We start from the raw sequence: 113,659 nt of genomic DNA, 5'->3' as shown, positions 1-113,659 counted from the left end.
GTTGGTGCTGATACTGGCCGACGCTACCGAGTGGGCCAGCGCAGAGCAGCGCTTTGAAAAAACCTTCAACGCCAACCCTGCCCCCGCCGTTATCTGCCGCCTCAGCGACTTGCGGTTCATCAAGGTGAACCAGGGCTTTCTGGAAATGACCGGGCATGTGCGGGAAAACGTCATTGGCCGCTCGGTGTATGAAGTGGACGTGCTGGAAAACGCCGAGCGCAAGGAGTTGGCGATCGAGCGCCTGATAGAAGGCGCGACCATCCCGCAGATGCAGGCCGAGCTGCGCTTGCCAGAAGGCGGCACCAAGCTGGTGATCGTGGCAGGGCAGCCGCTGGACATGCACGAAGAGGATTGCATGCTGTTTTCGTTCACCGACCTGGAGCCCCGGCGCAAGGCGGAGAACGCCCTGCGCCAGAGCGAAGAGCGCTTTGCCAAGGCGTTTCGCCTGAGCCCGGTGCCGACCTTGCTGTGCAGCGCCGACAAGCAGCAACTGATCGATGCCAACGAAGCGTTCCTCGACAGCCTGGGCTACACCGCCCAGGAGCTGATCGGGAAAACCGTGGCCGAAATCGACTTCTTTGCCGACTGCGCGGTGGCAGCGCAGGTGTTCGATGCGCTGGAAAAGAGCGGGCGTATCGAGGCGCTGGATGTGAAGCTGCGCAAGAAAGGTGACGACCCGCTCGACTGCATGCTGCAAGCCGACACCGTGAGCCTGCTGGACACCCCGTGCTACCTGCTGGTGCTGATGGACATCACCGAGCGCAAGCGCTCGGAGTTGGAACTGGTCGAGGCGATCGAGACCGTCATGCAGGATGCATCATGGTTCAGCCAGACCTTGATCGAAAAGCTGGCCAATGCCAAACGCATCAACACCGGCCGGTTGCCCGACCCCTCGTTCACCGACCTTACCCGCCGCGAGCGGGATGTACTGGCGCTTATCTGCGAAGGGCTGGCCGACAAGGAGATTGCGGCGCGCCTGAACCTGGCGCTGAACACGGTGCGCAACCACGTGGCAACGGTTTATTCCAAGCTTGATGTGCACAGCCGCAGTGAAGCGATCGTGTGGGCGCGGGAACGGCGTTTGTTCAGCACCTGATGGGTTGATCGCGGCTGGGCTCGGCGCCGCAGCTGCCATAGCCCACCCTTGACAGTATCCCGGTTGACCGCAAATACTCTGGTCAGATTCATATATATGACCAAATAACAAGGTGAATCGTTCCATGACCGCACTCCCCGTTCCGATGCCTTTGCATGCTGGCCAGCCCGCACAATTGTTTGCCCTGCCTGCACCTTCTGTTTGCCGCTGACGCGCCTGCCCAACCGAGACTCCTTGCATGACTCCCTTAGATATTCAGCTGTTGCTGACCGCCTTGGTCAGTGTCCTGGTGCTGGTGGCGCTGATCGTGTCGCGCCTGAAGATGCACCCGCTTCTGGCGTTGCTGGTGGTGTCCATTGGCGTGGGCTTCGCGACCCATATGCAACCCGGCAGTATCGTTTCGCACCTGCTCACCGGTGCCGGCAAGACACTGGGTGCGGTCGGGGTGGTGATTGCCCTTGGCGCCATGCTGGGCAAGATCCTGGCGGATGCTGGCGTTACCGAACAGGTCGCCGATGTCATCCTCAAACGCACGCCCGACCGCCTGATCCCCTGGGCGATGATGCTGGTGGCCTTCGTCATCGGCATCCCGATGTTCTTCGAGGTGGGCCTGGTGATCATGCTGCCGTTGATTTTCAGCGTGGCACGCAAACTGGAGGGCAAGGCGCGCTTCAAGGGCTCTGCCTATGTGTACGTGGGGGTGCCGGTGATTTCCGCCTTGGCGGCCATGCATGGCATGGTCCCTCCGCACCCTGGCCCACTGACCGCCATTGCCGTGCTCAAGACCTCGGTCGGGCCGACCATGCTTTACGGCTTCCTTGCCGCGATCCCAGCCATGATCCTGGGCGGCCCGTTGTACGGCATGTTCATTTCCCGGCGCATGAGCACCCGCCCCGATCAAGCACTGCTGGACCAGTTCACCCTGGCTGAGCAGGCCGACGGCCAACCCCGCCCCGGTGTATTGATCGGCATGCTGGCCGCGCTGCTGCCAGCGATCCTGATGCTGGTGCACGCCGTTGCCGAAATGCTGCTGCCCAAGGGCAATGCGCTGCTGGAATTGGCCAGCTTCCTTGGCAACCCACTGATCGCCATGCTGCTGGGCGTGCTGTTCGCAGGCTTCAGCCTGGTACTGGCGCGCGGTGGCAACGCCGAGCAGTTGCGCGATGCGCTGGGCAAAAGCCTGAAGCCGATTGCCTCGATCATCATGATCATTGCCGGCGGCGGCGCTTTCCAGGAGATGCTGACCAGCGCCAAGGTTGGCGATGCCATCGTGCACCTGACCCAGCAATCGGCTTTCCCGCCGTTGATTCTGGGGTGGCTGATCGCCATGCTGCTGTCGGTGTCTACCGGCTCGGCCACCGTTGGCATCGTCGGCGCTGCCGGCCTGCTGGCCCCCTTGGCAGGTGCTGACCCCAGCCTGAACCTGCCCTTGCTGGCCCTGTCCATCGGCTGCGGTTCACTGTTCTTCAATTACGCCAACCATGCCGGTTTCTGGATGGTGAAAGAGTCGTTTGGCATGACCATGGGGGAAGCGACCAAGACCATCTCGGTGGTGCAGTCGATCGTGGCGGTGGTGGGGTTGGTCGTGGTGTTGGTGCTGAATGCGGCGGTTACGGTGGGCTGAGCCGGATGAGCGGGTGAGCCAGTTTTGCTGGCTCACATGCCGCGGGGTCAGTAGTCGCGCTCCCTCAGCTTTTCTGCCAAGGGCGGGTAGTAGATCTGGCCAATCTCATCCGCAGCCCACCACGCCCAGTGCAACAGGCAGAGCGTAATACCCCCCAGCACCAGATAGCCCTCCCAGCCAATCAGCGCGGTGACCTGATGCATCAAGCCAGGCAACTGGTAATGCGCCCCGACATTGGCGTTGGCAATGGCCATCACCACCAGCCCGAATACCAGTACACCGGCCTGGTAGCGCTGCTGACGCCACACCTCCCGTTGCTGGCTCTTGCTGCGCCAGTAGTTGAACAGGAACTCATTGCCTTCACGAAGGCTGTGCTTTTTCAAGGCGCTGTAGGTCACGTGATTGTGCAGCAGGGAGTAATCGCGCCGGCTCTGTAGCCAGTGCCAAGGGATATAGGAACCAAGCATGGCCGCGACCTGCGCAAGCACTGGAACGCACACCGACACGGCCAGGCAAAACACCACGACACTCACAAAGATCCGCCCGATATTCCCCCAGACCGTAGCCATGTCCCCCGAGAAATCCAGCAGAGTGGTCCCCAGGGCTGTCATGAAAGCCATATCCATGAACAGGCACACGTAGGTGAGTTTCAGGGCCCAACGCACCTCCCAGGCTTTCTCGAATACTGCCCCCGGCAGCCCGGCGATAGGGTTGGTTGTTTTCAGGCTGTCTCTGTTCTGATCCATGCAAAATCCTCGGCAGTTGGCATTGGCCAGTGAATGGTTACTGCAAAGTGCTGGCACCGCGCCTTGCCTGATTACCATGCCCGAGAGCGGCGCAAGCGTTCCACTCAACTTGAGCCATTTGCTATTCCCTTGCGTCGCCACCTCACCCTGCAGGAGCGGGCTTGCGTCGCGATGGGCCGCAAAGCGGCCCCACTGCCAGCCTCGGACGCGCAGTTCATTACCCGCTATGGCGTCAGTCTGGAGCTGTTCGAGCTGGCTTGCACGGGCTGGGCTGTGGCGGTTTAAGGCCTACACCTACCCCGTTGGCGAAAGCCAGATCCCGAAGGCCCACGCGAACATGGGCGATGCCCTCAGCCCTGATCACACGCCGGGTTAGCTGCATACCGCACCCACCCCGCAACCTCCGCGCCACCCCCCACCCGATCCTTGGGATGAACACGCCCTTCACTGACCGCCACCTCTGCAAAATCGAACGGGCTCATCCCGTCGATACACGCAACGTTCACCCCATACTGGTCCGGCGAGGACCGCCGCTGGTGGAAGGTGTAGATGCCGCATTTCGAGCAGAAGTAGTGCTTGGCTTCCCGGGTGTGGAACTGGTAGAGCGTCAGGGCCTCTTCACCTTGGGTGACCGTGATATCGCCCAGATTGACCGACACCGCCACCGCCCCGCGCATCCGGCACAGCGAGCAGTTGCACCTGCGTGCGGTGCGCAGACCATCGGTTAACCGCAGTGAGAAACGCACGGTGCCGCAATGGCACGCTGCTTGGTAGACAGGGCGGTTATAGTTGTTTTCATCCGTCATGGCGTTTCTCCCGTTTGAAAGGCAAACCTGGCGATTCAGGGAACAAGCCAGATGTATTGGAAATACCTAGTCATTGGAGCGTACTACGAATTCCATTTGTCGCCCTGCCTCACCACGCAGGCGGTATGGATCGAAAATCCTGTGGCCGCGACAGCAAGCGCAAAGCAGGTGTTCATGCCTGACTTGACGAGACTCGACGCTGTGGAAACGTCCGGATCGACGATGTGCACGCTACGACTCTCTCTCGCCGGGGCTGCCGAGGTCGTGAAAACGACCACGACGCTCTCCAGCAAGCCATGACTCTGCTAATCGGTCGAGGCGCGCCCGGCTTGCTCCATTACCTTGCCACACTGCTCGCTGGCCAACCGGCTGATGATCCGGATCGCCTGGTGGATGCCGGCCGTATTGCGAAAGCTCAGGCGCGGGTTGTGTTCGCATTCCAGCATTTCGTCGTGCTGGACCAAGGCTTCGCCTAGCAGTTCGAGGGTCCAGGCGTAGCTTTGGAGGGTGGAGAGGCGTTCTTGGTCAGACATGGCGCACCTCTGAACGGGTTGAGACACAGCCGGCATTGCTATCCGCGAGGTCACGCAGAGCAGCAAATGAATGACGGAGGGGAACGGATGCGAGGATCCAGATCAGGCTTGAGATAAACATGCATGAAGCTCCAAGTTTTGATTGGAGCTACCACGATCCTTCCTACGGGATTGGGTGGCAGCTGTGTGCGGGGTAGGAATACCGGGAAACTTGGAAACCCGGCCAGGCCGAAGCCTGCCCGCACACAGCCGCCATGACACAGCACGGCAAGCACAAAAAAGCGCCAGCTGTGGTGCAGCGGCGCCGAGTGCGTACGCCAAGTTTACCAACGGGTTCCTACGCCCGGTCACGGTTTTTTCGTGACCAGGAAATTTAGCCTCACAGCTGTCGACGGTGCAAGATTGATCTTTGTAGGAAAAGTCTACGGGAAATGTCAGAAATTGGTCGAGAAAATTACACAAAAGCCAAGTGAGAAAACTGCGAGATATAAAAAAGCTCTAAATAGCGAAGCTATTATCTAGTAAAAGTTGATTTATAAGCCGCATATCAGGTTTAACAGAATCACCAGGCAATGATTATCTTGAAAATTACACAATTTTAAGTGGAACACCGCGAATCATCGAGGCAAGAGTCCGCATGATATGGGCTCTTCTGCGAGGCACATCGCGAGGGCCAAGTCCTTGAGCTTTGCGGCACCATGTCTGGACCAAACACTAGTTCTATGACCCATTGTCCACCAACGCAAGGGAGCACGATCAAATCAACAGCTCGTAGCTGGAAAGGTGCTTGACGATTTCCGGGAGACGTTGCTTAAGCAGGATATCCAGTAGCTCGCGAGACGTGTACCTAGGATTTTTCAAAGAGGCGCGCTGCTTTTGGACTGCCTCGAGCACGGCTGCTTGATCCAAGTCCCATATGTCAGAAAGAAAGACATCGGGGTGCAAAGCCTCGATCTCAAAGCGCTTTAAGATCTCAGCGGGGAAATCCTTGAGATTGTATGTGACGATGACCGATGCACCGCATTTGATTGCAGCGGCCAAGACATGCCGATCATCTTCGTCAGGAAGGTCAAGCCCTAGCATCAACGGCTCGTAGTCATTCACAAGACAATCAGGTACTGCCCGGTTCATGGCTACAACAGTGCGATCAAGCTGATCTTTAGTCAGGTCAGAACGATTTTTCAGCACATTTCGCGTCCATTCATCATGAATTTGCACGGACCAGCGCGCTCGATAAGCGCCGGTCAAGGCCAGGTGCATCAGCAAATCACGCAGAGGGGCTGGGTACAGCACACAGGCGTCATAGATAACAGTGAACGGTGAATGCCTCATTAATACCCCATATTGAGCACTTGGGCTTGTGCAGCCAGTTCTTCCATGGCGGCTTGGCTCACTCTGTCACGTTCGGCCTTGAACGCCATGACATCGGTGAACTTGATACGACGGTGGCTGCCGGTTTTTGTGTGTGGTATCTGACCCTCGTCCAGTAGCTTGACAAGATGCGGACGCGACACGTTGAGCATGTCGGCGGCTTCTTGAGTAGTCAGTTCTGCGTGAACCGGCACTACTTTCACGGTGTTACCTAGAGCCAGTTCGTTAAGAATGTCCCCGAGCAGTCTAAGAGCGAACGTCGGTAGCTCAACGACTTGGCGTTGCTGGGCTTCATCAATCAGCTCAATACGCTGAATATCCAGTTTCGTCGAAACGAAAGCAGCGATCTGGCGGCTTGATTCAGTAGCCGCGGCGATCGCTTTCTCATCTGGAAGGATGCTTCGAGCGAGATCGGCGGTAGTCATGATGTGTCTCCAAAAGCGACTTGAAATTCCTGGCGTCTCATACGGCAGTTTTAGATCTTATAATCGAAATAAACGAAACGCAACAAACGAAACAAGGCTCGGCGCCGGCTCAAGCATGATCATGAGCTAGTGGCTGGTACCCACAGCTTCCTCAGGCCTGTGGTTCCGCTGAGGGTGAAGGGCCAGAGTGCGACCTGAAGCGGTCCAATCAACGGACAGGGCCGGTCATCAGCGCCCCCACTAGGTCAAGGCAACACTCGATGACCACCGCCGGAAAGAGACGACTGTTGAGCATTGGTGCCGAGATCCCGCGCGCACATGTTCATGCCTTTCTTGATCAGGCTCGACGCTCTGGAAACGTCCGGATCAACAATGTGCACGCTACGGCACTCTCTCGCCGGGGCGCCCGAGGTCGTAAAAACGACCACGACGCCCTCCAGCAAGCCATGACTCTACTAATCGGTCGAGGCGCGCCCGGCTTGCTCCATTACCTTGCCACACTGCTCGCTGGCCAACCGGCTGATGATCCGGATCGCCTGGTGGATGCCGGCCGTATTGCGAAAGCTCAGGCGCGGGTTGTGTTCGCATTCCAGCATTTCGTCGTGCTGGACCAAGGCTTCACCTAGCAGTTCGAGGGTCCAGGCGTAGCTTTGGAGGGTGGAGAGGCGTTCTTGGTCAGACATGGCGCACCCCCTGGTGGAGGAAGGTAAGGCCTGCTGCATTGACAGTGATGTCGCTGAAAGCCTTCGAGAAACGACGGCGGGGAGCGAATGCGGGGATTCTGAATAGACTTGAAGTGTGCATGCATGCTTTCCTTTTCAATTGAAGCACCGCCCTCACCGTCGCCAAACGGTTAGGGTGGCAGCTGTACGCAGGTTGGCGAACCGAGGAAAAGGAACTCGGCAGACCCGAAGGTCTCCCACGCACAGCCGCCATTACACGAAACGGCGGACGCAAAAAAAGCGCCTGCAATCGTGGTTGGGGGCGCCGATGCGCCTTTTCGTTCGGGTCGCCAAACCCGGCCGCGGAATTGGCCGCGACTGGGGGAAGGTAGCGCTGCGGGGGCTTAAAATCAAGGCTGTTTGCTGTGGGAGAAATCGCGGAAATGTGTGGGTAGATAGTCGGTCGAGGGGCGAGGCAGGGTTATGAATGTGGGTTTGATCTATTGCGGGGTATCGCCCTCTAGCCTCAGGCGACGCAGGAACTCAAGCTCGTTTAGCACGTCGACCAGGAGCGAGTCAAAGGATGGGTTCAACAGCTGGAGATCGTGGTGAGAAAATTGAGGCATCTTTGAATTATCTCTAGGAGGCGAATGCTTTATCTCAAATTTTTTTGCTTTTATGCCCGTAAATACTGGGCTAAGGGCATATCAAAGAAAAGCATTATCTCAAATCCTCTGCAAGATTAAGTCAAAACAGGCGGGGTGATAAGTCGATTGGGCGAGGGGCTGGGCGAACAGTACAAGCTAGGAAAGCGGCCTGCGAATTGTCAGACCCAACCTCAGGCAACCGGCACGACGCGTGAGTACATCGCTTGCTAACCGAAACTAGGATGTACTAATGAATGTACATAAATGCCGCAGAATGTGGCGTTTTAACGCCCATCGAGTCACCGCAAAAAAACCGCCTAGGCGGCGGTTTCATTGGGATCCACGTATGATGGTGAACCATCGCGGATTAAAGACTGGTGCGGAGACAGGAATCGAACCTGCGACCTTCGCGTTACGAGTGCGCTGCTCTACCGACTGAGCTACACCGGCGTGTAGCGCAACGTACCACTGCTCGCACCCGTTACGCAAACCCCTGTTTCCACTACTTTATTGCCCTGCCCTCAGGCCCCCTTGCAGCCCTTCGGCGCCAGGTCTTCTTCGATGTCGGTGGTGCACGCCCAGCCCGTTGCCGAACGGGTCAACGTCAGGGCCTTGCCCAGCACGGTGGCCGGTGCGTCCACCAGGGTGCAAACCAGGCTGCCGCTACTATCGGCCGCCTTGCCGTTGGCGGTGATCGCGCAATGCGCCGTTGCCGGCTGGCCGCCCAGTTCGGCTACGTCGGCTACATCCTTGCCGTCGTTCAGGCGCAGGTCCATGGCCGTTTTCAGGGCGCTGATTTCCAGCAAGCCGGCCGCGGCCTTGGAGCGGGCCTGGTGGTTGGTGTACATCGGTAAGGCGATGGTCGCCAGAATGCCGATGATCGCCACAACGATCATCAGTTCGATCAGGGTGATACCGCGTTGCCCTTTCATGAACAGTTTCCTTTTTGATACGCGTACTCGTTAGGGTCAATCTCGCCCCAAGCGACAGCGGCGCAGTAGGCCTGAACAGTCACCTTTTGTCACCCCTGCCTGCTTGGGCTTCATCATCGCTGAACTACTCTAGTGAGCATCATGGACGCGCGCCCTGGCATAGGCGCGGCAAGCTGTTTCCAGGCTTGTCGCACGGGCAATAAAAGGACCTTCGCATGACCACTACCACCCCCCTCTACAGCTGGCACGGCACCGACGCCAATGGCGCGCCGGTCAGTGGCCAAACGCCTGGGCCCAGCCCGGCCCATGTGCGTGCCGGGCTGATTCGCCAAGGCATCAACGTGGCCAGTTTGCGGCCGGCCAGCGGGCTTGGCCTCAAGCTGCCAAAGCGGCGGGAAAAAGCCGACCCGGCGGGTTTCAGCCGGCAGTTGGCGACCTTGCTCAAGGCCGGGGTGCCGCTGTTGCAGGCGTTCGAGGTGATGGGGCGCAGTGGCTGTGGTGCTGCTCTGGCTGCGCTGCTGGTTAGATTGAAACAGGATGTAGCTGCGGGCCTGGGGCTGGCGAATGCGTTGCAACGCCACCCGGGCTGGTTCGATGCGCTGTACTGCAACCTGGTGCGGGTGGGCGAACAGTCGGGCACGCTGGACCGGCAGCTGGAGCAGCTGGCAAGCATGCTGGAACAGCGGCGGGCGCTGCAGAAGAAGGTGCGCAAGGCGATGGTCTACCCGTTGCTGCTGTTACTGACCGGGCTGGGCGTGTCGGCGGTGTTGTTGCTGGAGGTAATACCCAGGTTCGAGGACATGTTCGCGGGCATGGGCGCGCAATTGCCGGCATTTACCCAGTGGGTGATCGACTTGTCCACAGGGTTCGGCCAGTTTGCGCCGATGTTGCTGGCGCTGGGCCTGGTGCTAGGTTTTGCCGGGCGCCAGCTGTGCCGCCGGCATGCGCCTGCGCGGTTGTGGCTCGGGCGCCTGGTGTTGGGCTTGCCGGAATTCGGCACGCTGCTGGGGCAGGCGGCGTTGGCGCGCTTTGCGCGTAGCCTGGCAACCGCTTATGGGGCCGGGGTGCCCCTGCTGGATGCCCTGGGTACGGTGGCGCAGGCAACCGGGGGCCAGTTGCATGAACAGGCGGTGCTGCGCTTGCGCCAGGGTATGGCCAATGGGCAGGGGCTGAACCAGGCGATGGCGGGTGAGCCGCTGTTTCCACCCTTGCTGGTGCAACTGACGGCCATCGGTGAAGCCAGCGGCACGCTGGACACGATGCTGGAAAAAGCCGCCAGCCATTATGAGGAACAGGTCAGCCAGGCGCTGGACCAGTTGACCAGCTTGCTGGAGCCGGCCATCGTGCTGGTCCTGGGCTTGCTGGTGGGTGGCCTGGTAGTGGCGATGTACCTGCCGATCTTCCAGTTGGGTAGCTTGATCTGAACATGACTTTATGGACCTTGCTGGCTGAACAGCCGGCCTACTTCTACACCCTGGCGAGTGTGCTCGGCCTGCTGGTTGGCAGCTTTCTGAATGTGCTGGTGTACCGCCTGCCAATCATGCTGGAGCGCCAATGGCAGCGGGAAGCGCAGCAGGTTCTGGGGCTGCCGACTACGCAGCACCCGCGCTTCGACCTGTGCCTGCCTGCTTCGCGCTGCCCGCAGTGCGGACACCCGATTCGCCCGTGGCAAAATATTCCAGTGCTCAGCTACCTGGCCTTGCGTGGGCGCTGCTCTGCCTGCAAGACCCGCATCAGCCCGCGTTACCCACTGGTGGAAATGGCCAGCGCGCTGCTGTCGCTGCTGGTGGCCTGGCGTTTTGGTGCGTCAGCCGAGGCATTGCTGGCATTGCCGTTGACCTGGTGCCTGCTGGCCCTGAGCCTGATCGATGCTGATCACCAACTGCTGCCGGACGTGCTGGTGCTGCCGATGCTGTGGCTGGGGCTGATCGTCAACGCCTTTGCCGTGTATGTGCCGCTGGGCAGTGCGGTATGGGGGGCGGTGGCGGGTTACCTCAGCCTGTGGTCGGTGTATTGGCTGTTCAAGCTGGTCACCGGCAAGGAAGGCATGGGTTATGGCGACTTCAAGCTGATGGCGCTGATCGGCGCCTGGGGTGGCTGGCAGGTGCTGCCGTTGACGCTGCTGTTGTCGTCGGTGGTCGGGGCGCTGGTTGGCCTGTGCTTGTTGCATTTGCACCGGCACGCACTAGGCGCGGCGATGCCGTTTGGCCCTTATCTGGCCATTGCGGGGTGGATTGCCGTGCTCTGGGGTGATGAAATATACGCCTCTTACCTGCAACTGCTGGGATACTGATGACCACTGCGGCGTTTACCCCTTGGATTCTCGGCCTTACCGGCGGCATTGGCAGCGGCAAAAGCGCCGCCGCCGAGCGCTTCGTCGAGCTTGGCGTGCACTTGGTCGACGCCGACCAGGCTGCGCGCTGGGTGGTCGAGCCTGGCCGCCCGGCCCTGGCCTGCATTGTCGAGCGCTTTGGCGCGGGGGTGCTGCAGGCCGACGGCCAGCTCGACCGTGCCGCGCTGCGCCAGCTGATTTTCGCCGACCCCGCGCAGCGCAAATGGCTGGAGCAACTGCTGCACCCGCTGATCGGGCAAGAGATTTTCAGCTACCTGGCCAAGGCAGAGTCGCCGTATGCGATCTATGTGTCGCCGCTGCTGATCGAGTCGGGGCAGCACCACAAGACCCAGCGCGTGCTGGTGATCGATGCGCCGCAGGCGCTGCAAGTGGCGCGTACCCTGGCCCGGGACAACACCAGTACCGAGCAGGTGCAGGCGATCCTGAAGGCCCAGCTGGCCCGTGAGGAACGCTTGCGCCATGCCGACGATGTGGTGGTCAATGACGGCGACCTCGCCGCGCTGCATGAGCAGGTTGACCGCCTGCACCACTTTTACCTGACTTTGAAAGGAGGCCAGCCATGAGCCAGCCATTGACCGTCGATTGCCCGACCTGTGGCGCACCTGTGGAATGGACCGAGAAAAGCGCGTTCAGGCCGTTCTGCTCGGACCGCTGCAAGCTGATCGACCTGGGTGCCTGGGCAGCGGAGGAACACAAGATTCCTGGGGCGCAGGAGTCCGAGGACGAGCTGTATTCAGGCGACCTGGAGTCGCGGCATTGAACTGACCCACCTGCCGGGCAGGCGGTGATGCACCGGCCTAGCCTGCGGGCTCAATGCTCATCGTCCTTCCACGGCGCCTGCAAGTACCGGGTGCGGTTGAAGGTTTCCAGCCAGTCCGGGCAAAACACCACCAGCGCACTGATCACCATGCCGTTGATGAACGCTTCGGGGAACATCATCAGCCACAGGTAACCGACAAAGTCGCCAAGCCACTCTGGCAGCGCAAAGCGCCCGTCCAGCCACAATAGCCCCAGCGCCACCGGCACGCAGACCAGCACCGTGAGTGCGGCAGGGAAAAACCCTGAGCAGAAGATGTAAACGAACAGGTTCCGCGGTTGTGCCCGCTCCACCACAAGGGCGCACACCTCGGTGATCAGCACCGGCAAACCCACCAGCAACAGACCATTGACCCCCAACGCCGCCAGGTCCTGGCGCCCCAGCACCAGCAGGCCCAGCTGGGCCATGAAACCACCCAGCACGGCCAGTGGCCAGTCCAGCAACAGGGTAACCGCCGTCATGCCGATGAAGTGGTACGCCACGCCGGTATCGAAATCGCGCCTTACCAGCCACAACGCGAACAGGCAGAACACCGTGCCAAACAGCAGGTGCTGGCGGCGCCGGTCGGCAAGCAGTTCCACCCAGCGAACCTGGCTGGCGGCCCAGGCCAGCAGCGGCACGTAGCCCAGCCAGCCAAGGCTTAGGGTGGTGCCAGACAACACCTGTGCGCTGATCACCTGAACAATGCCCCTTGCCAGCCTGTGGATAAGGGCAGTGTACACGCAAACTTCGCGGCCCCTCTGCAGCGGATGGCCTGCGGCCGCATGCGTGCCTCTTGCTGTCATCGATTAACGGCTAAGCTTGTCTGCATGGATGATTCCGACTACCTGCGCCTGCTGACCATTCAGGCCGAACAAGCCAATGCCTTCCTCTCCAACGCCCGCAAGTGGGAGCGGGAGCGGTGGGTGTGTCAGCGCCTGTTGCAGGGGCTGAACATTTCCTACCGCAGCGAAGATTTCACCCCGGCCGGGCAAGAGCCGCCCGACGTGCTGTTCCGCGACGCCGCCTTCGAGGTGTTTTTCGTGCTCGACGAGGGCCGCCGGCTGAATGATGAATGGCGCGAGGAGCTGCAGCGCCGGCGCAGTGCATTTTCCCTGGCGCAACTGGTACGCCGCGAAGCCCGCCCACGACGCATCAGTGCCACCGAACTGCTCGGGCGGCTGGCGCCCACCTTGCGCAAGAAGGCGCGCAACTATCGCGAGCGCGGGCTGGAGCTGAACGAGCTGGACATCATTGCGTTTTCCAGCCTCAAACGCGAGGTGCTGGACCTGAACACCCACTTCCCGCCGCCCACCGAATACCTGCGCCAGGGCTGGCGCTCGCTGTCGCTGGTCGGGCCAACCTTTGCCCGCGTGCTGTTCGCCCACCCCGATGCGCCGGATTTCCTGCGCAGCAACCTAGGGCGCAGCATCGTCTTCGACGTTGGCATCAGTCTTTGATCCAGTGCAGCGAGTGTTTGCGATGGCGTACACTCGGCGCCAGGGATAGAAAGCATTATCATTTGTTTCAAGCGCTTGCACGAACGCTGTAGCGTTTGTGCAGTCTCTTACGTCTACCTGACGAGGCCCTACCATGACCAGCCGCCTGAACCCGGAAGATCAGCGTCGTGTCGATGAGTATCTGCGAGCCCCCCAGCACCAAGTCGAGCGCCGGCCCTTCCGGCCATGGCTGCTCCTTGTGCTGGTGGTGGCCGTGACCATCGGGTTGGGCCTTGTCAGCCGCCTGCTGAGTGGACTGGTGCTATGAGCTGCCTTGCGCTCGCCCTCCCCTCGTGCAGTTTGCGGCCGCCCCCAAAGGGCAAGCATTCCGTAAACCTTATGAGATATCCCCATGACTCATCGCATCGTGATTGTCGGCGGCGGCGCCGGCGGCCTGGAACTGGCGACCCGCCTGGGTAAAACCCTGGGCAAGCGCAAGCAGGCCGACGTCACCCTGGTCGACACCAACCTCACGCATATCTGGAAGCCACTGCTGCACGAAGTGGCCGCCGGCTCGCTGAACTCCTCGGAAGACGAACTGAACTACGTGGCCCAGGCCAAGTGGAACCACTTCAACTTCCAGCTGGGGCGCATGAGCGGCCTGGACCGTGAAGGCAAGCAGATCCAACTGGCCGCCACCCTGGACGAAGAGGGGCGCGAGCTGTTGCCTGCGCGTACCCTGGGCTACGACACCCTGGTCATTGCCGTGGGCTCCAATACCAACGACTTCGGCACCCTGGGCGCGGCGCAGCACTGCCTGTTCCTGGACACCCGCAAGCAAGCCGAGCGCTTCCACCAGCAACTGCTCAACCACTACCTGCGTGCCCACGCCGGCGACGTGGCCAGCGAGAAAATCAGCGTAGCCATTGTGGGTGCAGGCGCCACCGGTGTAGAGCTGGCGGCCGAGCTGCACCACGCGGCCCACGAGCTGGCGGCCTATGGCCTGGACCGCATCCAGCCCAAGGACATGCACATCACCATCATCGAGGCCGGCCCGCGCGTTCTGCCGGCGCTACCCGAGCGCATCAGCGTACCGGTGCACAAGACCCTGGAAAAACTCGGGGTCAAGGTCATGACCAACGCCGCTGTCAGCGAAGTGACCGAGGACGGCCTGAAAACCAAGGACGGCGAGGTGATCCAGGCCAGTTTGAAGGTGTGGGCGGCCGGTATCCGTGCGCCCGGTTTCCTCAAGGACATCGATGGCCTGGAAACCAACCGCATCAACCAGCTGGTGGTACGCCCTACCCTGCAAACCACCCGCGACGACAACATTTTCGCCTTTGGCGACTGTGCGGCGTGCCCGCAGCCAGACAGCGACCGCAATGTACCGCCACGCGCGCAAGCGGCGCACCAGCAGGCGTCGATGCTGGCGCAAAGCCTTAAAGCGCGGCTGGAGAACAAGCCGCTGCCCACTTATGCCTACAAGGACTACGGCTCGCTGGTTTCTCTGTCGCGCTTCTCGGCGGTGGGCAACCTGATGGGTAACCTGATGGGCAGTGTGAAGCTGGAAGGCTGGCTGGCGCGGATGTTCTATGTGTCGCTGTACCGCATGCACCAGATGGCGTTGTACGGGTTCTTCCGTACGGCATTGATGATGTTGGGCAGCAAGATTGGCCGGGGTACCGAGCCGCGGTTGAAGTTGCACTGAAAAAACTTGCAATAGAGGCTGCCTGTACGGGCCTCATCGTCAGCCAGCCTCACAGGGGCTGCAGCAGGCTCAAGGCCTTGGTTTGCCCCTTGTTGGATCAGGTTTACCTGCTCCAACAAGGCAAGGGGCATTTTCCCGAGGCAAAGAAAAAGGGCATCTCGTAGGAGATGCCCTTTTTTACATGGTGGGTCGTGTAGGATTCGAACCTACGACCAATTGGTTAAAAGCCAACTGCTCTACCAACTGAGCTAACGACCCAAAAATGGTCGGGGTGAGGGGATTCGAACTCCTGACATCCTGCTCCCAAAGCAGGCGCGCTACCGGACTGCGCTACACCCCGAGGTCTTTCAAAAAAAAGGGCATCTCTTTGAGATGCCCTTCTTTAAATGGTGGGTCGTGTAGGATTCGAACCTACGACCAATTGGTTAAAAGCCAACTGCTCTACCAACTGAGCTAACGACCCGGAAAATGGTCGGGGTGAGGGGATTCGAACTCCTGACATCCTGCTCCCAAAGCAGGCGCGCTACCGGACTGCGCTACACCCCGAGATGGCTCCGCGACCTGGACTCGAACCAGGGACCCAATGATTAACAGTCATTTGCTCTACCGACTGAGCTATCGCGGAACTGAACTTCGGTACTACTTTCCGATTTGCTACTCCGAAGACTGTGTTCGCTTCGGACTCTTGAGCTTCGCTGCTTTCGCGTTGTAGCTGCTGAGGCCGGCTATTCTACATTCTTCGTTTTGCTTGTCAACCACTTTTTTTCATTCAACTTACTGATTTGTAAGTTGTTTTGCGACCATCGTTACTGCTGATGATTCGCTTAGTGCCTGACAACGCGGCGTATATTAGGGGCACTCGTTTTTTGATGCAAGCAAAAATTTCAAAAATTTCAGCGAGTTATCCAGGCAGGCTGGGAAAGCCCGGATTTGCTGGGGCGGTGCCGGCTTCTTCGCGGGTGAACCCGCTCCTACAGGGTTGTGCGCAGGCTTCAAGGCTGCAGGTAAATGTATGACCCGCTAACAGGCCAGCGCAGGCAGCCAGGCAAAAAAAGCCCCGCAAACGCGGGGCTCATGGTGAAGCAGGTCAGCCAAAGACGATTTCGTCGCCTTCCACCTTGGCAGTGATCGCGGTACCCGGCATGAACTTGCCTGCCAGGATCAATTGCGCCAGCGGGTTTTCGATCCAGCGCTGGATCGCTCGTTTCAGCGGGCGGGCACCGTAGACAGGGTCATAACCCACGGCGATCAGCTTGTCCAACGCTTCCGGGCTCAGGCTCAGCGACAACTCGCGCTCCAGCAGGCGGCTGCGCAGGCGGCCCAGCTGTATCTCGGTAATGCCGGCAATTTGCTCGCGGCCCAGCGGCTCGAATACCACCACTTCGTCGATACGGTTAATGAACTCCGGACGGAAGTGCGCCCCTACTGCATCCATCACTGCCGCACGCTGTGCCTCGCGGTCGCCGACCAGCTCCTGGATCTGTGCCGAGCCCAGGTTGGAGGTCATCACGATCACCGTATTGCGGAAGTCCACGGTGCGCCCGTGGCTGTCGGTCAGGCGGCCGTCTTCCAGCACCTGCAGCAACACGTTGAACACATCCGGGTGAGCCTTCTCCACCTCGTCCAGCAGCACCACCGAGTAGGGCTTGCGCCGTACCGCCTCGGTCAGGTAACCGCCCTCTTCGTACCCTACGTACCCGGGTGGCGCACCAATCAGGCGAGCCACGGAGTGTTTCTCCATGAACTCGGACATGTCGATGCGGACCATGGCCTCTTCGGTGTCAAACAGGAACTCGGCCAGTGCCTTGCACAGCTCGGTCTTGCCCACACCGGTAGGGCCCAGGAACAGGAACGAACCACTTGGCCGGTTGGGGTCGGACAACCCGGCACGTGAGCGGCGCACAGCGTTGGCCACGGCGGTTACCGCTTCGCCCTGCCCGATCACGCGCTGGTGCAGCAACGCTTCCATTTTCAGCAGTTTTTCGCGCTCGCCCTCCAGCATCTTGGATACCGGAATACCGGTCCACTTCGACACCACCTCGGCAATCTCTTCCTCGGTCACCTTGTTGCGCAGCAACTGGTTCTCGGTCTTGCCGTGCTGGTCGACCATCTGCAGGCTGCGCTCCAGGTCCGGGATAACCCCGTACTGCAGCTCGGCCATGCGGCTGAGGTCGCCCTTGCGGCGGGCAGCCTCCAGCTCCTGGCGGGCCTGCTCGATCTTTTGCTGGATCTGCGCCGAGCCCTGTACTTCGGCTTTCTCCGAAGCCCAGATTTCTTCCAGGTCGGAATACTCGCGCTCCAGCCGTTCGATTTCTTCGGTCAGCTTCTCCAGGCGCTTTTTCGCCGCCTCGTCTTCTTCCTTCTTCAGCGCCTGCGATTCCACTTTCAACTGGATCAGGCGGCGATCGAGGCGGTCGAGCACTTCCGGCTTGGAGTCGATCTCCATGCGGATGCGGCTGGCCGCTTCGTCGATCAGGTCAATGGCCTTGTCCGGCAACTGACGGTCGGTGATGTAGCGGTGGCTGAGTTTGGCCGCAGCGATAATGGCACCGTCGGTGATGGCCACCTTGTGGTGCACTTCATAGCGTTCTTTCAGGCCACGCAGGATGGCGATGGTGTCTTCTTCGCTCGGTTCCTCTACCAGCACTTTCTGGAAGCGGCGCTCCAGGGCGGCGTCTTTCTCGATGAACTGGCGGTACTCGTTCAGCGTAGTGGCGCCCACGCAGTGCAGTTCGCCACGGGCCAGGGCCGGCTTGAGCATGTTGCCTGCGTCCATGGCACCCTCGCCCTTGCCGGCGCCAACCATGGTGTGCAGTTCGTCGATGAACAGAATGATCTGGCCTTCCTGCTTGGACAGCTCGTTCAGCAGCCCTTTCAGGCGCTCCTCGAACTCACCGCGGTACTTGGCACCCGCAATCAGCGCGCCCATGTCCAGCGCCAGCAGGCGTTTGCCTTTCAGGCCGTCCGGCACTTCGCCATTGATGATGCGCTGGGCCAGGCCCTCGGCGATGGCGGTCTTGCCCACGCCGGGTTCGCCGATCAGCACCGGGTTATTCTTGGTACGGCGTTGCAGCACTTGGACCGTACGGCGGATTTCGTCGTCACGGCCAATGACCGGGTCCAGCTTGCCTTCTTCGGCACGCTTGGTCAGGTCGACGGTGTACTTGTCCAGCGCCTGGCGCGACTCTTCGGCGTTGGCGTCATTCACCGCCGCGCCACCGCGCAGGTTGTTGATGGCATTTTCCAGGGCCTTTTTGCTGACACCCTGGCTGAGCAGCAACTTGCCCAGCTTGCTGTTCTCATCCATGGCGGCCAGCAGCACCAGCTCGCTGGAAATGAACTGGTCGCCCTTTTGCTGGGCCAGGCGGTCGGCCTGGTTGAGCAGGCGCGCCAAGTCCTGCGACATGTTCACGTCGCCGGTGGGGTTCTGGATTTTCGGCAGCTGGTCGAGTTCTTTCACCAGTGCCTGGCGCAGGCTATTGATATCGAAGCCCACTTGCATCAGCAGTGGCTTGATCGAGCCGCCCTGCTGTTCGAGCAACGCCTGCAACAGGTGCACGGGCTCGATGGCAGGGTGGTCCATGCCTACGGCCAGGGATTGGGCATCGGATATTGCAAGTTGCAGCTTGCTGGTCAAACGGTCTATTCGCATGGTGTACCTTCCTTTAAAGGGCAGGTCGGAGCGATGGACAGCGCCTGTTTATAAAGAAACCTGCCTGAGATGCCTTTATAGATAAGGCTGATTCTGGAAGATTCAAGCGTAGCGGGGTTGACCAGGATCAACAGGTTGGATTAGCGCTTGGGGCAGGCGGTGCACATCAAGGCTAGAGCGGCTGCAACCACACCAGCGAAGCGAAGCGGCCACCCTGCGGCGTACGGCGGTAGGAGAAAAACCGCTCGTCACTGACCGTGCACCAGCCACCGCCATAAACAGCCGATACCCCACGGGCCGCCAGGCGAATGCGCGCCAATTCGTAGATGTCTGCCATCAGCTTACCTGGCCGCCCGCCCTCGACAAAAGCCCGGGCCGCTGCAGGGTGCACGGCAGTAAAGGCATCGCGCACTTCCAGCCCCACTTCGAAGGCCTTGGGCCCGATCGCCGGCCCCAGCCACACCAGCGCCTCCTGGGGCGCCAGCGCCAGGCGGTCGAGGGTGGCTTCCAGCACGCCACCCGCCAGCCCGCGCCAGCCCGCATGCGCCGCCGCCACGCGGGTGCCCGCACGGTCACAGAACAGTACAGGCAGGCAGTCGGCCGTCATCACGGTGCAGGCAATGCCGGGCTGGCTGGTGCAGCTGGCATCGGCCTCGGCTACCACGGCCGGGTTGGCATCCGCCACCTCCAGCCCATGCACCTGCTTGAGCCAGGCTGGCTGGATGGCGAACTGCTCGCGCAGGCGGCGACGGTTTTCGGCAACCGCGGCAGGGTCATCCCCCACATGGTCACCCAGGTTGAACGTGGCGTAGGGCGGCAGGCTCACACCGCCCTGACGGGTGGTGACACAGGCGCGTACCGAGGCCGGGGCCGGCCAGTCGGGAAACAGCAGCGTCTGCGCCAGGTCACTCATCCGATGAAGCTCTCACGGTCCTGGTTGAGCAGCGACAGCAACCAGACGAAGTCGTCAGGCAGTGGCGACTCCCACTTCATGACCTCACCGGTGATCGGGTGGGCCAGGGCAAGGAACCGCGCATGCAGCGCCTGGCGCGGGAAGCTTTTCACTGCCTCGACCATGGTTGGGCTGGCAGCCGGCGGAATGCGGAAGCGGCCACCGTAGGTCTGGTCGCCGACCAACGGAAAGCCGACATGGGCCATGTGCACGCGGATCTGGTGGGTGCGGCCGGTTTCCAGCTTGACCCGTACATGGGTGTGCGAGCGGAAGCGCTTGAGCACCCGGTAGTGGCTGACGGCTGGCTTGCCGCCGTCGGTGACCGCCATGCGCTGGCGCATGCCGCCGTGGCGACCGATCGGGGCGTCGATCTTGCCACCGGCGGTGACCACCCCGATGACGATGCACTCATAAATGCGGCTGACCTTGCGCGCCTGCATCTGCTCGACCAGCTTGGTCTGCGCCTGCAGGGTCTTGGCGACCACCATCAGACCGGTGGTGTCCTTGTCCAGGCGGTGAACGATACCCGCACGCGGTACGTTGACGATGTCTGGCACGTGGTGCAGCAGCGCATTGAGCAGGGTGCCGCTGGCGTGCCCGGCAGCCGGGTGCACGACCAGCCCGGCGGGCTTGTTGATGACCATGATGTGGTCGTCTTCGTAGACGATATCCAGTTCGATATCTTCTGCTACCCACTCACCCTGGGCTTCCTGTTCGGCCTGCAGGGCAAGCTGGGAGCCACCGTGAACGAGGTCGCGAGGGCGCACGACGGCACCATCGACCGTCAGGCGGCCCTCTTTGATCCACGAAGTTAGCCGCGAACGCGAGTACTCGGCGAACAATTGGGCGGCGACCTGGTCGAGGCGTTGGCCGCCCAATTCGGACGGGACCTCTGCGCTAAGTTGAATGATCTCGGACATGCTCGATTCGGCGGGCGCACAGCCTTTGGTTTCGGCTGCGAGCTTGTGGTTAAATACGGCTTCTTTTGTCCCGGGGTTGGCCGGGGCGCTCATCATAACAGGACGGCACCGCCCAAAACAGCGGCCGTCAAAGGGACGCAAGCCGCCATGCAAGTGAAACACCTGCTGCTGATCGCCATCCTTGGGCTCACCGCGGCCTGTTCCTCGAATAAGGAAGTCATCGACGAGAACCTCAGCGAGGCCGAGCTGTACCAGCAGGCCCAGGCTGATCTGGACAACTCCAGCTACACCAGCGCCGTGAACAAGCTCAAGGCCCTGGAGTCGCGCTACCCGTTCGGCCGTTATGCCGACCAGGCGCAGCTCGAGCTGATCTACGCCAACTACAAGAACGCCGAGCCCGAGGCGGCCAAGTCGGCTGCCGAGCGCTTCATTCGCCTGCACCCGCAGCACCCGAACGTGGACTACGCCTACTACCTCAAGGGCCTGACCTCGTTCGACCAGGACCGTGGCCTGCTGGCGCGCTTCCTGCCGCTGGACATGACCAAGCGTGACCCGGGTGCTGCCCGCGACTCGTACAACGAGTTCGCCCAACTGACCAGCCGCTTCCCCAACAGCCGCTACGCGCCCGATGCCAAGCAGCGCATGATCTACCTGCGCAACCTGCTGGCGTCGTACGAAATCCACGTGGCCGACTATTACCTGAGCCGCCAGGCTTACGTAGCTGCCGCCAACCGTGGCCGCTACGTGGTCGAGAACTTCCAGGAAACCCCCTCGGTCGGCGACGGCCTGGCAGTAATGGTCGAGTCGTACCAGAAGATGCACCTGGACGAACTGGCCGCCACCAGCCTGGAAACCCTCAAGCTCAACTACCCAGACCACCCGAGCCTGGTCGATGGCGAGTTCCAGCCCAAGCAGACCGAGTCTGACGGCCGCGGTTGGCTGTCCAAGGCCACCCTGGGCCTGATCGAGACCGACACGCCGCTGCCGCCGGGCGAAACCCGCGCCAACCAGGACGTGGTCAAGCAGTTCCAGGACGCGCGCGACGAGATGCCGCAAGAGCTGCTGCCAAAGGATGAAAACGGCGACCCGATCGTGCCCGAGGGCCCGAAAGAGGCCGAGAAAGACCGGTCTTGGTTCAGCTACATGACCTTTGGTCTGTTCGATTGACCGACCGCGGTAAATGAAAGGGAGGCCTTGGGCTGATACCTGTCAGTTAGGCGTTACTGGGGCTGCTTTGCAGCCCTTCGCGGGCATGCCCGCTCCCACACGTTTGGCGCTGAACTCAAGAGATGCGCGATCCCCTGTGGGAGCGGGCGTGCCCGCGAAGGGTCGCAAAGCGGCCCCAAATGACTTAACTGACTGGCATTAGGCCTTGGGCCTCCCTTTTTTATTGGCTGCATCCTAGACTGACGGCTTCTTCAATCAACAAGCTGGACACCATGGTTCGCCTACTTTTCTGGATCGCCCTGATCGCCGCCGCGTTCTGGCTGTGGCGCAAATTCAAAATCAGCCAGCAGTCGCGCCCCGAAGCCAAGCTCGATGCGCCGCTGAAGATGGTGCGCTGCGCCCGTTGCGGCGTGCACCTGCCCAACGATCGGGCGCTGCGGCAGGGCAATGAGTGGTATTGCAGCCAGGCCCACCTGCAGCAAGGTCCTGGCCGCCAAGGCTAAGCAAAGAGCCCTGTGAGAGCGGGTTTACCCGCACCCACAGGGGCTGCAGTCAATTCACCGCTTCACATATCCCTCCCCGACCCTTTCACACCAAATACGACCCCCTCCCCTCCTCCAGCATTGACCCACCCCGGCAAAACTCGCTAAATCCTATTTATCCGCATAAATATGAAAAATAGCGAAATGCTCAAACCCAAACGCAAGCGCCAAAAGCTGTCGGATGTGATCGTCGAATCGGTCAAGCGCTCGATCGTCACCGAAGCGCTGCACCCCGGCGACCGCCTGCCCACCGAGCGTGAGCTGATGGAACACTTCGAGTGCTCCAAGGGCACTGCCCGCGAGGCACTCAAAGCACTTGAGGTAGAAGGCCTGGTCAGCACCCGCACCGGCCCTGCCGGGGGTGCCTACCTGGCCGAGGTGGGCATCGAGCCCGCCAGCCGAGCGCTGCGCAACTACCTGCACTTTCAGCACCTGGACGGCGAGCAGGTGTACCAGCTGCGCAAAGTCATCGAGGTCGAGTTGGCAGTGTCGGTAATGGGCCAGCTGAGCGAAGCGGACTATGCCGCGCTTGAGGCCAACATCGACTTCTGCAGTGCGCCGGAAGACAGCGAAGAGGGCCAGCGCGAACAGCGCCTGGCAGAGCTGGAGTTCCACACCCTGCTGGCCCACCGCTGCCCCAACCCGTTGCTGCGCTTCATGGCGGTGTTCCTCAACGACCTGCTGCGCGACCTGGTGGTGCTGAAAAAGGCCTACCTGCCCAAGCGCCAGCAGTTCGCCGCAGCCAACATCGACTACCACAAACAACTGCTCAGCGCCCTGCGCGCCAGTGACGAGCCCAGCGTACGCCGGCTGATGCACGAGCACATGTGCGACGCCGAACACCACATGACCGCACTGGAGGGCGAGGTCGCCCGCCACTTCCTGCTGGAGTTCAACCACCACCACTGATCCGCCTGGAAAGAGGCCTGCTCACAGGCCCGGCCGTACCCGCTTTGTCATTGCCACTCCTGCCTAATAACCACAACCAAGGAGTTACTCATGCAAAGACGTACCCTGCTCAAGGCAGGCCTTGCCCTGGGTGCCTTCGGTAGCCTCCCCTTGGGAGCACACCGGGCATTCGCCGATCAACCGTTGACCTTCTATGGGCTCAAGTCCATGTCGGGTGCCTTCGCCAGCTACGGCAAGTACGCCGACATGGGCTCGCGCCTGGCCATCGCCGAATACCCGCAGTTGCTGGGGCGCCCGCTCAAGTACAAAGTCATCGACACCGAAGGCAACGCCGGCAAGGCCGTGCGCAAGGTCCAGGAGGCCATTGGCCAGGATGGCGCCCGTTTCTTCCAGGGCTGCACCTTGTCGTCTTCCGCGCTGGCGGTTTCCAAGGAAATACACAAGGCCGGTGGCGTGTTCATGACCCCGGTGGGCGCCGACGAAATCACCGGCAAGGATTGCAACGCCTCGACCTTCCGCTGGTCGGTGCCGACTTACGGCGCCATCCGCGAAACCCTGGTGCCGATGATTCGCCAACTCCCGCAGGCCAAGCGCTGGTACACCATCACCCCACAATACGTGTTCGGTGACGCGCTGCTGGACAACGCCCGCAAAGTCTTCGCCGAGCAGGGCGTGGAACATATCGGCAACAGCTATCACTCGCTGCAAGAGCAGGAATTCTCGGGTTACCTCACCAATGCCATCGCGGCCAAACCCGACGTGCTGGTGCTGCTCAACTTCGGCAGCCAGGCCTCCAACGCGCTGCGCCAGGCGGTCAACTTCGGCATCAAGGACCGTATGAAAGTGCTGATGGTGTGGTCAGCCGGCCTTGACCAGTTCCAGGAGCTGGGCAGCGACGTGCTCGAAGGCGTGTACCTGGGCGCGCAGTACTGGCACCAGGTGGATACGCCGCTGAACCAGCAACTGGTTGCCGCCACCCGCAAGGCCTACGGCATCAACCCCAACTACCCGCTGGCCGCCGACTATATCGGCACCAAGGTCATGCTCGAAGCCATCGTCAAGGCCGGTAGCCTGGACGGTGCCGCCGTCTCTGCAGCACTGCAGGGCATGCGTTTCCAGGGGCCGACCGGCGACGAGCTGATCCGCCCGGGCGACCACCAGGTGCTCAAGGATTACTACCTGCTGCGCGGCAAGCCCCAAGGGCAGATGCGCGACGAAGACGACTTGGCCGAAGTCATCAGCTCGGGCCGCTCGTTCGTCGAGCCCGACCACACCGGTTGCGCCTTGGCCTGAAGCCGCGGCGTTAGTCACTCACACTCGTACAGGCAGCCGCGCCGCGCGCTGTCGAGGGCACGCTCATGCTCGATTTGTACCTGTTCCAACTGCTCAACGGCCTGGGCCTGGGGATGATCTACTTCCTCATCGCCGTAGGCCTGACGATCATTTTCGGCTTGCTCAATTTCGTCAACTTCGCCCATGGTGCGTTCTTTCTGCTTGGCGCCTACCTGTGCTACACCGCCGTGGCCATCACCGGCAGCTTCTGGCTGGCGCTGCTGATCGCCCCCCTGGTGGTGGCCGCCCTGGCCTGGGCGGTCGAGCGCCTGCTGATCAAACGCATCTATCACCTGCCACACACCTTCCAGATCCTCGTCACCCTTGGCATCGCCCTGATCATCCAGGAAGCCTCGGTGCTGATCTGGGGCCCCGTGGGCAAGAACATCGCCGTGCCGCCCGAGCTGCGCGGGGTGTTGATCCTGGGTGATTTCATCTACCCGTACTACCGCCTGTTCCTGATCGGTTTCGCCGCACTGATCGGCGTTGGCCTGTGGCTGCTGCTGGAGCGCACCCGCTTCGGCGCCCTGGTGCGGGCCGGCAGCGAGAGCACCGAAACCGTGTCGCTGCTGGGTACCAATATCTTCCGCCTGTTCTCCCTGACATTCGCCTTGGGCGTAGGCCTGGCCGGCGTGGCCGGTGTGCTGTTCGCGCCGCTGCGCGGGGCCCAGCCCTTCGTCGGCCCGGAAATCCTCGGCATCGCCTTCGTGGTGGTGGTGATCGGCGGCATGGGCTCTTTTGGCGGTGCGCTGGTCGGCGGCCTGTTGGTGGGTGTGGTGCAAAGCATGATGACCAGCCTGTGGCCACAAGGCGCCAGCCTGATGATCTACGGCGCCATGGCGGCGGTGATCCTGGTGCGTCCGTATGGCCTGTTCGGGAGAGCCTGAGATGAGTGAAAAAAACCCTTTGCCAGTCGCCAAGGGCCGTGCCCCGGCACTGCTGTTGCTGGTGGTCGCCAGCCTGGTGGCGCTGCCGTTGCTGCTGCCATCGGCCACCCTGGCCACTGAAATCCTGATCTTTGCCCTGGCCGCGCTGGCCTGCAACCTGTTGCTGGGCTACACCGGCCTGCTGTCGTTCGGCCAAGGCATCTTTTTTGGTGTGGGCGCCTATGGCGCGGCATTGCTGATGATCCACCTGCAGTGGGGCATGTTCGCCGCGCTGCTTGGCGCCGCTGTATTCGGCGCCTTCCTCGCGCTGCTGGTGGGGGCCCTGGCCATACGCCGCACGGGCATCTACTTCGTCATGCTGACCTTGGCCTTCAGCCAGATGGCCTACTTCCTGGCCTATACCCTCAGTGGCTGGACCGGCGGCGACAACGGCCTGCTCGACGTACCACGGCCGAACATCGAGATCGCCGGCCATGTGCTGGTCGACCTGGCCGACCCGCGGCACTTCTATGTGTTTGTCGCCGTGCTGTTCCTGCTGATCTTTGCCGGCGCCTTGCGGGTCATCCGCTCGCCGTTCGGCAGCACCTTGCTGGCCATCCGCGAGAACGAGACCCGCGCTGCTGCCATCGGCTATGACACCCGCCATTTCAAGATCCTGGTGTTCATGCTGTCGGGCGCCATCACCGGGATTGCCGGGGCGCTGTACGCCATGCTGCTGCATTTTGCGCCGCTGTCGAACATCGACCTGATGATGAGCGAGAACATTCTGATCATGACCATCGTCGGCGGTACCGGCTCGCTGTTCGGCTCGCTGCTGGGGGCCGGTGCCATCGTGCTGTTGGGCGATGTGCTGTCCGAACTGTGGCCACGCTGGCTGATGCTGCTGGGGGTGATCCTGATCCTGGTCGTGGTGTTCATGCGCGGTGGGCTGTGGGGCGGCCTTACCGAACTGGCCAAGCGCCTGCTGGCTAGCCGTGCCCCCCATGACAAACCCCAGGCCAAGACCAAGGAGACCTTGTGATGAGCGACTACCTCCTGCAAACCTGCCAGCTGGAGCTGGCATACGGGCCGTTCAAGGCGGTCGCGGGCGTGGACCTCAACGTGCGCGCCGGCACCATTCACACCGTTATCGGGCCCAACGGCGCCGGCAAGACCAGCCTGTTCCACTGCCTGACCGGTGAGCGCCAGGCCACCGCGGGCAAGATCCTGTTCAACGGCCAGGACATCATCCGCAAGCCGTCCCACGGCCGTGTAGCACTGGGCATGGCGCGTTCGTTTCAGCTCACCAGCCTGTTCCAGAACCTGTCGGTACGCGAGAACCTGCGCCTGGCGGCCCAGGGCCGCGATGGCCTGGGCGCGCTGAACTTCTGGCGTAGCGTCGAGCACAAGCGCAGCCACTGGGACACCGCCGACCAGGTACTGGAGCGCCTGCAGCTGACTGGCCGCGCCAACACCCTCGCGGGCGAGCTTTCGCACGGCCAGCAGCGGGTGCTGGAAGTGGGCATGTCCATCTGCGCCAAGCCTACCCTGCTGATGCTCGACGAACCCACTTCGGGCATGGGCATTGATGACATCCCGGTCATGACCGACCTGATCAGCGACCTGGGCCGTGACCATACCGTGCTGTTGATCGAGCACAACATGAGCATCGTCATGTCGATCAGCCAGCGCATCACGGTAATGAGCCACGGCCAGATCCTGGTCGAGGGTACCCCTGAACAGGTGCGCAACGACGAGCGCGTGCGCACTGCCTACCTTGGTGAGGCCGCCTGATGCTCAACGTCGATTCGATCCATTCCTACTACGACAAGAGCCATGTGCTCGAAGGCGTCTCGCTCAAGGTCGAGGCAGGCGAACTGGTCACACTGCTTGGGCGCAACGGTGCCGGCAAGACCACCACCTTGCGCAGCATTCTTGGCATCGTTCGCCCTCGACAGGGGCAGATCAGCTTCAACGGCCAACAGTTGGTCGGCCGCGAAATCTTCGACATTGCCCGGCTGGGCATTGCCCTGGTGCCAGAGCACCGCGGCATTTTCCGCCAGCTCAGTGTCGAGGAGAACCTGAAGATCGCCGTGCGCAAGACCAGCCGCTGGCAGCTGGAGGACGTGTACAGCATGTTTCCGCGGCTGAAGGAGCGGCGCCGTAACGGTGGCTTCGCGTTGTCCGGTGGCGAGCAGCAGATGCTGGCCATCGCCCGCGCCCTGCTCAACGGGCCCAAGCTGCTGATCCTTGATGAACCGACTGAAGGTCTGGCGCCGGTGATTGTCGACGAGCTGGTGAAGATTCTACGGCGCATCAAGGACGAAGGGCTGTCGATCCTGCTGGTGGAGCAGAACCTGATGGTCTGCGATGCCCTTGCAGATCGCCACTACGTGCTGGAGCAGGGTCGGGTTGCCTACCAGGGCAGTGCGGCGCAGTTCCGTGAGGACCCGAGTATCAAGAACCGTTATCTGGCCCTGAGTGCCTGATTCATACCTGCTTTTCTGTACCGGCCTCTTCTGAGGACTACGCAGGACCTGTGGGAGCGGGCAAGCCCGCGAAGAGGCCGGTACCAGCAACCCGATACTTTCAGGAGAGATGAACCATGAACACCCGCATCGATCCCCCGCAGCACCTGCTTGCCCAGGGCCCACTGGTCAGCCGCGAACGCCTCTGGCAATCGCTGATGGACCTGGCCCAACTCGGCGCCACCGCCAAGGGCGGTGTGTGCCGCCTGGCCCTGACCGACCTTGACCGCCAGGCCCGCGACCTGTTCGTACGCTGGTGCGAAGAAGCCGGCTGCACCGTCAGCGTCGACGCCATCGGCAACATCTTTGCCCGCCGCCCCGGTCGCAACCCGGCCCTGCCGCCGGTCATGACTGGCAGCCACATCGACACCCAGCCCACCGGTGGCAAGTTCGATGGCTGCTACGGGGTCATGGCCGGCCTCGAAGTCATGCGCACCCTCAACGACTTGAAGCTGACCACCGAAGCCCCACTGGAAGTGGTGGTGTGGACCAATGAAGAAGGCTCGCGCTTTCCACCGTGCATGATGGGTTCTGGGGTATTCGCCGGTAAGTTCGACCTGCAGCAGACCCTGGACAAGGTCGATGACCAGGGCCTGTCGGTGGGGGCCGAGCTGCAGCGCATCGGCTATGCCGGCCCGCGCGTACCTACCGGGCATGCCGTGGGTGCCTACTTCGAAGCGCATATCGAGCAAGGCCCGATACTGGAAGACCAGCGCACGACCATCGGCGTGGTCCAGGGCTGCCTGGGGCAGAAATGGTTCGACCTGGTGCTGACCGGTGTAGAAGCACATGCAGGCCCTACCCCCATGCACTTGCGCAAGGATGCGCTGGTCGGTGCCGCCGAGGTCGTGGCTGCGGTCAACCGTGTTGCCCACGCCCACCAGCCGCATGCCTGCGGCACGGTAGGCTGCCTGACCCTGCACCCGGGCTCGCGCAACGTCATCCCCGGCCAAGTGCACATGACCATCGACCTGCGCCACCTCGACCCTGGGCACCTCGCTGCCATGGTCAGTGAAGTGCGCACGGCCATCGAAACCAGCGCAACGGCACACGGCCTTGCCTGGCAGCTCACCCCGACGGCCGACTTCCCGCCGTTGTACTTCGCCGAGCAGTGCGTGGATGCCGTGCGCCAAGGGGCGCATGCGCTGGGCCTGAGCCACATGCATATTGTCAGTGGTGCCGGCCACGATGCGATTTTCCTCGCCGAGCTGGGCCCCGCCGGGATGATATTCGTACCGTGCGAAGGCGGCATCAGCCACAACGAAATCGAAAATGCCGCGCCGCAGGACCTGGCCGATGGTTGCGACGTGTTGTTGCGCGCCATGTTCCAGGCCGCCAACCCAGGAGCCTGCTGAAATGCCTCAGAAAACCGCGATTGGCGAGTTCACCGCTGCCGAACTGCTCGAACTGTACCAGCGCCGCCAGTTGTCGCCTGTGGAGGTGGTCGACGATGTGCTGGCGCGCATTGACCAGCACAACCCGGCGGTCAACGCCTATTGCCACGTCGACGGCGAAGGCGCCCGCGCCGCTGCCCGGGCCAGCGAACAGCGCTGGCAACGGGGCGAGCCTTGTGGCCGGCTCGATGGCCTACCCGCCTCGATCAAGGACCTGACCCTGACCCGTGGCATGCCTACCCGCAAAGGGTCGCGCACCACGTCTGCGGCCGGGCCATGGGAGGTCGATGCCCCGTTCAGCGCCTTCATGCGTGAGGCCGGTGCAGTCCTGGTGGGCAAGACCACTACCCCCGAGTTCGGCTGGAAGGGCGTAACCGACAACCCGCTGTACGGCATCACCCGTAACCCCTGGAACACACGGCTGACTGCCGGTGGCTCGTCGGGTGGTGCCGCCGCCGCTGCCGCATTGAACCTGGGCGTACTGCACCAGGGCAGCGATGCCGGGGGCTCTATCCGCATACCCTGCGCCTTTACCGGCACCTTCGGCATCAAGCCAACGTTTGGCTATGTGCCGCAATGGCCGGCCAGTGCCATGACCGTACTGTCGCACCTGGGGCCGATGACGCGCACGGTGGACGACGCGGTGCTGATGCTCGACTGTGTCGCCCGCCCCGATCCACGTGACGGGCTGGCCGGTGCGCCACGACAGGCTCCGTGGCTGGGCCAGCAGCAAGACCTGAATGGTCTGCGCATCGCCTACAGTGCCAATTTTGGTTACGTGCAGGTTGACCCGCAGATCGAGGCGCTGGTTGCGCAAGCGGTACAGCGCCTGGCCCGGCTGGGTGCGCAGGTCGAAGAAGTGGACCCCGGCTTCAGCGACCCGCTGGAAACGTTCAATACCCTGTGGTTTGCAGGTGCAGCGCGGCTGGCCAGTGCGTTGAGCGATGAGCAGCGAGCGCTGCTTGACCCTGGGCTGCGCTGGATTGCCGAACAGGGGGCTCGCATCAGCCTGAGCGAATACACCCAAGCGCTGGAGGCACGGGCGGAGTTGATTGCGAAGATGAATGCCTTCCACCAGCGCTATGACGTGCTGGTTTCGCCGATGCTGCCGCTGGTGGCGTTCGAGGCCGGGCACAACGTGCCGCCTGGGTCGGGGATGGCGCAATGGATGGAATGGACGCCGTTCAGCTACCCCTTCAACCTGACCCAACAACCCGCAGCATCGGTGCCTTGCGGGTTCACCCGCGAAGGCTTGCCGGTGGGGCTTCAGGTCGTGGCCGGGCGCTTTGCCGATGATCAGGTGCTGCGGGTGTGCAAGGTGTATGAGCAGCATTACCCAAGCCGGCATCTACAGGCGCCGATTACAGGCTGATATCGCTACTGGCCTCCCCTGCCTCATCGCAGGCAAGCCAGCTCCCACAGGTACCTCGCAGGCATTGAGTCTTGCGCAATACCTGTACTGCTCTTGAGCCTTGTGCAATACCTGTACTGCCCTTGAGCCTTGTGTAATACCTGTACTGCCCTTGAGCCTTGTGTAATACCTGTACTGCCCTTGAGCCTTGTGCAATACCTGTGGGAGCTGGCTTGCCTGCGATAGGGCCGCACAGCGGCCCCGGCATTCTCAGCCCAAACGCCCCGCTGGGGCATAGGGCGCCGGGTCGATGATCGGTTCGGCACCGGTCAGCAAATCGGTGAACAGCTGGCACGAAGCCGGCGCCAGCACCAACCCGTTCCGGTAGTGCCCGCAGTTCAGCCACAACCCCGCATGCCCCGGCACCGGCCCGATATACGGAATGCCCTCAGGCGACCCCGGCCGCAGCCCGGCCCAGTGCGCCACCACGGTGGCCCCTTCCAGCTCAGGCAACAACTCCACCGCCGAAGCCTTCAGGCTCTGCAGCGCATCCCCGGTCGGGGTCTTGTCATACCCGGCATGCTCAAGCGTACTGCCCACCAGAATGTGCCCATCACGCCGCGGGATCGCATAGCGCCCCTTGGCCAGCACCATGCTCGGCAGGAAGTCTTCGGCACATTTGAACAGAATCATCTGGCCCTTCACCGGTTCCACCGGCAGCGCCAGGCCAAGCGTACGCAACAGGTCGCCACTCCAGGCGCCAGCACTGAGCACCACCTCATCCGCCGCCAGCACACCGTCGGCCGTATGCACCCCGGTCACACGCCCGCCTTGCTGGACGAAACCGGTGATCTGGCAGTGCTCGCGCAAAGTCACGTTCGGCATTGCCAGCAACGCCGCCTTCAGCGATTTCACCAGGCGCGGGTTGCGCACATTGGCCACGCCCGCCATGTAGACGGCGCGCTTGAAACCCGGGCCCAGTACTGGCACCGCGTCATAGGCTGCCGAGATATCCACCGCACGCAACGGCCGTTGTTCGCGCTCGGCCCAGGCCAGCGCTTGAGCTTCGTCATCCAGGTCCAGCCAGTACAGGCCAGTGGTGTGCACTTCGGGGTCGACACCGGTGCTGGCGAACAAGCGTTCGCCCAACTGTGGATAAAAGTCCTGTGACCAGTGCGCCAGGGCGGTCACTGCCGGGCTGTAGCGCCACGGGTACAGCGGCGAAACGATGCCGCCACCGGCCCACGATGACTCACGGCCGACCTCGCCCTGATCGCACACCACCACATGGCCGACCTTGGCCGCCAGGTTGAACGCCGTCAACAGGCCGATCACCCCGCCGCCAACCACCACTACTTGCTTGCTCATCTGTCGATCCAACACCTGAAGTAAAACCGCGATGCGCCGGGCACCATTCAACCTTCAGCTCCCCCAGCAGTGCGTGCTGTGCCCAACGGCACCCGGGTTGCGCTGCACCCCTGCCTGGTCCAGCTGGAAGTCGCCACAGCCATCCTGCGCCATCAGCCCATGCGGCAAGCGCCGCGCGCGCAGCGTGAAGGTGTCGCTGTCGCGTTGCGCCTGCAGGCTGTAATGGCGGGTGCCGCCGGGCAGCGCCGGGTCGCCCTCGGCGTATTGGCCGGTGCGTACGCGGTGGCGCTCCAGGCGCAGGGCGGCATCGTGCAGCAGGCCAACCACTTCGCTGCGCGCGGCTCGCCGAAGCTGGTCGCTGTAACTGGGGTAGGCAATGGCTGCCAGAATGCCGGTCACGGCCAGGACAATCAACAACTCCATCAGGCTCAAACCTTGCTGCATGTCAGTCTCCTCTCAGTCTCTGTCGCCAGGTGATGCGCTGGAATGTGCCGTCGGCTGCGGCGTAGACCGCCTCCAGTACATGCCTGGATTGGCTTCGCTTGCTGACGGCAGTAATGCGCAACAGGGTGACCGCCTGCCCTTCGGGCACGTGGGCAGCGCGCTGACTGATGCCCAGGTTTTGTAGCTGGAAATAGCCGGTCGGAGTGGCTTGCCACTGGCCAGCCAGGTCGTGTGGCTGTGGTGGCGGCAGGCAGGCATTGCACGAGGGCGGCGGCGGGCCCTGTTCCAGCTTGCGCACCCCGGCCTGCAAGGCGGCCTCGGCCTCTTCCAGTGCGTGCAGGCCATCGCTCAGGTAACCATTCATACGCGTTTCGACCAGCGCGTCGCGCAGCGCCGATGCGGCCAGCAGACCGAGCAGCAGGCTCAGGACCAAGGCCAACAGCAGCACCACACCCCGCTGGCGGCTCATGAAGCCGGTACCGGGTTGCGCAATGCCACGCTCAACGCGTGGTGCTGCTCAAGTTGCAGCGTGGGCTCATACAAGGTCAGCTGAATATCCACCCGCTCACCGGCAACCTGCACGATGCGCAGCTCCCGCACATGCTCGACCAGCGGCTGAGTGTTGCCCCGGCGCTTGAAATACAGCCTGCCGCCGCTGTGCGCATAATGGTGATGGCTGATGGGCACCGCCATCTGTGTGGCGCTAGCCTGTGCCCGGCGGCTCAGCACCTTGACCTCGTCGATACAGTTGGTCAGCAAGGTCCAATCCGGGTCGCCGGTATGCCCCGGCAACTCGGCGACCATCAGGCTCAAGCTGGACGGCCCCAGCTCCATTGGCCGGGCGAAGCCAGGCGGCACAGCCTGGGCCGGAAAGTCGCCAGGTTTCAGGCGCAAACAGCCAAACATGCCCGCCATGCGAATATCCTGGGCCATGCGCAGCAGCGCCTGGCGCGCCTCCCCTTGCATGCGCAGCGCGGCGCCTTGCAGCCGCCAGGCTTGGTGCACGGAGGCGAACAGCTGGCTGGCCGCCACCAGCACCATCAACCCGATGGTCAGCGCCAGCAGCAACTCAAGCAAACCAGCACCCGTTTGCCGGCGCCTCATCGCCGTGCCCTTTCAAGCTCACTGTGTGCCGCCATTGCCGCCTGCCCATCGCGGCGCGCACTGTCTGTGGCTTGCAAGGCCTGCAGTTGCAGCCCCGCAGCGGCGAACATGCCCACGGCCACGACCACCACCGCCAACAACACCTCCAGCAGCGTCATGCCCTTTTGCCATGCGTGCATCCCTGCACCTCCTGCGATTTTTCCCGCTATAGCCTTCAACTTGAGCGACTGGACCTCCTGCCCAGCCACCGAGAAGCTATTAGCGAAGCACTTCCTGGGAGCAATGCACGGTGAAGCAACGTGGGGTAACACTGATACAGATGTTGTCGGCCTTGGCTGTGGCGACGTTGCTGACGCAGATCGGCCTACCGGCCTACGCCAGGATGAGCGATGACCTGCAGCGGGCGGCGGTGGCGCGCGACTTGGCCCAGGCACTGCGTAGCGCCCGTAGCCACGCGCTGTTGCAGGGGCAACCGGTGCTAGTGCAGGCGCTGGATGGCAATTGGGGAAATGGTTGGCGTGTAGCCCTGGAGCACAACCGGCAGGTACTGCGTGAGCAGCGCCTGGCCAGGCCGCTGGTAATCGTCGGCAACAGCGACGAACAGTTCAAGTTCAGTGCCCTGGGTGTGCCAATGAAGCTGGGCAACGGCTGGTTCGCCATCACCCTGGAGGTGTGCGAGCGCTCGGCGGCCAGCAGCCGCCACCAAGTGGTGATGGCCTCTTCAGGGAGGGTCAACTTGCTGGCTGAGCACCGCGACAATCAGCGCTGCCCCGGCTAACGCGCTTATCGAGCAGCCTTGCGTCGCGCAAGGCCGCTCGTGCACCTAAGCCCTGGCCGGTCAGATCAGCGAGCGAACCCGCAGCTCTTTGGGCATCGAGAACGTGATGTTCTCTTCCCGCCCATCCAGCTCTTCAGCGCCGGTAGCACCCCAGGCCTTGAGCTGTTCGATCACACCACGCACCAGCACTTCCGGGGCCGACGCACCGGCGGTGATGCCGATACGCGCAGCCTGGTCGAACCAGCCGCGTTGCAGGTCCTCGGCGCCATCGATCAGGTAGGCCGGGGTGCCCATGCGCTCGGCCAGCTCGCGCAGCCGGTTGGAGTTGGAGCTGTTCGGGCTGCCAACCACCAGCACTACGTCACTTTCATCGGCCAGTTGCTTGACGGCGTCCTGGCGGTTTTGCGTGGCGTAGCAAATGTCGTCCTTGCGCGGGCCACCAATGTTCGGGAAGCGCGCACGCAGGGCGTCGATCACACGGCTGGTGTCATCCATCGACAGGGTGGTCTGGGTGACGAAAGCCAGGTGGTCCGGGTCGCGCACCTGCAGCTTGGCCACGTCTTCCTCGTCTTCGACAAGGTAGATGGCGCCACCGTTGCTGGGGTCGTACTGGCCCATGGTGCCTTCGACTTCCGGGTGCCCTTCGTGGCCGATGAGAATGCACTCACGGCCATCGCGGCTGTACTTGGCGACTTCGATATGCACCTTGGTCACCAGTGGGCAAGTGGCATCGAACACTTTCAGGCCACGGCCAGCAGCTTCCTGGCGCACGGCCTGGGAAACACCGTGGGCACTGAAGATGACGATGACATCATCCGGCACCTGGTCCAGCTCTTCGACGAAGACGGCGCCACGGTTGCGCAGGTCTTCGACGACGAACTTGTTGTGCACCACTTCATGGCGCACGTAGATCGGCGGGCCGAAGACTTCCAGCGCGCGGTTGACGATCTCGATCGCCCGGTCGACCCCCGCGCAGAAGCCGCGAGGGTTGGCGAGTTTGATTTGCATGCTCGGCTCCAGGCTTACAGGGCCTTCACCTCGAGGATCTCTACCTCGAAGGTCAGGGTCTTGCCAGCCAGTGGGTGATTGAAGTCGATGGTCACCTGGTTGTCGTCGAACGCTTTGACCACACCTGGCAGTTCGGCGTTGGCGGCGTCGTTGAAGATGATCAACAGCCCATCGGACAGCTCCATGCCTTCAAAGTTGGACCGCGGCATGATTTGCACGTTTTGCGGGTTGGGCTGGCCGAAGGCATTTTCTGGTGCAACCTGCAGCGTACGCTTGTCACCGGCCTTGAAGCCGAACAGGGCGTTCTCGAAGCCCGGCAACAGGTTGCCATCGCCGACCTTGAAGGTTGCCGGGGCCTTGTCGAACGTGCTGTCTACGGTGTCGCCGTTTTCCAGGTGCAGCGCGAAGTGCAGGGTGACTTCGGTGTTCTGGCCGATACGGGTGTCAGTCATGGACCGGATCCTCGGACTTCTTGCTCTTGAACATATCCAGCGCCAGCATTATCGCACCAACGGTGATGGCGCTGTCGGCCACGTTGAAGGCCGGGAAGTAGTGGCGGTTCTGCCAGTGCACCAGAATGAAGTCGACCACATGGCCCAGTACGATGCGATCGTACAGGTTGCCGATCGCCCCACCGAGCACCAGCGCCAGCGCCACGGCCAGCCAGGTTTCATTACGCCCCAGGCGCTTGAGCCACACCACCAACACTGCGCTGACCACCACGGCGATCAGGGCGAACAACCAGCGCTGCCAGCCGGCGCCGTCGGCCAGGAAGCTGAACGCGGCGCCGGTGTTGTAGGCCAGGGTCCAGCTGAAGTAGTCAGGTATGACGACGATCTGCTGGTACATGGTCAGGGCGTTGTTGAAATACAGCTTGGTGGCCTGGTCGATGACCAGGACCAGCAAGCTCAGCCACAGCCATGCGAGGCGCCCGAAGCGGCCCGCTGCAGGGTTAGGCATAGTGGCGCACCTCACCCGAGCCGGTCAGGTTGTCGACGCAACGGCTGCAGATTTCCGGGTGCTCCGGGTGGCTGCCAACGTCGGCACGGAAGTGCCAGCAACGGCCGCACTTGGCGTGGCCGGACTTGACCACCTGCAGTTTCAGGCCCTCGACTTCGGTGCCAACCGCTTCGGCAGGCGCCTGGGCAAATGGCACCACGCTGGCAGCGGAGGTGATCAGCACAAAGCGCAGCTCGTCGCCCAGCTTACCCAGGTCGGCGCTCAGGGCCTCATCGGCGTACAGGGTCACTTCAGCCTGCAGGTTGCCGCCGATGACTTTGGCGGTACGCTGGTTTTCCAGCTCCTTGTTGACCGAGGCCTTCACAGCCATGACGCGGTCCCAGTAGCCACGGTCCAGCTCGGTGCCTTCCGGCAGCTCGCTCAGGCCCTGGTACCAGCCATTGAGCATGACCGACTCGTTGCGCTCGCCCGGCAGGTACTGCCAGATTTCGTCGGCGGTGAACGCCAGGATCGGTGCAATCCAGCGCACCAGCGCTTCGCTGATGTGATACAGCGCAGTCTGGCAGGAACGGCGGGCGACACTGTTGGCGCCGGTGGTGTACTGGCGGTCCTTGATGATGTCGAGGTAGAAGCCGCCCAGCTCCTGCACGCAGAAGTTGTGCACCTTGGAGTACACGTTCCAGAAACGGTACTCGCTGTAGTGCTCTTCGAGTTCGCGTTGCAGCAACAAGGTGCGGTCCACGGCCCAGCGGTCCAGCGCCAGCATGTCTTGCGGGGCCAGCAGGTCGCGGGCCGGGTCGAAACCGGACAGGTTCGAGAGCAGGAAGCGTGCGGTATTGCGGATACGCCGGTAGGCGTCGGCGCTGCGCTGCAGGATCTGCTCGGAAACGGCCATTTCACCGGAATAGTCGGTAGCCGAAACCCACAGGCGCAGGATGTCGGCGCCCAAGGTGTTGTTGACTTTCTCCGGCTCGATGGTGTTGCCCAGCGACTTGGACATCTTGCGGCCGTTTTCGTCCACGGTGAAGCCGTGGGTCAGCAGCTCGCGGTACGGCGCATGGTTGTCGATGGCGCAACCGGTCAGCAAGGACGAGTGGAACCAGCCGCGGTGCTGGTCGGAGCCTTCCAGGTACAGGTCGGCGCGCGGGCCGGTGGCGTGGCCGATGTTGTGGGAGCCACGCAGCACGTGCCAGTGGGTGGTGCCCGAATCGAACCACACGTCGAGGGTGTCGGCGATCTTGTCGTACTGCTCGGCTTCAGCGCCCAGCAGTTCGGCAGCGTCCAGCTTGAACCAGGCTTCGATGCCCTGCTGCTCGACGCGCTTGGCCACTTCTTCCATCAGTTCGACGGTGCGCGGGTGCAGCTCGCCGGTCTGCTTGTGCAGGAAGAACGGAATCGGTACGCCCCAGTTGCGCTGACGCGAAATGCACCAGTCTGGGCGGTTGGCGATCATCGCGTGCAGGCGTGCCTGGCCCCAGGCCGGAACGAACTTGGTTTGCTCGATGGCTTTCAGCGCACGCTCACGCAGCGGCTCGCCGGTAGTCGGCTGCTGGTCCATACCCACGAACCACTGCGCGGTAGCGCGGTAGATCAGTGGGGTTTTATGGCGCCAGCAGTGCATATAGCTGTGGCTGATGGTTTCGGTGTGCATCAGCGCACCGACTTCACCGAGTTTCTCGACGATGGCCGGGTTGGCCTTCCAGATGAACTGGCCGCCGAACAATGGCAGCGACTCGACATACACACCGTTGCTCTGCACCGGGGTAAGGATGTCATCGTTGACCATGCCGTAACGCTTGCAGGTGACGAAGTCGTCTTCACCGTAGGCTGGCGCGGAGTGCACCACCCCGGTACCGGCGCCCAGCTCGACGTAGTCTGCCAGGTACACCGGCGACAGGCGGTCGTAGAGCGGGTGACGGAAGTTGACCAGCTCCAGCGCCGCGCCTTGGGCGGTAGCGATGACCGAGCCTTCCAGGTTGTAACGCTTGAGGCACGACTCGACCAGTTCTTCAGCCAGCACCAGCAGGCGCTCACCGGTGTCGACCAGGGCGTAGGTGAACTCGGGATGGATGTTCAACGCCTGGTTGGCTGGAATGGTCCACGGGGTGGTAGTCCAGATCACGATGGCGGCAGGCTTGGCCAGCGACGCCAGGCCGAAGGCGGCAGCCAGCTTGGCTTCGTCGGCAACCGGGAAGGCCACGTCGATGGTCTGCGATTTTTTATCGGCGTACTCGACTTCCGCCTCAGCCAGCGCCGAACCGCAGTCGAAGCACCAGTTCACCGGTTTCAGGCCCTTGAACACGAAACCTTGCTTGACCATTTCGGCCAGGGCACGGATTTCACCCGCCTCGTTGGCGAAGTTCATGGTCTTGTACGGGTTGTCCCAGTCACCCAGCACGCCCAGGCGAATGAACTCGGTCTTCTGCCCTTCGATCTGCTCCGCAGCATACTCGCGGCACAGCTCGCGGGTGCGGTCGGCCGACAGGTGCTTGCCGTGGGTAACCTCGACCTTGTGCTCGATCGGCAGGCCATGGCAGTCCCAACCCGGCACGTACGGCGCGTCGAAACCGGCCAGGGTCTTGGAACGGACGATCATGTCCTTGAGAATTTTGTTCAGCGCATGACCGATGTGAATCTTGCCGTTGGCATAGGGCGGGCCGTCGTGCAGGACGAACTTTGGACGATCCTTGCCAATTTCGCGCAGCTTCTGGTACAGGCCAATGCTGTCCCAGCGCTGCAGGATCTGCGGTTCGCGCTGAGGCAGGCCGGCCTTCATGGGGAAGGCGGTGTCCGGAAGGTTAAGCGTGGCTTTGTAGTCGGTCATTTCAGGCTCTTCGTTAGCGGTTGAGCGTGCCAATGTGCACGTGCGGCGGCGATATCCGCATCGATCGCCGACTTCAGCGCCTCCAGGGAGGCGAATCGCTGCTCTTCACGCAGCTTGTGGTGGAACTCCACCGTAAGGCGCCGGCCGTAAAGGTCGCCGGCATAGTCCAGCAGATGAATTTCCAGGTGCGGGCGCCCATCACCGGCAACGGTGGGGCGCACGCCAATGTTGCCGACACCCGGCCAGGCCTTGCCGTCGATTTCGATGCTGGCCAGGTAGACCCCGGACAGCGGTACGCGGCGGCGCTTGAGCTGGATGTTGGCAGTGGGCGTGCCAAGCTGGCGAGCCAGCTTCTGGCCGTGCAACACACGGCCGGTAATGCGGTATGGGCGGCCCAGCAGGTGCTCGGCCAGCTCGAAGTTGCCGTCGGCCAAGGCCTGGCGCACTTCGGTGCTGCTGACCCGCAGGCCGTCCTGAATCACGGTGTTGGCAGCTTCGACGGTAAAGCCATATTGCTTGCCGGCCTCGACCAGGAAGGCGAAGTCGCCGGCGCGGTCGCAGCCAAAGCGGAAGTCGTCGCCCACTTCGAGGTGACGCACGCCCAGGCCATCGACCAGGATGGTCTTGACGAACGCATCGGCGCCGAGCTTGCTCAAGCGCTGGTTGAAGGCCAGGCACAGCACCCGGTCGATGCCTTCGGCGGCCAGCAGCTCGAGCTTGTCGCGCAGGCGGGCCAGGCGCGCAGGTGCGGTATCGGGCGCGAAATACTCGCGCGGTTGTGGTTCAAAGACCACCACGCAGGTCGGCAGGCCCAAGGCCTGACCGCGCTCGCGCAGGCGCGCCAGGATTGCCTGGTGGCCACGGTGAACCCCGTCGAAGTTGCCAATGGTGGCGACACAGCCCCGGTGCTCGGGGCGCAGGTTGTGAAGACCTCGAACCAGCTGCATAACGCGCTTCTTGCTCATAAAGTGGCCGATTATAACCACACCCGGGCGCCGGTGACAGGCAGCAGCGCCCAGGGGCGGCGTGGAATGCGAAAAACCGACGCCTGACCTGCAGGTAGCCCTAGTGCAAGGCCTTGCGAGCGAAATGCCGGGGGCGGAAACCGCACAGGAACAAACAGCCGAAATAGGTCACGACCCCCGCCACGATCAGCACGCCGAGGCGCATGAAGCGCTCCAGCATGATGCCCTGCTCCCAGGCCGGCATATAGTGCATGCCTACCAGCAGCACTGCCGACATCAGCGCCACGGCCAGCACCAGCTTGGTCAGGAACATCGCCCAGCCCGGCTGCGGCTCGAACAAGCGCTGGCTGCGCAGTTTCCAGAACAGCAAGCCGGCATTCAGGCAGGCACCCAGGCTGATGGCCAATGCCAGCCCGGCATGCGCCAGCGGGCCGACCAGGGCCAGGTTGAATAGCTGGGTGCAGACCAGGGTGAAGACCGCGATCTTCACCGGCGTGCGGATATTCTGCTGCGCATAAAAGCCGGGTGCCAGTACCTTGACCAGAATGATCGCCAGCAAGCCCACCGAATAGGCCATCAGCGCCCGCTGGGTCATGGCGGCATCGAACGCGCTGAACTTGCCATACTGAAACAGCGCCACGGTCAGCGGCTCGGCCAGAATGGCCAGTGCCAGGGTGCACGGCAACACCAGCAGGAAGCACAGGCGCAGGCCCCAGTCGAGGATCCGCGAATACTCCTCGCGGTCCTTGTTGGCGTAGGTTTTGGCCAGGGTCGGCAGCAGGATGGTACCCAACGCCACGCCCAGCACGCCGGAAGGCAGCTCCATCAGGCGGTCGGCGTAATACATCCAGGATACCGAGCCAGCCACCAGGAACGAGGCGAAGATGGTGTTGATGATCAGCGAGATCTGGCTCACCGATACCCCGAGAATGGCCGGCAGCATCTGCTTGAGCACGCGCCACACGCCGGTATCGCGCAGGTTCAGGCGGGGCAGCACGAGCATGCCGATCTTCTTCAGCGCCGGCAACTGGTACAACAGTTGCGCCAGGCCACCGGCGAGCACCCCCCAGGCCAGGGCCATGATCGGCGGGTTGAAGTACGGCGTGAGCAGTACCGCGAAGGCGATCATCGCCACGTTGAGCAAGGTCGGGGTAAAGGCCGGTACCGAGAAACGGTTCCAGGTATTGAGGATCGCCCCGGCCAGGGACGACAGGGAGATCAGCAATATATAAGGAAAGGTCACCCGCAACAGGGCCGTGGTCAGTTCGTACTTTTCCGTGCTGTCGACAAACCCCGGGGCCGTGGCCCACACCACCCAGGGTGCCGCCAGGATGCCGATGGCGGTCACCAGGGCCAGGACCAGGGTGAGCAAACCGGTGATATAGGCAACGAAAGTGCGGGTCGCCTCCTCGCCTTGCTGCGTCTTGTATTCGGCCAGGATCGGCACGAAGGCCTGGGAAAATGCACCTTCGGCGAAAATGCGCCGCAGCAGGTTGGGCAACTTGAAAGCGATGAAGAAAGCGTCGGTGGCAATGCCTGCACCGAAGATACGCGCCAGAATGGTGTCGCGAATGAAGCCCAGCACCCGCGAAATCATGGTGATCGAGCTTACTGCAGCCAGGGATTTGAGCAGGTTCATCGAAAAGATTCACGCCAATGACAGAGGACGCTGCCAGACAGCATCCGAATGTGCGATACTCCCGCGCCTTCGCAGGGGAGCCAAAAATTCCCGAGTGTACAGGTCGCGCAGCAGAAAGGAATCTTTCCAGCTTGTTGGCGCACCGCTCGGCGGAACCTTGCAGGTGGCCTTGACATCCGCTCGACTGATCGGCATGATTCGCGGCCTATTTTGTTTGCTATTTACCTAAAGTCTTTCGAGGAGCTCGACGGTGGCCAACACACCTTCCGCCAAGAAACGTGCAAAACAGGCTGAGAAGCGTCGCAGCCACAACGCCAGCCTGCGTTCCATGGTCCGCACCTACATCAAGAATGTAGTTAAAGCCATTGACGCAAAAGACGCTGAAAAAGCACAAGCCGCTTATGTTCTGGCTGTACCTGTAATCGACCGTATGGCCGACAAAGGTATCATCCACAAGAACAAGGCTGCTCGTCACAAAGGCCGTCTGAATGGCCACATCAAGGCGCTGAAAGAAGCTGCAGCTGCCTAAGCGACGTTAAAGTCGAAAAGCCGACCCTAGGGTCGGCTTTTTGTTGCCTGCGATTTGGGCATGCGCCAAGGTGTAACCGCAATTTTGCAGGGGCGGCTTTGGTCGCCACCGGGCTGCAAAGCAGCCCCAGTGACTGTGTTTGCCTGCTGTTACTTGCCTAGCTGAATCTTCGGCGCCCATTGCAGCCACTCGTCCTCGGCCTTGTCGAACAAGGCGAAGGTCTGCTGCGGCCTGGCCGGGTTACCCATCCGCTCGCCATCCGGCGTCGCGAAGGCGATGCCACCATCGATCACGGTTTCCAGCGACTCGGTGCGCACGGTCGCGCCTTTGAACAGCCCCCAGTCGAAGCCGAAGCCGCTGGTGTTCCAGAAGCGGCTGCCACTGCGCACCAGCGCGGCATAACGCGGCTCGATCAGGATATGGATCAGCACGCGGTCAGCACTCTGCCCAAGCTCGAAGCCTGTCACCTTACCCACGGCTACCTCGCGGTAAGTAACCGGTACCCCAGGCTTGATCGAGCCACGGCGTGGTGCACTGAGGGTCAACGGCAGGCCGACCTCTGGCCCTGCCACCTGCGGCGCCTCGGGCAGCGCAATGAAGTCACTCTGCGGCCCGCGGTCTTTGGTAGCCGGCTGCACCTCCAGGTACTGGCCGGTCACCAGGGTATCCAGGTTCTCAGTGCGCACCAGGCCAAACGCAGGTTTGACCACCCAGAACTGCGTCCCGGCCCGGGCGATGCGATTCGCCGCTTCGGTGATACGCGCCCGCAGCAGCACCGCCTGCAGGTCATTGGTCAAGTCGACGCTCTCGATGCTGCCCACATCCAGGCCCCGGAAGCGAATCGCTGTGCCTGGCTTCAGGCCATCCGCGCGGTCGACACGGATGGTGATCAAGGTGCCCGCACGGTTCACCGCCTCTTGGCTTTCGTGCAGCCGGAAGCGCGGAATGTGCCGCTTCAGCGGAACATCCGCACGCGGCGTGTCGAAGGCAATGCCACCGGCCATCAGCGTTTGCAGCGACTCACTTTTCACCTTGATGCCCGACAAGCCGCCAGTCAGGGTAATACCGCTGGCGTTCCAGAAGCGCGACGAACCGTTGACCAGTTTTTCGTATTCTTTCTCGATGTGCACACCAATGAGGATGCGGTTACTGTTGCGGGCGAACTGATAGCTTTGCACGCTCCCGACTTTCACCTGGCGATACATCACCGGGCTGCCGACCTCCAGCGAACCGAGGGTGTCGGCGAACAGCACCATGTGCAGGCCAGGCGCCTTGAGGTCCAGCGGCGGCGCCTTGGCACGCGCCTCGAACTCGCGCTCTGGCCGCGCGCCCTTTTCGCCGGGGCGAATGGCGATGTAGTTACCTTTTACCAGCGCCTCCAGCCCCGTGATACCCGCCAGGGAAATCGAAGGCTTGACCACCCAGAACTGGGTCCCTTCCACCAGGTAGTCCTCGGTGAGCGGGTCCAGTGTCAGCTCGGCCGAAGCGCTGGCCAGGTTGTCTTCCATCTTCAGCGTTTTCAGCGAGCCAACCTGGATGCCTTTGTACATGACCGGGGTACGGCCCGCCTGCAGGCCTTCGTAATCGGTGAGCTTGACCTTGACCCGGATCCCCGCCTGAGCTGCATCGAAGTCTTCATACAGGCGGAACGGCAGGCTGGGGTCGGTTGGCGGGCTGTCCTTGCGATACTCCGGGGTTGCAAAGGCAATACCACCGGCAACGATGCTCGACAGCGACTCGCTACGCACTTTCACACCCGAAAGCGAAGCGTCGATGCTTACCCCGCTGGCATTCCAAAAGCGCGTGTGTTTGCGCACCAGGCTGGCGTAAGCCGGCTCGATGAATACTTTTACCTCCACCGTGCTCTGGTCTTCGGACAGGCGATAACTCTTCACCCGGCCGACCTGGATCTGTTTATAGAACACTGGGCTGTCACGGTTGAGCGAACCTAACCGTTCAGCCTTTAGCACAAGATGCAGGCCAGGTTCGCTGTCCGACAGCGGCGGCGCCACCTTAAGCGCGGTGAAGCGCTTGGTAGGCTCACCTTCGCCCGGGCTGACTGCGATGTAGTTACCAGACACCAGGGTTTCCAGGCCTGAAATGCCCGCCAGGGTGACACTGGGCTTCACCAGCCAGAAGCGCGTCCCCTTGGTCAGATGCGGCTCGGCATCCTTGTTCATTTCGATCGTGGCGATAACACCTTGGTTCTCACCCTCGGCATCGAGCACCAGGCTCTTCACCTTGCCAACCGGCATCCCTTTGTAGATCACCTCGGTCTTGTTGGCGACGATGCCGTCGCCCGACTCGAAGCGCACTTCAATCTCCACACCGGCCTGGCGGTAAGCCTGCCAAGCGAGCCAACCACCGATCATCAAGGCGATCAAAGGCAGGATCCAGATGGCCGACCAGTTCGAGGCTGGGCGGGTTTTAGCCGTTGGCAGGTCACTCATGGTCGTCATCCGACTCCGTGTTATCCCAAATCAGTCGGGGATCGAAAGTTAAAGCAGCAAACATTGTCAGGATCACCACAGTTGCGAAGGCGACGGCGCCCAAATTGGCTTCGACACTGGCTATTCGGCCGAAATTCACCACTGCCACGAGAATGGCAATGACGAAGATATCCAGCATGGACCAGCGCCCGATGAATTCGATGAAGCGGTACATGAATATCCGTTGCCGGGCCGAAAGCGGCTGCCGCCGTTGTACGGAGTACAGCAGCAAACCGATGCCTACCAGCTTGAAGGTCGGCACCAGGATGCTGGCAATGAACACCACTGCAGCGATCGGCACCATGCCGTGCTTGAGCAAGGTAATGACCCCGGACATGATCGTGTCCGGGCTGCCTTGGCCGAGGGTACTCACGGTCATGATGGGCAACACGTTGGCCGGAATGTACAGAATCGACGCGGCAATCAGCAGCGCCCAGGTGCGCACGATGCTGTTCGGACGCCGCGCATGCACTACAGCGCCACAACGTGTGCAGCTTTGCGATTTACTGTCCGGCGCCTGCCGGTTCAGCTCATGGCATTCATTGCAGACCAGAATGCCCGCATCAATCGCCCGCATGCAGGTCCTCCCCCGATAGCGCACTCCAGATCTGGTGCGGTGACATCACCACTTCCAGCCAAACCTGAATCAACAACAGGCTGATAAAACAGAACAACCCTAACCCTACGGTCAACTCAGCCAGGTCGACCAGCTTGACGATGGCCACCAGCACACCCATGAAATAGACCTCGAGCATGCCCCAATCGCGCAGGTGGTGATAGATACGGTAGAACAGCAGGCCCAAACTGCGCCCCACGTTCAGGCGAATACTCAGCAATACAGCCAGTTGGCACAGCAACTTGGTTAATGGAATGGCCATGCTGCAGAGGAAAACCACCACCGCCACGCCACGCATTTCCGAGTTGTACAGGCCTAGCACACCACTCCAGACAGTATCGTCAGACGTTTGGCCAAGCAGGTGCAGCTGCATGATGGGCAGAAAATTGGCTGGCACGAACAGCAACAAGGCCGTCAGTACCAAGGCCAGGCTGCGATTGACCACATTGTGCCGGTGAGCATACAGCTCGTAACCGCAGCGCGGGCAGAGGGCCTTTTCACCATGCTGTAACACGGGCTTGCGCAGCAGCAGGTCACATTCGTGGCAGGCCACGAGCTCTTCCAGCGGCAACCGGGCCAGCGATTCAGGTTCGACGGGATTGGACATAGAGTGCTTCTGAATAGGTGCGTGGGCCTATTCTAGTGTTCTGGCTCGAATTGTGGGAGCCGGCGTGCCCGTGAAGCGCACGGCGCGGTGAATGGCACCGGCTGTGCCGGTGTTCGCGGGCACGCCCGCTCCCGCAGTGATGGTGCCGGAGATTGTTTTTGGCCCATAAAGACAAAACCCCTACCTGCATGTGCAGATAGGGGTTTTGCGAAATGAATCTTGACGATGACCTACTCTCACATGGGGAAACCCCACACTACCATCGGCGATGCATCGTTTCACTACTGAGTTCGGGATGGGATCAGGTGGTTCCAATGCTCTATGGTCGTCAAGAAATTCTGTAGCCAGAATGTCCAGATGGACAGCCCAGCGAATTCGGATATGTGATGTTTGTGATGCCTTGCGAACTTTCGGTTCATGTCATCTTCACCACCGCAATCTGCGCTAGCAAATTGCTTGGGTGTTATATGGTCAAGCCTCACGGGCAATTAGTATTGGTTAGCTCAACGCCTCACAGCGCTTACACACCCAACCTATCAACGTCGTAGTCTTCGACGGCCCTTTAGGGGATTCAAGATCCCAGTGAGATCTCATCTTGAGGCAAGTTTCCCGCTTAGATGCTTTCAGCGGTTATCTCTTCCGAACATAGCTACCCGGCAATGCCACTGGCGTGACAACCGGAACACCAGAGGTTCGTCCACTCCGGTCCTCTCGTACTAGGAGCAGCCCCTCTCAAATCTCAAACGTCCACGGCAGATAGGGACCGAACTGTCTCACGACGTTCTAAACCCAGCTCGCGTACCACTTTAAATGGCGAACAGCCATACCCTTGGGACCGGCTTCAGCCCCAGGATGTGATGAGCCGACATCGAGGTGCCAAACACCGCCGTCGATATGAACTCTTGGGCGGTATCAGCCTGTTATCCCCGGAGTACCTTTTATCCGTTGAGCGATGGCCCTTCCATACAGAACCACCGGATCACTAAGACCTACTTTCGTACCTGCTCGACGTGTTTGTCTCGCAGTCAAGCGCGCTTTTGCCTTTATACTCTACGACCGATTTCCGACCGGTCTGAGCGCACCTTCGTACTCCTCCGTTACTCTTTGGGAGGAGACCGCCCCAGTCAAACTACCCACCATACACTGTCCTCGATCCGGATAACGGACCTGAGTTAGAACCTCAAAGTTGCCAGGGTGGTATTTCAAGGATGGCTCCATGAGAACTGGCGTCCCCACTTCAAAGCCTCCCACCTATCCTACACAAGCAAATTCAAAGTCCAGTGCAAAGCTATAGTAAAGGTTCACGGGGTCTTTCCGTCTAGCCGCGGATACACTGCATCTTCACAGCGATTTCAATTTCACTGAGTCTCGGGTGGAGACAGCGCCGCCATCGTTACGCCATTCGTGCAGGTCGGAACTTACCCGACAAGGAATTTCGCTACCTTAGGACCGTTATAGTTACGGCCGCCGTTTACCGGGGCTTCGATCAAGAGCTTCGCTTGCGCTAACCCCATCAATTAACCTTCCGGCACCGGGCAGGCGTCACACCCTATACGTCCACTTTCGTGTTTGCAGAGTGCTGTGTTTTTAATAAACAGTCGCAGCGGCCTGGTATCTTCGACCGGCATGAGCTTACGGAGCAAGTCCTTCACCCTCGCCGGCGCACCTTCTCCCGAAGTTACGGTGCCATTTTGCCTAGTTCCTTCACCCGAGTTCTCTCAAGCGCCTTGGTATTCTCTACCTAACCACCTGTGTCGGTTTGGGGTACGGTTCCCAGTTATCTGAAGCTTAGGAGCTTTTCTTGGAAGCATGGTATCAACCACTTCGTCGCCTAAAGGCAACTCGTCATCAGCTCTCGGCCTTGAAATCCCGGATTTGCCTAAGATTTCAGCCTACCACCTTAAACCTGGACAACCAACGCCAGGCTGGCCTAACCTTCTCCGTCCCTCCATCGCAATAACTGGAAGTACAGGAATATTAACCTGTTTTCCATCGACTACGCTTTTCAGCCTCGCCTTAGGGACCGACTAACCCTGCGTCGATTAACGTTGCGCAGGAAACCTTGGTCTTTCGGCGTGCGAGTTTTTCACTCGCATTGTCGTTACTCATGTCAGCATTCGCACTTCTGATACCTCCAGCAAGCTTCTCAACTCACCTTCACAGGCTTACAGAACGCTCCTCTACCGCATCATCATAAGATGATACCCGTAGCTTCGGTGCATGGTTTGAGCCCCGTTACATCTTCCGCGCAGGCCGACTCGACTAGTGAGCTATTACGCTTTCTTTAAAGGGTGGCTGCTTCTAAGCCAACCTCCTAGCTGTCTAAGCCTTCCCACATCGTTTCCCACTTAACCATGACTTTGGGACCTTAGCTGACGGTCTGGGTTGTTTCCCTTTTCACGACGGACGTTAGCACCCGCCGTGTGTCTCCCATGCTCGGCACTTGTAGGTATTCGGAGTTTGCATCGGTTTGGTAAGTCGGGATGACCCCCTAGCCGAAACAGTGCTCTACCCCCTACAGTGATACATGAGGCGCTACCTAAATAGCTTTCGAGGAGAACCAGCTATCTCCGAGCTTGATTAGCCTTTCACTCCGATCCACAGGTCATCCGCTAACTTTTCAACGGTAGTCGGTTCGGTCCTCCAGTCAGTGTTACCTAACCTTCAACCTGCCCATGGATAGATCGCCCGGTTTCGGGTCTATACCCAGCGACTAAACGCCCTATTAAGACTCGCTTTCGCTACGCCTCCCCTATTCGGTTAAGCTCGCCACTGAATATAAGTCGCTGACCCATTATACAAAAGGTACGCAGTCACCTAACAAAGTAGGCTCCCACTGCTTGTACGCATACGGTTTCAGGTTCTATTTCACTCCCCTCTCCGGGGTTCTTTTCGCCTTTCCCTCACGGTACTGGTTCACTATCGGTCAGTCAGTAGTATTTAGCCTTGGAGGATGGTCCCCCCATATTCAGACAAAGTTTCTCGTGCTCCGTCCTACTCGATTTCATTGATAAGAGATTTTCGTGTACGGGGCTATCACCCACTATGGCCGCACTTTCCAGAGCGTTCCACTAATCTCAAATCAACTTAAGGGCTGGTCCCCGTTCGCTCGCCACTACTAAGGGAATCTCGGTTGATTTCTTTTCCTCAGGGTACTTAGATGTTTCAGTTCCCCTGGTTCGCCTCTTGCACCTATGTATTCAGTACAAGATACTCAGCTTATGCTGAGTGGGTTCCCCCATTCAGAGATCTCTGGATCACAGTCTGTTTGCCGACTCCCCAAAGCTTATCGCAGGCTACCACGTCTTTCATCGCCTCTGACTGCCAAGGCATCCACCGTATGCGCTTCTTCACTTGACCATATAACCCCAAGCAATCTGGTTATACTGTGAAGACGACATTCGCCGAAAATTCGCATTTCGCTCAATTAAGAGCAGAACTCACAAATTTTACCTTAGCCTGATCACACACCAGTGAAAGTGCATGTCAGTCTATATCTATCACATATCCGAATTTTTAAAGAACGGTCTGACAAAAGTCAGAAATCAACATTCATCAACGAATGTTCATTTCTGAATTCTCATCAGCAAATGAATCAAGCAATTCGTGTGGGAGCTCATCAGCAGGCTGATGTCGTCGATTAAGGAGGTGATCCAGCCGCAGGTTCCCCTACGGCTACCTTGTTACGACTTCACCCCAGTCATGAATCACACCGTGGTAACCGTCCTCCCGAAGGTTAGACTAGCTACTTCTGGTGCAACCCACTCCCATGGTGTGACGGGCGGTGTGTACAAGGCCCGGGAACGTATTCACCGCGACATTCTGATTCGCGATTACTAGCGATTCCGACTTCACGCAGTCGAGTTGCAGACTGCGATCCGGACTACGATCGGTTTTGTGAGATTAGCTCCACCTCGCGGCTTGGCAACCCTCTGTACCGACCATTGTAGCACGTGTGTAGCCCAGGCCGTAAGGGCCATGATGACTTGACGTCATCCCCACCTTCCTCCGGTTTGTCACCGGCAGTCTCCTTAGAGTGCCCACCATAACGTGCTGGTAACTAAGGACAAGGGTTGCGCTCGTTACGGGACTTAACCCAACATCTCACGACACGAGCTGACGACAGCCATGCAGCACCTGTGTCAGAGCTCCCGAAGGCACCAATCCATCTCTGGAAAGTTCTCTGCATGTCAAGGCCTGGTAAGGTTCTTCGCGTTGCTTCGAATTAAACCACATGCTCCACCGCTTGTGCGGGCCCCCGTCAATTCATTTGAGTTTTAACCTTGCGGCCGTACTCCCCAGGCGGTCAACTTAATGCGTTAGCTGCGCCACTAAAATCTCAAGGATTCCAACGGCTAGTTGACATCGTTTACGGCGTGGACTACCAGGGTATCTAATCCTGTTTGCTCCCCACGCTTTCGCACCTCAGTGTCAGTATCAGTCCAGGTGGTCGCCTTCGCCACTGGTGTTCCTTCCTATATCTACGCATTTCACCGCTACACAGGAAATTCCACCACCCTCTACCGTACTCTAGCTTGCCAGTTTTGGATGCAGTTCCCAGGTTGAGCCCGGGGCTTTCACATCCAACTTAACAAACCACCTACGCGCGCTTTACGCCCAGTAATTCCGATTAACGCTTGCACCCTCTGTATTACCGCGGCTGCTGGCACAGAGTTAGCCGGTGCTTATTCTGTCGGTAACGTCAAAACAGCAAGGTATTAACTTACTGCCCTTCCTCCCAACTTAAAGTGCTTTACAATCCGAAGACCTTCTTCACACACGCGGCATGGCTGGATCAGGCTTTCGCCCATTGTCCAATATTCCCCACTGCTGCCTCCCGTAGGAGTCTGGACCGTGTCTCAGTTCCAGTGTGACTGATCATCCTCTCAGACCAGTTACGGATCGTCGCCTTGGTGAGCCATTACCTCACCAACAAGCTAATCCGACCTAGGCTCATCTGATAGCGCAAGGCCCGAAGGTCCCCTGCTTTCTCCCGTAGGACGTATGCGGTATTAGCGTTCCTTTCGAAACGTTGTCCCCCACTACCAGGCAGATTCCTAGGCATTACTCACCCGTCCGCCGCTGAATCAAGGAGCAAGCTCCCGTCATCCGCTCGACTTGCATGTGTTAGGCCTGCCGCCAGCGTTCAATCTGAGCCATGATCAAACTCTTCAGTTCAATACTGCTTGGGTTTTTAAGAAACCCTAAACTTGGCTCAGCAATCTCAAATGACTATGTGATTTCTCGCATGGCCACTTGTGATGCTGATAATCTTTTTGACTATCAGTCCATACTCACAAGCACCCACACGAATTGCTTGATTCGATTTGTTAAAGAGCGTTTGGTTAAGATCGTTTCGTCTCAACCGAGGCGCGCATTCTACGCTTTCCTCATTTGCTGTCAAGCGTTTATTTTGAAGTTTTTTGCGAGAAACTCGTTTAGCTTCAAACACTTGACTCACTGCGATCTCTCGTAGCGGGAGGCGAATCATACAGCGTTTAGAAGCGCTGTCAACCATCATCTCAACCGTTTTCGATCATTTGATCGTAGCCCTTACAGCGCTTTCCGAATCGGTTAACTCATTGAATCTCAAGGAGTTTGTCGTTCCGTTGTCGCTGGAAGTGGGGCGCATTATAAGGGGATTCGAGAGGGCGTCAACCTTTAATTTCAAGAAACCCCTAAAAAGCAAAACGGGGAGGCCTTCCGCCCTCCCCGCTCCCCTCACCCCTTACAAACTTGGGAACGCAAACTGCGATGCTTCATGGCTGGCCCGCTGCGGCCACCGCTGGGTGATCGCCTTGCGTCGGGTATAGAAGCGCACCCCGTCCGGCCCGTACGCATGCAGGTCACCGAACAACGAACGTTTCCAGCCACCAAAGCTGTGATACGCCACCGGCACCGGCAGCGGCACGTTGACACCCACCATGCCCACTTCGATCTCGTCGCAGAACAAACGCGCGGCCTCACCGTCACGGGTAAAGATGCACGTGCCGTTGCCATATTCATGTTCGTTGATCAGTTGCATGGCCTGTTCAAGGCTGTTGACCCGCACGACGCACAGTACCGGCCCGAAAATCTCTTCTTTATAGATACGCATCTCTGGCGTGACCTTGTCGAACAAGGTACCGCCCACAAAGTAGCCATCTTCATTCCCGGCCACTCGGAAGCCACGGCCATCCACCACCAGCTCGGCACCCGCGGCAACGCCTTCATCGATGTAGCCCACCACCTTGTCACGCGCAGCGGCAGTGACCAGTGGCCCCATGTCCAGACCACACGAGGTGCCTGCACCAATCTTCAAGGCTTTGATCTGCGGTTGCAGCTTGGCGATCAGCGCATCAGCCACCTGGTCACCCACGCACACCGCCACCGAAATGGCCATGCAGCGTTCGCCACACGAACCGTAGGCCGCCCCCATCAAGGCGCTGACCGCGTTATCCAGGTCGGCGTCCGGCATCAGTACCGCGTGGTTCTTGGCACCGCCCAGGGCTTGCACGCGCTTGCCGCGCTTGGTGCCCTCGGCATAGATGTACTCGGCAATCGGCGTAGACCCAACAAAGCTGAGCGCTTTCACTTCCGGTGCTTCGATCAACGCATCCACCGCTTCCTTGTCACCGTGCACCACGTTGAGGATGCCCTTCGGCAGACCGGCCTCCAGTAGCAATTGGGCGATGAACAGGGTGGAGCTAGGGTCACGCTCGGAGGGCTTGAGGATGAAGGCGTTACCACAGGCAATGGCCAGCGGGTACATCCACAGCGGCACCATGGCCGGGAAGTTGAACGGCGTGATACCGGCAACCACACCCAACGGCTGGAAATCAGACCAGGCATCGATGTTCGGGCCCACGTTGCGGCTGTACTCGCCTTTGAGCACCTCAGGCGCGGCGCAGGCGAACTCGACGTTCTCGATACCACGCTTCAGTTCGCCAGCGGCGTCTTCCAGCGTCTTGCCATGCTCTTCGCTGATCATTTGCGAAATGCGCGCTTCATTCTGCTCCAGCAGTTGCTTGAAGCGGAACATCACCTGAGCCCGCTTGGCCGGTGGCGTATTGCGCCAGGCCGGGAACGCCGCCTTGGCCGAGTCGATCGCTTCCTGCACGGTCGCGCGGCTGGCCAGCTCGACTTTGCGCACGGCCTGGCCGGTGGATGGGTTGAAGACATCGGCGGTGCGCTCACCCTTGGTAACCAGCTCGCCATGAATCAGGTGCTGAACAATGCTCATGCAAAACTCCAGATGAAGAAGGTAGAGGCCGGCGCGCGCTTGCGCACGCGCCGCGCAGCAAAATCAGAAAGATCAGTCGATCAGGTTCAGGGTTTCGCCGACAGCGTCGAACAGACGGTCCAGTTCATGCGGCTGGGTGTTGAAGGTTGGGCCGAACTGCAAGGTGTCGCCACCAAAGCGTACATAGAAGCCCGCGCGCCACAGTTTCATCGCCGCTTCGTAAGGGCGAACAATGGCATCACCGTCACGGGCGGCGATCTGGATCGCGCCAGCCAGGCCATAGTTACGGATATCGACGACGTTCTTGGTGCCCTTCACGCCATGCAGCAGCTTTTCGAAGTGCGGCGCCAGCTCGGCCGATGCCTGCACCAGGTTTTCCTTCTGCAGCAGGTCCAACGCAGCGATACCCGCGGCACAGGCCACCGGGTGGGCCGAGTAGGTATAACCGTGCGGGAACTCCACGGCGTACTCTGGCGTTGGCTGGTCCATGAAGGTTTGGTAGATCTCGCTGCTGGCAATCACCGCGCCCATTGGAATGGCGCCGTTGGTCACCTGCTTGGCGATGCACATCAGGTCCGGGGTTACGCCAAAGGCCTGCGAGCCGGTCATGGCGCCCATGCGGCCGAAGCCGGTAATCACTTCGTCGAAGATCAGCAGAATGTTGTGCTGGGTGCAGATTTCACGCAGGCGCTTGAGGTAGCCCTTCGGCGGCGGCAGCACACCGGCGGAACCGGCCATGGGCTCGACGATCACCGCAGCGATATTGGACGCGTCGTGCAGCTCGATCAGTTTGAGCATTTCTTCGGCAAGGGCGATGCCACCCTCTTCGGGCATGCCTTTGGAGAACGCGTTCACCGGCAATACGGTATGAGGCAGATGGTCGACATCCAGCAGTTGGCCGAACATCTTGCGGTTGCCATTCACCCCACCGAGGCTGGTGCCGGCGATGTTCACCCCGTGGTAGCCACGGGCACGGCCGATGATCTTGGTCTTGGTCGCCTGGCCTTTCAGGCGCCAGTAAGCCCGCACCATCTTCAGCGCCGTGTCGGCGCACTCGGAGCCCGAGTTGGTATAGAAGACGTGGTTCAGGTTACCTGGCACCAGGTCGGCGATCTTTTCCGCCAGCTGGAACGACAATGGGTGGCCGAACTGGAACGCCGGGGAGTAATCGAGCGTGCCCAACTGGCGGGTTACTGCGTCGGTGATTTCCTTGCGGGTGTGCCCGGCGCCGCAGGTCCAAAGGCCGGAAAGCGCGTCAAAGATCCTGCGCCCCTGGTCATCGACCAGGTGGTTGCCATCGGCCGCCACGATCAGGCGGGGGTCGCGCTGGAAGTTGCGGTTGGCCGTGTACGGCATCCAGTGGGCGTCAAGCTTGAGCTGGCTGGCGATACCCACGGGGGCGGTCTCAGGCATGTTCATCGGCGGTTCCTCGAAAGACGATCAGGCAACGATGGATGTGGTTGCAGCTAAGTTGGCACGCGGATAGAGTCTGAAAAAGCCTACATTTCTAATCTTCACACAGGCCGCTACTAAACTAATGAGCCGACGCCCCGATCCACTTGCGCAGGTCAGCGACTTCGACATCCGCCTGCTGAAGATCTACCGCAGCGTAGTCGAATGCGGTGGTTTTTCGGCCGCCGAGAACGTGCTGGGCATCGGCCGCTCGGCCATCAGCCAGCAAATGAACGACCTTGAGCAACGCCTGGGGCTGCGCTTGTGCCAGCGTGGCCGCGCCGGTTTCTCGCTGACCGAGGAAGGCCGCGAGGTCTACCATTCGGCCTTGCAACTGCTCAGCGCGCTGGAAAGTTTCCGTACCGAGGTCAACGGCCTGCACCAGCATCTGCGCGGCGAGCTGAACATCGGCCTGACCGATAACCTGGTCACCCTGCCGCACATGCGCATCACCCATGCCCTGGCCGAACTAAAAGACCGTGGCCCCGATGTGCGCATCCAGATCCGCATGATCGCGCCCAGCCAGGTCGAACACGGCGTGCTCGACGGCAGCCTGCATGTAGGCGTGGTGCCACAGACCAGCCCGCTTTCGGGCCTGGAATATCAACCGTTGTACAGCGAGCGTTCTTTGCTGTACTGCGCGGTCGGTCACCCACTGTTCTATGCCGACGACCAGCAGATCGACGACGAGCGCCTCAACAGCCAGGAAGCCATCACCCCCACATTCCGCCTGCCGGCCGAAATCCAGGCGCATTACCAGGCGCTGCACTGCACGGCCAGTGCTTCGGACCGTGAGGGCATGGCGTTTCTCATCCTTACCGGGCGCTACATTGGTTACCTGCCCGACCACTACGCCACGTTCTGGGTCCAGCAGGGCCGCTTGCGTGCACTCAAACCGCGCGAGCGCTTCTACGACCTGAGCCTGAGCTGGGTGACACGCAAAGGCCGGCGACCCAATTTGGTCCTGGAAAGCTTTCTCGACAGCCTGGCTGCGACACGCTGATGCCTGTCTCTGCCGCAAACGCTTGTCACCTTGGCACAGGCAGGTAATCTTGTCCGACAGCCGCAGCCACTGACCCGTACGGAATCGTCCATGACCCTAGAAGTCCCTGCGCATCGCCTATCCGCCTCGGGCAAGCCCGCGGGCCGCATCCGCCAGAAGAACGAACAGGCCATTATCCAGGCCGCCGAAGACGAGTTTGCCCGCCATGGCTTCAAGGGCACCAGCATGAACACCATTGCGCTGAAGGCAGGCTTGCCCAAGGCCAACCTGCATTATTACTTCACCAACAAGCTGGGCCTCTACATTGCCGTGCTCAGCAACATCATCGAGCTGTGGGACAGCACCTTCAATGCCCTGAGCGTCGAGGACGACCCCGGTGCAGCACTGAGCCAGTACATTCGCACCAAGATGGAGTTCTCGCGGCGCAACCCCCAGGCATCGCGTATTTTCGCCATGGAAGTGATCAGCGGCGGCACCTGCCTGACCGAGTACTTCAGTGCCGACTACCGCGAATGGTTCCGTGGCCGCGCCGCCGTGTTCGAGGCGTGGATGGATGCCGGCAAGATGGACCGGGTAGACCCTGTGCATCTGATATTCCTGCTGTGGGGCAGCACCCAGCACTATGCCGATTTCGCCACCCAGATCTGCCAGGTTACCGGCCGTAGCCGCCTGACCAAGCAAGACATGGAAGAAGCGAGCAACAACCTTATCCACATCATTCTCAAGGGCTGCGGCATCAAGCCGGCTGCCTGACCCACATTTATGCCCTCTACCCTGCTCGACCTCTGCGAATACCGCGAGGAAATCCGTAAAAGCCGCTTCATCACCCTGGCCGGGCCGATCACCAGTGCCGCCGAAGCGATGAGTTTCATCGAACGCCATAGCGACCTGGCCGCCACCCATAACTGCTGGGCCTGGAAGCTCGGCGCGCAGTACCGCAGCAGCGACGACGGCGAGCCCGGTGGCACTGCCGGGCGGCCCATCCTGGCCGCGATCGAGGCGCAGGACTGCGATCAGGTCGTGGTACTGGTGATTCGCTGGTACGGCGGTATCCAGCTGGGTACGGGCGGCCTGGCCAGGGCCTACGGTGGGGGCGCCAACAAATGCCTGCAACAGGCCCCCAAGCGGCTGCTGGTGCAGCGCAGCGAGTTCGCCTGCAGTTGCAGCTTCAGCGAATTGGCACTGGTAAAACTGCGCCTGGCCGAGGTCGATGGGCTGGTGCTCGACGAGCAGTTCACAGCCAACGGCGTGGACCTGTTAATCGCTCTGGGTGATGTCCACCTCGCGGCGTTGCAGCAGCAACTGGCCGACATTAGCCGCGGGCGTATACTGCTGCAAACGCGCTGAAACTGCCCACAACTGCTGTGGGCCTGCCTGTGGATAAGCTTGGGGAATTATGCTGCAAGGCAGAACAGGCAAGGCTTGTAGCGCTTCGATCATTATTTGATCGGCACTGCCGGCAGGCTCAAGGCACTGAATAAATTCAGGTTATCCCCAGCGTCAAGCCTACCCCCTCTGCAGCGTCAGCCCGCGTTTCACACAATAACTGTGGAGCAGCCTGTGGATAACCCGTGCGCCAACGTGCAAAGCCCCCAGCGGCAAGGGGTTTACAGCCGCTGCACATTTTTTGACCATCCGATTCTGGCAGAGCCTCTAAACTGCCACCTCCATCCAGCAAAACCAACAAGGAGCGCCCCATGGCTGACGCAAAAAACGCACTTATCATCGGCGCCTCGCGCGGGCTCGGCCTGGGCTTGGTGCAACGCTTGCAGGAAGACGGCTGGACCGTCACCGCCACCGTCCGCAACCTTCAGCAGCCCGGAGCCCTGGCAGCTGTGCCTGGCGTGCACATCGAGCAACTGGAAATGAACGACACAGCCCAGCTCGATGGCCTGCAACAACGCCTGCAAGGCCAGGTATTCGACCTGGTGTTCGTCAACGCCGGGGTCATGGGCCCACTGCCGCAAGACCTGGAAAGCGTGCACAAAGACGCCATCGGCGACCTGTTCATGACCAATGCCGTGGCCCCGATTCGCGTCGCCCGCCGCCTGGTCGGCCAAGTTCGCAACGGCAGTGGCGTGCTGGCCTTCATGAGTTCGGTCCTGGGCAGCGTCACTGTCCCCGACGGCGGAGAACTCTGCTTGTACAAAGCCAGCAAGGCGGCGTTGAACTCGATGATCAACAGCTTCGTCGTCGAACAACAACGCCCCGACCTGTGCGTTCTGGCCATGCACCCTGGCTGGGTGAAGACTGACATGGGTGGCGAACACGCAGAGATCGACGTGCTCACCAGCACCCGCGGCATGCTTGAACAAATCAAGGCGCAAAGCGGTACGGGCGGCCTGCGCTTCATCAACTACAAAGGCGAAACCCTGACCTGGTGATTCATCAGGTCGCAGCCCGGCCGGGCGCAATACCCGGCCAGCCCCTGTAGAATGCCGGCAACCGTACCTGATTGAGACATGCCCTTATGTATGACTGGTTGAACGCCCTGCCCAAGGCGGAACTGCACCTGCACCTTGAAGGCTCGCTGGAGCCTGAGCTGCTGTTCGCCCTGGCCGAGCGCAACAAGATCGCCCTGCCTTGGGCCGATGTGGAAACCCTGCGCGGGGCCTATGCCTTCAACAATCTCCAGGAGTTCCTGGATCTGTATTACCAGGGCGCCGATGTATTGCGCACCGAGCAGGACTTCTATGACCTGACCTGGGCCTACCTGCAGCGCTGCAAGGCGCAGAACGTGATCCATACCGAGCCGTTCTACGACCCGCAAACCCACACCGACCGGGGTATCCCCTTTGAAGTGGTGCTCAACGGGATCAACCAGGCGCTCAAGGATGGCCGCGAGCAGTTGGGCATCAGCAGTGGCCTTATCCTGAGCTTCCTGCGCCACCTGAGCGAAGAGGAGGCACAAAAGACCCTCGACCAGGCGCTGCCCTTCCGCGATGCGTTCATTGCCGTTGGCCTGGACAGCTCGGAAATGGGCCACCCGCCCAGCAAGTTCCAGCGCGTATTCGACCGCGCGCGTAGCGAGGGCCTGGTTGCCGTCGCCCACGCTGGCGAAGAAGGCCCGCCCGAGTACATCTGGGAGGCGCTGGACCTGCTGCAGGTCAAGCGAATCGACCACGGCGTACGCGCCATCGAAGATGAGCGGCTGATGCAGCGCATCATCGACGAACAGATCCCGCTGACCGTGTGCCCGCTTTCCAATACCAAGCTCTGCGTGTTCGACCACATGAGCCAGCACAACATCCTCGACATGCTCGAGCGTGGCGTGAAGGTCACCGTGAACTCGGACGACCCGGCGTATTTCGGCGGCTACGTCACGGAGAACTTCCACGCCCTGCACACTCACTTGGGCATGAGCGAAGACCAGGCCCGCCGCCTGGCCCAGAACAGCCTGGACGCCAGGCTCGTCTGACGCGCGGCTCAACCCACCTGCAAGGTGGCTACGCGGGCTATGCGATTGATCTGCTGGATGCCCAGCGCCGAGATATGCAATGCCCGCGTGTCCTCGGCCTCGCGCATCCAGCCAGATTGCAGGAACAGCCGGAACAAGGCCTGACCCAACACGCCCCCCAGGTGCGGCGCCTGGTCGTTCCACTCGGTGCAGCGGCAGATCACGCAGCCACGCTGGTGGTGCGGCGCCAAGGCATCGATGTACACCCCTACCAGGGCCAACTGCGCCCGCCCTTCATCACTGACCATCAACAGGCGGCCACTGCCTTCCAGCCAGCCCGCGACCACCATGCGGTGGTATAGCTCACTGGCCAGTTCGCCCCCCAGGTGATCCCCACAGCGACGCGCCCGGCGCAGCGACATGGGCAGCGGTGACACCGGCGCCTTGGCCCGCTCCCCCCTGGCGCTTTCCAGTTGCACGCTGGCCAGGGCCTCTACCGCCGCCCCGACCTGCGGGGTGGCCAGGCGAAAATAGCGTTTGCGGCCACGGGCCTCATGCCTCAGCAGCCCAGCCGATGACAGCAACGACAAGTGCGCGCAAGCCGACGACGAGGTCAGGCCGGTCATCATCGCAAGCTCGTTGGCCAGGCGCGGCGTGCCGTCGATCAATGCCCACAACATGGCACTGCGCTTGGGGTCGGCCATCAGGCTGGCGATCTGGCTGATACTGCTGACTGCGTTCATGTCCCTGTAACTCCCTGCAAGTTCACTGTGTGGATGCGATGGCCAACCCTGGCAGGGAAGCACCTCTCGCTGGCACTGGCCTGGATCGCCAGTATAAGCCGCAGAAATGCTCAATCTGGCAGCCCCACAACGCCCAGTCCCCGTCGAAAAGCCAGTGGGTATACCTACCCATTGCAAGTCGGGAACAGGACCGATGCGACGGCGAAAACCCTGTGCCTAGGCATTTCGGCCGGTTGCGGCAGACGCTCGTAAACTCAGCAGGAAAAAAACCTTCGGCACGTTCGGACGTAGCCGACAGCCAGGTACTACAAGTAGCGCAAACTAAAGCGAACGTTTCCCGGCCTTGCAGGCATTGCAGCGCAACCGGCAAACACCCAATCAGGCACCGCCAGTCAGGACACTGAACCAGTGCATGGCAGAAGAGAGCAGCAGCGCTAAACTGGTTCCGCTCCCTTCTGGAGGTAAGCCGCGATGAAAATTGTCGTCAGCGCTTCGCGCCGAAACCCCGCCTGCCCCTGGCAGGTCCAGCTCGATCAACATGTAGTCGGTTTTCGCAGCGAGGCCGAGGCACGGGCCTTTGTCGCCACGCTGGAAAGCCGCCTGCGCGCCCCTCACCCGCTCAAGCGCGAACCCTGGCCTGCAAACGGCGGGTCAGTAGCGCGGCACTGACTGCCAATCCACCGCAAAGGCAGATCACCAGGGCCATCGGCACGGCACTGCCATCGTGCAGCAGCCCAACCAGGGCCGCTGCGCCCGCCGCCACACTGAACTGGACACAGCCCATCAGCGCCGAGGCACTGCCGGCACGCGCGCCCTGGCCGCTCATGGCGCAAGCCGAGGCATTGGGGATGATGCAACCGAGGCTGGCAATGCAGATGAACAACGGCACCAGCAGCGGCCACAACGCGGTCGGCCGCAACGCCGTCACCCCGAGCAGCGCCAGCCCGGCCCCCAGGTACAGCCACACGGCACGGGCCAGCAGGAAGGCCGGCCCACGCTTGGCCAGCAAGCGGGCGTTCACCTGCGCCACCAGGATAAAGCCCGCTGCGTTGGCACCAAACAGCCAGCCATAGTGCTCGGCTGGCACGCCATACAGCTTGATGAACACGAAAGGTGAACCGGCGATGTAGGCGAACATGCCGGCAATGGCGATACCGCCCGTCACCGCATGGCCGAGGAACACCCGGTCTGCCAGCAGGCGCAGGTACTGGCGCAAAGCGCCGGACAAGGGCTGGCGCGGCATGTGCTCAGGCATGCTCTCCGGCAACCCGAGGCTTACCGCCAACAGGCAAGCGGCACTGAACAGGCTCAGGGTAAGGAAAATCGATTGCCAACCGGCCACATTCACCAGCACCCCACCCAGCATCGGCGCCAGGATCGGTGCCAGGCCCATGACCAGCATCAACTGCGAGAACACCTTGGCCGAGGCGACCGGGTCGCACTTGTCGCTGACGATGGCCCGCGACAGCACCATGCCCGCACAACCGCCAAGGGCCTGGACGAAGCGGGCCAGCACCAGGGTGTCGAGGTCGGGGGCATAGGCGCAGGCCAGTGACGCCAGGGTGAATACGGTCACGCCGAACATCAGCGGCTTGCGCCGGCCAAAACGGTCAGCCACCGGCCCGTAAGCCAGTTGGCCGATGGACAGGCCAAGGAAATAGGCGGCCAATGTGGCCTGGACGTGTTTTTCGTCGGTGGCGAACGCCTGCGCCATGGCCGGGAAGGCAGGCAGGTAGAAGTCGATCGCCAAGGGCCCGAACGCACTGAGTGCGCCCAGGATGAGCACCATTCGCAGGTTCATCAGGAATCCATAGCAGGCTAAGCAAGTAGATGATTCTACCTGCTGTCGCCCCTAGGAATGTGAAAACATTTGCAACAAACCTAGGCACTGTCGCGATGGGCCGGACAGCGGCCCCACCGTCAGGGCCTCAACCCAAAACCCGGGTCGACGCCTGTTATCCCACCTCAGCCTGATACCCTTCATCGCGGATGGCCGCCAGAACCTGCTCCTGCGCCAACGTACTCTGCACCCGCACCTGTTTGGCCATCAAGTCGACTTCGACCTTGGCGGCCGCATCCTGCTCCTGCACTGCCCGCGTCACGGCCTTTACACAGTGGCCACAGGTCATGCCTTGTACATTGAACACTTGCATAGGGTTGCCTCCTTCAGGTTTTCCACGAGTTTCAAGCTTGCCATCAGGGCAAGGTCAAGTGCCGTGTGGAACAGCTGGGGTGGAAATCCGCACGCGCGTCGGCCAAGCTGCGCCTTTGACGATCAGCCAAGCAGGAGATTTTTCATGTTCAGGGCAGCATTGGGCGTCGTCGGGTTGGTCAGCGCACTGACTGTGGTGCCACCGGCCAGCGCAGAGGACAACTCGGCCTACAGCGTACTGATCATTTCCCGGGAGCGCCTGGAAGTGGCTACCAGCTGTGAAATCGGGGTGTACCTCAATGATCAGCTTTCCGGGCGGGTGTTTCAGGAGCAATCCACCTCGTTCAACCTGCCGCCTGGCCCGGTCGATGTGCGCCTGCGCCTGTTGCCTGGGCAAACCCCGGGTTGCGCGCCAGGCATCGAGGACCAACGCAGCACACGTTTGAACCTGCAGGCGGGCCAGATCAACAAATATCGCATCACCATGGGTCATTATGGGCTGGAGTTGACGCGCGCCGACCTAGGCTATTGACCTTCCCCGCATGGCAAGGTTGATGCTGCAGCCCTGCCCAAGGAGGAGAGCCATGCCCGCATCCACCACCTATGACCTGCCGATCTCCGGCATGACCTGCGCCAGCTGTGCTGGCCGGGTCGAGCGCGCATTGCGCAAGGTCAGCGGCGCTGAACACGTCAGCGTCAACCTCACCACTGAAAAAGCCCGGGTCCAGGCCCCGGCCGACCGCCTGCCAGCCTTGGTCGATGCAGTACGTGAAGCGGGCTACGGCGTGCCCACGCGCACGCTGGAACTGCAGATCGGCGGCATGACCTGCGCCAGTTGCGTGGGCCGTGTGGAGCGGGCCCTTGGCAAAGTGCCCGGGGTGGAACGGGTGAGTGTCAACCTGGCCAATGAACGTGCCCACCTTGAAGTGCTGGCCGCCCTCGACGACAACCTGCTGATCGAAACGGTACACAAGGCCGGCTACAGCGCCGGCGTGCCGCAAGCCGCCAAAGACGAGCAGGCCGCCGCCCAGCGCCGCCTGCGTAACGACCGCCTGGCAGTGGCTGCAGCATTGCTGCTGGCGCTGCCATTGGTGCTGCCCATGCTGGTGCAGCCATTCGGCCTGCACTGGATGCTGCCCGCCTGGGCGCAATTCCTGCTGGCCACCCCTGTGCAGTTCATTCTCGGCGCCCGCTTCTATATCGCCGCCTGGAAAGCCGTGCGTGCCGGCGCCGGCAACATGGACCTGCTGGTTGCCCTGGGGACCAGCGCCGGTTACGGCCTTAGCCTCTATCAATGGGCCCAGGCCCCCGCCGGCATGGCCCCGCACCTGTACTTCGAGGCCTCGGCGGTGGTGATCGCTTTGGTGCTGCTGGGCAAGTACCTGGAAAGCCGTGCCAAACGCCAGACCGCCAGCGCCATTCGCGCCCTCGAGGCCCTGCGCCCGGAGCGCGCAGTGCGCGTGGTTGGCGACCGGGAAGAAGATGTGGCGATCGCCCAGCTGCGCCTGGGTGACTTGGTGCTGGTCAAGCCCGGCGAGCGCTTTCCGGTCGATGGCGTGGTCGAGGATGGCAGCAGCCATGCCGATGAAGCCCTGATCAGCGGCGAGAGCCTGCCAGTGCCCAAACACCCCGGCGACAGCGTCACCGGTGGCGCCATCAATGGCGAAGGCCGGCTGCTGGTACGCACCGAAGCCCTGGGCACCGAGACTGTGCTGGCGCGCATCATCCGCCTGGTGGAAGACGCGCAGGCCGCCAAGGCGCCGATCCAGAAGCTGGTCGACCGGGTCAGCCAGGTATTCGTCCCGGCCGTGCTGGTGCTGGCGCTGCTGACCCTGCTGGGCTGGTGGCTGGCTGGCGCGGCGCTGGAAACCGCCCTGATCAACGCCGTGGCCGTGCTGGTCATCGCCTGCCCTTGCGCCCTTGGCCTGGCCACACCGGCAGCGATCATGGCCGGCACCGGCGTCGCCGCCCGCCATGGCATCCTCATCAAAGATGCCGAGGCGCTGGAGCGTGCGCATGCGGTGAACCGTGTGGTGTTCGACAAGACCGGTACCCTGACCTCGGGCAGCCCGCGGGTAGTCCACAGCCAGGCACTGGTCGGCGACAGCGCCAGCCTGCATCGCCTGGCCGGCGCCCTGCAACGGGGCAGTGAACACCCGTTGGCCAAGGCGGTGCTGCAGGCCTGCACCGAGCAAGGCCTGCAGGTACCCAGCGTCAGCGACAGCCAGTCGCTCACCGGGCGCGGCATTGCCGGGCGTGTCGAGGGCCGTGAGCTGGCACTGGGCAACCGCCGCTTGCTCGATGAAAGCGGGCTGCAGCCCGGCGGCCTGGCCGACCAGGCACGCGCCTGGGAAGCCGAGGGGCGTACCCTGTCGTGGCTGATCGAACGCGGTCAGCAAGCACAGGTGCTGGGCCTGTTCGCCTTTGGTGACAGCCTCAAGCCCGGCGCCGCCGAGGCCATCGACACCCTGCATGCGCAGCACATCAGCAGCCATCTGCTGACTGGCGATAACCGGGGTAGCGCCAAGGTGGTCGCCGAAGCCTTGGGCATCGACGATGTGCACGCCGAAGTGCTGCCGGCCGACAAGGCCGCGACTGTGGCGGCGCTCAAGCAGGCTGGCGTGGTCGCCATGGTCGGCGACGGCATAAACGACGCGCCGGCGTTGGCCGCCGCCGACATCGGCATCGCCATGGGGGGGGGCACCGACGTGGCGATGCAGGCAGCCGGCATCACCTTGATGCGCGGCGACCCGCGCCTGGTGCCCGCTGCGCTGGAAATCAGCCGCAAGACCTACGCCAAGATCCGCCAGAATCTGTTCTGGGCATTCATCTACAACCTGATCGGTATCCCGCTGGCTGCACTGGGCTACCTCAACCCGGTACTGGCGGGCGCCGCCATGGCCTTGTCCAGCGTCAGCGTGGTCAGCAACGCGCTGTGGCTGAAGGCCTGGAAACCCGCCCGCGCCCCCCAGGAGGCAAAATGAACATTGGCCAGGCCGCCCGCCGTAGTGGGCTCAGCACCAAGATGATCCGTTATTACGAATCCATCGGCCTGCTCAAGCCGGCCACGCGCAGCGACAATGGCTACCGCCTGTACCGGGACGAGGACTTGCACAGCCTGGCGTTCATCAAGCGCTCACGCGACCTGGGGTTTTCCCTGGAAGAAGTGGGCAAGCTGCTGACGCTGTGGCAAGACCGCCAGCGGGCCAGCGCCGATGTGAAGGCATTGGCGATGCAGCATATCGATGAACTGAACCGGCGCATCGAGGAACTGGTCAGCCTGCGCAACACACTTGGCGAGCTGGTATCCCACTGCCAGGGGGATGACCGCCCAGACTGCCCGATCCTCAGCGACCTGGCCAATGGCACCGCTGGCAACTGCTGCCGCTGACGTTTGGTATGCCAAAAGCGTCCTTCCACGACCGAATAGTCACCAATCACGACTTTATCCAATAAATACGGGCGCTTCGGCTACATAAAACCCGGTTGCTGCCGATGCACTGGTTACCTGCCTCGTGTGTCGACTACAACAATTCCGGGAGCGTCGATGAGCATCAAACAGAAACTGACCTGGGCATTCGCGGTCATCGCCGGTTTGCCCATCGTGCTGGTGGCCACCCTGGTGGTCCTTAACCTGCGTGGCGAAGCCCGCGATGGATTCCTTGACGGCAGTAGCCGGGAAATCCGCCAGGTCAGCAACGCGATGAACATCTTCTTCCAGGGCATCAACCAGAACGTCGAGTACCTGGCCGCGCAACCGATGGTGGCCGCCACAGGCAGCAACCTGAACAAGTTCCTGAGTGCCAACCCGTCCTACGAGCTGGGCGATCAGGACAAGCAAGTGCTGGACTTCTTCACCCGCCTGGCAGATTCGCACCCCAACTATGCCTACGTGTCCTACGGCGTCAATGACGGCGGTTACGTCGGCTGGCCAGCAGGGCAGAAGTTCGTCAACTACGACCCACGCACACGGCCGTGGTACCAGTTGGCCATGGCCAACCCTGGCAAGACCGTGCGCACCGGCGCCTATTACTGGGCCGCCGATGACGCGGTGCTCATCAGTACCGTGCGCACGGTAGCCAACCAGTTGGGCAACCCCGGCGGTGTGGTCAACATCGACGTTTCGCTCAAAGGCCTGACCGAGATCGTCAAGCAGATCAAGCTGGGCGAGAGCGGCTACCTGATGCTGGTGGAAAGCAACGGCAACGTGATGGTCGACCCGCGCGACGCCGGCCACAACTTCAAGCAACTGGCCAGTTTTGGCGACGGCTATGCCGAGTTGGCCCAGGCCGGCAAGGGCCTGGCCGAAGTGGAGCTCAATGGTGTGCGCTACATGGCCAACGTCTACCCCGACGAGCGCCTGGGCTGGACCTTCATCGGCCTGATCGAGCAAGGCGAAGTGATGCAGACCACCACCCGCCTGACTTGGCTCATCGGTGTGGTCGCCTTGGTCCTGGCCACCCTGTTCGCCGTGGTCGGCGCCGCCTTCGCCAAACTGATCGTGCGCCCGATCAACAGCGTCACCAATGGGCTGGAAGACATTGCCCAGGGCGAGGGCGACCTGACCCGCAGCCTGGAAATTCGCGGCCGCGACGAAACCGCTCAGCTGGCCAACTGGTTCAACCAGTTCCTCGGTGCCATTCGTAGCCTGATCCAGCACATCGGTGCGGCAGCCAGCCAGATCCTCAGCACTTCGCACAGCTCGACCCAGGTGTCCAGCAACATGGCCGAAGCTGCAGGCCGCCAGCGCGAGGCCGTGGACATGGTGTCCACCGCCTTCCACGAAATGGTTGCCACCGCCAACGAAGTGGCGCGCTCGTGCAGCCAGGCGGCCCAGTCTGCGGACAGCGGCCAGCAACAGGCCCGTGAAGGTCAGCAGCAGATCGATGCGGCGGTAAACAGCGTCGACCGCCTGAGCCAGGAAATCGAGCAGTCGGCGCAGTCGATCCAGCAACTGGAGCGTGACAGCAACGCCATCCAGTCGATCCTCGGCACCATTCGCTCGATTGCCGAGCAGACCAACCTGCTGGCCCTGAACGCCGCCATCGAGGCCGCGCGGGCCGGCGAGCAAGGCCGTGGCTTTGCCGTGGTGGCCGATGAAGTGCGGGCGCTGGCCAAGCGCACGGCCGACTCCACTGCAGAAATCGATGGCTTGCTGGGCAACCTAGCCAGCCGCACCTCCGAGGTGGCTGCGCAGATGCATGCCAGCCTGGAAGTATCGCAGCAATCGGTCAGCCGTATCGGCCTGGCCCGCGACAGCTTCGGGCAGATCCGGGAGTCGGTAGACGTGATCCGTGACATGAACACGCAGATTGCAACCGCAGCCGAGGAACAGCACCAGGTAGCCGAAGATATCAACCGCCACATCAGCCAGATTCATGGGGATGCGCAGTTGGTGGCCGAGCTGGCCCAGGCAGCACGCCAGGATTCGGAAAGCCTGGCCGGGTTGTCCAATGAACTGGACGTACTGGTGCGCAGGTTCCGCACCTGATCAGGCGCCGGTGAATGCCGCTCCGTACCGGGGCGGCTTCAGCTACACATAGGCCAGCACCGGTAACCCCTGGTCAAAGCCTCAACTCCCCCGGCGTTGCCCCAAACAGCTGCTTGAACGCCGCAATGTACGCGGATGTGGAATCATACCCACAACCCAGCGCCGCCTCGGTCACGCTCTCCCCCGCCTCCAGCAACGCCAGCGACGACAGCAAGCGCATGCGCTGGCGCCAGTTGCGAAAGCTCAAGCCGGTTTCACGCTGGAACAGGCGCATCAGCGTTTTTTCGGAACACCCCAGTTGCCGCGCCCATTGCTGCAAGGTCTGCGCCTGGTCGGGTGCTGCAATCAAGCCATTGCACAGCGCCAGCAAACCCGGGTGGCGCGGCAACGGCAAGGAAAAGCCGACTTCCGGCAGGGTTCGTAACTGGTCGAGCAGCACCGCCACCAGCCGCGCCTGCGCACTGTCGCCCTCTGGGTAATCGGCTGGGTACAGGCAGAACTGCTTGATCAACTCACGCGCCAGCGGCGTCACCTCCAGTACCCGACACTGCGGGGCAGCCCAGGGGCAGGCGTCCCGGCGCACATACAGGCTGCGCATCTCGGCCTGCATCGAGGTCACCACCGCATGCTCGGCGTCAGCCGGGATCCACACCCCCCACTGCGGTGGCGCAAAGTAGCTCCCTGCGTCGGTATAAACACCGAGCACGCCGCTGATAGCGTAGGAAAACTGTACCCAGTCGTGCTGGTGGCGTGTGGTCCAGGAACCGGCGCCCAGGCTTTCGGCACGTGCGTACAGTGGCCTGGGCAAGTGCTTGAGTTCAGGAATGGGACGGGGCTGTCCGATGATCGGCATGGCGGCTTCTGTTAGTTCTGACCAGACAAGCCTAACAGTTACCGCCAACGCCTGCGGGATATCTGCCGCCTGCTGCGCGGGGATGCCTGCCAAACAGACGGCGGTTCTTCACCGCTCGACGATGACCGTGACCCCTTGCCCGCCCGCCGCACAAATGGAAATCAGGCCGCGCCCCTTCCCCGCCGTTGCCAGCAATTTTGCCAGGTTGGCCAGTATGCGCCCGCCGGTGGCGGCAAACGGGTGCCCGGCAGCCAGCGAACTGCCCTTGACGTTGAGCTTGCTGCGGTCGATAGCCCCCAACGGCGCATCCAGCCCCAGCCGCTCACGGCAGTAGCCCGCGTCTTCCCAGGCCTTGAGCGTACACAGCACCTGGGCAGCAAAGGCTTCGTGGATTTCGTAGTAGTCAAAGTCCTGCAACGTCAGGCCATTGCGTGCCAGCAAGCGTGGCACTGCATAGACCGGCGCCATCAGCAGCCCCTCGCGGCCAGTGACGAAGTCCACCGCTGCGGTTTCACCATCGACCAAGTGCGCCAGCACCGGTAACCCCTGTTGCGCGGCCCACTCTTCACTGGCCAGCAGCACCAGCGACGCACCATCGGTCAAGGGCGTGGAATTGCCTGCTGTCAACGTACCCTGGCCACTGCGGTCGAAGGCCGGCTTGAGCTTGGCCAACTGCTCCAATGTCAGGTCTGCGCGCAGGTTGTTGTCGCGCATCAGCGACAGGAACGGTGTCAGCAGGTCATCGTGCCAACCTTCGGCATAGGCCGCCGCCAGCCGCTGGTGGCTGAGCAACGCCAACTCGTCCTGGGCGGCACGGTCAATCTTCCAGGCCTGGGCCATACGTTCGCAATGCTCGCCCATCGACAACCCGGTGCGCGGCTCGCCGTTGCGTGGCAACTCAGGGCGCAGATGGTGCGGGCGCAACTGCAGAAAAGGCTTGAGCCGTTCGCCCAGGTTTTTGCCACGGTTGGCTTGCAGCAGGATATGACGCAGGCCTTCGTTGACCGCAATCGGCGCATCCGACGTGGTGTCCACGCCACCGGCAATGCCGCTGTCGATCTGCCCCAGCGCAATCTTGTTGGCCACCAGCAGCGCGGCCTCCAGGCCGGTGCCGCAAGCTTGCTGCAGGTCGTAGGCAGGGGTTTGCGGCGAAAGCCGCGAACCCAGCACACATTCGCGGGTCAGGTTCATGTCGCGGGACTGCTTGAGCACCGCGCCAGCGACCACCTCACCCAAGCGCAGCCCATGCAAGCGATAGCGCTCGATCAGCCCTTCGAGGGCCGCGGTCAGCATCGCCTGATTGCTGGCGGTGGCGTAGGCCCCATTGGAGCGGGCAAAGGGAATTCGGTTGCCGCCCAAGATCGCGACCCGGCGAAGTGAACGCATATGCCTGTTCCTCCTGAAACAAATTGAACCGTACAGCCTAGGTGTTCTTACCCTGGTCGAACGACCATGCCACAAACTTGGTCCACACTTTCAAGCTTGCCTTTGCGGAGACCTACTCATGAGCGATCGCTACCTCGGTTTTGCCAACTCCAATCTTGGCCGCCGCCTGGTGGATGCCCTGGGCCTGCCACGCCCTGCGCCTTTGGAGCGTTGGCAGGCTGGCCGCCTGCGCCCAGTGGAGGGGGCGCTGGTGCTGGGTGGCGGCCCCCTGGCAGGCCAGGTCGAAGCCTTTGCCGCACGCCTTACCGATAACGTATACCGTTTCAATGCCGAGCACCTGAAGGGCGAGCCTTGGGTCGCTGGCCTGGGGCCGAAAATCAAAGCCGTGGTGTTCGACGCCAGTCACTTGTCCGACAGCGATGAGCTGAAGCAGTTGCGCGAATTTTTCCAGCCGCTGCTGCGCAGCCTGGGCCCGTGCGCCCACGTCGTGCTGCTGGGCCGGCCACCGGAAAGCCTCGACAACCCGCTGGCCAGTATCGCCCAGCGCGCCCTGGAGGGCTTCAGCCGCTCGCTGGCCAAGGAGCTGCGCAATGGCGCAACCGCTCAGTTGCTGTACGCCGGCCCCGGCGCTGAAGACCAACTGGAAGGTGCCCTGCGCTTCTTCCTCTCGCCCAAGAGCGCGTTCATCTCCGGCCAGGTGCTGCGCCTTGAAGCTTGCGCCAGCCAGGTCGAGGACTGGACCCGCCCATTGGCTGGCCGCCGTGCACTGGTTACCGGCGCCGCGCGCGGTATCGGCGCGGCCATTGCGCAAACCTTGGCACGTGACGGTGCCGACGTTCTGCTGCTGGATGTGCCACAGGCCAGCCGGGAACTCGATGCACTCGCTGCTCGGCTTGGCGGCAAGGCCCTGGCGCTGGACATCTGCGCCAGCGATGCCGCCGCACAACTGCTGGCTGCCCTGCCCGACTCAATAGACATCGTTGTGCACAATGCTGGCATCACGCGCGACAAGACCTTGGCCAACATGACCCCGGACTACTGGGATGCTGTGCTCGCGGTCAACCTGAAGGCACCACAGGTGCTGACCCAGGCGCTGTTTGACAGTGGCGCCTTGGGTGAACACGCGCGCATAACCTTGCTGGCCTCGGTCAGCGGCATTGCCGGCAACCGCGGCCAGGCCAACTATGCCGCCAGCAAGGCCGGGCTGATCGGCCTGGCCCAGGCCTGGGCGCCGAGGCTCGCCGAGCGGGGCGCGAGCATCAACGCCGTGGCCCCCGGCTTCATCGAAACCCACATGACCGCCACCATGCCCATGGGCCTGCGCGAAGCCGGGCGACGCTTGAGTTCGCTGGCTCAGGGCGGTCGCCCACAGGACGTGGCCGAGGTCATTGCCTGGCTCAGCCAGCCGGGCTCGGGGGCGGTCAACGGCCAGGTGCTGCGTGTTTGCGGCCAGGCACTGATGGGGGCCTGACCATGAGCCGACAATGGCACGACCTGCATAGCCCGGCTGCCCGCCCCAGCCTGTACCTGCGTGCCGCCAGCAAGCGCACGATCAGCGGTGAGCACCTGCCCGACGATGGCCTGCGCTGCTTCCTTCAGGTTGAGCCGGCCAACCTGGACGCCTACCGGCGGCTTTGCCACTTCCCCGACGATGGCCGCCTGCCGGCCACTTATCCACACGTCATGGCTTTTGCGCTGCAATTGCAGCTGATGACCGCCCGTGACTTTCCCTTCCCGCTGCTGGGGCTGGTGCACCTGCAAAATCGCATCGAAGTGCTGCGGCCACTGGGCGCTATCGAAGGGCTGCGCTTTGCGGTGTATGCGCACAACCTGCAGGCGCATGACAAAGGTGGCACCTTCGACCTGGTGACCGAAGCCGAGGATGGCATCGGCCTGCTGTGGCGTGAAACCAGCCGCATGCTGGTACGCGGGCTGAAGCTGGATGGCCAGGCCGACGCGCGTGCCGACGACGAACCGCCTCGCTTGCCCGAGGCCACCCGCTGGTATGCCGACAGTAACATCGGCCGGCGTTATGCCAAGGTGTGCGGGGACTACAACCCTATCCACCTGAGTGCGGTGAGTGCACGGTTGTTCGGCTTTCCCACGGCCATTGCCCATGGCATGTGGACAAAGGCCATGGCACTGGCCGCATTGCACGGGCACCTGCCGCACAGCGGCTATGCCTTCGAGGTGGCTTTCCGCAAGCCGGTCAGGTTGCCCTCCGAGGTGGTGCTCAGTGCCAGTGAGGCGGGGCCTGAGGGGGTGCTGCGGCTGGATGGGCATGGGGGCATGCTGCATATGCTCGGCCGCTGGGATCAGCTCTAGGGCTCATTGCCGGCCCCTGGGGCCGCAACGCGCGCCCCCTTGCTTTGCATCGGACCAGGGCAGAAGCTATGCAGCATTTGGAGACCCCCGATGAACCTGCAAGAGCTTACCCAACGCCTGCACCAGATCCGTGACAACAACGACTGGCGTGGCTTTCATAGCCCGAAGAATCTGGCCATGGCGGCCAGCGTCGAAATGGCCGAGCTGGTCGAGATTTTTCAGTGGCTGAGCGAAGACGAATCGCGCCAGCTGCCTGCCGACAAATTGGCCCACGCCGGGCAGGAAGTCGGTGACGTGGTGCTCTACCTGTTGCTGTTGTGCAGTGAGCTGGGCCTGGACATGGACCAAGTGGTGCGGGCCAAGCTGGCCGACAGCGAGAGGCGTTTCGCTCGATGAACGACCGTCATTTCGATGAACTGGCCACCCGCTTCGCGGAAAAGATCTACGGCGGCGCCAAGGGCGCGATCCGCCTAGCCGTTTTGCAGGCCGACCTGGCCGAGGCGCTGCCCGATCGCCCGTTGCGTGTTCTGGATATCGGCGCCGGCCTGGGTCACATGGCCTTGTGGCTGGCCGAACGTGGCCACCAGGTGACCCTGGCAGAACCAGCTGCGCCCATGCTCGACGGCGCCCGGGCCCGTTTTGCCGAAGCCGGCCAGACGGCCACCTTCGTCCAGGCCCCCTGGCAAGACCTGCTCGGCCAATTGAACGAGCCCTACGACCTGGTGCTGTGCCACGCCGTGCTGGAATGGCTGGCCGAACCCGAGAGCATCCTGCCCGTGCTGCACCAGCTCACCGCCACGGGTGGCTGGTTGTCGCTGGCGTTCTACAACCGCGACGCCCTGGTCTACCGCAACTTGCTCAAAGGCCATTTCCGCAAGCTGCGCAGCAACCGCCTGGAAGGTGAAAAGCAGAGCCTGACCCCTCAGAAACCGCTTGATCCACGCGAGCTCAAGGCGCACCTTGAACCCTTGTGGCAGGTGCAAAGTGAAAGCGGTGTGCGGGTGTTCCACGACTACATGCCCAAGGAGTTCCAGGCCAAGGCTGAACTGCTCGACCTGCTGGAAATGGAGCTGGCCTACCGCCGCCACCCTGGGTTCGCCGGGCTCGGGCGCTACCTGCACTGGGTCTGCCGCCCTCGCTGAGCGGCCTGCCGGGAGGAATACATGCCATACCGTCTGTTGTACCTGGCCCTGCTGCCGCTGGCCCTGGCTGGCTGCCAGAGCCCCAATCCGTATGTTGCCAGCAGCCGGCCGTTGCCCCCGGCGCCGGCCCAGGCGGCCGCTACCTTCGATGCCAGTGCCTACCCGGCACCGGTACGGGACTACGGGCGCTACCGCAGCTGGAGCTGGCGTAACGGCCGGTTGCCCAGTGGCTCGGCGGGGGCCGACCCAGCGCCCCTGGCCGATGCCGTTGGTGGTGCCCTCGACCAGCATGGCCTGCGCCCGGCGCGGGGCGGCCCCGGCGACTTGCTGGTAAGCGCCGACATGCGCCTTGAGAGGCGCTTGCGGCAAGTGCGCGATTACGACACCTATGACCCTTACCCCTACGGCAGCGTAGGCTATGGCGGTTACCGCCATGGCTACGGTGGCTATGCCAGCGTGCCAGTGGTGCGTACCTACGAGGTGCAGGTGATGGTGGTGCGCATCGACCTGTACGACGCGCGTACCGGCCAACCGGTATGGAGCGCCAGCGCCGAAAGCGGCAGCGACAAGGACTCGTCACGCGAACGCGAAAACGCCGTGCGCGATGCTGTGCACAAGGCGCTCAGCGGCTATCCTCCCAGTTAATAGCCAACGGAGAAACATCATGTTGCGCCGTCTCGTTCTACTGTCATTCGCGCTGGTATTGGCAGCCTGCTCAAGCAATAACGTTCAGCAGGATTTCGATGCCAGCCGCGACTTTGCCGCCTACCGCAGCTGGGCATGGCAGGAGCCAGGTTTGCAGTACCGCCCGGATGACCCTCGCATCAAGAGCGACCTGACCGAACAGCGCATCCGTACGGCAGTGGCCGAGCAGCTCGACCAGCGCGGCCTGCGCCCGGTGCAGGGCGGCGCGCGGCCAGACCTGACCGTACGCACGTACCTGATCGTCGAGCAGCGCCAGCAACAGATCACCACCAATTACGGCGGGGGTTGGGGTGGTTATTGGGGCGGGTACTGGGGTGGCCCCATGTACAACGAAACCCGCAGCGTCGATTACAAGGTGGCCACCATTCAGGTCGATCTTTTCGATGGCCGTGACGGCAAGCTGGTCTGGCGCGGCAGTGCCGAGCAGATCATGAACAACTACCCCCCGGGCCCTGAAGAGCGGAACAGCGCCATTCAAAACACCGTGGCCAAGGTGCTGGGCCATTACCCGCCGGGTAGCCGGAAATAACCTTCAAAAGCAGCCGGGGGCTCAAGCGCAGCCCCCGATGACAGCTACGACAAAATCCGTTCCGACCACGCCTTTTTCGGTTGCAAGGCCTACTTCTGCGCACGTTCCGGTCTATCTTCAGTCAAGGAAACCTGACTGACCGGGTAGAAGTGTTCAACTTTTAGGAAGGGCGACCTGCCAATGCAAAGCATCGTTCTGCTGCTGTGGCTTGCCTTGTGCTCCGAACAGGATGTGCGTCAACGCCAGATCTCCAACCTGCTCACCCTGGGTGTGGCCAGCTGTGCCCTGCTCTGGCTGTTCGCCACTGGCCATAGCTGGATGGGCGCCGATGCCAGCGATGCCGGATGGGCGCTGGCCATCGTCATGCTGTTGACCCTGCCAGGCTATATGTACGGCCACTTCGGCGCCGATGATGTCAAGCTGATGGGCGCCCTGGCCCTGGCCAGCGGCACGCAATACGTGCTTGGCACGTTCATTGGCGCTGGGGTCAGCGTGCTGATCTGGCTGCTTGCCCGTCGGCGTTTATGGCTGCTGCTCAACCCCAAGCTCAAGAAGCGCCTGCAAGCCCTGACCGAGGAGATGGGCGACAAGCAGGCGTTCGTCCCCTATGTGCTCGCCGGCTTTCTCCTGACAGCCGTATGGATCCAATAGCGATGCCTGCGGTCGGACAATGTGTACAGGGTTTGTACAGAATCGCCGTGTGCGACTACCTTGTACATTGCCAGAGCGTCTGGCCCGGGAGCAGGGCCGTATAGGAACAGGGAGTTGATCGTGTCCAAACCAGTAAGTGAAGTGAAGGTATTGGTGGTCGACGACCAAGCGGTCATTGTCGAGCAGCTGTGTGAATACCTTGAAACCGTGGGCTATGCCTGCGTACCCGCCTATTCCACCGACGAAGCCATCGAGCGTTACACGGCGGACCCCGCAGTCGGCCTTATCATCTGCGACCTGGACATGCCCGAGCGGGACGGCATTGAATTGGTGCGCGCCTTGAAGGAGATCGACGGCAGCCAACGCATGTTCGAGGCCATCATGCTGACCGGCCGGGGGGAAAAACAGGACGTGATCCCCGCGCTGCGCGCAGGTTTTGCCGACTATTACCAGAAACCCATGGACCTTGAGGAACTGCTCGAAGGCGTGCGCCGGCAGGAGCAGGCTTTGCTCGAGCGCCAGCGCAACTTCCGCAACCTGGGCGGCTTGAACCAGCGTTTGCAAGACTTGGCCGAGTCTGTGGACGAGCTGTATCAGGAGCTGGAGAAAGCCCGCGGCCAAGGCGCCCACCGGCGTGCCACGGATGGTGAAGAGAGCGAGAGCGAGCTACCCGCAGCGTTCGAGAAACTGTCGCCCCGCCAGTTGGAGGTCGCGCGGCTGGTGAGCAAGGGCAAGACCAATTACCAGATTGCCTGTGAACTGGGGATCACCGAGAACACCGTCAAACTGTACGTGTCCCAGGTGCTGCGGTTGACGCATATGCATAACCGTACCCAATTGGCGCTGGCGCTGACGCCCAGCTCATCGCCAGTGCATCAACGCTTCACTACCCACTGACCGGCGGTCTGCTGTATCCGGGGCGTATTACCGCCCCACATTGCCGTCGGGCACCTACTCACTGACCTGAAACACCACCCGGGCGGTCTCACCGCTTTCATCAAGGGCGCTGAGTTCGGCCTGGCCAACCTGGGGCAAACGCAGCAGCAGGCTGTCCTGCCCTAGGGTCTCCCCCAGCGGCTGGCCATTGAGGAACCACCAACGCCGGCCGCCGCCACCCAGGGCCGAAACATGCAACTGCAAAGGCTCGCTGCTGGTGGCCGGCCGGCGCAGATTGTCGCCCGGGCGCACCCCCACGATCGACAGCGGTGGTGCGCTGGCCGGTACCTGTGGCGGGCAGTTTGGGTCGATGGCCGGCAACCGTGCGGCACGCCGCTCCATCCGCGGTAGCCAAGGCTCCAGCGGTGCCGGCCACAGGGCAATATAGCGGGCCGTGGCGCCTGGGCAACTCCCATCCACACGCAAGCCATGCGGGTTGACCCACACCGTCTCGCGCAAGCCCAGGCCCAGCGGCTGGTCGGCGGCCTGCAAGGTTGGCGGCGTGGTGCCGTCCAAGGTCCAGGCAAACCGCTGGCGCCGGCAGTTACTATCCTGCCTGGCCATGGGCTGGCCAAGCGGCCAACAGATCGCGGCCACGCCGACACTGGCGGGCACCGGCAAGACTGGCACGCTGATACCCCGCTGGCTGTCGCGATTGCTCAACAGGTCGTGCACCTGCAACATCAGGGGGGCGGCCGACGCCAGGCCGAACTGCCCCGCTACCGGCGTACCGTCTGGGCGACCGATCCACACACCAATCAGGTAGCGCGGGCCCACGCCAATCGACCAGGCATCCCGAAAGCCATAGCTGGTGCCGGTCTTCCAGGCCAGTTGCGGGCGCTGCACCAGTTCGGCATGCGGGTCGCGGTCGGGGCGTGCCTGGCCGCTGAGAATACGCCGCACGATCCACGCTGCACCCGGCGACAACAGACGCCGCTCGACCAGCGGGTCCTGCGGCTGCAGGCGGACCTGCGCGGTGTTGCCGCCCCGGGCAAACGCGGCATAGCCGCCCACCAGGTCTTCCAGGCGGCTACCGGCGCCGCCCAGGATCAGCGACAGGTTGGGCTCTGCCAAAGGCGGCAGTGCCAGTGGCATACCCGCCATCCGCAGTTGCGCGGCAAAACGCTTGGGGCCGTAGGCTTCCAGCAGCTGCACGGCCGGCAGGTTCAGCGACAGCGCCAACGCCGAGCTGGCCGACACCGGTCCGCTGAAACCCATGGAGAAATTGCCCGGCCGGTAGTCGCCGTAGCGTCGCGGTACATCCTGCAGCAGCGATTCGGAATGGATCAGGCCGTCGTCCAATGCCATACCGTACAGGAAAGGCTTGAGCGTAGAGCCGGGCGAGCGCAGCGAACGCACCATGTCGACATGGCCAAAGCGGCGCTCGTCGGCCAGGTCGATCGACCCCAGGTAGGCACGCACGGCCATGGTCTGTGCTTCGACCACCAGAATGGCGGCAGAGGTGCGCTCTGGCAGGCGTGCGCGCCAGCCCAGTAGCAAGTCTTCGAGGCGCCGTTGCAAGGCTGCATCGAGCGTGGTGCGGATCAGCGGTGGGCTACTGGCGCTGTTCAAGCGCCGCGCCAGCAATGGCGCCAGCGCTGGCTCCTGCCGTGGGGCCAGCACCAGCGGTTCTTCGGCCGCTTCACGAATTTGCCGTGCCGGCCACACCTGATACTCCGCCAGGCGCTGCAGTACCTTGTCGCGTGCGCGCTGTGCCCGCTCGGGGTGGCGGTCGGGGCGCAGGCGGCTGGGTGCCTGCGGCAACACCGCCAGCAACGCGGCTTCGGCCGGGGTCAGGTGCCGCGGCGACTTGCCCAGGTAGGCCCAACTGGCTGCGGCCACCCCCTGCAAGGTACCGCCGAACGGCGCGCGGTTCAGGTAGATTTGCAGGATCTCGCGCTTGGCCAGGTGCCATTCCAGTTGCAACGTGCGCCACAGCTGGCGCAGTTTGCCAGCCAGGGTGCGGTCGTGCGGGTCGAGCAGGCGGGCCACCTGCATCGACAGCGTGCTGCCGCCCGACACCACTCGCCCACCGCGCAGGTTCAGCCAGGCAGCACGGGCCAGCGCCAGCGGGTTGACCCCGGGGTGGTGATAGAACCAGCGGTCTTCGTAGGTCAACAACGCCTGCAGATACAGCGGTGAAACCTCATCAGGGCTGACCGGGTAACGCCACACGCCATCAGTATCGGCAAACCGCCATAACGGTGTGCCATCCTCGGCCAGCACTACCCGAGCCAGGTCGTCACCCGGCATGGGCAGGGGCCAAATGCGGTCTGCCAGCCACAACAGGCCAGCCAGCAACAGCAGGCCGAGCAGCACGGCGCGCAACAACCTGCCCGCACGGCTGCGTGGCCGCGCTAAGCTTGGCATCGGGAACCGACCTGGCCAGGTGATGGCCAAAGGCTTGGGGACGGCAAACTCGCCGACTCGTTCATCAGGAAGCAACTATGCATGTAGAAGGTTTTTTCGAGTGGCTGGGCCAGGCACTGGGATCGTTGATTCGCTTCATCGTCGACGCATTGAGCGGGCTGTTCAACCTGCTGGCCAATGCCGGTGGCAATTTCATCGACGGCCTGGCGCGCACCTTGGGCATGGACACCTCGCTGGTCAGCATCCTGGCCCTGATCATCGGCCTGATGCTGCTGTACTCGGCCATCCGCGCATTCATGCGTGCGTCGATCATCCTTGGGATCATCTGGCTGGTGCTGGGGTTGTGGGTAATGAGCTGGGTGATCCACTGAGCCATCCCAGGGACCGCCCGGGAGGCCGCACGGCGGCCCGCCAGCAAGCCGGCTGCCACGGTGACCGCAGCGGCATCGAAGCCAGGTGCAGCACCTGGCTTGCCAGCATGAGGCCGGTAACAGCAGCACAAGCCTAGCGGGCTTTTACCGTCATCTCGCCTTGCCCATCACCCACCGCCTGCAGGTTCGGCCGATACATCGACTCAACCTGCGGCGGCGGTACGCGGTAGGTGCCCGGGGTCACCGCCCGCGCCAGGTACAACAGGTGCGTGGTGCCATAACCGTCGAGCTTGAGCGCCGCCACGTAGCGGTCGTCACGGTACTCCTGATGTACCACGCTGGCGTTCTGCATCGATTCGCGCCATTCCTTCACCGCACTGCTGGCGTTGTCCAGGCTGGCGGCACTTTGCGCCAGGTTCTGGTTCTCCAGCTCCAGGCCAGCCGGCAGCAGGTCCACTACCAGCGCATCGGGCACGCGGTCCTGGGCCTTGACCGCCAGGTGCACCAGGACCAGATCGCCACTGCGCAGGTTGTGCAGGTCCAGTGGCTGGCCATTCATGCCCAGGTATTCGCGGCGGATCTGCATGCCGTTACCGCCGGCGGCAGGCGCCTGGCGCGGGTAGCCAGACAATGTCAGTTGCTGGTACAGCGTCGCGCTGCCTTCATTCTGCACGCTCAGCGGCGAGGCCAGCAGCGGGCCATCCAGCTTCATGCCAGACTCGGCGTTGTTCAATTCGCGCACTTCGCCGGCACTGTCCAGGCGCGCCTGCCACTGGCCCTCGGGCTTGCCCAGCAGGCCACGGCCGGCGAGGAACAAGGCATTACGCTCCTGGGTCGACAGCCAGCGGTTGGCCGCCAGTTCATCCGACAGGGCAAACAGACGCTGGTCGACCTGGTTGGTGGCCAGGTTGCTTTCCTGCAGCAGCGCCAGGATCAGCGCCTGATCACGCAGCGGGCTGCCATAGTCAGCCATCCACCCCTTGCTGCGGCTGATGCCAAGCCCGGCTTGCAGGGCTTGCTGGGCACGCGGTTTGTCGCCCATCTTGTCCAGTGCCACCGCCAGCTGCACCAGCGGCAGCCCAGAGCGGGCATCGGCCCGGCGCTCGAACAAACCGCGCAACGCGCCCAGCGGCGCTTGCTGGCTGCGCGCGAGCACCAGCGCGGCATAGGCCTGCACGGCGAAGCGGGTATGTTCGGCGTTTTCGCTGTAGTCGACCTCGATCAGGTTGCGCTCCTGCAGGTAGCGCAGCAGGCGCTCGCTGGCCTTCTTCAGCGCTTCGGCCGGTACCCCATAACCTTGGTCGCGGGCCCGCAGGAGGAAGTCGGTGACATAGGCGGTCAGCCAGTATTCCTCCTCGCTGTCCGAACTCCACAGGCCAAAGCTGCCGTTGTAGCGCTGCATGCCCAGCAGGTGCTCGATGCCCATCTCGATCTTGCGCTTGCGCACATCTGCCGGCTCACCCTTGATGCCCAGGCGTTTGAGGCTTTGGGCATCGGCATACAGCGACGGGTAAAGGCCGCTGGTGGTCTGCTCCAGGCAACCGTACGGGTACGCCTCCAGCGCGCGGATCTGCTCGGCCAGGTTGAGCGGTGGCCGGCTCGACAAGGCCAGGCTGGCCTCCAGGCCCGCCGGTTCGAAGGCGGCCAGGTCTGCTTCGGGCAGCGTCCATGGCTGGTCCTTCAAGGCCACGCGGTAGTGCTTGAGCATCGCCGGGTAAGCAGGGCGCACGCCCAGCGCCCACTCGCGCTCGAAGGCGGTGCTTGGCTCGTTGGGCAGTTGCAACCCGGTGACACGCACCCGGACCTTGCCCTGCCCCAGGCCGCCCTGGGCCTGCACTGGAATCAGCAGCGTCGAGCGCTGGCCTTCGGCCAGGGCCACGGTGTGCAAGGCATTGGCGGCCAGGCTCAGTTGCCCTTCGCTGCTGACTTCAACCTGCAACTGCTGGGCCCGGCCCGACAGGTTGGCCAAATCCAGGGCCAGGTTGGTGCGGTCGCCGCCGGCGAGGAAACGCGGTGCCGACAGCTCGGCGATCAGCGGCGCAGCGACTACCGTCTTGCCTTCGGCCATGCCGAAGTGGTCGTCGGTCCAGGCTTGGGCCATCAGGCGCAGTTCACCATTGAAGTCGGGGATATCGACCGTTACCTGGCCCTGGCCGTTGTCATCCAGGGTAACCGGCACGCTTTGCTGGGCGACGATGGTCACCGTGGTGTTGGGGCGCTTGCCCCCCTTGGCCATGGCCGCGTCACCGCCGAATGCCAGGCTGGCCAGGCGGCCTTGCCCGGCCTCGATCAACTGGCCGTAGATGTCCAGTTGGTCGGCACCGTAGGCCTTGCGCCCGAACAGGCTGGCGAACGGGTCAGGGGTCTTGAAGTCGGTGATATTGAGGATACCTACGTCCACTGCCGACACCAGCACATGCACTTGCCGCGGCACACTACCGTCGGCGTTGGCGGCCTTGACGTTCACCGTCAGCGGCTGTTTGGGGCGCATTTTCTCGGGGGCTTGCAGGCTCACCGCCAGCTTGCGGCCGGCGCGGTCCAGCGGCAGGTGCAGCACACCGACCGAACGCTTGGGCGTGGCATTGGCCTTGCGCTCACCAGGGCGGATTACCAGCGCACTGATGTACAGGTCGTGGCGGGCCCAGGCCTTGTCCAGCTGCACGTCGAACGTCTTGCCCTCGGCGGGCACGTCGATTTCCTGCCACCACAGCGGGCCGTCACTGGACTCGATCATCAGGTAACCGCTGCCCGCAGCCGGCGGGGTCACGGTGACTTTGGCCGTGGCGCCATCAGCATAGGCCGGCTTGTCCAGCGCCAGCTTGACCTGGTCGGGGCGCACGGCACCGCCTTCGGCGTTGTCCTGGGCACGGTAACCGGCCCAGAAGCGCTCGCTGGATACCAAGCCGGTCTGCGGGTCTTCCACCTCGACCCGGTAAGGGCCCCATTCCACCTGAAAGCTCAGCTTGGCCGTGGAGCCGGCCTTGACGCTGACCGTCTCTTCGCTCTGGGTCAGGAACTTCTCGTTGTAGGCATAGCTCCAGCCATCGCTTTGCGAGTAGTTCCAGTAGTAATCACGGCGCTCACGCACCAGGCGCACCTTGAGGTCGTTGGCCGCCAGCTTGTTGCCGTCGTGGTCGGCCACCAGTACCTCGAACTCCACCGGCCCGTCGCTATCGGTTTCCTCACCGTCAAACAGGCCGCGCAAGCCTGGCAGGCGCTCGCCCGGCCAGATCGGCTGTTCCAGGCGCCGGGTGATCGGCCGGCCGCCGGACTCCTGCAAGCTGGCCTGCACGGTCAGTTGCAACGGCGAGCGGGCTTCGGCCCAGCGGCTTTCGATATCGACCACGGCCTTGCCCGCCTGGTCGAGGGTGACTTCATCCAGCTCCAGGTCCTGGTTCAGTTCGGTTTCGGTGACCGAGCCGAACTGGTAACCCGGCAACGCTGGCACCGCCTCGCGCAAGGGGCGCACGTAGGCTTGGCCACTCAGGCGGTTGCCGGCCGCCGGAGCGCCGTACAGGTAACGGCCAGTGACCTGTATACGCGCGTTTTCATCCGGTGACAGTGGCTCGCTGCTGCCCTTGAGCTCCAGCGCAAGGCGCTCGGGCAGGAAATCTTCAACCAGGAATTCGTAGACCTGCTGGCGCCCACCGCCGAGGTCGAGCAGCAGTTGCCAGCGACCGGTAGGGGCCTCGCTGGCCAGCTGCAACTGGTACTGGAACAGGCCATTGGCATCGGCCTCCCAGACGAACTTGCGGCTGACCTGTTCATCCGGGCGGCGCACTTCCACGTTCACCGGTTGGGCCTTGACGGGCTTGCCGTCCTGGTCACGCAGCAGGCCGTTGAGCAGCACCGTTTCGCCTGGGCGATACAGGTCGCGCGGGCCGAAGATGAACAACTGCAAGGGGTTGGCCTGGGGCCCGGTGATGTCGAACTCGGCGAGGTCCAGCGCGGCAGTGTTCAAGCGCAGCAGCGTGGTGTGCACACCCTGGGTGGCGATGAGGGTGTCGGCCTTGGGCGTGATCGGCAACTGGGCGTGGCCCTTGCCATCGGTGGCGGCCTGGGCCAGCAGCTTGCCCTTGTCGTCATGGATTTCCAGGTTGACGCCGCTCATGGCCTTGCCGCCTTCCAACGCCTGGGCAAATACGTCCAGGCGGTCACGGTAGCGGTGCGCGGAAACACCAATGTCGCTAAGGGTGAACAGGGTGGCCGGCTGCGAGTAATCGTAGGTGCCGGAGGCACGCATCACCGCCAGGTACACGCCAGGCGCCTGCAGCGGCTTGATACCAGCGATGGGCAGCAGCACGGTCTCGCGCGTGTTGCGTGCCGGGTTCAGGTCGAAGCGGCCACTGTAGACCAGTTCGGCCATGTCCAGGGTTTCCTTGGACTGGTAGTAGTACAGGCTGCTGTTGCGCCCCCAGCTGGCCAGGAAGTTGGAGAGCATCTCCGGCTTGACCCGGAAGAACTCGACATCGACTTTGTCGACGTTCAGGGCGATGACCGGCAGGCCCTCTGCCAGGCGTGTGGGCAGCAGCGAACCGCGGCTGGCGAAGCCGATTGTCGGCTGCATGTCGCGGGTTTCCAGGCGGGTCACCGACTCACTGGCCAGTTGCTCGCCGCTCACCGCCAGCAGGGCTTTGTCCACGGTCAGCACCAGCTTGCGCTGGGGTTCGAGGTGGCGCAGGCGCAGCTCCATCTGGTTGTCGGAGAGCTCCCAGGCGCCATCGAGCTTGCCTTTGACGGTATCGACCAAGTGCACTTTGGTGGCGAAGTCCTGCTTGGCATCCAGCGGGGCAGAGAAGCTGATCGACAGCGTCGCGGCGCCGTCGAGCTGCACTTCGGAAACGTCGAGCACAGTCAGCTCGCGGCCCGCATAGCGCTTGGCGAGCACGGCAGGGTCTTCGCGTTTGGCAGCGGGGGCCTCGGCGGGCGCGGTGGCTGCCGGCTTCTCGGCCGGCGCCGGTTTGTCCGGCGTGGAAGAGTCACAGGCACTGAGCAAGGCCAGCGCGCAGGCCAGCAACAATCCTTTGTTGAACATGGAGTAGGAACTCTTTGGCAGCGGGTACTTAAGGGCCGCAATTATAGCTGGCCGGAATCATGTTCGCGCGGTTTGCTTGCCTGGCCGTTACACTGTGCCCATTCAGAATAGCCGGGGGCGCTTTGCGCCCCTTTCGCGACACAAGGCCGCGCCCACAAAGGCCTGCGTATGCCGATCAATGTGGGAGCGGCCTTGTGTCGCGATTGGGCTGCGCAGCAGCCCCAGATTCCCAAGGACCGCAATGACTGCACTGACCGCCGACTGGCGCCACCGCCCCACCCACCTCAAGGTTTGGGCGCTGGCCGCGCCGATGATCCTATCCAACATCTCCGTGCCCTTGGTAGCCCTGGTCGACAGCACCGTCATCGGCCACCTGCCCCACGCCCATCAGTTGGGCGCAGTGGCCGTGGGCGCCACGTTGTTCACGTTCATGGTAGGCCTCATGGGCTTCCTGCGCATGGGGTCCACCGGTTTCGCCGCCCAGGCCGCCGGGCGAAGCGACGGCGCGGCGTTGCGCCAGGTGCTGGTCCAAGGGCTGCTGCTGGCGGTCGGCTTCGCCCTGTTGATTGGCCTGCTGTCCATTCCCTTCAGCCAGTTGGCACTGCATGCGATGCAACCCAGCGACGCGTTGCAGCAAGCCACCGAAGACTTCTTCCACACCCGCCTGCTCGGGCTGCCTGCGGCGCTGGCCAGCTATGCCTTGGTCGGCTGGTTCCTTGGCACGCAGAACGCCCGCGCGCCGCTGGCGATCCTGCTGACGACCAACCTGCTGAACATCGCGCTAAACCTGTGGTTCGTACTGGGCCTGGACTGGGGTGTGCTGGGCTCAGCGCGGGCCTCGGTGATTGCCGAGTGGAGTGCCGCCCTGCTTGGCCTGGCCCTGACCCGCCCGGCGCTGCGCGCCTACCCAGGGCAGGTCGCATGGGCAGCACTGAAGCACTGGCAGGCCTGGCGACCGCTGCTGGCCGTGAACCGCGACATTTTCCTGCGCAGCCTGGCGCTGCAGTTGGTGTTCCTGCTGATCACCCTGCAAGGCGCACGCCTGGGCGAGGCGACCGTAGCGGCCAACGCACTGCTGCTCAATGGCCTGCTGCTGACCGCCTATGCGCTGGATGGGCTGGCGCATGCGGTGGAGGCACTGTGCGGCCACGCCATCGGTGCCGGTGATCGCCTCACCTTGCGCCGCTCGCTGGTGGTGGCCTGTGGTTGGTCACTGATCACCAGTCTCGGGTTTGCCGGGATGTTCCTGCTGGGTGGGCACCTGTTCATCGATCTGCAGACCGACATCGACAGCGTCCGCGCAGCGGCTTACCCGTACTTGCCTTACCTGGCGTTGCTGCCATTGATTGCGGTGTGGAGTTATTTGCTGGACGGTTTGTTCATCGGCGCCACCCGCGCGCGGGAGATGCGCAATGCGATGCTGGTTTCGGTGCTGATTGCGCTGCCGGTGGCGGTGGCCATGAGCGGGTTTGGCAACCATGGCTTGTGGTTGGCGTTTCTCGGGTTCATGGGGTTGCGGGCGGTGACGTTGGGGTGGGTGGGGTGGCGGTTGCAGCAGCGGGGGCTGTGGGTTGGCTGAGCGGGGATAGCCCATCGACCGGATAACGCGGCTCCAACTGTCATAGTCAGTAATGATCCACCTGCGCCGATCCTTGTCCCGCCTCCTATCCTGCGAACGGGATGTTCAAAGGAAATCGACATGGATCGTCGCGGCAATCACCGTTTGCGCCAAGGGCGCTTCTCAGAGCCGGGCAGACTGTATCTGCTCACAACCATTACTCGCCAGCGGTACCCCTTGTTCCGCAACCTCTGGTTTGCGCGCGCAGTGATCCGGCAGTTGCAACTCAGCGATCAGCAAGGCGACTGCCGGACTCTGGCCTGGGTATTGATGCCGGACCATTTGCATTGGCTGATCGAGCTTGGGCCAACCCATCTGAGCAAGCTCATGTGCACCTTCAAGTCGCGGAGCAGTTGTGCCCTCTACCGTGCCGGTGCTGCGCGCCAGCACATATGGCAGCCAGGCTTCTACGACCGCGCGCTGCGCAAAGACGAAGATGTGAGAGTTGCCGCACGCTATATCATCGCCAACCCCATTCGCGCCGGTCTGGTGCGCAAGGCGGGTGAATATCCACATTGGGATTGTGTGTGGCTGTGACAGCGCCGGTGAGGGCTTCGCCCTCATTTCGCGACACAAGGCCGCTCCTACAGGGATGAGCTGTAGGAGCGGCCTGTCGCGATGGGCCGCAAAGCGGCCCCGGCATTTACGACGACAGGTACGACGACCGGGTCAAACCAAGCCGCAAGGCATCCAGATACTGCGTGCGCTCACGGGCCGTGATCTTGGCGCTGGCAACCTTGTCGCGGTAGTGGGTCATCAACTCTTCGGGCGACAGGTGCACGTAGCGCAGCATGTCCTCGATGGTGTCGTGGGTCTCGATGCCGGCGTGGTACACGCTGCCATCGGCGTTCTGGTAGATGTTCACCGAGTCGGTGTCACCAAACAGGTTGTGCATGTCACCCAGAATTTCCTGGTACGCACCGACCAGGAACACGCCCAACAGATAATCCTCGCCCTCCTGCACCGCATGCACCGGCATGCTGGTCTCGATGCTCTGCTCGTCGACGTACTGGTTGATCTTGCCGTCGGAGTCGCAGGTCAGGTCCTGCAATACCGCACGCCGCAGGGGTTCTTCGTCCAGGCGGTGCAGCGGGATGATCGGCAGTACCTGGCCAATGGCCCAGGTGTCCGGCAGGCTCTGGAACACCGAGAAGTTGCAGATGTACTTGTCGGCCAGCTTGTCGTTGAGTTCGTCCAGCACCTGACGGTGCGAACGCTGGCGCGCCTTCAACGAGTTGTGCAGGCGGCGGCAGACCGCAAAGTAGCACTGCTCGGCCAGGGCCTTCTCGCTCAGGGTGAGCTTGCCATCGGCATACTGCGCAGCCACGTCACCCATGTAGTGGGTGGCACGCCAGTAGGTTTCGGTCACCATCTCGATGTCGGTCGGGCCAAGCAGGTCGACCAGCCACTGCACGGTCTCGGGCAAGGCTTCCTTGTTCTCGATGGTCGGAACCTGGTCGTTGTGCTTCTCGACGTCGGTCACCTGGATCACCAGCATGGCGTGGTGCGCGGTCAGCGAACGGCCGCTCTCGGAGAAGATATGCGGGTGCGGCAGGCCCTGCGCATCGCAGAACTCCTTGAGCATGCCCACCACCACGCCAGCGTAGTCGTCCATGTCGTAGTTGATCGAACTGGCATTGCGCGAGTGGGTCCCGTCGTAATCGACACCCAGGCCGCCACCCACATCGATGTGGTCCACCGGCAGGCCCAGCGCACGCAGCTCACCGTAGTAACGGATGGCTTCCTTGAAGCCGTGCTGGTAGTCGGCCAGGTTGGCGATCTGCGACCCCATGTGGAAGTGCAGCAGGCGGATGCCCTGGTCCAACCCGGCATCGCGGAAACGCTGGACAACAGACAGCAACTGCGCGGCCGACAACCCGAACTTGGACTTTTCACCCCCGGTGTCGGCCCACTTGCTCGAAGCCAGCGAAGACAGGCGTACGCGCAGGCCAACCTGGGGTTTGACCTTGAGCTCGGCGGCCTCTTCGATCACCAGGGCCACTTCCGACTCTTTCTCGATGACGATGAACACATTGTGGCCGAGCTTCTGGCCCATCAGCGCCAGGCGGATGAATTCACGGTCCTTGTAGCCGTTGCAGACAATGGTGCCGCCTTTGGGCGCCAGCGCCAGCACCGCCAGCAGTTCGGGCTTGGAGCCGGCCTCCAGGCCGATCGACACGTTCTGCGTGGCGATGATGTTCTCCACCACCGCTTCCTGCTGGTTGACCTTGATCGGGTACAGCGCGGTGTACTGGCTCTGGTACTCCAGGCGCGCGATATTGGCGTCGAAAGCGCCGGTCAGCTGGCGAACGCGGTCCTGCAGAATGTCGGGGAAGCGCACCAGCAAGGGCAACGACAAGCCGCTCTGGCGCAGTTCGTCGACCTGTTCGAACAGGTCGATCGGCGCGCTGTTCGGGCCGTTGGGGCGCACTTCGACGCGCCCGGCCTCATTGATGGCGAAATAACCAGCGCCCCAATGGCGGATGCCATAAACACTGCGGCTGTCGGCCACGGTCCATTGGCTACCATCGTCTTTGCGTGTGCGTCGTACGGACATTCAAGTCCCCTATAGATAAGTCGAAGACACTGCCCTGGCGGGCGCAGTGTAAAAGCCGAAAATGACGATTCGTCCGTGCCCCAGGGTAGACCCTGGCCACGGCAACGAGTTTAGAAAGCACTGGGCAAAAATGCGCGCCGGGTCAGCCGCCGGACTTTTTCGCCTTGAAGCCCTGCTTGATCAGCTCGGCGATCAGCAGTTCGACATGGTCGCCCTGGATTTCGATGACCCCATCCTTCAACGCGCCACCGGTACCGCAACGGCGCTTCAGGGTGGTGGCCAGCTCCTTGAGCTGATCGGGCGGCAATGGCACACCGGTGACGGTCGTCACGGTCTTGCCGCCGCGGCCTTTGCTTTCACGGCGCACACGGGCAATGCCATCGCCTTCGGGGATGACCTGCTGCTTGCAGGTACAGGCATCCACCGGCTGACCACAGTCGGGGCAGTGCCGACCGGCGTCGGTGGAGTAAACGAGACCGCCAAGGGCGGCGAAGGAAGAAGCTTTCTTGGCCACTTTTGTTCCTCGGTGCAGAGGACAAAAACTGGTCGTGCCTTGGGGACGAGGCCGACCGCGAAGCCCCACTCTGGCAGGGGCGGCGCTACTGCTGCAAGACATGCGGCAGCCCGAAAAGGGCGCGCAGTGTAACGATAAATGCGGCGGTTGCTAAGTACAGGATTGCGGCATTTTGCGAATGTTTTGCGACTACCCGGGAACTGGGGCTGCTTTGCAGCCCTGTCGCGACGCAAGGCCGTTCCCACAAGGTCCTGCATACGCCAATCGATGTGGGAGCGGCCTCGCGTCGCGAAAGGACCGCGAAGCGGTCCCCAGGTCATCCCAGGCTGGCTTTATAGCGCTGCAACGCCGCCAGCGAATCCGGGCAATACGGCTTCATCAGGCTTTCTTCCTCAGCCTGCGCCAGGCCAATGAACCGCGCCTCGATCACCTCTTCCGGCTGCAACCGCAGCGGCGCATCCGACACCGCCGAATACACCGCACACCACAAACGGTTATCGGGCTGGTCAAAGTAGAACCGCTCATGAAACCGCAGTGCCGCGCCTTCAATGCCCAGCTCCTCGGCCAGTTCACGCGCCGCCGACTCCGCATACCCTTCGCCGGCCGTGACCATGCCACCCGCCGCCACATCCCAGTACCCTGGGTACAGCGCCTTGCTCAAGGTCCGCCGGTGCACACACAGCTCACCGGCAGTGTTGAACAACAGAATGAACGTGCAGCGGCCAATCAGGCCGCGCTCACGCAGCTCGGCGCGGGGCAAGGCGCCCAGCACCTGGTCGGCTTCGTCGACCCAGGCGACCAGCTCGCGGTCGGAAGCGGCCCGGTGGGCGGCCTCGCGCTGGCTGATAGCCATGCTCAACCCTGCGACAGCAGCTGGCGCAGGTCGATGACCGCAGCGTTGGCCCGGGAAATGTAGTTGGCCATGACCAGCGAGTGGTTGGCCCACATGCCGAAGCCGCTGCCGTTGAGCACCATCGGGCTCCACAGCGGCTCTTGCGAGGCCTCCAGCTCACGAATGATCTGCCGCACGCTGACCGTGGCATTCTTTTTCGCCAGTACATCGGCAAAGTCGACCTCGATGGCACGCAGCAAGTGCGACAGCGCCCAGGCCTGGCCACGGGCCTCGTAGAACACGTTGTCGATCTGCAGCCATGGGGTTTCCACCAGCTCTTCGTCCACTTGCGGCGCCTGGCCGGCAACCACCGACTCGGTCTTGAGCGTGGTGTTGAGCTTGACCCGGCCAACGCTGGCCGACAGGCGCTGCGACAGCGAACCCAGGCGGGTGGCGACATCACCCAGCCAGTTGTTCAGGTTGTCGGCGCGGGTATAGAAGATCGCGCCCTTGTCGCCAGCAGCCAGGCGGGTCTGGTAGCGCGACAGCGACTTGATGCCCTCTTCGAACTCCGACTCGCTCGAGGGCAGGATCCAGCTCTTGTTGTCGAAGTTGAAGCGCGGCTCGGCCTTGGCCAGGTCGGCGTCTTCGGTAGATTGCGACTGCGAACGGGCGAAGTCCTTGCGCAAGGCGCGGGACAGGTCGCGCACCTGGACCAGCACGCCGTACTCCCAGCTCGGCATATTGTCCATCCACAGCCCTGGCGGGAAGCGGTCGTTGGAAATGTAACCGCCCGGCTTGTTCAGCAGGGTGCCGGCCACGGTCTTGAGGGTTTCCACGGTGGTGTAGCCAATCACCATCTGCTGGCCATTGTGCTCGGCAGCAGCCTGGGCATTCTGCTGCACCGGGAACAGCGCAGGTTCCTGGCTCCAGTACCAGCCCAGGCCGATGCACACCAGCAGATACAACCCGATCAGGGTTCCCAGGGCTCGGCTCCAGAGGCCGCCAAGGTAGCTACGGGCGGCAGCGCCGCGGCCGTCGACACGCTCACGGGGCTCGGCTTTGGCCTCGCGGTTTTTCCAGTCCAGCATGGCTTTGTCCTTAATCAGTCACGACGGTTCAGGGGCTTTGACCACAGGCCTGCGCCAGGGTGCCACGGCAAGCCCGCGTGGCAGCACTATAAAGCAGACACCGCCTTACGCATAAGCGACCAATCAGTCGGTAACTGAATATTCGTTCTGAACGCAATGTTGATACAGGGCACTCATGCGAGGGAAAAGAGCTGCTAGCATAGAGCCATCATTGCTCCTGCATATCCCAACCTACAAGTAGCCAGGTCATGAGCCAAGCCGTCGAGCCAAGCCCGCTGTGCCCCGACCCGCAACTGTCGCGTAGCGGCCTGCGCAAGGACGACCCCCTTGACGAAGTACTGGTGCCCCTGCGCAAGCCGGTGTACATCCTGTTGCAGGACCACGAGCGGGCCCTGCGCCTGGCCCAGCAACTGGAATTCTTCGGGCTGCTGGTGCAGGCGCTGCCCAACGCTGCAGCCTTTCTGGCTTCGATCGGCGAATACCCACCTGCGGCCATCATCATGGATGTCGACTTCACCGGCAGCGGCCAGGGCCTGCTGCTGGCCGCCCAGGTACAACACGGCCTGGCGCAGAGCATTCCGCTGCTGTTCTTCAGCCACCACGAAGCTGACACACCGACGCGCCTGGCTGCCGTGCGCGCCGGTGGGCAGGACTTTCTGACCGGCAGCCTTGAGGCATCCAGCCTGCTGGAAAAGGTCGAATTGCTGACCAACGCCGGCCCCCACGACCCACTGCGGGTGCTGATCATCGACGACTCACGCACCCAGGCGCTGCACACCGAACGGGTGCTGGCCAGCGCCGGCATGGTGACCCGCAGCCTGACCGACCCGATCCGCACCATGGCCGAGCTGGCCGACTTTCAGCCCGACCTGATCATTCTCGACCTGTACATGCCGGTTTGCACCGGCCCGGAACTGGCCAAAGTGATCCGCCACAGTGACCGCTATGTGAGCGTGCCGATCATCTACCTGTCTGCCGAAGACGACCTGGACAAACAACTGGACGCCATGAGCGAAGGCGGCGATGACTTCCTGACCAAGCCGTTTCGCTCGCGCCACCTGATCACCACCGTGCGCAACCGTGCGGCCCGCGCGCGGCACCTGAAGGCACGCATGGTGCGCGACAGCCTGACCGGGCTGTACAACCACACCCATATCCTGCAATTGCTTGAGGACTGCAGCTTCCGCGCCCGCCGTGAGCAGCAGCCGTTGAGTTTCGCCATGCTCGACATCGACCATTTCAAGAAGATCAACGACCGCCACGGCCACCCCATGGGGGACCGGGTAATCAAGAGCCTGGCGCTGTTCCTCAAGCAGCGCCTGCGCAAGACCGACTTCATTGGCCGTTACGGCGGCGAGGAATTCGCCATCGTCATGCCCAATACCGCGCTGGAGGCGGCCTACAAAGTGCTAGACGAGATTCGTCGGCGCTTTGCCGAGATCATCTACCCGGCGCAGCCGCAGGATCTGCAGTGCACCTTCAGTGCCGGGGTGGTGCAGATGGATGAGGGGCTGGACGCGTTGACCATGGCCAGCGCGGCGGATGAGGCGCTGTACCGTGCCAAGCATGCCGGGCGTAACTGTGTAGTACGGGTAGAGCGCTGAAACCGCCCTGCCCGCGAAGTATCAATAGCGCCATCAGATATAGGCACTCTGCCACTTTTTTCTGACGCCAAGCCTTCGGCGTCATCATCCGGTCACACAATCGCCATAACTTCAGCCGCCTACCCCCACTCCCCTCCGCAGGAAGTTCGCGGCTATGCGCCTGAAGTGGCTGACCAATTTCAATACGCTGTTGCTGGTGACTGTGTGTTTCACCCTGGCCGCTACCCTGTGGTGGTCGCAACGGGCGCTGGAACGGCCCTATCAGCTGATGGAGCGCTACCTGGGCCTGTCCCAGCAGTTTCAGCAGCAGGTGGCGGACAATGTCCACGCCTACCTGGGCAGCGGGGATGCCCTGCGCCATGCCGCCGCCACGCAGGCCATCCAGCAACTGCAGGGCGCCCTGGCCGACTGGCCCGCCGAACTGGCGGCCAACCTGCGCCCCAGCCTGGCCAGCCTGCAGGCCTTCACCGGCAACCAGTTGCTGGCGGCGGGCAAGCTGGCTGGCGACCCGCAAGCGCTGCTGTTGCAGGCCGAACGGGAATTGGGGGCCAACTTCGAGCAACTGGCCGGCTACGCCCGCGACAGCGGCACTGCCGAGGCCAACCGCTATTTGCTCCCGCTGCTCGACGCCAGCGTGCACCTGGGCCGGCTGGCACTGGCCCGCGACAAGCTGGTCAGCAGCGGCCGCCCGGAGCTTGCTGACGAAGTGGAGCGTGAGTTGCAGTTGATCCGCAGCCAGGCACAGGCCATCGATGCCCTGCCTTTGCTCGGTGTTACCCGCACCGCAGCCTCTGGTGCCGACGACTTCGCCGCCATGATGGGCCTGCAAACCCAGGCCAGCGCCCGGCAGGAAGACACCGCCGTGGGCCTGAAGCGTGAGCTGCAAAACCTGCTGGGCCGCTACCCGGCCGAATTGCAGCGCACGCGCGAACAGATCGAGCGCCGTGCCGCCCTGGCTGCCAGCACCGGCCAGCGCCTGGAAGCCGTACAGCAAGCCATCGCCGCGCTGGAACCGCAAGTGCGCGCCCAACATGGCCAAATTGCTGGCGAGGTGCGCATCATCCAGGGCCTGATGATCGCACTGATCCTGCTGATCGCCCTGTTGATCGATACCTTGCAGCGGCGCCTGGCGCGCACCCTGACCGGCCTGGCCCCGGCGCTGTCGTGCTGGGCCGAGGGCGACTTCGCCCAGGTGATCGCCCTGGGCAAGACCAACCGCGAATTGCATGACATTCAGGCATCGCTCAACCGCCTGCGCCAGTACCTGGTCGAACTGGTGGGCACCATTCGCCACAATGCCGAACAAGTCGCCGGCAGCAGCCATGCTCTGGCCGGCATGAGCGCCGCGCTGCACGATGGCGCCCACCGCCAGGCCGGCGATACCGGGCAGATCCGCGACGCCTTGGGCGAGCTGGAAGCCACCATTCAGCAAGTGGCCGGTGACGCCAGCGCCGCCGCCCACGCCAGCCGCGATGCCGGGCGTGCGGTGGAACAGGGCCAGGCGGTGATTGGCCAGAGCCTGTCGGGCTTGCGGGAACTGGTCGATGAGGTACAGGGCAATGCGCGCATGATCGAGCAACTGGCCGAAGAGTCGGCCACCATCGGCGGGGTGCTGACGGTAATACGCTCGATTGCGGAACAGACCAACCTGCTGGCGCTGAACGCCGCCATCGAAGCGGCGCGGGCTGGCGAGATGGGCCGCGGGTTTGCCGTAGTGGCTGACGAAGTGCGTTCGCTGGCGCAGCGCACCACCGGGGCTACTGGCGAAATCCAGGCACTGATCGACCGCTTGCAGCAGGCGGCGCGGGAGTCGGTGGCCGGCATGCGCACCCAGCTCGAACACGCCGAAACCACCGCCAACCAGGCCCAGGCCGCCGATGGCGCGCTGGATGAGATCGTCAGCGCGATCCGCACGATCGCCGATACGGCGGTACGCATTGCCGACGTCACCGCGCAACAGACTGGCGCGGTGAGTGAGATTCGTGATCATAGCGAGCGGATTCACGCGCTGGGTGAAGACAACCTACAGCGCATTGGCGAAGGGCGTGAGCAGGGTGAGCAACTGCTGAGCCTCGGCGGGGAGCTGAGCAAGGCGGTGCGGGCCTTCAGGGTCTGAGGTTGCCTTTGCTGGCCTCTTCGCGGCTTAAGCCGCTCCTACAGGGATATCACAGGCTTTGAAAACCGTGCGGTCCCTGTAGGAGCGGCTTCAGCCGCGAAGAGGCCGGCACAGGCAATACACAAGTGGCGCCAGGTGTCGCCGTCCGTTTCAACCTGCGCCAAGTCCGTTATCATGCGGGCACGTTCCACCTCGCGAGTTCGCCATGCGCCGCCTGTTTTTCCTGCTGTTCCTGCTGCTGGCCAGTCCTGCCTTCGCCACCGGCCTGCTCGACAACCGCCCCAGCGCCACCCTCGGCGCCGCTTCGCTGGCCAACAACGCCGACTTCCTGCCAGTGCACGAGGCGTTCAAGCTCGACCTGATCCAGGCCGATGCGCACACCATCAAGCTGCGCTTCATCGCCACCGACGGCTACTACCTCTACCGCCACCGCTTCCAGTTCCACACCGAACCCGCCGACATCGCCTTGGGCACGCCGAACATCCCCAAGGGCGAGGCCAAGCACGATGAGTTCTTCGGCGACGTGGAGGTGTACCACGGCGTGCTCGACATCGAACTGCCGCGCAACGATCCGCGTGCCTTTACCCTGCTGGTGGGCTATCAGGGCTGTGCTGACAAGGGCCTGTGCTACCCGCCGGAAACCGCCCGGCTGAGCATCGATGGCGAAGCCGGCACAAACACCCCTGGCGCAATCGAGCAGGCCTGGAGCTGGAAATCATTGCTGCTGTTCTTCCTCGCCGGGGTCGGCCTGACCTTCACCCCCTGTGTGCTGCCGATGCTGCCGATTCTTTCCGGCGTAGTACTGCGCGGACAGGTCGGTGGGCCACGCGGGCTGGCGCTGTCGCTGGCGTACGTACTGCCAATGGCCGCCAGCTTCGCCGCACTCGGCGCGCTGATGGGCTTGTTCGGCGCCGGCCTGAACCTGCAGGCACGCCTGCAATCGCCTTGGGTACTGGTCCCCTTCGCGCTGTTCTTCGTGGTGTTCGCCCTGGCCATGTTCGGGCTGTTCGAACTGAAGCTGCCACAAGCCCTGAATAACCGCCTGAACAACGTCGCCAACCACACCAAGGGCGGTTCGCTACTGGGCGCTGCAGTACTCGGCGTGCTCTCCAGCCTGCTGGTTTCGCCCTGTGTGTCGGCGCCCCTGGCAGGCGCGCTGCTGTACATCAGCGCCAGCGGCGATGCCTTGGGCGGGGCGCTTAAACTGTTCGCCCTGGGCCTGGGCATGGGCGCGCCACTGTTGCTGGTGGCCACCGGTGGCGCAGCCTGGCTGCCGAAAAGCGGCCCTTGGCTGAACACCGTGAAAAACGCCATCGGCGTACTGCTGCTGGGGCTGGCCATCGGCCTGCTCAGCCGGGTGCTGCCAGGCCCGGTAACCCTGTTGCTGGTCGGCCTGCTTGCCGCGGGCGTGGCACTGTTCCTCGGCGCCTTGGAGTTCGTGGTCAAGACTGCGCGTCAGCGCCTGGCGCAACTGCTCGGCCTGGCCTTGCTGGTATACGCGCTGGCTTGCTGGTATGGCGCCCTCAGTGGCCAGGGCGACCCGCTGCGGCCACTGCCCGTGCCCAGCCAGGCGGCCAGCGCTGGCACTACCGCGGCCACAGCCCAGGCCTGGCAAACCATCACCACCCCGCAAGCCCTGGATGCCGCGCTGGCACAGGCCAAGGCAGCCGGCCAACCCGTGTTGCTGGACTGGTACGCCGACTGGTGCATCAGTTGCAAGGTCATCGAACACGAGGTGCTCAACGCCGCCCAGGTGCAGCCGCAACTGGCGGCGTTCAAGCTGCTGCGGTTCGACATCACCGCGAGCAACGCCGAGCAACGCTCGCTCCTTGACCGGTACCAACTGTTCGGCCCGCCTGCGCTGTTGTTCTTTGCCGCGAACGGCAGCGAAATTACCGCCGATCGGGTGATTGGCGAGACTAATGCCGGGGAATTCGCGCAGATTCTCACGCGCGTGCGCGGCAAACTCGGTCTATAACTTCCCGCGAGCCGGGAAAAATCCTCGATTAGGTGACCAGATTTAAATATTTGGTCACATACTTCGCGCGAACCTCGGACATCGTGCTGGCTATTGCCGGGAACTGGACACTTGCCGTCGCTTTACGGCACACTCGCCGCGCTGTGTCGAATTGCCCTACAAATCCAAGGAATCCACAGATGGCAACGCTACTGGTGCTTCACGGCCCCAACCTCAACCTGCTCGGTACGCGCGAGCCTGGCCACTACGGCGCCGTGACCCTGGCCCAGATCAACCAGGACCTGGAGCAACGTGCCCGCGCCGCAGGCCACCATCTGCAGTACTTGCAGAGCAATGCCGAATACGAATTGATCGACCGCATTCACGCGGCACGCAACGAGGGTGTGGACTTCATCCTGATCAATCCGGCTGCTTTCACCCACACGAGCGTCGCATTACGTGACGCATTGCTTGCGGTGAGCATCCCATTCATCGAAGTGCACCTGTCCAACGTGCACAAACGCGAACCGTTCCGTCACCACTCCTACTTCTCCGATGTGGCCGTAGGGGTGATCTGCGGCCTGGGCGCCAGCGGTTATCGCCTGGCCCTGGAGTCTGCACTGGAACAACTGGCTGCCAACGCACAGCCCAAATGATGAAAACCCCGGCCTCGATGGGCCGGGGTTCCAGAGAAACGTTCTAGATACGTTTTTGTATTTCGCCCCCTGACCGAACCTTTGGGAGTTGATGATTAATGGATATCCGTAAAGTCAAGAAACTGATCGAGCTGCTGGAAGAGTCTGGCATCGACGAGCTGGAGATCAAGGAAGGCGAAGAGTCGGTTCGTATCAGCCGTCACAGCAAGACCCCAGCTGCCCAGCAGTTCTACGCACCGGCCCCGATGGCTGCCGCCCCGGCCGCTGCTGCCCCGGTCGCCGCTGCTGCGCCAGCCGCCGAAGCTGCTGCTGCCCCGGCGCTGAAAGGCACCGTGATCCGTTCGCCAATGGTAGGTACCTTCTACCGCAAACCTTCGCCGACCTCGCCGAACTTCGCTGAAGTTGGCCAGAGCGTGAAGAAGGGCGACACCCTGTGCATCGTCGAAGCCATGAAGATGATGAACCACATCGAAGCCGATGTTGGCGGTGTCATCGACGCCATCCTGGTAGAAGACGGCCAGCCGGTTGAGTTCGACCAGCCGCTGTTCACCATCGTTTGAATCGCGGAGAGCCAACGATGTCTGGGAAGCTCGAAAAAGTCCTGATCGCCAACCGCGGGGAAATTGCCCTGCGGATCCTGCGTGCCTGCAAAGAGCTGGGCATCAAGACCGTCGCCGTGCACTCCACTGCCGACCGTGAACTGATGCACCTGGGCCTGGCAGACGAGTCGGTCTGCATCGGCCCTGCATCGTCGAAGGATTCCTACCTGCATATCCCGGCGATCATCGCTGCCGCCGAAGTGACTGGCGCCACCGCGATTCACCCGGGTTACGGCTTCCTGGCGGAAAACGCCGATTTCGCCGAGCAGGTGGAAAAATCCGGTTTCGCCTTCATTGGCCCGAAAGCCGACACCATTCGCCTGATGGGCGACAAGGTTTCGGCCAAGGACGCGATGATCAAGTCGGGCGTACCGACCGTACCGGGCTCCGATGGCCCGCTGCCGGAAGACGAAGAAGTCGCCTTGGCAATCGCCCGTGACGTCGGCTACCCGGTGATCATCAAGGCCGCCGGTGGCGGTGGTGGTCGCGGTATGCGCGTGGTGCACAAGGAAGAGGACCTGATCGCCTCGGCCAAGCTCACCCGCACCGAAGCCGGTGCTGCCTTCGGCAACCCGATGGTCTACCTGGAAAAGTTCCTGACCAACCCACGCCACGTGGAAGTTCAGGTGCTGTCCGACGGCCAGGGTAACGCCATTCACCTGGGTGACCGTGACTGCTCGCTGCAGCGTCGCCACCAGAAGGTCCTGGAAGAAGCACCAGCCCCGGGTATCGATGAAAAGGCCCGCCAGGAAGTGTTCAAGCGCTGCGTCGATGCGTGCATCGAGATCGGCTACCGCGGTGCTGGTACGTTCGAATTCCTGTACGAGAACGGCCGCTTCTACTTCATCGAGATGAACACCCGGGTGCAGGTTGAACACCCTGTGTCGGAGATGGTCACCGGTATCGACATCGTCAAGGAGATGCTGAGCATCGCCGCAGGCAACAAGCTGTCGTTCCGCCAGGAAGACGTTGTCATCCGTGGCCACTCGCTGGAGTGCCGGATCAACGCCGAGGACCCGAAGAAGTTCATCCCGAGCCCAGGCAAGGTCAAGCACTTCCACGCCCCGGGTGGCAACGGCGTGCGCGTGGATTCGCACCTGTACAGCGGTTATTCGGTACCTCCGAACTACGACTCGCTGATCGGCAAGCTGATCACCTACGGCAAAGACCGCGACGAAGCCATGGCGCGCATGCGCAATGCCCTGGACGAGATCGTCGTCGACGGCATCAAGACCAACATCCCGCTGCACCGCGACCTGGTGCGTGATGAAGGTTTCTGCAAAGGCGGCGTCAACATTCACTACCTCGAGCACAAACTGGCCAACCAGGAGTGATCGTGTAGTGTGATGGACCAGAACCCCGGACTTGTGCCGGGGTTTTTTATTGCCTGCCAGAACAGGGGGCCGCGTCGCGATTGGGCTGCAAAGCAGCCCCCAATGCCCTACCCCTTCATCCGCGGCATCTCGATACGGTGCTCATGCACACGCCGATAAAGCGTTGCGCGCGAAATGCCCAACGCCCGCGCCGCATCGGCCGGCTTCCAGCGATGGCGAATCAGCGCATCCAGCAACAGTTGCCGCGCCGGGCACGACACCCCGCTTGCGACCGAGCCTACCGCCCCACCCCGCACCTCCTGCGGTAAATCCTGCACCCGCACCTGCCCGCCCTCGCAGACCGCACAGGCATAGCGCAACACCTGCCGCAGCTGGCGCAAATTGCCCGGCCAGCGATAAACCAGCAGCGCCTGCAAGGCATCGTCCGCCAGTACAACTTCTACGCCACAGGCCGCGGCCTCTTCGGCCAGCAACTGGTGAATCAGCCCCAACCGGTCCTCCCGCTCACGCAGCGGCGGCAACTCGAAGCGGGCATTGGCCAGGCGGAAGTACAAGTCTTCGCGAAAACGCCCGTCTTCTACCATTGCCGCCAGATCACGGTGGGTGGCACAGATCACCTGGATATCCACCCGCTCCCGCCGCGCCGCGCCCAGCGGCGCCACTTCGCCCTCGGCCAGCACCCGTAGCAACCGGGTTTGCAGGTTCAGCGGCATATCACCGATCTCGTCGAGGAACAACGTACCGCCGTGGGCCTGCTGCAACAGCCCTTGCATGCCTTTGCTGGAAGCACCGGTGAAAGCCCCCGCCACATAACCGAACAACTCGCTCTCGATCAGGCTCTCGGGGATGGCTGCACAGTTCAGGGTCACGAAGGGGCCGTCACGGCGCTGGCTCTGCTGGTGCAACTGACGGGCGAACACCTCCTTGCCGGCCCCGGTTTCACCCAGCACCAGCACGGCCAGGTTGCAGTCCTTGACGCGGGTAGCCAAGCGCAGGTGCTGTTCAATGCGGCTGTGCTGGGCCTGCTGCAGCGGTTGCCCCCGCTGGCGTTGCCGAGGCGCGCTGACCCGGCCGTACAAACCACCCAGGCCAGGCAGGCGCTGGGCCGACGACGCGCTGACCCGGCGTAGCTGGTCCATGTCGAACAGCTCGCCAATGTGCGCCGGCAAACGGCCCAGGCGTTCGACCAGGCGCTGTCGGGCCAGGCTGTTGATGGCCTGCAGGCGACCATCGGCATCCCAGGCCAGCAGGTAATCAGGCTGGCTTTCCACATAGCCCGGCGTGCCATGGGCGCGCATCACCCAGTGGCCCTGGGCAGTGTGCATGAAAAAGGCGTTTTCGATGTCGCGAGCGGTTTGCTCGACCAGCTGACGGATCAGGTGCTGGCTGCGGCGGTCGTCCGGTGACTGCAAGGCAGACACGTCCACCACCCCCAGCAACTCGCCCAACGGGTCGAACACCGGTGCCGCCGTGCAGGTCAGGCCGATGAACGCCGCCCGGAAGTGGTCGCGCTTGTGCACCGTGACCGGGGCCTTGCTGGTGAGCACCGCCGCCACACCGCAGGTGCCCTCCTCGCCCTCCGACCAGCAAGTGCCCAGGTACAGGCCGGCTTTGCGACAGTCGTTGCGAATGGCCGATTCGACCCGGTAGTCGATGGTGCGCCCCTGGGCGTCGGTCAGCAGCACGCAATAGTCGGCGCCCCGCACGCGCTCGTGCAGGCGGGCCACGGCGTCGCTGGCGATGCGCAGAAATAGCTGCGCGCGTTCACGGCACTCATTAAGCAGGCTTTGGGAAAGGATGCGCGGGCCCTGCTGGGAGGCGGGGTCCAGGCGGTACAGCTCCATTGAACGGCGCCATGAATCGAGGATCAGCGGCGGTACCGGCGCCTGCGGCAGGCGGTCGGCATTCTTCAGCACCCTGCTGACGCAATCGACATGGGCTCGGGAGTTCGCGGCAAGCATTCGGGCCCTCCGGTTCTCGTTGCTGTTTTTATCGTTGTTCGGCCATTAAGCGCTTGCGCGCCCGCCCCGACAAGCACTGTGTGGTTACCGGCTGGCTTGAGACGCAGCGTCTCAGCGTCTCGCTCAACGCAGCTGCGCACTGGCACCGGGCGTCTCGCCGCGCCCGCCCTGCAGCCGCCACCAAGGCAGGCCAAAGCGCTCTGCAACGGCCACTTCGGCGCCCTTGGGCAAAGCTGGCACCGCGCTTGCTCCTGTCTTGGCAAACAAGAATACGAGGTGCGCCATGCCGCTACCCGCCCCGCTCGTCGGGATCATTGCCAACCCTGCCTCCGGCCGTGACCTGCGCCGCCTGACGGCCAGCGCCGGGCTCTATTCGAGCACCGACAAGGCTTCGGCAATCCAGCGCCTGCTGGCGGCCTTCGGCGCCACCGGCATCGGCCAGGTGCTGCTGCCCAGCGACATGACCGGCATCGCCGCCGCCGTGCTCAAGGCCAGCCACGGCCCGGCTGCGCTCGACCAGCACTGGCCAGCTATCGAAATACTCGACCTGCCGTTGTCGCAGACCGTAGCCGACACCCGCCTGGCCACCCGACGCATGGTCGAGCGCGGCGTGGCGCTGATCGCCGTGCTGGGGGGCGATGGCACCCACAAGGCCGTCGCCGCCGAGGCGCAAGACGTGCCACTGCTGACCCTCTCCACCGGCACCAACAATGCCTTCCCCGAACTGCGCGAGGCCACCAGCGCCGGCGTTGCAGGCGGCCTGCTGGCCACCGGCCGGGTACCGGCCAGCATTGGCCTGCGCCGCAACAAGCGCCTGTTGGTGACAGTACCGCAGCAACAACTCGCCGAATGGGCCCTGGTGGAAGTGGCGGTGTCACCGCAGCGTTTCATCGGCGCCCGCGCGCTCAGCCGCAGCGAAGACCTTGCCGAAGTTTTCGCCTGCTTCGCCGAACCGCATGCCATCGGCCTGTCGGCACTGTGTGGCCTGTGGTGCCCGGTGTCGCGCCAGGCCCCGCACGGCGCCTGGGTTCGCCTCGCATCCAGCGCTGAACAGGCACTGCTCGCGCCGCTGGCCCCCGGCCTGCTGCAAGCCTGTGGCATCACCGCCAGCGGCACGCTGCTGCCCGATGTTGCCCACCGCCTGAGCCTGGCCAGCGGCACCCTAGCCCTGGACGGCGAGCGCGAAATCGAATTCGCCGAACACGACACCCCCACCATCACCCTCGACCACCGCGGCCCGCTCAGTGTGGACGTCGAGGCCGTGCTGGCGCATGCCGCCCGTCACCACCTGCTGGCCGTGCCTCGCGGCCATCGGCTGCACCCTGCAAACCCGTGTTGAGACAACCCCGGAGAACAACAACATGTCCAATCAACTCAGTACCGAACAACTGCTGCATGCCTATGAAGTGATGCGCACCATCCGCGCGTTTGAAGAACGCCTGCACGTGGAATTCGCCACTGGCGAAATCCCCGGTTTCGTGCACCTCTACGCCGGCGAAGAGGCCTCGGCTGCCGGGGTCATGGCCCACCTGCGCGACAGCGACTGCATCGCCTCGACCCATCGCGGCCATGGCCATTGCATCGCCAAGGGCGTGGATGTGTACGGCATGATGGCCGAAATCTACGGCAAGAAGACCGGCGTATGCGGTGGCAAGGGCGGCTCGATGCACATTGCCGACCTGGAGAAAGGCATGCTCGGGGCCAACGGTATCGTCGGTGCCGGCGCCCCCCTGGTGGCCGGCGCGGCACTGGCGGCCAAGCTCAAGGGGCGCGACGACGTGGCGGTGGCGTTCTTCGGCGACGGGGCCTCCAACGAAGGCGCGGTATTCGAAGCCATGAACATGGCGTCGATCATGAACCTGCCGTGCATCTTCGTCGCCGAGAACAATGGCTACGCCGAAGCCACCGCCTCCAACTGGTCGGTCGCCTGCGACCACATCGCCGACCGCGCGGCCGGCTTCGGCATGCCCGGGGTGACCATCGACGGCTTCGATTTCTTTGCCGTGTACGAGGCCGCCGGTGCGGCCATCGAACGCGCCCGTTCCGGGCAAGGCCCATCGCTGGTCGAGGTCAAGCTCAGCCGCTACTACGGCCATTTCGAGGGCGACGCGCAAACCTACCGCGCGGCGGATGAAGTCAAGAACCTGCGCGAATCGCGCGACTGCCTGATGCAGTTCCGCAACAAGACCACCCGCGCCGGCCTGCTCACGGCCCAACAGCTGGACGCTATCGACGCACGCGTCGAGGACCTGATCGAAGACGCTGTGCGCCGCGCCAAGTCCGACCCCAAGCCACTGCCCGCCGACCTGCTCAGCGATGTCTACGTCGCCTACCCCTGAGCCGCGCATTACAAGAACAACAGGAGAACCACCATGGCAAGAAAGATCAGCTACCAGCAGGCCATCAACGAAGCACTGGCCCAGGAAATGCGCCGCGACGACAGTGTGTTCATCATTGGCGAGGACGTTGCCGGCGGTGCCGGGGCGCCCGGTGAGGAAGACGCCTGGGGTGGCGTGCTGGGCGTGACCAAGGGCCTGTATCACCAGTTCCCGGGCCGAGTACTGGACGCTCCCCTGTCGGAAATCGGCTACGTCGGCGCAGCGGTCGGTGCCGCCACCCAGGGCCTGCGCCCGGTGTGCGAGCTGATGTTCGTGGACTTCGCCGGCTGCTGCCTGGACCAGATACTCAACCAGGCTGCCAAGTTTCGCTATATGTTCGGCGGCAAGGCAGTCACCCCGCTGGTGATGCGCACCATGTACGGCGCAGGCCTGCGTGCAGCGGCCCAGCATTCGCAAATGCTCACCTCGCTGTGGACGCACATTCCAGGCCTGAAGGTGGTGTGCCCCTCCTCGCCATACGACGCCAAGGGGCTACTGATTCAGGCGATCCGTGACAACGACCCGGTGATCTTTTGCGAGCACAAGCTGCTCTACAGCATGCAGGGCGAAGTGCCGGAAGAGGTGTACACGGTACCCTTCGGCGAAGCCAACTTCCTGCGTGATGGCGACGACGTGACCCTGGTCACCTACGGGCGCATGGTGCATGTAGCCTTGGAGGCCGCCAACAACCTGGCCCGCCAGGGCATCGACTGCGAAGTACTGGACCTGCGCACCACCAGCCCGCTGGACGAAGACAGCATTCTGGAAAGCGTGGAAAAAACCGGCCGCCTGGTAGTCATCGACGAAGCCAACCCGCGCTGCTCGATGGCCACCGATATCAGTGCCCTGGTGGCGCAGAAGGCTTTCGCTGCGCTCAAGGGCCCGATCGAGATGGTCACCGCACCGCACACCCCGGTGCCGTTCTCCGACGCCCTGGAAGACCTGTACATCCCTGACGCGGCGAAGATCGAGGCCGCCGTGCGCAAAGTGATCGAAGCTGCAAGGAGTGCCGCATGAGCCAGATCCATACCCTGACCATGCCCAAGTGGGGCCTGTCGATGACCGAGGGCCGGGTAGACACCTGGCTCAAGCAGGAAGGCGACCCGATCACCAAGGGCGACGAGGTGCTGGACGTCGAGACCGACAAGATCAGCAGCAGTGTCGAGGCCCCGTTCAGCGGCGTGCTGCGCCGCCAGGTGGCCAAGCCGGATGAAACCCTGCCGGTGGGCGCACTGCTGGCCGTGGTCGTGGAAGGCGAAGCCGAAGAGGCCGAGATCGATGCCGTGGTGCAGCGCTTCCAGGCCGAGTTCGTCGCCGAAGGCGGCGCCGACCAGGCCCAGGGCCCGGCCCCGCAAAAGGCTGAAGTGGGCGGCCGCCTGCTGCGCTGGTTCGAGCTGGGTGAAGGCGGCACGCCGTTGGTGCTGGTGCACGGCTTTGGCGGCGACCTCAACAACTGGCTGTTCAACCACCCGGCGCTGGCGGCCGAGCGGCGGGTGATCGCCCTTGATCTGCCGGGGCATGGCGAGTCGGCCAAGGCCCTGCAGCGCGGCGATCTGGATGAACTGAGCGAGAGCGTGCTGGCCCTGCTTGACCACCTGGGCATTGCCAAGGCGCATCTGGCGGGGCACTCGATGGGTGGGGCAGTCAGCCTGAACGTGGCGCGCCTGGCACCGCAGCGGGTGGCCAGCCTGAGCCTGGTGGCCAGTGCCGGCCTGGGCGAAGCGATCAACGGGCAGTACCTGCAAGGTTTCGTCAGCGCAGCCAACCGCAATGCCCTGAAGCCACAGATGGTGCAGCTGTTCGCCGACCCGGCGCTGGTCACCCGGCAGATGCTGGAAGACATGCTCAGGTTCAAGCGCCTGGAAGGTGTTGACCAGGCCCTGCAGCAATTGGCTGCGGCACTGGCCGACGGCGACCGCCAACGCCACGACCTGCGTGGCGTGCTGGGGCAGCACCCGGCACTGGTGGTGTGGGGCGGCAAGGACGCAATCATCCCGGCCAGCCATGCCGAAGGGTTGGAGGCTGAGACACTGATGCTTCCAGAGGCCGGCCATATGGTGCAGATGGAGGCAGCCGACCAGGTCAACCAGCAATTGCTCGCATTCCTGCGCAAGCACTGAACCCACTCCGTGAGCCTGGAGAACAACCATGAATGACTTGAGCCACACCCACATGCGCGCTGCCGTATGGCATGGCCGCAACGACATTCGCGTAGAACAGGTCCCCCTGCCAGCCGACCCGGCGCCAGGCTGGGTGCAGATCAAGGTGGACTGGTGCGGCATCTGCGGCTCCGACCTGCATGAATACGTCGCCGGCCCGGTATTCATCCCGGTCGAGGCGCCGCACCCGCTGACCGGCATCCAGGGCCAGTGCATCCTCGGCCACGAATTCTGTGGTCAGATCGCCAAACTGGGTGAAGGCGTCGAAGGCTTTGCCGTCGGCGACCCGGTGGCTGCAGACGCCTGCCAGCATTGCGGCACCTGCTACTACTGTACCCATGGCCTGTACAACATCTGTGAACGCCTGGCCTTCACCGGCCTGATGAATAACGGCGCCTTCGCCGAGTGGGTCAATGTGCCGGCAAACCTGCTGTACCGCTTGCCGCAGGGCTTTCCGGCAGAGGCTGGCGCGCTGATCGAGCCGCTGGCGGTGGGCATGCATGCGGTGAAGAAGGCCGGCAGCTTGCTGGGCCAGACCGTGGTGGTGGTGGGCGCCGGCACCATCGGCCTGTGCACCATCATGTGCGCCAAGGCAGCCGGTGCGGCGCAGGTAATTGCGCTGGAAATGTCATCTGCGCGCAAGGCCAAGGCCAGGGAAGTCGGCGCCAGCGTGGTGCTCGACCCGAGCCAGTGCGATGCCCTGGCAGAGATTCGCGCGCTTACCGGCGGCCTGGGGGCGGATGTGAGCTTCGAGTGCATCGGCAACAAGCACACGGCCAAGCTGGCCATCGACACCATCCGCAAGGCTGGCAAGTGCGTGCTGGTAGGCATTTTTGAAGAGCCCAGCGAATTCAACTTCTTCGAACTGGTATCCACCGAGAAGCAGGTGCTGGGGGCCTTGGCGTACAACGGCGAATTTGCCGATGTCATTGCCTTCATTGCAGACGGGCGGCTGGACATTCGCCCGCTGGTAACCGGGCGGATCGGGCTGGAGCAGATTGTCGAGCTGGGGTTTGAGGAGCTGGTGAACAACAAGGAGGAAAACGTGAAGATCATCGTGTCACCAGGCGGGCATTGATTGCACCTCAACCTGTGGGAGCGGGCGTGCCCGCGAAGCCGACGACTCGGTAGATGGCACCGGCTTCGCCGGTGTTCGCGGGCACGCCCGCTCCCACAGGGGTTGCGCCAGCTTTTAAGACAGGTATAGGCCCACAAGCGGCACCTCATCCTGTAGGAGCGGCCTTGTGTCGCGATGGGGCGCGAAGCGGCCCCGGCGATTTCTGCGGCGAAGCTGGAATCGTGGGGCCGCTGCGCGGCCCATCGCGACACAAGGCCGCTCCTACGGGGATGTGCGTCAGCGCAGGCGCTCGCTGTTTCAGGATCCCAATCTGCGTCATAATCGGCAGACCTATTGCCCGGTTCTCGCCATGCGTCCACTGCTCCCCATTACCCTGGTCCTGCTGCTCGCCGCCTGTGGCGATGGCGAATCGTTGCTGCCGCCGGATGCCCGCCTGCCCGACGGCGGCCGCTACCGGGGCCAGGTGGTCGATGGCCTGCTGCAGGGTGAAGGGCGGATCGACTATCCCAACGGCAGCTGGTATGCCGGCACCTTCAAGGACGGCCAGTGGCATGGCCAGGGCGAATGGCATGGCCAGAACGGCGAGGTGTACCGCGGCCAGTTCGCCGCGGGGCTGTTCGAGGGGCTGGGCGACCTGACCACACCGGGCAGCCATTATGCCGGCACCTTCAAACACGGCCGCCGCGATGGCGAAGGCACCCTCAAGCAAGCTGACCAGACCTACCGCGGCCAATTCAAGGACGACCTGTACGACGGCGCCGGCGAGCTGGTGCTGGCCGACGGCAGCCGCTACCAGGGCCTGTTCGCCAAGGGCAAGCCCAACGGCGCCGGGGTCCGCAGCGACGCCAGCGGTAACCGGTTCAGCGGCCATTTCAGCAATGGCCAACTGCAAGGCAGCGGCACCTACGACAGCGTCGATGGCGAGCAGTACATCGGCGAGTTCAAGGATAACCGTATTGAAGGTCGTGGCCGCTACGAGAGTGCCGATGGCGATGTATGGATCGGCCAATTCAAGGACGGCTCGCTGATCGGCGAAGGTGAATTGTTGGGCAGCGACGGCAGCCATTACAAAGGCACGTTCGCCGACTGGCGGCTGTCTGGCCAAGGCAGCTTGCAACTGGCCGACGGTAGCCAGTACGTAGGCGGTTTCCTCAACGATGCCTACCACGGCAAGGGGCGCCTGATCCTGCCCAACGGCAAGGTCGAAAGCGGCGTGTGGGCCAACGGTGTGCGCGTGCGCGACCAGCATGGCACGCTGCTGCCCGACCCGCTTGACCTGGCCCTGCTGAACCAAGGCCGGCTACTGCAACAGGCGCTGGCCGCAGTGCCGCGCTCGGCCCCGCCGATTCAGCTGTACAGCCTGGTGGTGGGCGGTGACGGCCAACAGAGTGTGTTCCTGCGTGAAGCCGACTACGTCAGCACCATGCTCAAGGTACGCTTTGGCGCCCGCGGCCAAGTGACCCTGGTCAACCACCGCGACCACCTGGCCAGCCGCCCCATGGCAACCCGCGAGAACCTCACCCGCGCGGCCCGCACCCTGGCCGAGCGCAGCGGCCCGGAAGACCTGGTGTTCATCTACCTCACCAGCCACGGCAGCGCAGACCACCAGTTGGTGCTCGACCAACCCCGCCTGCAACTGGCCGACTTGTCCGCCGACGAATTGGCGACGGCCCTTGCGCCACTGAAGGATCGCGACAAGGTCATTGTCATCTCGGCCTGCTATTCAGGGGGGTATATCGCCCCGCTGAAAGATGAGCGTACCCTGATCATGACTGCCGCCCGCGCCGACCGAGTCTCCTTCGGTTGCTCGGAGGAAGCCGACTTCACCTACTTTGGCGACGCCCTGTTCGCCCAGGCCCTGAACCAGACCGACGACCTGAAACAGGCGTTTGAACTGGCACGCGGCAGTGTTGCCGAAAGGGAACAAAGGGAAGGTTTCGAAGCCTCTGAGCCTCAGTTGTGGGCGCCGCCGGCGGTGCTTGAGCATTGGCAGCAGCTGCGCCGGCAACAGGCCGAAGAAGCATTGCGCAACACGACCCAGGCCAAGGTGGGCGCACAGGCAAAAACACCTGGCAACCACTAGACTTGGGTGTAACAAGGGAGAGACATCATGTACTTGACGCCTCAGCATGTCCTGCTTGCCGGTGCCACCGGCCTCACCGGTGAACACCTGCTCGACCGCCTGCTCAACGAGCCCACCATCACCCGCGTGCTGGCCCCCACCCGCCGGCCGCTGGCCGAACATCCGCACCTGGAAAACCCGGTGGGTGACCCGGCAGTGTTCCTGCCGCAGCTGGCCGGCAGGGTCGACGTTGCCTATTGCTGCCTGGGCACTACCCTCAAACAGGCCGGCTCCGAGTCGGCGTTCCGCGCGGTGGACCTGGACATGGTGGTGGCGTTCAGCAAACGGGCCCGGGAAATGGGCGCACGGCATTTGCTGGTGGTCAGTGCCTTGGGCGCCGACCCGAAATCATCGATTTTCTACAATCGGGTGAAGGGCGAGATGGAAGAGGCGCTCAAAGCGCAGGATTGGCCGCAGCTGACCATCGTGCGGCCGTCTCTGCTGCTGGGCGAGCGCATCAAGCCGCGGCTGGCAGAGCAGTTGGTTTCACCGTTGTCCCGGCTGATTCCAGGGAAATACCGGGGGATCGAGGCCTGCACCCTGGCCCGTGCGCTATGGCGCCTGGCCCTCGAAGAAGAAGACGGGGTGCGGATTGTGGAGTCGGATGAATTGCGCAAGCTGGGCAAGAAGTAAGCCGCTCCCACAGGACCGTGCAATCCATCACAGCCCCCCTGTGGCCTGGAAGCCTACACCGGCAGCAGTCAGCAAGGACAACGGCAGCAACAGGGTATCAAGCAGCATGCTCCCTGGCAGGTCCAGCCCCGGATAGCTCGGGGCTTGAGCCCCAAACCGATCCTGCGGGCAGCAACCACCGTTGATCACATACAGATCCAGACGCGTACCGGCATACACCACCGGCGCCCCTGGCTTGTTGGCATCCAGCGTGCGCACCGTGGCACAACCACTCAGCAACCCCAGCGCCAGCAAGCCGGCCAGCGCCCGTTTCAATCATCCACCCCGAAGTGGTGCTCGCCCCAACGCGGCAGCATGTCCTGGGGAATGTTCAGCAGGTTGAGAACACGCGCCACAACGAAGTCGACCAGGTCGTCGATGGTTTGCGGCTGGTGATAGAAGCCCGGCGCCGCAGGCAGAATCACCGCGCCCATCTGCGACAACTTGAGCATGTTCTCCAGGTGAATGGTGGAGAATGGCGCTTCGCGGGGCACCAGAATCAACTGGCGGCGCTCCTTGAGGGTCACGTCGGCTGCGCGCTCGATCAGGTTGTTGCAGGCCCCGGTGGCAATCGCCGACAAGGTGCCGGTGGAACACGGCACCACCACCATCGCTGCCGGAGCGCCCGAGCCCGAGGCCACTGGCGACATCCAGTCTTCCTTGCCATACACGCGGATCTGCCCATCGGCAGCACCGGTGTATTCGGTGAGGAAGGCCTGCATCGCCTGGGGCTTGGCCGGCAGCACCACATCGGTCTCGGTGGCCATTACCAGTTGCGCCGCCTTGGAGATCAGAAAATGCACCTCGCGGTCCTCGCGCACCAGGCAATCGAGCAGGCGCAGGCCGTACTGGGCGCCTGAAGCGCCCGTCATGGCCAGGGTAACGCGTTCCGGCCCGTTCACTTCAGCGCCTCGGCCAGCTTGCCATGCAGGCCGCCGAAGCCGCCGTTGCTCATGATCACCACGTGGGTGCCCGGGCGGGCCTGGCCCTTGATGCGTTCGATGATCGCTTCGAGGCTTTCGGCAACCACACTCGGTACCTTGCACTGCGCAGCAGTAGCAGCGAGGTCCCAGCCCAGGTTGGCCGGCGCGTACCAGATCACCTGGTCGGCGTCGTTGACGCTTTCTGGCAGGCCATCGCGGTGTGCACCCAACTTCATCGAGTTGGAGCGCGGTTCGATTACCGCGATCACCGACGCCTCGCCAACGCGCTTGCGCAGGCCGTCGAGGGTGGTAGCGATGGCAGTCGGATGGTGAGCGAAGTCATCGTAGATGGTCACGCCCTGTACTTCGGCAACCTTCTCCATGCGCCGCTTGACGCTCTTGAAGGCGCAGAGGCCCTCGATGCCCATGGCCGGCACCACGCCTACATGGCGAGCGGCTGCCAGGGTAGCCAGGGCGTTGGCGACGTTGTGCTGACCGGTCAGCGCCCAGTCCACCACGCCTTGCGCCTGGCCCTCGAACAGCACTTCAAAACGCGAGCCATCGGCGCTGAGCAGGCGGGCCTGCCACTGGCCACCTTCACCCGTGGTGTGTACTGGGGTCCAGCAGCCCATGCCGATGACCCGCTCCAGCGCTTGTTCGGTGGTCGGGTGGATGACCAGGCCTTCGCTGGGGATGGTGCGCACCAGATGGTGGAACTGCCGCTCGATCGAGGCCAGGTCCGGGAAAATGTCTGCGTGATCGAACTCAAGGTTGTTGAGGATCGCAGTGCGCGGGTGGTAGTGAACGAACTTTGAACGCTTGTCGAAGAAGGCACTGTCGTACTCGTCGGCTTCGACCACGAAGAACGGCGTAGCCCCCAGGCGGGCCGACACCGAGAAGTTCTGTGGTACACCGCCAATCAGGAAGCCCGGGCTCATGCCGGCGTGCTCCAGCACCCAGGCCAGCATGCTGCTGGTAGTGGTCTTGCCGTGGGTACCGGCCACGGCCAGCACCCAACGGCCTTGCAGCACGTGGTCGGCCAGCCACTGCGGGCCGGAAACATAGGGCAGGCCCTTGTTCAGCACGTATTCAACCGCCGGGTTGCCGCGCGACATGGCGTTGCCGATCACCACCAGGTCGGGTGCCGGCTCCAGTTGAGCCGGGTCGTAGCCTTGGGTCAGCTCGATGCCCTGGGCTTCGAGCTGCGTGCTCATCGGCGGGTAGACGTTGGCGTCCGAGCCGGTCACGCGATGGCCAAGCTCCTTGGCCAGCACTGCCAGCGAGCCCATGAAAGTGCCGCAAATACCGAGAATGTGAATATGCATGGTCGACCTCGCAAAACATCGAGGCAGGGTAGCCCAGGGCGCGACAAATCGCACCCGCTGTTTCGCTCAGTCGCCCCGGGTGATGCCGTGTTTGCGCAGTTTTCGATACAAGGTATTGCGGCTGATGCCCAAGTGTTCGGCGACACGGGTGAGGTGCCAGTGTTTTGCCTGCAGCACCTCAATGAGCGCTTGCCGTTCTGCGTCCTGCAACACCTCGGTACCCCCACCGGGTTCATTGTCGGACCTGTGGGAGCGGGCGTGCCCGCGAACGGGGGCAGCGCCCTCGCCTTGTGTCGGCTGGGCAGACGGCCTCGCGGGCGCGCCCGCTCCCACAGGCCCAGTGTTGCTGCGCACAATGGCAGGGAGATCCGGGAAAGTGATGCGGCCACCTTCGCAAAGCGCCACCAGGGTACGCAGCACGTTGCGCATCTGCCGCACGTTGCCCGGCCAGGCGAAGTCCAGCAGCGCCTGGCGCGCCCTCGGTTCGATGTCGATCAGTCGGCCCTGCGCCTCCTGGCGCAGCAGGAAGTCCAGCAACTGCGCCTTGTCACTGCGCTCGCGTACGGCCGGCAATGCCACTTCCAGGCCATTGAGGCGGTAATACAGGTCTTCACGGAAACTGCCCTGCTCGACCCGCTGCAGCAGGTCACGGTGGGTGGCGCTGACGATGCGCACGTCCACTGCCTGTGGCTCGCCGCCGATCGGCACTACCTGACGCTCCTCCAGCACGCGCAGCAAGCGTGTCTGCAGGGCCAGCGGCATGTCACCGATCTCGTCCAACAGCAAGGTGCCACCATCGGCCTGCAACAGCTTGCCGCGCATGCCCTCCTTGCGGGCACCGGTGAAGCTGCCACCGCGGTAGCCGAACAGCTCGCTCTCGATCAGGCTTTCAGGGATCGAGGCACAGTTGATGGCCACGAAGGGTTGGCTGCGGCGCTCACTGGCCTGGTGCACGGCCTGGGCAAAGGCCTCTTTGCCGCAGCCGGTCTCGCCGCGCAGCAGCAGTGGCACATCGCGCTCGAACACCCGCACACTGCGGCGGAAATCATTCTGCAACGCCGGGTCGAGCAGGCATACCAGCGGCTCTGCAACACGCGTGGGCCGCGGTTGAGCAAGGGGCACCGACCATACAGGCGCGCGCGCCTGCCCGCGCAGGCTGGCGAACACCTGGCGGCCGTCCAGGGTGCGCAGCGGCCAGGCCGTGCTGCCACCGGGCGTGGCGCGGCCGAACAGCTCATCGTGGCTGCAGGCAAAAAACCGCTCCAACGGCTGGCCCAGCACACCACTGCGTACGCTGCCCAGCAGGTTCAGGGCGCTCTGGTTGGCCGCGCAGATCCGGCCATCACCGTCGAAAGCCAGCAGGCCCTCGCTGAACAGGCCGACCGACTCGGCCTGCAGGTGAAAACGCAGCAGCCACTGCTGCTCGAAATGGCGCAGGAAGTAGCAGCTTTCGATCATCTTGGCCGACAGGTTGACCAAGGCCATGGTATGGAACTGGCTTTGCCGCGAAACGTCGGGGCGTGCCGAGGATACGTCGAGCACTGCCAGCAACTCGCCATGGGGGTCGAACACCGGGCTGGCCGAGCACGTCAGCCCGGTGTGGCGGCCGCGGAAGTGCTCGTTCTGGTGGATGGTCAGCGCCTGGCGCTCGACCAGGCAGGTGCCGATGCCATTGGTGCCTTCACGCGCCTCGCTCCAGTCGGCGCCCAGCCACAGCCCGGCATGCTCGAAGCTGCGCCGCTCGCTGGCCGCGCTGACGCAATTGAGGATCACCCCGCGGGCATCGGTCAGCAACACCGCATGGCCGGCCCCGGAGAGTTGCTGGTGCAGGCTGTTCATTTCGTGGTCGGCGATCTGCAGCACCTGGCGCAAGCGCTCGCGGCTTTCCAGCAAGCGCCCGTGCTCGAGCACCACCGGCGCCTCGATCACCGTTGGGTCGAGGTGGTAGTCCTCCAGGCAACGCAGCCACGAGCGGGCAATGGAGGGGTCGCTGACGCCCTCGCCAGCACCACCATGGGCCACACTGTGGACCTGCCGGGCATGGCGGCTGAAGTGATTGCTCTGCATTGTTGTAGTTCTCCGCAGATAGAGCGTGCCACCAGCATCCTCCACCGGCGAAGGCATTGCAATGCACCCACGGGTGACGTGTCGTGAACGGCACAAAATGTCACCCCCAGGCGTACCGTAACCGGCACAGGCTGGCTGCCACGTGTCCGCCACACCCGCCCAAGCCATTGATTTTACGGGTGCCGCGCACGCTGGCCCAACCTTTGCTCTACGCTTTTTACTCCCTAACAAACACAATAGCCAGGAGACAC

98 protein-coding genes, 6 tRNA genes, 3 rRNA genes and 3 pseudogenes (1 of these 110 cut by a window edge) are annotated in these 113,659 nt (G+C 62.8%); 57 read left to right on the top strand and 53 right to left on the bottom strand.

Features of this window, described 5'->3' with window-relative positions:
- Both GEV39_RS03175 and GEV39_RS03170 read left to right on the top strand, forming a co-directional pair.
- Positions 1-1,096: the 3' portion of a PAS domain S-box protein gene (locus GEV39_RS03175; protein ID WP_173887532.1), read on the top strand. Its footprint begins 380 nt before the window's first position; 1,096 of the gene's 1,476 nt are visible here — the last part of the coding sequence; the start codon falls outside the window, past its left edge; it ends in the stop codon at positions 1,094-1,096.
- Between the two features lie 238 nt (positions 1,097-1,334).
- Positions 1,335-2,720, top strand: a complete 1,386-nt coding sequence (locus tag GEV39_RS03170) for a GntP family permease (protein ID WP_173887531.1) — start codon at positions 1,335-1,337, stop codon at positions 2,718-2,720.
- 47 nt (positions 2,721-2,767) lie between these two features.
- Here GEV39_RS03170 and GEV39_RS03165 read toward each other — a convergent pair whose 3' ends face one another.
- A complete protein-coding gene (locus tag GEV39_RS03165) occupies positions 2,768-3,466 on the bottom strand; it encodes a hypothetical protein (protein ID WP_173887530.1) in 699 nt (232 codons plus the stop codon).
- 63 nt (positions 3,467-3,529) lie between these two features.
- On the opposite strand from GEV39_RS03165, the gene GEV39_RS03160 reads away from it, so the two are divergent.
- Complete coding sequence (locus GEV39_RS03160; RefSeq protein ID WP_173887529.1) at positions 3,530-3,751, top strand: hypothetical protein; 222 nt, start codon at positions 3,530-3,532, stop codon at positions 3,749-3,751.
- A gap of 65 nt (positions 3,752-3,816) precedes the next feature.
- Here the strand turns inward: GEV39_RS03160 and GEV39_RS03155 are convergent, their stop codons facing one another.
- The 8 genes and pseudogenes from GEV39_RS03155 to GEV39_RS03120 form a co-directional block, all read right to left on the bottom strand.
- Positions 3,817-4,272, bottom strand: coding sequence for a GFA family protein (locus GEV39_RS03155; protein ID WP_173887528.1), 456 nt, complete (start codon positions 4,270-4,272; stop codon positions 3,817-3,819).
- Between the two features lie 305 nt (positions 4,273-4,577).
- A complete protein-coding gene (locus GEV39_RS03150) occupies positions 4,578-4,805 on the bottom strand; it encodes a hypothetical protein (protein ID WP_054903892.1) in 228 nt (75 codons plus the stop codon).
- A gap of 756 nt (positions 4,806-5,561) precedes the next feature.
- Complete coding sequence (locus tag GEV39_RS03145) at positions 5,562-6,137, bottom strand: PIN domain-containing protein (RefSeq protein WP_173887527.1); 576 nt, start codon at positions 6,135-6,137, stop codon at positions 5,562-5,564.
- Positions 6,137-6,601, bottom strand: coding sequence for a helix-turn-helix domain-containing protein (locus GEV39_RS03140; RefSeq protein ID WP_125854783.1), 465 nt, complete (start codon positions 6,599-6,601; stop codon positions 6,137-6,139). Before GEV39_RS03140 ends, GEV39_RS03145 begins: the two co-directional genes overlap by 1 nt.
- A 455-nt stretch (positions 6,602-7,056) precedes the next feature.
- Positions 7,057-7,284, bottom strand: coding sequence for a hypothetical protein (locus GEV39_RS03135; RefSeq protein WP_054903892.1), 228 nt, complete (start codon positions 7,282-7,284; stop codon positions 7,057-7,059).
- 485 nt (positions 7,285-7,769) lie between these two features.
- Positions 7,770-7,889: pseudogene (locus tag GEV39_RS03130) on the bottom strand (Fic family protein); the annotation flags it as partial.
- Positions 7,890-8,285: 396 nt separating this feature from the next.
- Positions 8,286-8,360, bottom strand: a tRNA-Thr gene (locus GEV39_RS03125).
- Positions 8,361-8,431: 71 nt separating this feature from the next.
- On the bottom strand, positions 8,432-8,842 hold the full coding sequence (locus GEV39_RS03120) for a pilin (RefSeq protein WP_173887526.1): 411 nt from the start codon (positions 8,840-8,842) through the stop codon (positions 8,432-8,434).
- Between the two features lie 215 nt (positions 8,843-9,057).
- Between GEV39_RS03120 and GEV39_RS03115 the strand changes: the two genes are divergently transcribed.
- The 4 genes from GEV39_RS03115 to yacG are packed head-to-tail and all read left to right on the top strand — an operon-like array spanning position 9,058 to position 11,955.
- Complete coding sequence (locus GEV39_RS03115; protein ID WP_173887525.1) at positions 9,058-10,266, top strand: type II secretion system F family protein; 1,209 nt, start codon at positions 9,058-9,060, stop codon at positions 10,264-10,266.
- A 2-nt stretch (positions 10,267-10,268) separates the two neighbouring features.
- Positions 10,269-11,135, top strand: a complete 867-nt coding sequence (locus GEV39_RS03110) for a prepilin peptidase (RefSeq protein ID WP_173887524.1) — start codon at positions 10,269-10,271, stop codon at positions 11,133-11,135.
- Positions 11,135-11,758 carry a dephospho-CoA kinase gene (gene coaE, locus GEV39_RS03105; protein ID WP_173887523.1) on the top strand — a complete coding sequence of 208 codons (624 nt, stop codon included), beginning with the start codon at positions 11,135-11,137 and terminating at the stop codon, positions 11,756-11,758. Before GEV39_RS03110 ends, coaE begins: the two co-directional genes overlap by 1 nt.
- Positions 11,755-11,955 (top strand): DNA gyrase inhibitor YacG, encoded by a 201-nt coding sequence (gene yacG / locus GEV39_RS03100; RefSeq protein WP_009683001.1) that lies wholly within the window; start codon positions 11,755-11,757, stop codon positions 11,953-11,955. The genes coaE and yacG overlap by 4 nt, the downstream gene beginning before the upstream one ends.
- Before the next feature lie 50 nt (positions 11,956-12,005).
- Here yacG and GEV39_RS03095 read toward each other — a convergent pair whose 3' ends face one another.
- Positions 12,006-12,689: an energy-coupling factor ABC transporter permease gene (locus GEV39_RS03095; RefSeq protein WP_054903879.1), complete on the bottom strand. Its 684-nt coding sequence runs from the start codon at positions 12,687-12,689 to the stop codon at positions 12,006-12,008.
- A 132-nt stretch (positions 12,690-12,821) separates the two neighbouring features.
- Here GEV39_RS03095 and GEV39_RS03090 point away from each other — a divergent pair, with 132 nt between their 5' ends.
- The 3 genes from GEV39_RS03090 to GEV39_RS03080 all read left to right on the top strand — a co-directional run bounded on the left by GEV39_RS03090 (position 12,822) and on the right by GEV39_RS03080 (position 15,138).
- Positions 12,822-13,451, top strand: a complete 630-nt coding sequence (locus GEV39_RS03090) for a DUF1780 domain-containing protein (protein ID WP_173887522.1) — start codon at positions 12,822-12,824, stop codon at positions 13,449-13,451.
- A gap of 133 nt (positions 13,452-13,584) precedes the next feature.
- Entirely contained in the window at positions 13,585-13,758 is a 174-nt protein-coding gene (locus GEV39_RS03085; RefSeq protein WP_033744188.1) for a DUF3094 family protein, read from the top strand.
- An 84-nt stretch (positions 13,759-13,842) separates the two neighbouring features.
- Positions 13,843-15,138, top strand: a complete 1,296-nt coding sequence (locus tag GEV39_RS03080; RefSeq protein ID WP_009683004.1) for an NAD(P)/FAD-dependent oxidoreductase — start codon at positions 13,843-13,845, stop codon at positions 15,136-15,138.
- 182 nt (positions 15,139-15,320) lie between these two features.
- On the opposite strand, the gene GEV39_RS03075 is transcribed toward GEV39_RS03080, so the two are convergent.
- From GEV39_RS03075 to rluD, 8 genes are all read right to left on the bottom strand, one after another.
- A tRNA-Lys gene (locus GEV39_RS03075) sits at positions 15,321-15,396 on the bottom strand.
- Between the two features lie 5 nt (positions 15,397-15,401).
- Positions 15,402-15,478 (bottom strand) — tRNA-Pro (locus GEV39_RS03070).
- Positions 15,479-15,525: 47 nt separating this feature from the next.
- Positions 15,526-15,601, bottom strand: a tRNA-Lys gene (locus GEV39_RS03065).
- A 6-nt stretch (positions 15,602-15,607) separates the two neighbouring features.
- A tRNA-Pro gene (locus GEV39_RS03060) sits at positions 15,608-15,684 on the bottom strand.
- 3 nt (positions 15,685-15,687) lie between these two features.
- Positions 15,688-15,763: transfer RNA gene (locus GEV39_RS03055), tRNA-Asn, on the bottom strand.
- A gap of 462 nt (positions 15,764-16,225) precedes the next feature.
- Positions 16,226-18,790, bottom strand: a complete 2,565-nt coding sequence (gene clpB / locus GEV39_RS03050; protein ID WP_009683005.1) for an ATP-dependent chaperone ClpB — start codon at positions 18,788-18,790, stop codon at positions 16,226-16,228.
- Between the two features lie 172 nt (positions 18,791-18,962).
- Positions 18,963-19,703, bottom strand: coding sequence for a peptidoglycan editing factor PgeF (gene pgeF, locus GEV39_RS03045; RefSeq protein ID WP_173887521.1), 741 nt, complete (start codon positions 19,701-19,703; stop codon positions 18,963-18,965).
- A complete protein-coding gene (gene rluD / locus GEV39_RS03040) occupies positions 19,700-20,662 on the bottom strand; it encodes a 23S rRNA pseudouridine(1911/1915/1917) synthase RluD (protein ID WP_009683007.1) in 963 nt (320 codons plus the stop codon). Before rluD ends, pgeF begins: the two co-directional genes overlap by 4 nt.
- A 147-nt stretch (positions 20,663-20,809) precedes the next feature.
- Between rluD and GEV39_RS03035 the strand changes: the two genes are divergently transcribed.
- From GEV39_RS03035 to GEV39_RS02990, 10 genes are all read left to right on the top strand, one after another.
- On the top strand, positions 20,810-21,829 hold the full coding sequence (locus GEV39_RS03035; protein WP_009683008.1) for an outer membrane protein assembly factor BamD: 1,020 nt from the start codon (positions 20,810-20,812) through the stop codon (positions 21,827-21,829).
- A 272-nt stretch (positions 21,830-22,101) separates the two neighbouring features.
- Entirely contained in the window at positions 22,102-22,332 is a 231-nt protein-coding gene (locus tag GEV39_RS03030; protein ID WP_173887520.1) for a PP0621 family protein, read from the top strand.
- A 183-nt stretch (positions 22,333-22,515) separates the two neighbouring features.
- The gene (locus tag GEV39_RS03025) at positions 22,516-23,280 is read left to right on the top strand and encodes a FadR/GntR family transcriptional regulator (protein ID WP_173887519.1); all 765 of its coding nucleotides are present in this window, start codon (positions 22,516-22,518) and stop codon (positions 23,278-23,280) included.
- A 90-nt stretch (positions 23,281-23,370) separates the two neighbouring features.
- Positions 23,371-24,573 carry an ABC transporter substrate-binding protein gene (locus tag GEV39_RS03020; RefSeq protein WP_009683011.1) on the top strand — a complete coding sequence of 401 codons (1,203 nt, stop codon included), beginning with the start codon at positions 23,371-23,373 and terminating at the stop codon, positions 24,571-24,573.
- 65 nt (positions 24,574-24,638) lie between these two features.
- Positions 24,639-25,499, top strand: a complete 861-nt coding sequence (locus GEV39_RS03015) for a branched-chain amino acid ABC transporter permease (protein ID WP_029887332.1) — start codon at positions 24,639-24,641, stop codon at positions 25,497-25,499.
- 1 nt (position 25,500) lies between these two features.
- The gene (locus GEV39_RS03010; protein ID WP_173887518.1) at positions 25,501-26,520 is read left to right on the top strand and encodes a branched-chain amino acid ABC transporter permease; all 1,020 of its coding nucleotides are present in this window, start codon (positions 25,501-25,503) and stop codon (positions 26,518-26,520) included.
- Positions 26,520-27,272, top strand: a complete 753-nt coding sequence (locus GEV39_RS03005) for an ABC transporter ATP-binding protein (protein ID WP_173887517.1) — start codon at positions 26,520-26,522, stop codon at positions 27,270-27,272. The genes GEV39_RS03010 and GEV39_RS03005 overlap by 1 nt, the downstream gene beginning before the upstream one ends.
- The gene (locus GEV39_RS03000; protein ID WP_009683015.1) at positions 27,272-27,967 is read left to right on the top strand and encodes an ABC transporter ATP-binding protein; all 696 of its coding nucleotides are present in this window, start codon (positions 27,272-27,274) and stop codon (positions 27,965-27,967) included. Before GEV39_RS03005 ends, GEV39_RS03000 begins: the two co-directional genes overlap by 1 nt.
- A 116-nt stretch (positions 27,968-28,083) precedes the next feature.
- Positions 28,084-29,361: a Zn-dependent hydrolase gene (locus GEV39_RS02995; protein ID WP_173887516.1), complete on the top strand. Its 1,278-nt coding sequence runs from the start codon at positions 28,084-28,086 to the stop codon at positions 29,359-29,361.
- Between the two features lies 1 nt (position 29,362).
- Complete coding sequence (locus GEV39_RS02990; RefSeq protein WP_173887515.1) at positions 29,363-30,772, top strand: amidase; 1,410 nt, start codon at positions 29,363-29,365, stop codon at positions 30,770-30,772.
- Between the two features lie 249 nt (positions 30,773-31,021).
- On the opposite strand, the gene thiO is transcribed toward GEV39_RS02990, so the two are convergent.
- Genes thiO through GEV39_RS02965 form a run of 5 tightly spaced genes read right to left on the bottom strand, consistent with a single transcriptional unit; the run spans position 31,022 to position 33,846 of the window.
- Complete coding sequence (gene thiO, locus GEV39_RS02985; protein WP_173887514.1) at positions 31,022-32,119, bottom strand: glycine oxidase ThiO; 1,098 nt, start codon at positions 32,117-32,119, stop codon at positions 31,022-31,024.
- Positions 32,120-32,173: 54 nt separating this feature from the next.
- Complete coding sequence (locus GEV39_RS02980; RefSeq protein ID WP_173887513.1) at positions 32,174-32,563, bottom strand: type IV pilin protein; 390 nt, start codon at positions 32,561-32,563, stop codon at positions 32,174-32,176.
- Position 32,564: 1 nt separating this feature from the next.
- A complete protein-coding gene (locus GEV39_RS02975) occupies positions 32,565-33,032 on the bottom strand; it encodes a hypothetical protein (protein WP_125855533.1) in 468 nt (155 codons plus the stop codon).
- The gene (locus tag GEV39_RS02970; RefSeq protein ID WP_173887512.1) at positions 33,029-33,667 is read right to left on the bottom strand and encodes a PilW family protein; all 639 of its coding nucleotides are present in this window, start codon (positions 33,665-33,667) and stop codon (positions 33,029-33,031) included. Before GEV39_RS02970 ends, GEV39_RS02975 begins: the two co-directional genes overlap by 4 nt.
- Complete coding sequence (locus GEV39_RS02965) at positions 33,664-33,846, bottom strand: prepilin-type N-terminal cleavage/methylation domain-containing protein (RefSeq protein ID WP_009682085.1); 183 nt, start codon at positions 33,844-33,846, stop codon at positions 33,664-33,666. Before GEV39_RS02965 ends, GEV39_RS02970 begins: the two co-directional genes overlap by 4 nt.
- Positions 33,847-33,956: 110 nt before the next feature.
- Here GEV39_RS02965 and GEV39_RS02960 point away from each other — a divergent pair, with 110 nt between their 5' ends.
- Positions 33,957-34,445 carry a GspH/FimT family pseudopilin gene (locus GEV39_RS02960; RefSeq protein ID WP_029886697.1) on the top strand — a complete coding sequence of 163 codons (489 nt, stop codon included), beginning with the start codon at positions 33,957-33,959 and terminating at the stop codon, positions 34,443-34,445.
- Positions 34,446-34,505: 60 nt separating this feature from the next.
- Here GEV39_RS02960 and ispH read toward each other — a convergent pair whose 3' ends face one another.
- The 6 genes from ispH to murJ form a co-directional block, all read right to left on the bottom strand.
- Positions 34,506-35,453 carry a 4-hydroxy-3-methylbut-2-enyl diphosphate reductase gene (gene ispH, locus GEV39_RS02955; RefSeq protein WP_029886696.1) on the bottom strand — a complete coding sequence of 316 codons (948 nt, stop codon included), beginning with the start codon at positions 35,451-35,453 and terminating at the stop codon, positions 34,506-34,508.
- 14 nt (positions 35,454-35,467) lie between these two features.
- Positions 35,468-35,905, bottom strand: coding sequence for an FKBP-type peptidyl-prolyl cis-trans isomerase (gene fkpB / locus GEV39_RS02950; RefSeq protein WP_173887511.1), 438 nt, complete (start codon positions 35,903-35,905; stop codon positions 35,468-35,470).
- Positions 35,898-36,413 carry a signal peptidase II gene (gene lspA / locus GEV39_RS02945; RefSeq protein ID WP_173887510.1) on the bottom strand — a complete coding sequence of 172 codons (516 nt, stop codon included), beginning with the start codon at positions 36,411-36,413 and terminating at the stop codon, positions 35,898-35,900. The genes fkpB and lspA overlap by 8 nt, the downstream gene beginning before the upstream one ends.
- Positions 36,406-39,237 carry an isoleucine--tRNA ligase gene (gene ileS / locus GEV39_RS02940; protein WP_173887509.1) on the bottom strand — a complete coding sequence of 944 codons (2,832 nt, stop codon included), beginning with the start codon at positions 39,235-39,237 and terminating at the stop codon, positions 36,406-36,408. Before ileS ends, lspA begins: the two co-directional genes overlap by 8 nt.
- Positions 39,234-40,184, bottom strand: a complete 951-nt coding sequence (gene ribF, locus GEV39_RS02935; protein WP_009682081.1) for a bifunctional riboflavin kinase/FAD synthetase — start codon at positions 40,182-40,184, stop codon at positions 39,234-39,236. The genes ileS and ribF overlap by 4 nt, the downstream gene beginning before the upstream one ends.
- A gap of 118 nt (positions 40,185-40,302) precedes the next feature.
- Entirely contained in the window at positions 40,303-41,841 is a 1,539-nt protein-coding gene (murJ, locus tag GEV39_RS02930) for a murein biosynthesis integral membrane protein MurJ (RefSeq protein WP_173887508.1), read from the bottom strand.
- Positions 41,842-42,091: 250 nt separating this feature from the next.
- Here murJ and rpsT point away from each other — a divergent pair, with 250 nt between their 5' ends.
- The gene (gene rpsT / locus GEV39_RS02925; RefSeq protein ID WP_003247625.1) at positions 42,092-42,370 is read left to right on the top strand and encodes a 30S ribosomal protein S20; all 279 of its coding nucleotides are present in this window, start codon (positions 42,092-42,094) and stop codon (positions 42,368-42,370) included.
- Between the two features lie 149 nt (positions 42,371-42,519).
- Here the strand turns inward: rpsT and GEV39_RS02920 are convergent, their stop codons facing one another.
- From GEV39_RS02920 to aptA, 8 genes are all read right to left on the bottom strand, one after another.
- Complete coding sequence (locus GEV39_RS02920; RefSeq protein WP_110679456.1) at positions 42,520-44,820, bottom strand: PqiB family protein; 2,301 nt, start codon at positions 44,818-44,820, stop codon at positions 42,520-42,522.
- On the bottom strand, positions 44,813-45,436 hold the full coding sequence (locus tag GEV39_RS02915) for a paraquat-inducible protein A (RefSeq protein ID WP_054913778.1): 624 nt from the start codon (positions 45,434-45,436) through the stop codon (positions 44,813-44,815). The genes GEV39_RS02920 and GEV39_RS02915 overlap by 8 nt, the downstream gene beginning before the upstream one ends.
- Positions 45,423-46,082: a paraquat-inducible protein A gene (locus GEV39_RS02910; RefSeq protein WP_173887507.1), complete on the bottom strand. Its 660-nt coding sequence runs from the start codon at positions 46,080-46,082 to the stop codon at positions 45,423-45,425. The genes GEV39_RS02915 and GEV39_RS02910 overlap by 14 nt, the downstream gene beginning before the upstream one ends.
- 217 nt (positions 46,083-46,299) lie before the next feature.
- A 5S ribosomal RNA gene (rrf, locus tag GEV39_RS02905) occupies positions 46,300-46,415 on the bottom strand.
- A 134-nt stretch (positions 46,416-46,549) separates the two neighbouring features.
- Positions 46,550-49,442, bottom strand: a 23S ribosomal RNA gene (locus GEV39_RS02900).
- A gap of 281 nt (positions 49,443-49,723) precedes the next feature.
- Positions 49,724-51,260 (bottom strand): 16S ribosomal RNA (locus GEV39_RS02895).
- The 16S, 23S and 5S rRNA genes sit together here, the layout of an rRNA operon.
- A 550-nt stretch (positions 51,261-51,810) precedes the next feature.
- Positions 51,811-53,304 (bottom strand): CoA-acylating methylmalonate-semialdehyde dehydrogenase, encoded by a 1,494-nt coding sequence (locus tag GEV39_RS02890; protein WP_173887506.1) that lies wholly within the window; start codon positions 53,302-53,304, stop codon positions 51,811-51,813.
- Between the two features lie 72 nt (positions 53,305-53,376).
- The gene (aptA, locus tag GEV39_RS02885) at positions 53,377-54,723 is read right to left on the bottom strand and encodes an omega-aminotransferase AptA (RefSeq protein ID WP_009685804.1); all 1,347 of its coding nucleotides are present in this window, start codon (positions 54,721-54,723) and stop codon (positions 53,377-53,379) included.
- A 118-nt stretch (positions 54,724-54,841) separates the two neighbouring features.
- Here aptA and GEV39_RS02880 point away from each other — a divergent pair, with 118 nt between their 5' ends.
- The 5 genes from GEV39_RS02880 to GEV39_RS02860 all read left to right on the top strand — a co-directional run bounded on the left by GEV39_RS02880 (position 54,842) and on the right by GEV39_RS02860 (position 59,177).
- Positions 54,842-55,759: a LysR family transcriptional regulator gene (locus GEV39_RS02880; protein WP_009685803.1), complete on the top strand. Its 918-nt coding sequence runs from the start codon at positions 54,842-54,844 to the stop codon at positions 55,757-55,759.
- Positions 55,760-55,849: 90 nt separating this feature from the next.
- Positions 55,850-56,512: a TetR/AcrR family transcriptional regulator gene (locus tag GEV39_RS02875; protein ID WP_009685802.1), complete on the top strand. Its 663-nt coding sequence runs from the start codon at positions 55,850-55,852 to the stop codon at positions 56,510-56,512.
- 9 nt (positions 56,513-56,521) lie between these two features.
- The gene (locus GEV39_RS02870; protein ID WP_173887505.1) at positions 56,522-57,106 is read left to right on the top strand and encodes an IMPACT family protein; all 585 of its coding nucleotides are present in this window, start codon (positions 56,522-56,524) and stop codon (positions 57,104-57,106) included.
- 350 nt (positions 57,107-57,456) lie between these two features.
- Positions 57,457-58,143, top strand: a complete 687-nt coding sequence (locus tag GEV39_RS02865; RefSeq protein ID WP_173887504.1) for an SDR family oxidoreductase — start codon at positions 57,457-57,459, stop codon at positions 58,141-58,143.
- 86 nt (positions 58,144-58,229) lie between these two features.
- Positions 58,230-59,177: an adenosine deaminase gene (locus tag GEV39_RS02860; RefSeq protein WP_173887503.1), complete on the top strand. Its 948-nt coding sequence runs from the start codon at positions 58,230-58,232 to the stop codon at positions 59,175-59,177.
- 8 nt (positions 59,178-59,185) lie between these two features.
- On the opposite strand, the gene GEV39_RS02855 is transcribed toward GEV39_RS02860, so the two are convergent.
- Complete coding sequence (locus tag GEV39_RS02855) at positions 59,186-59,899, bottom strand: ArsR/SmtB family transcription factor (RefSeq protein ID WP_173887502.1); 714 nt, start codon at positions 59,897-59,899, stop codon at positions 59,186-59,188.
- 471 nt (positions 59,900-60,370) lie between these two features.
- Here GEV39_RS02855 and GEV39_RS25980 point away from each other — a divergent pair, with 471 nt between their 5' ends.
- Positions 60,371-60,568: a hypothetical protein gene (locus GEV39_RS25980; protein WP_249414320.1), complete on the top strand. Its 198-nt coding sequence runs from the start codon at positions 60,371-60,373 to the stop codon at positions 60,566-60,568.
- On the opposite strand, the gene GEV39_RS02850 is transcribed toward GEV39_RS25980, so the two are convergent.
- Both GEV39_RS02850 and GEV39_RS02845 read right to left on the bottom strand, forming a co-directional pair.
- Positions 60,519-61,700 carry a multidrug effflux MFS transporter gene (locus GEV39_RS02850; protein WP_173887501.1) on the bottom strand — a complete coding sequence of 394 codons (1,182 nt, stop codon included), beginning with the start codon at positions 61,698-61,700 and terminating at the stop codon, positions 60,519-60,521. The two genes, GEV39_RS25980 and GEV39_RS02850, sit on opposite strands and share 50 nt — an antisense overlap.
- Before the next feature lie 154 nt (positions 61,701-61,854).
- The gene (locus tag GEV39_RS02845) at positions 61,855-62,052 is read right to left on the bottom strand and encodes a heavy-metal-associated domain-containing protein (RefSeq protein ID WP_173887500.1); all 198 of its coding nucleotides are present in this window, start codon (positions 62,050-62,052) and stop codon (positions 61,855-61,857) included.
- Positions 62,053-62,196: 144 nt separating this feature from the next.
- On the opposite strand from GEV39_RS02845, the gene GEV39_RS02840 reads away from it, so the two are divergent.
- The 5 genes and pseudogenes from GEV39_RS02840 to GEV39_RS26455 all read left to right on the top strand — a co-directional run bounded on the left by GEV39_RS02840 (position 62,197) and on the right by GEV39_RS26455 (position 67,542).
- Positions 62,197-62,583 carry a hypothetical protein gene (locus GEV39_RS02840; protein ID WP_173887499.1) on the top strand — a complete coding sequence of 129 codons (387 nt, stop codon included), beginning with the start codon at positions 62,197-62,199 and terminating at the stop codon, positions 62,581-62,583.
- A gap of 52 nt (positions 62,584-62,635) precedes the next feature.
- The gene (locus GEV39_RS02835; protein WP_173887498.1) at positions 62,636-65,035 is read left to right on the top strand and encodes a heavy metal translocating P-type ATPase; all 2,400 of its coding nucleotides are present in this window, start codon (positions 62,636-62,638) and stop codon (positions 65,033-65,035) included.
- Complete coding sequence (gene cueR, locus GEV39_RS02830) at positions 65,032-65,442, top strand: Cu(I)-responsive transcriptional regulator (protein WP_173887497.1); 411 nt, start codon at positions 65,032-65,034, stop codon at positions 65,440-65,442. The genes GEV39_RS02835 and cueR overlap by 4 nt, the downstream gene beginning before the upstream one ends.
- Before the next feature lie 156 nt (positions 65,443-65,598).
- Positions 65,599-66,684, top strand: a pseudogene (locus GEV39_RS26460) (HAMP domain-containing protein); the annotation flags it as partial.
- 90 nt (positions 66,685-66,774) lie between these two features.
- Positions 66,775-67,542, top strand: coding sequence for a methyl-accepting chemotaxis protein (locus tag GEV39_RS26455; protein ID WP_392501238.1), 768 nt, complete (start codon positions 66,775-66,777; stop codon positions 67,540-67,542).
- 73 nt (positions 67,543-67,615) lie between these two features.
- Here GEV39_RS26455 and GEV39_RS02820 read toward each other — a convergent pair whose 3' ends face one another.
- Complete coding sequence (locus GEV39_RS02820; RefSeq protein WP_173887495.1) at positions 67,616-68,395, bottom strand: AraC family transcriptional regulator; 780 nt, start codon at positions 68,393-68,395, stop codon at positions 67,616-67,618.
- A 108-nt stretch (positions 68,396-68,503) separates the two neighbouring features.
- Positions 68,504-69,781, bottom strand: coding sequence for an acetyl-CoA C-acetyltransferase (locus GEV39_RS02815; RefSeq protein ID WP_173887494.1), 1,278 nt, complete (start codon positions 69,779-69,781; stop codon positions 68,504-68,506).
- 118 nt (positions 69,782-69,899) lie between these two features.
- Here GEV39_RS02815 and GEV39_RS02810 point away from each other — a divergent pair, with 118 nt between their 5' ends.
- The 8 genes from GEV39_RS02810 (at position 69,900) to GEV39_RS02775 (ending at position 76,030) form a co-directional block, all read left to right on the top strand.
- Positions 69,900-71,252: a 3-oxoacyl-ACP reductase gene (locus tag GEV39_RS02810; RefSeq protein ID WP_173887493.1), complete on the top strand. Its 1,353-nt coding sequence runs from the start codon at positions 69,900-69,902 to the stop codon at positions 71,250-71,252.
- A 2-nt stretch (positions 71,253-71,254) separates the two neighbouring features.
- Positions 71,255-72,106, top strand: coding sequence for a MaoC family dehydratase (locus tag GEV39_RS02805; protein ID WP_173887492.1), 852 nt, complete (start codon positions 71,255-71,257; stop codon positions 72,104-72,106).
- 90 nt (positions 72,107-72,196) lie between these two features.
- Positions 72,197-72,502 carry a MazG-like family protein gene (locus GEV39_RS02800; protein WP_009685784.1) on the top strand — a complete coding sequence of 102 codons (306 nt, stop codon included), beginning with the start codon at positions 72,197-72,199 and terminating at the stop codon, positions 72,500-72,502.
- Positions 72,499-73,248, top strand: coding sequence for a methyltransferase (locus GEV39_RS02795; protein ID WP_009685783.1), 750 nt, complete (start codon positions 72,499-72,501; stop codon positions 73,246-73,248). The genes GEV39_RS02800 and GEV39_RS02795 overlap by 4 nt, the downstream gene beginning before the upstream one ends.
- Positions 73,249-73,269: 21 nt before the next feature.
- Positions 73,270-73,893, top strand: coding sequence for a DUF4136 domain-containing protein (locus tag GEV39_RS02790; protein ID WP_173887491.1), 624 nt, complete (start codon positions 73,270-73,272; stop codon positions 73,891-73,893).
- A gap of 19 nt (positions 73,894-73,912) precedes the next feature.
- Positions 73,913-74,482 carry a DUF4136 domain-containing protein gene (locus tag GEV39_RS02785; protein WP_173887490.1) on the top strand — a complete coding sequence of 190 codons (570 nt, stop codon included), beginning with the start codon at positions 73,913-73,915 and terminating at the stop codon, positions 74,480-74,482.
- Between the two features lie 180 nt (positions 74,483-74,662).
- On the top strand, positions 74,663-75,133 hold the full coding sequence (locus GEV39_RS02780) for a prepilin peptidase (RefSeq protein ID WP_173887489.1): 471 nt from the start codon (positions 74,663-74,665) through the stop codon (positions 75,131-75,133).
- A 114-nt stretch (positions 75,134-75,247) separates the two neighbouring features.
- Positions 75,248-76,030: a response regulator transcription factor gene (locus GEV39_RS02775; RefSeq protein WP_457253692.1), complete on the top strand. Its 783-nt coding sequence runs from the start codon at positions 75,248-75,250 to the stop codon at positions 76,028-76,030.
- Between the two features lie 54 nt (positions 76,031-76,084).
- Here the strand turns inward: GEV39_RS02775 and pbpC are convergent, their stop codons facing one another.
- Positions 76,085-78,439 carry a peptidoglycan glycosyltransferase PbpC gene (gene pbpC, locus GEV39_RS02770; protein WP_173887487.1) on the bottom strand — a complete coding sequence of 785 codons (2,355 nt, stop codon included), beginning with the start codon at positions 78,437-78,439 and terminating at the stop codon, positions 76,085-76,087.
- 77 nt (positions 78,440-78,516) lie between these two features.
- On the opposite strand from pbpC, the gene GEV39_RS02765 reads away from it, so the two are divergent.
- Positions 78,517-78,810: a hypothetical protein gene (locus GEV39_RS02765; RefSeq protein ID WP_009685776.1), complete on the top strand. Its 294-nt coding sequence runs from the start codon at positions 78,517-78,519 to the stop codon at positions 78,808-78,810.
- Between the two features lie 133 nt (positions 78,811-78,943).
- Here the strand turns inward: GEV39_RS02765 and GEV39_RS02760 are convergent, their stop codons facing one another.
- Positions 78,944-83,845, bottom strand: a complete 4,902-nt coding sequence (locus GEV39_RS02760; protein ID WP_173887486.1) for an alpha-2-macroglobulin family protein — start codon at positions 83,843-83,845, stop codon at positions 78,944-78,946.
- A gap of 241 nt (positions 83,846-84,086) precedes the next feature.
- Between GEV39_RS02760 and GEV39_RS02755 the strand changes: the two genes are divergently transcribed.
- Both GEV39_RS02755 and GEV39_RS02750 read left to right on the top strand, forming a co-directional pair.
- Positions 84,087-85,424, top strand: a complete 1,338-nt coding sequence (locus GEV39_RS02755) for an MATE family efflux transporter (protein ID WP_173887485.1) — start codon at positions 84,087-84,089, stop codon at positions 85,422-85,424.
- Between the two features lie 120 nt (positions 85,425-85,544).
- Positions 85,545-86,000, top strand: a complete 456-nt coding sequence (locus tag GEV39_RS02750; RefSeq protein WP_173887484.1) for an REP-associated tyrosine transposase — start codon at positions 85,545-85,547, stop codon at positions 85,998-86,000.
- Positions 86,001-86,106: 106 nt separating this feature from the next.
- Here the strand turns inward: GEV39_RS02750 and speA are convergent, their stop codons facing one another.
- From speA to GEV39_RS02730, 4 genes are all read right to left on the bottom strand, one after another.
- Positions 86,107-88,020 carry an arginine decarboxylase gene (speA, locus tag GEV39_RS02745; RefSeq protein ID WP_029885908.1) on the bottom strand — a complete coding sequence of 638 codons (1,914 nt, stop codon included), beginning with the start codon at positions 88,018-88,020 and terminating at the stop codon, positions 86,107-86,109.
- Positions 88,021-88,162: 142 nt separating this feature from the next.
- On the bottom strand, positions 88,163-88,534 hold the full coding sequence (locus GEV39_RS02740) for a translation initiation factor Sui1 (protein ID WP_009685768.1): 372 nt from the start codon (positions 88,532-88,534) through the stop codon (positions 88,163-88,165).
- 316 nt (positions 88,535-88,850) lie between these two features.
- Positions 88,851-89,387, bottom strand: coding sequence for an NUDIX hydrolase (locus tag GEV39_RS02735; RefSeq protein WP_173887483.1), 537 nt, complete (start codon positions 89,385-89,387; stop codon positions 88,851-88,853).
- A gap of 2 nt (positions 89,388-89,389) precedes the next feature.
- Positions 89,390-90,457: a DUF2333 family protein gene (locus GEV39_RS02730; RefSeq protein ID WP_173887482.1), complete on the bottom strand. Its 1,068-nt coding sequence runs from the start codon at positions 90,455-90,457 to the stop codon at positions 89,390-89,392.
- Positions 90,458-90,705: 248 nt separating this feature from the next.
- On the opposite strand from GEV39_RS02730, the gene GEV39_RS02725 reads away from it, so the two are divergent.
- The 6 genes and pseudogenes from GEV39_RS02725 to accC all read left to right on the top strand — a co-directional run bounded on the left by GEV39_RS02725 (position 90,706) and on the right by accC (position 98,723).
- Positions 90,706-92,061, top strand: a complete 1,356-nt coding sequence (locus GEV39_RS02725; RefSeq protein WP_173887481.1) for a diguanylate cyclase — start codon at positions 90,706-90,708, stop codon at positions 92,059-92,061.
- Positions 92,062-93,652: 1,591 nt separating this feature from the next.
- Positions 93,653-94,177: pseudogene (locus GEV39_RS26450) on the top strand (methyl-accepting chemotaxis protein); the annotation flags it as partial.
- A 205-nt stretch (positions 94,178-94,382) separates the two neighbouring features.
- Positions 94,383-96,155 carry a protein-disulfide reductase DsbD gene (locus tag GEV39_RS02715; protein WP_173887479.1) on the top strand — a complete coding sequence of 591 codons (1,773 nt, stop codon included), beginning with the start codon at positions 94,383-94,385 and terminating at the stop codon, positions 96,153-96,155.
- 179 nt (positions 96,156-96,334) lie between these two features.
- A complete protein-coding gene (gene aroQ / locus GEV39_RS02710; protein ID WP_003255330.1) occupies positions 96,335-96,790 on the top strand; it encodes a type II 3-dehydroquinate dehydratase in 456 nt (151 codons plus the stop codon).
- 98 nt (positions 96,791-96,888) lie between these two features.
- On the top strand, positions 96,889-97,350 hold the full coding sequence (gene accB / locus GEV39_RS02705; protein ID WP_173887478.1) for an acetyl-CoA carboxylase biotin carboxyl carrier protein: 462 nt from the start codon (positions 96,889-96,891) through the stop codon (positions 97,348-97,350).
- A 17-nt stretch (positions 97,351-97,367) separates the two neighbouring features.
- Positions 97,368-98,723, top strand: a complete 1,356-nt coding sequence (gene accC, locus GEV39_RS02700) for an acetyl-CoA carboxylase biotin carboxylase subunit (RefSeq protein WP_009685761.1) — start codon at positions 97,368-97,370, stop codon at positions 98,721-98,723.
- Between the two features lie 107 nt (positions 98,724-98,830).
- Here the strand turns inward: accC and GEV39_RS02695 are convergent, their stop codons facing one another.
- Positions 98,831-100,684 (bottom strand): sigma-54-dependent Fis family transcriptional regulator, encoded by a 1,854-nt coding sequence (locus GEV39_RS02695; RefSeq protein WP_173887477.1) that lies wholly within the window; start codon positions 100,682-100,684, stop codon positions 98,831-98,833.
- Between the two features lie 283 nt (positions 100,685-100,967).
- Here GEV39_RS02695 and GEV39_RS02690 point away from each other — a divergent pair, with 283 nt between their 5' ends.
- The 7 genes from GEV39_RS02690 to GEV39_RS02660 all read left to right on the top strand — a co-directional run bounded on the left by GEV39_RS02690 (position 100,968) and on the right by GEV39_RS02660 (position 109,054).
- A complete protein-coding gene (locus GEV39_RS02690; protein WP_173887476.1) occupies positions 100,968-102,023 on the top strand; it encodes an ATP-NAD kinase family protein in 1,056 nt (351 codons plus the stop codon).
- A 22-nt stretch (positions 102,024-102,045) separates the two neighbouring features.
- Positions 102,046-103,023: a thiamine pyrophosphate-dependent dehydrogenase E1 component subunit alpha gene (locus GEV39_RS02685; protein ID WP_029886938.1), complete on the top strand. Its 978-nt coding sequence runs from the start codon at positions 102,046-102,048 to the stop codon at positions 103,021-103,023.
- Between the two features lie 33 nt (positions 103,024-103,056).
- A complete protein-coding gene (locus tag GEV39_RS02680; protein WP_009685756.1) occupies positions 103,057-104,079 on the top strand; it encodes an alpha-ketoacid dehydrogenase subunit beta in 1,023 nt (340 codons plus the stop codon).
- The gene (locus tag GEV39_RS02675; protein WP_173887475.1) at positions 104,076-105,182 is read left to right on the top strand and encodes an acetoin dehydrogenase dihydrolipoyllysine-residue acetyltransferase subunit; all 1,107 of its coding nucleotides are present in this window, start codon (positions 104,076-104,078) and stop codon (positions 105,180-105,182) included. The genes GEV39_RS02680 and GEV39_RS02675 overlap by 4 nt, the downstream gene beginning before the upstream one ends.
- Positions 105,183-105,234: 52 nt before the next feature.
- Entirely contained in the window at positions 105,235-106,299 is a 1,065-nt protein-coding gene (locus tag GEV39_RS02670; protein ID WP_223809663.1) for a 2,3-butanediol dehydrogenase, read from the top strand.
- A 349-nt stretch (positions 106,300-106,648) separates the two neighbouring features.
- Complete coding sequence (locus GEV39_RS02665) at positions 106,649-108,382, top strand: C13 family peptidase (protein ID WP_173887474.1); 1,734 nt, start codon at positions 106,649-106,651, stop codon at positions 108,380-108,382.
- 27 nt (positions 108,383-108,409) lie between these two features.
- Complete coding sequence (locus GEV39_RS02660; protein WP_009685749.1) at positions 108,410-109,054, top strand: oxidoreductase; 645 nt, start codon at positions 108,410-108,412, stop codon at positions 109,052-109,054.
- 27 nt (positions 109,055-109,081) lie between these two features.
- Here GEV39_RS02660 and GEV39_RS02655 read toward each other — a convergent pair whose 3' ends face one another.
- The 4 genes from GEV39_RS02655 to GEV39_RS02640 all read right to left on the bottom strand — a co-directional run bounded on the left by GEV39_RS02655 (position 109,082) and on the right by GEV39_RS02640 (position 113,408).
- Entirely contained in the window at positions 109,082-109,369 is a 288-nt protein-coding gene (locus tag GEV39_RS02655; RefSeq protein WP_054904355.1) for a YceK/YidQ family lipoprotein, read from the bottom strand.
- Positions 109,366-109,995: a flavin prenyltransferase UbiX gene (gene ubiX / locus GEV39_RS02650; protein ID WP_173887473.1), complete on the bottom strand. Its 630-nt coding sequence runs from the start codon at positions 109,993-109,995 to the stop codon at positions 109,366-109,368. The genes GEV39_RS02655 and ubiX overlap by 4 nt, the downstream gene beginning before the upstream one ends.
- Positions 109,992-111,341, bottom strand: coding sequence for a UDP-N-acetylmuramate:L-alanyl-gamma-D-glutamyl-meso-diaminopimelate ligase (gene mpl / locus GEV39_RS02645; protein WP_173887472.1), 1,350 nt, complete (start codon positions 111,339-111,341; stop codon positions 109,992-109,994). Before mpl ends, ubiX begins: the two co-directional genes overlap by 4 nt.
- A gap of 66 nt (positions 111,342-111,407) precedes the next feature.
- On the bottom strand, positions 111,408-113,408 hold the full coding sequence (locus GEV39_RS02640) for a sigma-54-dependent Fis family transcriptional regulator (protein ID WP_173887471.1): 2,001 nt from the start codon (positions 113,406-113,408) through the stop codon (positions 111,408-111,410).
- Positions 113,409-113,659: the final 251 nt, after the last annotated feature.

This window comes from Pseudomonas sp. NY5710, from assembly GCF_013305665.1.
In the GTDB taxonomy this organism is placed as follows: Bacteria; Pseudomonadota; Gammaproteobacteria; order Pseudomonadales; family Pseudomonadaceae; genus Aquipseudomonas; species Aquipseudomonas juntendi.
The sequence above is the reverse complement of the archived record's forward strand: the minus strand, read 5'-3'. Positions and strand labels throughout refer to the sequence as shown.

What these genes read in the sequence shown, in the direction of transcription:
- murJ (WP_173887508.1), bottom strand. Translation starts at nt 41,841, where the DNA reads ATGAACCTGCTCAAATCCCTGGCTGCAGTAAGCTCGATCACCATGATT.
- GEV39_RS02970 (WP_173887512.1), bottom strand. Translation starts at nt 33,667, where the DNA reads ATGAGGCGCCGGCAAACGGGTGCTGGTTTGCTTGAGTTGCTGCTGGCG.
- GEV39_RS02795 (WP_009685783.1), top strand. Translation starts at nt 72,499, where the DNA reads ATGAACGACCGTCATTTCGATGAACTGGCCACCCGCTTCGCGGAAAAG.
- ileS (WP_173887509.1), bottom strand. Translation starts at nt 39,237, where the DNA reads ATGACCGACTACAAAGCCACGCTTAACCTTCCGGACACCGCCTTCCCC.
- mpl (WP_173887472.1), bottom strand. Translation starts at nt 111,341, where the DNA reads ATGCATATTCACATTCTCGGTATTTGCGGCACTTTCATGGGCTCGCTG.
- coaE (WP_173887523.1), top strand. Translation starts at nt 11,135, where the DNA reads ATGACCACTGCGGCGTTTACCCCTTGGATTCTCGGCCTTACCGGCGGC.
- GEV39_RS03150 (WP_054903892.1), bottom strand. Translation starts at nt 4,805, where the DNA reads ATGTCTGACCAAGAACGCCTCTCCACCCTCCAAAGCTACGCCTGGACC.
- fkpB (WP_173887511.1), bottom strand. Translation starts at nt 35,905, where the DNA reads ATGACTGACACCCGTATCGGCCAGAACACCGAAGTCACCCTGCACTTC.
- aptA (WP_009685804.1), bottom strand. Translation starts at nt 54,723, where the DNA reads ATGAACATGCCTGAGACCGCCCCCGTGGGTATCGCCAGCCAGCTCAAG.
- pbpC (WP_173887487.1), bottom strand. Translation starts at nt 78,439, where the DNA reads ATGCCAAGCTTAGCGCGGCCACGCAGCCGTGCGGGCAGGTTGTTGCGC.
- yacG (WP_009683001.1), top strand. Translation starts at nt 11,755, where the DNA reads ATGAGCCAGCCATTGACCGTCGATTGCCCGACCTGTGGCGCACCTGTG.
- GEV39_RS02980 (WP_173887513.1), bottom strand. Translation starts at nt 32,563, where the DNA reads ATGCAGCAAGGTTTGAGCCTGATGGAGTTGTTGATTGTCCTGGCCGTG.
- GEV39_RS02735 (WP_173887483.1), bottom strand. Translation starts at nt 89,387, where the DNA reads ATGGCTATCAGCCAGCGCGAGGCCGCCCACCGGGCCGCTTCCGACCGC.
- GEV39_RS02965 (WP_009682085.1), bottom strand. Translation starts at nt 33,846, where the DNA reads ATGCACGCATGGCAAAAGGGCATGACGCTGCTGGAGGTGTTGTTGGCG.
- cueR (WP_173887497.1), top strand. Translation starts at nt 65,032, where the DNA reads ATGAACATTGGCCAGGCCGCCCGCCGTAGTGGGCTCAGCACCAAGATG.
- GEV39_RS02860 (WP_173887503.1), top strand. Translation starts at nt 58,230, where the DNA reads ATGTATGACTGGTTGAACGCCCTGCCCAAGGCGGAACTGCACCTGCAC.
- clpB (WP_009683005.1), bottom strand. Translation starts at nt 18,790, where the DNA reads ATGCGAATAGACCGTTTGACCAGCAAGCTGCAACTTGCAATATCCGAT.
- GEV39_RS03090 (WP_173887522.1), top strand. Translation starts at nt 12,822, where the DNA reads ATGGATGATTCCGACTACCTGCGCCTGCTGACCATTCAGGCCGAACAA.
- GEV39_RS02815 (WP_173887494.1), bottom strand. Translation starts at nt 69,781, where the DNA reads ATGCGTTCACTTCGCCGGGTCGCGATCTTGGGCGGCAACCGAATTCCC.
- GEV39_RS02660 (WP_009685749.1), top strand. Translation starts at nt 108,410, where the DNA reads ATGTACTTGACGCCTCAGCATGTCCTGCTTGCCGGTGCCACCGGCCTC.
- GEV39_RS02855 (WP_173887502.1), bottom strand. Translation starts at nt 59,899, where the DNA reads ATGAACGCAGTCAGCAGTATCAGCCAGATCGCCAGCCTGATGGCCGAC.
- GEV39_RS02995 (WP_173887516.1), top strand. Translation starts at nt 28,084, where the DNA reads ATGAACACCCGCATCGATCCCCCGCAGCACCTGCTTGCCCAGGGCCCA.
- GEV39_RS02640 (WP_173887471.1), bottom strand. Translation starts at nt 113,408, where the DNA reads ATGCAGAGCAATCACTTCAGCCGCCATGCCCGGCAGGTCCACAGTGTG.
- GEV39_RS03165 (WP_173887530.1), bottom strand. Translation starts at nt 3,466, where the DNA reads ATGGATCAGAACAGAGACAGCCTGAAAACAACCAACCCTATCGCCGGG.
- GEV39_RS03115 (WP_173887525.1), top strand. Translation starts at nt 9,058, where the DNA reads ATGACCACTACCACCCCCCTCTACAGCTGGCACGGCACCGACGCCAAT.
- GEV39_RS02665 (WP_173887474.1), top strand. Translation starts at nt 106,649, where the DNA reads ATGCGTCCACTGCTCCCCATTACCCTGGTCCTGCTGCTCGCCGCCTGT.
- ribF (WP_009682081.1), bottom strand. Translation starts at nt 40,184, where the DNA reads ATGCAGCTGGTTCGAGGTCTTCACAACCTGCGCCCCGAGCACCGGGGC.
- ispH (WP_029886696.1), bottom strand. Translation starts at nt 35,453, where the DNA reads ATGCAAATCAAACTCGCCAACCCTCGCGGCTTCTGCGCGGGGGTCGAC.
- GEV39_RS26455 (WP_392501238.1), top strand. Translation starts at nt 66,775, where the DNA reads ATGGCCGAAGCTGCAGGCCGCCAGCGCGAGGCCGTGGACATGGTGTCC.
- GEV39_RS03030 (WP_173887520.1), top strand. Translation starts at nt 22,102, where the DNA reads ATGGTTCGCCTACTTTTCTGGATCGCCCTGATCGCCGCCGCGTTCTGG.
- GEV39_RS02750 (WP_173887484.1), top strand. Translation starts at nt 85,545, where the DNA reads ATGGATCGTCGCGGCAATCACCGTTTGCGCCAAGGGCGCTTCTCAGAG.
- accB (WP_173887478.1), top strand. Translation starts at nt 96,889, where the DNA reads ATGGATATCCGTAAAGTCAAGAAACTGATCGAGCTGCTGGAAGAGTCT.
- GEV39_RS25980 (WP_249414320.1), top strand. Translation starts at nt 60,371, where the DNA reads ATGAAAATTGTCGTCAGCGCTTCGCGCCGAAACCCCGCCTGCCCCTGG.
- thiO (WP_173887514.1), bottom strand. Translation starts at nt 32,119, where the DNA reads ATGAGCAAGCAAGTAGTGGTGGTTGGCGGCGGGGTGATCGGCCTGTTG.
- accC (WP_009685761.1), top strand. Translation starts at nt 97,368, where the DNA reads ATGTCTGGGAAGCTCGAAAAAGTCCTGATCGCCAACCGCGGGGAAATT.
- GEV39_RS02785 (WP_173887490.1), top strand. Translation starts at nt 73,913, where the DNA reads ATGTTGCGCCGTCTCGTTCTACTGTCATTCGCGCTGGTATTGGCAGCC.
- GEV39_RS02910 (WP_173887507.1), bottom strand. Translation starts at nt 46,082, where the DNA reads ATGTCCAATCCCGTCGAACCTGAATCGCTGGCCCGGTTGCCGCTGGAA.
- GEV39_RS02790 (WP_173887491.1), top strand. Translation starts at nt 73,270, where the DNA reads ATGCCATACCGTCTGTTGTACCTGGCCCTGCTGCCGCTGGCCCTGGCT.
- GEV39_RS02800 (WP_009685784.1), top strand. Translation starts at nt 72,197, where the DNA reads ATGAACCTGCAAGAGCTTACCCAACGCCTGCACCAGATCCGTGACAAC.
- GEV39_RS02850 (WP_173887501.1), bottom strand. Translation starts at nt 61,700, where the DNA reads ATGAACCTGCGAATGGTGCTCATCCTGGGCGCACTCAGTGCGTTCGGG.
- GEV39_RS02680 (WP_009685756.1), top strand. Translation starts at nt 103,057, where the DNA reads ATGGCAAGAAAGATCAGCTACCAGCAGGCCATCAACGAAGCACTGGCC.
- speA (WP_029885908.1), bottom strand. Translation starts at nt 88,020, where the DNA reads ATGTCCGTACGACGCACACGCAAAGACGATGGTAGCCAATGGACCGTG.
- pgeF (WP_173887521.1), bottom strand. Translation starts at nt 19,703, where the DNA reads ATGAGTGACCTGGCGCAGACGCTGCTGTTTCCCGACTGGCCGGCCCCG.
- GEV39_RS02690 (WP_173887476.1), top strand. Translation starts at nt 100,968, where the DNA reads ATGCCGCTACCCGCCCCGCTCGTCGGGATCATTGCCAACCCTGCCTCC.
- GEV39_RS03085 (WP_033744188.1), top strand. Translation starts at nt 13,585, where the DNA reads ATGACCAGCCGCCTGAACCCGGAAGATCAGCGTCGTGTCGATGAGTAT.
- GEV39_RS02670 (WP_223809663.1), top strand. Translation starts at nt 105,235, where the DNA reads ATGCGCGCTGCCGTATGGCATGGCCGCAACGACATTCGCGTAGAACAG.
- GEV39_RS02835 (WP_173887498.1), top strand. Translation starts at nt 62,636, where the DNA reads ATGCCCGCATCCACCACCTATGACCTGCCGATCTCCGGCATGACCTGC.
- GEV39_RS03140 (WP_125854783.1), bottom strand. Translation starts at nt 6,601, where the DNA reads ATGACTACCGCCGATCTCGCTCGAAGCATCCTTCCAGATGAGAAAGCG.
- GEV39_RS02675 (WP_173887475.1), top strand. Translation starts at nt 104,076, where the DNA reads ATGAGCCAGATCCATACCCTGACCATGCCCAAGTGGGGCCTGTCGATG.
- GEV39_RS02845 (WP_173887500.1), bottom strand. Translation starts at nt 62,052, where the DNA reads ATGCAAGTGTTCAATGTACAAGGCATGACCTGTGGCCACTGTGTAAAG.
- GEV39_RS02780 (WP_173887489.1), top strand. Translation starts at nt 74,663, where the DNA reads ATGCAAAGCATCGTTCTGCTGCTGTGGCTTGCCTTGTGCTCCGAACAG.
- GEV39_RS03015 (WP_029887332.1), top strand. Translation starts at nt 24,639, where the DNA reads ATGCTCGATTTGTACCTGTTCCAACTGCTCAACGGCCTGGGCCTGGGG.
- GEV39_RS03155 (WP_173887528.1), bottom strand. Translation starts at nt 4,272, where the DNA reads ATGACGGATGAAAACAACTATAACCGCCCTGTCTACCAAGCAGCGTGC.
- GEV39_RS02695 (WP_173887477.1), bottom strand. Translation starts at nt 100,684, where the DNA reads ATGCTTGCCGCGAACTCCCGAGCCCATGTCGATTGCGTCAGCAGGGTG.
- GEV39_RS02820 (WP_173887495.1), bottom strand. Translation starts at nt 68,395, where the DNA reads ATGCCGATCATCGGACAGCCCCGTCCCATTCCTGAACTCAAGCACTTG.
- GEV39_RS02870 (WP_173887505.1), top strand. Translation starts at nt 56,522, where the DNA reads ATGCCCTCTACCCTGCTCGACCTCTGCGAATACCGCGAGGAAATCCGT.
- GEV39_RS02810 (WP_173887493.1), top strand. Translation starts at nt 69,900, where the DNA reads ATGAGCGATCGCTACCTCGGTTTTGCCAACTCCAATCTTGGCCGCCGC.
- GEV39_RS02760 (WP_173887486.1), bottom strand. Translation starts at nt 83,845, where the DNA reads ATGTTCAACAAAGGATTGTTGCTGGCCTGCGCGCTGGCCTTGCTCAGT.
- GEV39_RS03110 (WP_173887524.1), top strand. Translation starts at nt 10,269, where the DNA reads ATGACTTTATGGACCTTGCTGGCTGAACAGCCGGCCTACTTCTACACC.
- GEV39_RS02765 (WP_009685776.1), top strand. Translation starts at nt 78,517, where the DNA reads ATGCATGTAGAAGGTTTTTTCGAGTGGCTGGGCCAGGCACTGGGATCG.
- GEV39_RS02730 (WP_173887482.1), bottom strand. Translation starts at nt 90,457, where the DNA reads ATGCTGGACTGGAAAAACCGCGAGGCCAAAGCCGAGCCCCGTGAGCGT.
- GEV39_RS03170 (WP_173887531.1), top strand. Translation starts at nt 1,335, where the DNA reads ATGACTCCCTTAGATATTCAGCTGTTGCTGACCGCCTTGGTCAGTGTC.
- GEV39_RS02805 (WP_173887492.1), top strand. Translation starts at nt 71,255, where the DNA reads ATGAGCCGACAATGGCACGACCTGCATAGCCCGGCTGCCCGCCCCAGC.
- GEV39_RS03120 (WP_173887526.1), bottom strand. Translation starts at nt 8,842, where the DNA reads ATGAAAGGGCAACGCGGTATCACCCTGATCGAACTGATGATCGTTGTG.
- GEV39_RS03005 (WP_173887517.1), top strand. Translation starts at nt 26,520, where the DNA reads ATGAGCGACTACCTCCTGCAAACCTGCCAGCTGGAGCTGGCATACGGG.
- GEV39_RS02875 (WP_009685802.1), top strand. Translation starts at nt 55,850, where the DNA reads ATGACCCTAGAAGTCCCTGCGCATCGCCTATCCGCCTCGGGCAAGCCC.
- GEV39_RS03010 (WP_173887518.1), top strand. Translation starts at nt 25,501, where the DNA reads ATGAGTGAAAAAAACCCTTTGCCAGTCGCCAAGGGCCGTGCCCCGGCA.
- GEV39_RS02920 (WP_110679456.1), bottom strand. Translation starts at nt 44,820, where the DNA reads ATGAGTGACCTGCCAACGGCTAAAACCCGCCCAGCCTCGAACTGGTCG.
- rluD (WP_009683007.1), bottom strand. Translation starts at nt 20,662, where the DNA reads ATGTCCGAGATCATTCAACTTAGCGCAGAGGTCCCGTCCGAATTGGGC.
- GEV39_RS03000 (WP_009683015.1), top strand. Translation starts at nt 27,272, where the DNA reads ATGCTCAACGTCGATTCGATCCATTCCTACTACGACAAGAGCCATGTG.
- GEV39_RS02890 (WP_173887506.1), bottom strand. Translation starts at nt 53,304, where the DNA reads ATGAGCATTGTTCAGCACCTGATTCATGGCGAGCTGGTTACCAAGGGT.
- GEV39_RS02715 (WP_173887479.1), top strand. Translation starts at nt 94,383, where the DNA reads ATGCGCCGCCTGTTTTTCCTGCTGTTCCTGCTGCTGGCCAGTCCTGCC.
- GEV39_RS02915 (WP_054913778.1), bottom strand. Translation starts at nt 45,436, where the DNA reads ATGCGGGCGATTGATGCGGGCATTCTGGTCTGCAATGAATGCCATGAG.
- GEV39_RS02880 (WP_009685803.1), top strand. Translation starts at nt 54,842, where the DNA reads ATGAGCCGACGCCCCGATCCACTTGCGCAGGTCAGCGACTTCGACATC.
- GEV39_RS03020 (WP_009683011.1), top strand. Translation starts at nt 23,371, where the DNA reads ATGCAAAGACGTACCCTGCTCAAGGCAGGCCTTGCCCTGGGTGCCTTC.
- GEV39_RS02975 (WP_125855533.1), bottom strand. Translation starts at nt 33,032, where the DNA reads ATGAGCCGCCAGCGGGGTGTGGTGCTGCTGTTGGCCTTGGTCCTGAGC.
- GEV39_RS03080 (WP_009683004.1), top strand. Translation starts at nt 13,843, where the DNA reads ATGACTCATCGCATCGTGATTGTCGGCGGCGGCGCCGGCGGCCTGGAA.
- GEV39_RS03145 (WP_173887527.1), bottom strand. Translation starts at nt 6,137, where the DNA reads ATGAGGCATTCACCGTTCACTGTTATCTATGACGCCTGTGTGCTGTAC.
- aroQ (WP_003255330.1), top strand. Translation starts at nt 96,335, where the DNA reads ATGGCAACGCTACTGGTGCTTCACGGCCCCAACCTCAACCTGCTCGGT.
- GEV39_RS03135 (WP_054903892.1), bottom strand. Translation starts at nt 7,284, where the DNA reads ATGTCTGACCAAGAACGCCTCTCCACCCTCCAAAGCTACGCCTGGACC.
- GEV39_RS02755 (WP_173887485.1), top strand. Translation starts at nt 84,087, where the DNA reads ATGACTGCACTGACCGCCGACTGGCGCCACCGCCCCACCCACCTCAAG.
- lspA (WP_173887510.1), bottom strand. Translation starts at nt 36,413, where the DNA reads ATGCCTAACCCTGCAGCGGGCCGCTTCGGGCGCCTCGCATGGCTGTGG.
- GEV39_RS02725 (WP_173887481.1), top strand. Translation starts at nt 90,706, where the DNA reads ATGAGCCAAGCCGTCGAGCCAAGCCCGCTGTGCCCCGACCCGCAACTG.
- GEV39_RS02865 (WP_173887504.1), top strand. Translation starts at nt 57,457, where the DNA reads ATGGCTGACGCAAAAAACGCACTTATCATCGGCGCCTCGCGCGGGCTC.
- GEV39_RS03035 (WP_009683008.1), top strand. Translation starts at nt 20,810, where the DNA reads ATGCAAGTGAAACACCTGCTGCTGATCGCCATCCTTGGGCTCACCGCG.
- GEV39_RS02990 (WP_173887515.1), top strand. Translation starts at nt 29,363, where the DNA reads ATGCCTCAGAAAACCGCGATTGGCGAGTTCACCGCTGCCGAACTGCTC.
- GEV39_RS02840 (WP_173887499.1), top strand. Translation starts at nt 62,197, where the DNA reads ATGTTCAGGGCAGCATTGGGCGTCGTCGGGTTGGTCAGCGCACTGACT.
- GEV39_RS03025 (WP_173887519.1), top strand. Translation starts at nt 22,516, where the DNA reads ATGCTCAAACCCAAACGCAAGCGCCAAAAGCTGTCGGATGTGATCGTC.
- GEV39_RS02685 (WP_029886938.1), top strand. Translation starts at nt 102,046, where the DNA reads ATGTCCAATCAACTCAGTACCGAACAACTGCTGCATGCCTATGAAGTG.